Genomic DNA, 102,206 nt, shown 5'->3' on the forward strand with positions numbered 1-102,206 from the left:
GAAGCCGATCCCGGAGTGCTGGTATTGTCGCGTTTTGCAGGTGCGGCCGAAGAACTTGCCGAATCCTTGATCGTGAACCCGTATGCGGTCGACGAGGTTGCCGACGCGATCGCAAAAGCGCTCGCGATGCCGCTTGGGGAAAGAATTGCAAGGCATAGTGCACTGCTCAAGCGCATCACGCACAATGACGCAGCAGAATGGCGGCGGTCATTTCTCGCCACGCTCGCGGGCGAGAACTAGCGCCTGGCATCGATGCCTGAACCCGTCCGTGTGTCACGCGTCCCACACGGTCATAGCCCGGCCATAACCCGGCTTGCCTAGCAGTTCGAAAGGCCTTGAAGCTGATCGTGTATCTTGTCCGTCCGCATCAGAACCTTTTCGCTCGTTTGACGGAAGCGCGATAGCCCGCCTCAATCGGTGGACTATCGAAGGTTCCACGGAACACACCGCCGGTCCGGTCGTTTGGGCTCTGATAGGAGATCTGCGATGACAAGGAACCCCACGCGAAAGGACAGTGATCTCTCTGGAAAAGAGGCAATCAAGTTGGCCGAAGCCACCGACGTGTCACCCGGGCAGGCCAAAGAGCTTGCAGCCGAGCACGGCAAAGACGGCGCCAAGAAGGAAGCAAGAAACTACAAGGCGGAGGGCTGACTATGGCGGCCAGTGGATCCGCAAACGACAGAGACGCACGAGCCACCCTCTACGCACAAGGCGTAATGGAGCCGAGCGTAAAGCGCGGGAAGAGAAAACGGCGCGATTGCGCAAAGCCCGTTTGGCGCACGAGGCGATCAATCCGCCTGCACCCGAGCGGCAACCGACAGTGCCGAAAGCGCCCAAGCGGGCCGCCAAACCAGGCAGCCGAAAAGCTGGAGAAGATTAGCTTCAGCTTCTTCGGCTGTGCCGGCGGAACGCGTCGGGGAAGAGCAGACCGTGCGGTCGATCTGCACGATAAATTTGTATCTCATCGAATGACACAAAGGAGTCCAGTGATGACGGAGCATGTGTCCCGGAAGGAAGAACAGCGTGGCACCCGAAATGTACTCGGGTGGGGCGTCGTCATTGCGGCTGTGATCTTCGTCGCCCTGCTAGCCTTCTTTGTGTTCATACCCCTTTCAGGCGGATCGTGGCAGACATCGCCGGTAAAGCGCACCCCGGAACAGAACCAAGGCGGCAATGCCCCCGCCGAGACATCACCCGCGGCCGGCGTCAAAAAGAGCCCGCAAGAAAATACCGAGATGCCAGGGCAGCAGTGATCGACCTCGGGCTGCGACCCAAGTCGGCCCTGATTTTCCAGGTCGTCTCATCGGCGCCATGATGGGATCAGGGCTTTCTGGGCGCAGAACGGCTGAGCTATTGAGACTGGCTTTCGCCCACATCGAGCGCTGAAAGATTACCGCACCAGGGGTCTGGCGAACGAGGCGATGACGCCATCGTGGAACTCGAGGCAAATCAAGATGCCTAGCTGCAGGCCGTTCAGTTGGGGTTTTTCAGCTGCTTTGACAACAGCAGTTGCTGCTGCAGCTCAAGGGCGAGTTTCAACAGCCGTTCAGGTGTTTCCTCTTCCGCGATTTCGTCGAGCAACGCTGCGAGTGCGTCGCCCTCAACAGGATCGCGGAATGAGTCAGGTTTGGTTTGCGGAGGTTTGGCCACGACGATTTCTAGCAGGAATGCGGCCGTATTTGCAAGACGAAGCGAAGCGCTCTTGGGGAGGGGTACCGTAGCGGGGGCGGTCGACAGGGCGGCCTGCGGCAAACCATCGGACAATCTTAATTCATGATTCCAGACCTGTCGTTGCGGAGCACCTCCTCCATGAGCGTATTGAGCCATTCGCTCAAGGGAAGGTCATGCCGCGTCGACAACCGCTCCTCCAGCGCCGCCTTCAATGTCCGTTCGACGAGGCGATCGGCCGCCTGTGGGTCGCCCAGCAGCAGCCGCGCGGACAGCCTCAGTTTTGGAAGAGCGCGGAAAACGTTGTCTTCGCCAAGCGCTGTTGATTGCGCGGCGAGGATCCCGGCAACCGTCCTGAACCCGGCCGGCTTGGAGAGGTTTTGGGTGTACCGGAACCGCTCCGGCAGGGTGATCTGATCGTTTCCGGAGAAGAATACGAACGGGATGCCTCTGTCCGTCAGCTCATCGGCGAGGGGAAAAACAGTCTCACCGTTGAGGTCGATGTCCAGCACCGCCCCATCCGCTGAATCGATATATCGTCGAGCCCGGCTGACTGACGACACCGGCCCCAAAACGGTCGCCCCACAATCGCTGAAATAAGAGGCAAGTTCGCTTGCCAGCAAGAATTCGTCCTCGACGAGCAGAATTCGCATGCCTAATAACATAGCAGCCCTCCGGGCTTTAAACGGCGGTCGCGTCCATCGGTTCCGTGCTATCGGCGGTGCGGGATGGGAATTCGACCAGGAACGGTTTACACATTGGATCGAAATCAGCGCTAACGCGTTGCATTTCACTGAAGCAGGACAATTGATGCAAAAGCTGCCGAGGTTCCCCATAGTCGGTATTGGCGCCTCTGCGGGCGGCATTGCCGCCATGGAGGGATTTTTTCGCGGGATGCCGTCTTCGAGCGGGATGGCGTTCGTGATCGTCACGCATCTCAGCCCGGAACGGGAAAGTCTGCTGCACGAAGTGATTGCGCTTTACACCGGAATTCCGGTTCGTGTCGCTGAAGATGCAATGGATATCCATCCTGACACCGTCTACGTGATGCCGCACAACGCGATCCTCACCATCGAAAATTCCAGCCTAAAGCTGCGCCAACCGAATTCGGTGTCCAGGGAGCGCAAGCCCATCGATATCTTTTTCAGCGCGCTGGCCGAGGATCAGGGCGAATACGCCGTCGGCGTCGTCCTGTCGGGCGGCGATTCCGACGGTACGTTGGGCATCAAGGCAATCAAGGAGCATGGCGGCCTGACGCTGGCGCAACTCTCCGACGAGTCGGGTCCGAGCAATCCCGACATGCCGCGCAGCGCGATCAGTTCCGGTCTGATCGATATCGCCATCCCGGCCGATGAGATGGGTGCGAAACTCATGGAATTTGCCCACAGCTTTGAACTGCTCGACGAGCTTGAAGCTGACGATGGCAAGGCCAGTGCTTTGAAACTCCGCAAGGGCCAGGAAGAAATCTACGCGATCCTGCGCAGCCATTCGGGACATGATTTCTCGGGCTACAAGGCCAAGACGTTCTTGCGTCGCGTCAGGCGACGCATGCAAATAACACAGAACACCGCGATCGATGCCTATATAGAGTTGCTTCGTTCAAATGCGGAGGAAGTGCGGTCGCTGTTTCGCGACCTGCTGATCAACGTGACAAATTTCTTCCGCGACACGGACGCTTTCAAGACCCTGGAAGAAACCGTCATCCCCAAACTTTTCGAAGGCAAGGACGCCAACGATACGATCCGCGTCTGGGTGCCCGGCTGCGCAACCGGCGAGGAAGTCTTCTCGATCGGAATGCTGATGCGCGAGCATATGGATACACTTTCGGCTGTGCCGCGCATCCAGATTTTCGCCACGGACATCGATGACGCGGCGCTGAGCATCGCACGTTCGGCGCGCTATCCGGAGTCATTGCTTGCGGGCGTTTCGCCTGGACGTCGCGAACGCTTCTTCAGCAATGACGGCACAAGTTTCATCTTGAGCAAGAGCGTACGTGATCTCTGCATCTTCTCGGCGCACAGCGTCATCCGCGATCCACCCTTCTCGCGCATGGACATGGTGTCGTGCCGGAACCTGCTGATCTATTTCGGCCCCGATGTGCAAAAGCAGGTTATTCCGACCTTCCACTATTCGCTGAAGCCCGGTGGCTATCTGTTCCTTGGCACCTCCGAAAGCATAAGCCAGCATGCCGACCTGTTTGCACCGGTCGACAAGAAACAACGGATCTTCAAGGCACGAGAACATTCGGCGCCGCCGCGGCTGCCGATCTTGTTGAATGCTGCGCCTGCAACCAACTTTTCCAGCGCCAATGACACACATGCCCGCCGCGGCTTGTCTTATTCCCTAAGGCAAACCGTTGAAGCGCAGGTTCTCGAACGCTTCGCTCCGGCTCACGTCGTCGTCAATGGTGATGGAGATGTCGTCTATTACTCGGTCCGAACCGGCAAATATCTCGAGCCGCCGCAAGGGGTGCCGAGCAGACAATTGCTCACAATGGCACGCAGCGGCCTGCGTCTGGAATTGCGCGGCGCTTTGCGGGAAGCCGCCGAGGGCCGGCGCACGGTTGTGCGCGAAGCGATAGCCATTGAAGAAGATGAAGATCGTGTCCAATTCGTCACATTGACGATCGAGCCCTTGACTGATCGCGGCAGCGGCGAGCCGCTGTTTCTCGTCCTGTTCGAGCCGGTGGGCCAGCCGCAGCCGCGGCTGGAGGCTCTAAAGGTTCGACAGCCGGTGGCATCTGGGATTGCTGATTTCGAACGCGAGCTCCGCGATACGCGCGAGCGCCTGCAATCGACGATCGAAGAATATGAGACCGCGTTGGAGGAGTTGAAATCTTCCAATGAGGAACTCGTCTCGGTCAACGAAGAAGCCCAGTCCTCCAATGAGGAGCTCGAGGCCTCCAAGGAAGAAATGCAGTCCCTCAATGAGGAATTGAACACCATCAATGCCGAACTGGTTTCCAAGATCGAGGATCTCGATCGTGCCAACAGCGATCTGAAGAACCTGTTCGAGAGCACACAGATCGCGACTGTTTTTCTCGATACCAAGCTGGTTATCCGCAGCTTCACGCCGGCGGCGTCTTCGTTCTTCAACTTGCTGCCGACCGACATCGGAAGACCGCTGACCGATCTTGCCAGCCGGCTCGATTATCCGCACCTGCGCGACCATATTGCCCAGGTTTTCAGGGCCGGCGAGATGATCGAGCACCAGCTGCCGCGCGATAGCAACGGCATCCACTATCTCGTACGGCTGATCCCCTACCGCGACAGCGCGCGGAAAATCCAGGGCGTGGTGGTGACCTTTGTCGATGTGACGACCATGGCTGAAGCCGAAGCCCACCAGCGGGTATTGATCTCGGAACTCAACCATCGGGTCAAGAACATGCTGGCTGTTACGGTCAGCATTGCCAGTCAGACCCTGAAAAATGCTCCCTCTTCGGAGGCTTTCGCCGAAGCGCTCATCGGTCGCCTGCGCGCCATGGCCCGGGCCTACGGAGTGCTCTCGCGTGAAAGCTGGAAAGAGGTCTCGGTAGAGGAAATCGTGCGGCAGGAAGTCGAGCCGTTCGGGCTGGAACGCATCAACACCACAGGCGAGGACATTCGGCTCAAGCCTCAGCAGGGCCTGTCGCTTGGCATGGTGATCCATGAACTTGCCACGAATGCTGGAAAATATGGCGCCTTGTCCGTGCCAAACGGCGTGGTGTCCGTGACTTGGTCGGCGTCGGATCACGGTTTTCAGCTCGAATGGTTAGAAAGCGGCGGTCCCGCTGTCATTCCGCCTGAGAAGACGGGATTTGGTCTTTCGCTGGTGAAGGGCGAAATTGAGTATCGGCTTGGCGGAAATTTTGAAACATCTTTCGGTTCCGATGGTTTGAGCTTGCGGATTGAGTTTCCGTTTGATCATCGGGAGAGCGAAACGTGACTGCATCTCGTATCCTTATCGTCGAAGATGAATGGCTGGTCGCGGAGGAGCACCGCGCAATTCTGGAAGAGGCCGGCTTCGCCATCGCCGGGCCAGTGCCGTCCGTTGCTCGCGCGAAAAAGCTGATCGAGAGTGAAGTCATATCTGCCGCGGTCCTGGACATTGGTCTCGGCGGCGAGACCAGCGCTGCCCTTGTCCCTCTTCTAGCGCAACGCGGAATTCCGTTTATTTTCGTCAGTGGGTACACAACATCCGACATTCCGCAGGATTTGCGTCATCACAAGATGCTGTCAAAACCCGTGTGGGCTGCCGCGCTGGTCGAGGCCGTGCGAAATATGCTCGGTGTTCAACCGACAGCTTTGGCAAGACACCAGGACAGCGGAACGGTGCCAACCCAACGAGAAGCCCGGTAACTGCACAAAGACACTGGTTTTTCATCAGATATGCGACGACATTCGGGTCCAGGCCCGAGACGACGTCGCCGGCAAGTGCCTGCGATCCGGCCGGCACGATTGGCATGCTCCCGGTCTGGCGTATTCCAGAGCTGGGCGAAACTTCGCGACCGCGCGACGATTGGTCAGGCGATGAGCCTAGCAAACAACGGGCAGTTCGCCCTCGGTTTGCTTCGCGTCGAATAGGACGCCAAGGCCGTAAGTGACGGCGCCAGCGGCAATCATCTCTGCCAACGCTGCGTTTGACACCGGGCAATGCGGCATGACCGCCTTGATCGCGAGTTCGGCATTCGCGATCGACACGAAATCGTGCCGTCGCTTACGGGTCTCCAGATATTGTTCGATCAACATCTGCAGTCGCCTTCTTTCTATTTCATCGCCAGCCATTGGTTCCTCCTGTAGACAGTCTGAAAGCCCACCACGCCTAAGGAGCGGTGGCTTGGCGGCCCTTTTTGAGGACCGTGGACTCGAGTGAGGCGGGCAGCGTTGCTGACCAGGATGTCGAGACCGCCGAGGGTCGTTGCTGCTTCATCGGCCAGCTTTCTGCAAAAGGCCTCATTGCGGATATCGCCGGCAAGCCTTTTGACCTGCCGCTTTTATTAGGTCCACCAGTTCGTCGGCGTCTTCCTGTTCTTCGGGGAGGTAGCAGAAAGCAACGTCCGCACGCTCGCGCGCGAATGCAATCGCCGCCGCACGACCAATACCGGAATCGCCCGCCGGTTATCAGCGCTTTGCGGCCGGCAAGCCTGCCTGATCCTTTGTAGGTCGTTTCGCCGTGGTCCGGGCGCGGCACCATTTTGCTGGCCAAACCCGGCCACTTCTGTTCCTGTGGCTTGAAAGGCGGCTGGTGATATTGCGTCACCGGATTCTGTTTTAGCATCGGGCTCGCAGGGCCTGCTTTAGCAGGCACTGTTCCCGTATCGGCTGACGCGTGGAAGCATAAGCGGCGAGAATTCCTCCCGCCATGCTTCCGACGACAAGTCTGCGCGCTGCGTCTGGTACATTGTCATGCTGGTCGTGGTTCATCATGGGCTCGCTTTGACGGCAGGTGACCGTTACGGAAGTGGCACCTAACCGGCCGTCGACGCGAATGTTCCCTTGTGATTGCAGTGAGTGTCGGTCGCCTTGCCCGTCTTAGCTGTGAGGCCGCGTCACGACTTTGATACAGCCATCCTGCTTGTCGCGGAACGTCTTGTAGAGATCCGGCCCTGCTTTCAGATCGGCCCGGGGGTAATCACAAGGAGGGATCGATTGCGCCGTTCTGGACCATGGCCAATAAAGGTTCCAGGTAGCGTTGCGTATGCGTCTGGCCCATCCGGAAAGCCGGTCCCTTATTCATCGCCGCCAAACGGGATGTGATCGACCAGACCAACATAGACGCCAGGAACCGAGATGGTGCCGCCCCTGCGGCAGCGATAGATTGCCTCGCGCAGCACATGCGGCCTTGGGAATGCCAGCCCTTTGACGCGAATATTGGCTCAGTCGCTGGACGCCGACCCAGGCTCGGCCATCCTACGGTGCTGTTCGGCCAAGGTGCCTGCCGGCGTGACATGCGCGGCGGCGACCTGCAGCTTGTTTTTCCAACCGCTGACGACCTGTTCATCACCGGCCATCATCGCCTCGTAACCCGTCTTGGCGACATCGGCCGGATTGTCCTTTTCATCGGAGCCGACCTTGGTATCCATCATTTCAGCGCGCTCGAAGAATCGCGTCTGCGTGGGGCCGGGCATCAGCACGGTGACCGTCACGCCGCTATCTTTCAGCTCATGGCGGAGCGCGATCGAGAAGGAATCGATGAACGCCTTCGTGCCGTTGTAGACGGCCTGGAATGTGCCGGGCATGAAGCCGGCGATCGATCCGGTGAACAGGATGCGCCCGCGGCCTCGCCGGGCCATCTTGGCGCCGAGTTCATGCGCCAGATAGACCGTTCCGGTGACATTGGTGTCGATGATCCGGCGGACTTTTCGCCAGTCCTGGTCGACGAAGCCGTTGCCGAGCCCGCGTCCCGCATTGAGAAACAACAGGTCGATATCGCGATCGCCGATCTGGGAGATCAACCGATCGGCGCCCTCGACGGTCGCCAGATCGGCCTCAATGGCTTCGACCGTTACATTGCGGGTCTCAAGTGCCTCTGCCGCCTGCCGGATAGCCGGCTCGTCGGCGGCGATGATCAGGTCGTAACCGTCTTTAGCGCACAGCTTTGCGAGTTCCCTTCCGATGCCACTCGAGGCGCCGGTCACCACAGCGAGTTTGGCGTCCGTCATCATATCCTCCATCTTCGTGCCATCGGAACCACGAGTGGGCACAATTGTTCCGCGGCGTTTGGGCTGGATTGGTCGTGCGCTGTCATGACGGTCAGGCGACGGTCGTCGTCGCGGTCCTTGCGCGCATTCATAGAGAGCCGTTGCGACAAAAACCGTTCTACGCCATGAGAACTCGCCATGGCCTACCTTCAAAAAAAGGCCCCCCGAACGCATGGATTGAGTACTCAGAACGGATCAGTTGAAGTTGGAACAAGTGGCCCAGTTGGAAGTTCGAACCGTGCAGCGTTGTTGCCCTCCCATGTTGATGCTGCGCGATCGGGTCATCCCCTCAGCCCGATCTGCCCGCGCTTCTCCGCGCCAAAGAGAAGCGCGGGCCCCCCTCTTTTAACGGCTGTCCGGGATGGAGCGTTTTGTTACGTTGGACTAGCCGACCTCACAGGCTCGTCGTCGGTTTCGTTTGACGAGCTCTCCGAGCGCTCTAGATCATTGATGCCGGACGCAGTTGGTTCGGGCCGGGGAGGAAATCCGCGTGGCGCATCCAACGCGCGCTGTACCCCATAACGACCGTCATTTTCCGGTTGGCTGGCTGTGCTTGCTTCTGATGCTAGCCGGGTTGGCCGGATGCTCGTCTTCCAATCAGGTGGCGCAGCAATCACGAACAGCGGCCTCCGCGGCACAGACCGTATCGATGGTACTGGATGCCTGGGTGGAGGGAGCGGCACCGTCCGCCTATGCCACGGCCGCACTGCACTCGGTCGGAAAAACGCTGGCCGATGTCGAGGCGCAAATTCGATCGGCCGAGACCGCTGAACCAGCCGGGCGAGCAGGACTGACGGCAGCAGTCAACAGTTTGTCGGTGGCGGTGGCGCATGCCGAGGCGGGATTGCGGGTGAACAATCGCACTGAGGTGAAAAGCGCACAACAGGATCTTCGGGCGGCCATGCGCTCGCTCGCCGCCGCTTACACCAGCGCTTTCGGACCAAAACCGTGAAGAAGCTTCTGGAAATATCGCTTGGCGTCGTCACCAGTGTCGGAGGTTTCCTCGAAGTCGGGTCGATGGCTACGGCGGCGCAGGCGGGTGCCGCCTTCGGATTCCAGCTGATCTGGGCCATAGTTCTCGGCACCATATGCATCATCTTTTTGGTTGAAATGGCCGGTCGGTTCGCCGCGATGAGCCATCACACGATCTCAGAGGGCATTCGTGAAAGATTTGGGTTCAACGTCTTCCTATGGCCGTTGCTCGTCGTCCTTCTCGTCAATTTCATGGTGCTGTCCGCTGAGATCGGCGGTGTGGCCATCGCACTCGAACTTGCCACCGGCATAGGCTTCCAGTGGTGGGCACTGCCGGTGGCGTTGCTGGCATGGCTGCTGCTGTGGAAAGGCACGTTTGGCTTTATCGAGAAAGGCGTTTCGGTCCTCGGCCTCGTGACGCTGTGCTTCGTGGTTGGTGCGGTGATGTTAAAGCCCGACTGGACAGCGGTCGCTGGCAGCGCCGTGCCTTCGCTGCCGGCTCACGATGCCATCAATTACTGGTTCATGGCGGCCAGCATTCTCGGCGCGTCGATATCGCCTTATCTTTTCATGTTCTATTCCTCGGGAGCTATCGAGGACAAATGGGATGAAAGCCACCTTGGGGCCAATCGTGCCATCGCCGGGCTGGGCATGACCTTCGGTGGGACCATTTCGATCGGCGTGTTGATCGTCGCTGCTCTCGTTCTCGCGACGCGCGGCATCGACCAGGTGGACGACTATCACCAACTGCCGTTGATGCTGATCCCTATATTCGGCTTCTGGGGGTTCGTTCTATTCGTTGCCTCGCTCGCCATTGCCTGTTTCGGCGCCGCACTCGAAGTCGGGTTGCAACAGGCATATCTGGTGGCACAGGGCTTTGGCTGGACGTGGGGTGAGGATCGCAAGCCGCGCGATGATCCGGGCTTCAGTGCCGTCTATACGGCATCATTGTTTTTGGCCGCCATTCCGATCATGCTTGGCCTCGACCCACTGAGGCTGACCATCTTTTCCATGGCGGTAACGGCGGCGAGCCTTCCGCTGACGGTAGTTCCATTTCTCTTCCTGCTGAATGACGAACGCTATGTCGGCGAACATCGCAACGGCATCATTTCGAATGCCGCCGTTGTCTTCATTATCGCGCTTGCCTTCGTGCTCGCCGTGGTGACGATTCCGCTGCAGATATTCGGAGGCACATGATGGAATTGATGCGTGATCTCCTGGACAAGCAGGTGTTCGACCGCCGGCGGGTCAAGATCGGCAAGGTCGACGGAGTGGTGGCCGAGTTGCGGCGGGGCAAACCACCAAGGATTGTCGCGATAGAACTCGGCTCCATCACTTTGGCGCGCCGCCTTGGCGCGCGGCCCGGGGAATGGATGGCGCAACTGGCGACGAGGGTGGGTGGCAAACGCCACGCCGAGCCACACAGGATTGCGTGGAAAAAGGTGCAGGACAACGGGCTCGACATCGAATGTGACATCGAGGTGGGCGAGACGTCGATTTTCGCCTGGCAGGACTGGTTGCGCGATCATGTCATCGGGCGCATCCCAGGAGCGTGATGATGAGGACAGTCAACCTCGAACATCTTGCCGGGCGACGCGTGCTCTCGCAGCGCGGAAAGAGCATCGGTCACATCGAAGAGATTCTCGCCGAACAGCGTGGCGACGAGCTCGTCGTCACTGAATTCCACGTTGGCATCTACGCCGCGTTCGAGCGTCTGTCGGCCTCGACCATCGGCATCGCGATGCTCGACCTGCTTCGGCTGCGCCGCCGCGACGGCCTGTACCGCATTCCCTGGGATAAACTCGATATCTCCGATCCGGCGCGACCGCGGCTGCTATGCCCGATGACCGAGCTTCCTGGATGGAAAGGGCAAAAGGACCTTCGGGAGTAGATGGCTACGGCTGGGAGGGCTAAGGCGCCGGCGTTTTGCCGGCGAACAGCCGTTCGTGCAGATGGCGCCTCCGCAAAGATTACTGCAGGTTCTTGCGAAGGAAGATGCGGGCGTGTCCTAGAATAACGAATTCGACCTTGCCGAATTCCTCAAACCCATGATGCCGGTAAAATTGAGGCGCCTGGAAACTGCTCGTCTCGACGACGGCTCTCTTGCATCCACGCCTAAAGGCTTCCTCCTCGATCGCCATAAGAAGCTGTGATCCATAGGATCGGCCACGCAATTTTTCAGGCAAGAAGAACATGTCGAGAAACAGGAGCCCCAGTTCCGTTCTGCCCCAAATTCCACCCCAGATCTTTCCCGAGGGGTCGGTAAGCTCCGCGCCGATCACTGCCCGGTCATCGATTCCGGTTTGTTCGATGTTGTGTCGATAGAGCGCAGCGGCCGCCTGCGTTCGTGCATCCCCGTTGTGAGCCAGAGCGATTGTAAATCCTTCGGTTCGAGCCGGCATGCGTTCTGCTCCTGCGTCGGAATGGTCTTGAGATTCAACCATCAGATTAACATCAAGGCGGCCGGTTCGCTCGCAGCTCTGATCGCCGCTTCTGTTGTAACCCGTCTTGCCCACATTCCGCATCGCGATCCGCGTCGGATGCATGCAGCCGCGCCCAACATATCGCTTTGGTGTTGAACAAAGCCCATCCTGCCTTGTCAGGTCTCATCACAATTCGTGCGCCGGCAAGAGTATCCACCTCGACGAAGGCTGCTGCGGATCACAATCCATTACGCCGGGAACAATGAGAAAAACCTGTCGTTGGGAAAGCGATCGCAATTCGGCGATTCAAACACGGAGACTCCAATGTTGAAGAAAATTCTAGCCGCGTCGGTGCTAACTATTGCCTTGGCCGGTTCCGCCCTGGCGCAGACAAATGGAACGGGTGCTGGCGGCACGGCTGGCACGGGTAATGGAACTGGTACTGGAACTGTTGGCAGCGGCGGCGCCGCTGGCAATGGCACTGGAAGCGGGAATGCGGCCGTGCCAACCGATCCGAATTCCACAAACTCGACTACAAAATCGAACGGCATGACCGACCGTTGCAAGGACGCCGCAGGCAATGACATCGATAACAACACTGCAAGTGGCGCAACGACCTCGACCGTGCAAAATTGCAACAAGTAGCCGATGGACCTAGCGGCTTCGGCCGCCCGAAGGCCCGCCATCAAGACAATGGCGGGCCTCCGAATACGTGCCTCGCATGCTGCCTGGATACATAGGAGCACATGTGTCCAAAGAGACCCGGCGGGCCAAACTCGATCGCTTAGCAGCCTCGATTCCGAAGCACGAATTCGAATTCCTAATGAAGATTGCAAAGCTAAGCCGTCATGACCTACTTGGCCTGATCGCTAAACACGATGGCGGCAGGGACAAGGTCTATAGGGACCTTGCGGCCCACTTGGCAGCAACTGAGGCCGCCCCGGAGCCCGTACATGAGGCGGCAGCTGACGACGGCCAAACAGCTGGAGCATCTCCAGCCACGAACTCGCCCGCCGGCAAGTGGCGGCGAAGATCATTTCGGTGCCAGCCCTGACGCTCCACGGAAGCGACGACCGTGTCGTCCTTCCAAAGTCTTCGAATGGGTTGGACGTGCATTTTACCGCGCCTTACTGACGAGTACTGCTGGATACGGCAGGCGGTAGGCGCTTTAAGGCCGGCTGCCATTCAGCTTCATCGGACATGCCGGAACCTGAAGCGCCGCCGCGCATTTCGTCTCCAGGCATGACCGATCTTGCGGTAATCGCCAGGGAGAAATTCAGATGCAAACTTCAGGCGCAACTTCACAGCAAAACCTTGGCCGATTGGCCATAGAACCGTTTTCCGGCACGGTGACGGTGCGGTTTTCCGACGCCATCGTCGCAGCTACGGAGCGGGCGAAGGTCCTGCGTGAAGACGGGCACGAGCCCGTTTTCTATATCCCCTTCGAGGACATCTATTTCGATCTTTTCGAAAAGACCGACACCACCACCCGGTGCCCGCTCAAAGGCACCGCAAGCTACTGGCGTGTCCACGCCGTCGGCAGTTCTTCCGATGATTTCATGTGGGCCTACGAAACGCCCGATGCGGCTGCTCTGGCTATTGCAGGTCACGGCGCTTTCGATCCGGAAAAGGCCCGTATCGATGTCGATCCTGCCGAGGACAAGCGACACACGCCACATATCGTCGAATAGGTTTCATCAGGCAGAGACAATCACGGTAACGACAGGCGCGATGAGCATTTTCTACCAGGCGGCAAAGATTGCGGAGGAGGTTCACGCGTCGCAGCGTGATAAGACCGGGCGGCCCTACATCGAGCATTGCCGCCGTATCGTCGACGCCGTCGAGACAATCGATCAGAAGACTGTTGCCTACCTTCATGACGTTCTGGAGAAAGGCGAAGGCTGGACCCGCGCCAAGCTCGAAGAAGCAGGCTTCGGACCGACAATTGCCGCGGCGGTCGATGCCATGTCGCGCAGGCCGGATGAGGAGTATTTCGCCTTTGTCCGGCGGGCTGCGTCGAACCCAGTGGCGCTCCCCGTAAAACGCGCCGATCTGGAGGACAACATCTGGCAGTCGAGGCAGGTCGGAGCGTCGGCGGCCAAATATGAAGAGGGCCTTCGCATACTTGACCAAGAGTTCTCCCGACAATAGTGCGCGCCCGACGCTGGCATTGCATCTGCCGAGGCAGCCATCGCCTGCGAGAGCTTGCGGCGCACAGCACGTTTCGGCTCTCCTGGCCGTCAGTTTTTCCGCGCCGGCGTGCGCCTGAGGGTCCTCGCTGGACCATGGAACGTGTGATCGGGTCAAAGCTCCTCCGGAGATGGACCGCAGCGTCTCCAAAAGGAGTAACGGCCGGCTCGGAATCAGGAACTCCTCCAGCACCGGTGCGTTGACCAGCAAGCCGGGACGAGTTCCCGGCCTCCGCGGGTGGCGGGCAAGCCGCCGCCGAACCCGAACTTCTGCACAATGAAAGGTAAGGCCATGGGCTTCTTTTCGAAGGACATCAAGACACTCGACGATCTCTTCGTGCACACGCTGCGCGACATCTATTACGCCGAAAAGCAGATCGAGAAAGCGCTGCCGAAGATGATCGGCAAGGCAACCGATCCGCAATTGAAGGCCGGATTCGAAAAACACCTCGAGCAGACCAAAGGCCATATCGAGCGCGTCGAACAGGTGTTCGAATTGCATGGCGTCAAGGCCAAGGAGGTCAACTGCCCGGCGATAGACGGCATTCTGGAGGAAGCCGACGATGTGAGCGGCGACGTCGACGACAAGGAGGTTCTAGACGCGGCGCTGATAGCGTCGGCGCAGGCGGTCGAACACTATGAGATGACCAGATATGGCACGCTCATCGCCTGGGCCAAGCAGCTTGGCCGCAGTGACTGCGCCAACGTATTGGCCAAGAACCTGAAGGAAGAGCAGGCGACCGATCGCAAGCTCACCGAAATGGCGGAAAGCAAGATCAACATGCAGGCTGCCGAGTAGGCCGTCCCAGGTCATGATGAGATTGGTTGAAATCTCATCATGACCTAACCCTGTTGGAGCATGATTTTTTCCAAAGCCGGCACCAGTGCTGCGTTGAGTCGATCTCCATCGTTGTCCACGGAACTTTCATGACGGGCGAATCTGCCATCTCTCGCGATCTGCCGACGAGTGTAAAATCGTCTTTCGGCGTGGCGTTGAGCACGGCGCCGATGGAAGCAAAGGCTGCCGACACGTTGCCGGCCGATGCTGGCCGATGGCAATACGAACCCAAATGGGACGGGTTCCGCTGCCTGGCCTTTAAATCCGGCGCGGCCGTGGAGTTGCGTGCAAAATCCGGCAAGCCGTTAGGGCGGTATTTCCCGGAAGTCGTCGCGATGTTGCATGAACTGAAAACAAAAGAGTTCGTGGTCGATGGTGAGATCGTCATCGAAATTGCAGGCTCTCTTTCTTTCGACGCCTTGCAGATGCGGCTGCATCCGGCGGAAAGCAGGATCCGGAAACTGTCGGTCGCGACGCCGGCAAAGCTGATCCTCTTTGACATGTTGGCGACCTCCGAGGGCGCCTTGATGCAGCAGCCGCTCTCGGTTCGGCGCGCTGCACTCGAACTGTTCGTAAAGTCGGCCGCGCGAAAGGATCTCGAACTGTCTCGGGCGACGCGTGATTTGGCGGCGGCAGGCAGATGGCTTGGCCAATCCGGACAAGGTTCGACCGACGGGGTCGTTGCCAAGCTTCTCGATGACGAATATCGACCCGGCGAGCGCGCCATGGTCAAAGTCAAGCGCCTGCGCACGGCCGATTGTGTCGTCGGAGGGTTCCGCTACCTGGCGAATTCGCGTGAAGTCGGCTCCCTGTTGCTTGGCCTGTACAATGACCAGGGGCAACTCGACCATGTCGGGTTCACTTCGACGATCGCCCGGGAGGACAGGGCCAAGCTTACGCGACAACTTGAAGCTTTGCGATCGGCTCCTGGCTTCACGGGAAAAGCGCCGGGCGGTCCCAGTCGGTGGAGCACGGAAAGAAGTGGACAATGGGAGCCATTGCGGCCCGAACTGGTGGCGGAGGTGCGGTTCGATCATGTCACCGGCGATCGTTTCCGTCATGGCACCAAATTTCTGCGATGGCGTCCTGACAAAAGCCCGAAGCAATGCACGTTCGAACAGATACTTGGAAAATGAGGCTTGGCGAGGCGTCGACAGGTCCACACCATCGAGACCAAATCCGTCAAGCATTCGGCGCAGCCAAATCCAGTCGCATTTCACTGGCGATCTTGAACCCGGCGGCGAGATAAACGCCTTTGCAGGAGGATGCCGGACCAAACTCGTTGTTCAGTCTGTCACCACGCCTCGCTTTGGCGGATCACGGTTCTCGTCCGGATTAGGAACTGGCACTTCGTCGGGAAGAAGATCCGGCTCAGGCTCGCGTATGTCCGGCGTCCACGTCGGCGCATCCACTGGCGGCTCTTCGGTTGGCTCTGGTTTGGGGGGCACATCTATTCTCCGGGTTTCGCTTGGGCGTGGGGTTCGGCCCGCCACAGGTCGCGCGTCGCCGCCTCTGGAGGCGAAAGGGTCTTTTCACACCCCATGTATTTTTACCGATGGCCAGCGGTCCTGGGGCTTGTCGGCGCCCGATCAGAGTCCTGCGTTCCGGCTCCTTTGAGCGCAATGTTGGCATCCGCTGCCTCTGGCTCTTTGAGGGCTGCCCTGTCGACGTTCTTGATCTCGGCCATAAGGCATCGTCCTTGGTGGCCAACGGGCAACCGCGAGAATTGTTCCGAGCGATTAAGGGCGGCTGGAGCTGCTGTGCGGACCTTCTGGCTGGGCAGTTATCAACTATGCTGTCTTGCGTTTCGGTGAGGCTCTCTTTGTGGATCTCGCCAGCCCTTCCTGTTTGAGGCTCTTCTCCAGCACCTCAGCGAGGTTGATGACATTCTCCTGTGGCCTTGGTGCGGGCTTCGGCAGCTTCTTGCCTTTGCGCTTTGCATCGATCATGGCGATCAGCGCGTCTTCATAGGTGTCTTCAAATTTCGAGGGATCGAAGGTCGTCACTTTTTTGTCAATAAGCATGCCGGCGATTTCGAGCAGATCGGGGTCGTATTTCTGCTTGGCCAATCCATCGAACACAGTGCTTTCCGAAACCATTTCGTTGTGGTTGCGAAGCTCGGTCATCACCATCCCCTTGCCATAGGGCTGAATCAGCACTTCGCGGCCGCGCTGGTAGAGCACCACGCAGGATCGAGCGGCCACGCCCTTGTTCTTCATGGCATCGCGGATCACTCCGTATGCTTCGATTGCGGCGCCGTCGGCCGGGATCAGATAGTAGGGCTTCTCGAGATAGCGCGTATCGATATCGTCAATCGATACGAATTCGCCGACTTCGAGCGTGTGCTTCGACGTCAGCTTCAACGCCTTTATGTCGTCAGGTTCGATCTGGAGAAATTCGTCCTTTTCGATCTCGAAACCCTTCACCTGATCCGCTGCATCCACCAGCTTTCCGGTCTCCTCGTCGGCGTAGACGCTCCTGACCGGCAGACCGTCCTTGCGGTTCAAAATCTTGAAATGGATCTTGGATGCTTCGCTGGTTGCGCCGACAATCTTCACGCCGCAAGTAACCGAACCAACCTTCAAGAAGCCCTTCCAGGCAGCACGTGGCGCGGCCATTTTGCGCTTATCCCGTTTCCAGCTAGGGCAACGCGTTTCCGTTCGAATTGTTCCTGCGGCGGGGGCTCGGTGCACCGTGAATGTCCGGTGGGGAAGTCCTGTCAGTCTCGACAGCCGGGCCGACGCCCTGCATCCGCAGGAACCGAACCGCACCATGAACATTGTCAGACACAGGCAGGAGAGTGTCATGCAAGTCGTTCGGACCGAAGTGGTGAATGCCAGGGCGCCAGACGGGCAGTCGGTTCGCCGGGTGATATTTTGCGGCGAGGGCGGCGACTGGGTTACGGTGGACATGGCAAACGTCGGGATACAAGCTGAAGATGACGTGCTTGCCCGCGCAAAGGCAATCCTGGTCCAGACAGCGACCTTTGATCTCGCAGCCAATGAATATGACGCGAGCAGCAACGGCAATTTCGACCAGGTCGAGATAACCTCTGCAAGCGACGGCGCCGGCGACGTATATGTCTTTGAGTATCGCGATGGCGAAACCAGCCGACGCATACCGCCGTCGAGGATGGCGAGCCTTGAGGCGGCCCGGTCCGAAGCTATCCGCTGCGCAATCGATCTTCTCGCCGACCTGCAGCCTGGCACGGACGCTCTGTCCGGCTGGCTTGTGAGGGTATCCAACGAAAACGGTGAATTGCTTTACACTGTTGATGTGGCTGAGGCCGATGCAGCGCGGCAGGCAGGCCAGTAACCCAAACCCGACGGAATCCACCAGTGGCCGCCCAAGGATTGATTCACGGACCAATAGGCGACGATGGCCTGCATCTGTGCGTCGACATGCAGCGCCTGTTTGCGCCGGGTGGACCTTGGCCCGTGCCGTGGGCTGAAAAGGTGGTCCCGGCGATCGAAGAACTGGTCGCCAGACATGCCAGCCGTACCCTGTTCACGCGCTTCATTCCTGCCGCCCGCCCGGGCGAGGCGCCGGGAATGTGGGCAAACTACTATCGTCGGTGGGCGGAGGTAACCCTTTCCAACATCGATCCGCGCCTGATCGAGCTGATGCCTCAACTTGCACGATTTGTACCGCCGGCGACGGTGGTCGACAAACATGTCTATTCGCCCTGGACCGAGGGACGGCTCGACGCGCTGCTGAGTGGCTCCGGCGTGCGTGCGCTCGTGATCACCGGTGGCGAAACCGACGTTTGCGTTCTCGCGACCGTGCTTGGCGCCATCGATCGTGGCTTTCGCGTCATTCTCGTCACCGATGCCATCTGCAGCTCTGCCGACCAGACCCATGACGCACTGATGGAAGTCTACCATTCCCGCTTCAGTGAGCAGATTGAGGCGGCCAGCATGGCGGAGGTGTTGGAGTGTTGGCCACAACTCACTCGCTGATCTGGGGGGCTTCAAGTGAAAGGGCCGACAATCGTCATTCTGGTCGGGCGGACTGTTTCAGTTGGCGGACGGCACTACAGTGAACCGGAAAACGTATATGAACGGCACGATTGCCTGATCTGGTCGCTCGCGTGAATCAGTGTCTGGAAGCGTACAAAGCCTTGCAGAGCTATCGACAGCGCGGCCAACCGTCATAGAATGGACAGGATACAGCGCCGAAGACTCGATGCCGGCATCTAGCAATCTTTGCGAGACATCCGGCGCCTCTGCCGTCGGCCTTCCGCTGGGAGGGTGATTTGCTGAAAAGCGAAGTCATTGACCTTGAAACCTAGTCGCTGGCAATCGCGCTGACGACATTGTGTCGACGGCGTTTGCGGTCGATGGAATCCGCGCAAGTTTCCTGAGTGTCGCTGCGACGACGAGGAATTGTCGGGCTTATGGTCCATGCCATGTCCGGCAAGAAAATTGCCGTGAGCCTCGACCACCGGGTGGCTGCCTCGCCTTCCGAGTTGCGCAACGCAATTCATGCCTCTCTGGCAATGGCAAACGGCGATGGCGTGTCGTGGTCGGCTAAAGCCCGATAAATCCACAACCGCATCATGAAATCCGGCGTTCAAACCAAGGCGCAATCGTCGGCCTGGAATTCACGGCACGATGGAACAAAATTGAAAATGCCGCGTTTGGGGTCTTGCGGCGCGATCCACCATTAGCCGCGGGGGCAACTTTATCCGTATAAATCCATAGGGCTGGGAGTGGCGCTGTGACCGTGCAGGCATCCAAGAAGCAATTGGACCGTCGAAGCATCCTGAATTCTCTGAAAGCCTTCCGGCGCGGCGATTTCTCCGTCCGCATCGACAATGTTTATGAAGGCCTCGATTCCGAGATAGCTGAGACTTTCAATGAGATCGCTGACCTCAACGACCAAGTGACGCGCGAGTTCGAGCGCTTGAGCCGGGTCGTCGGCAAGGAAGGGCGGATAGGCGAGCGCGGCCGGGTTCGCAATGCCACCGGCAGTTGGGAATCCAGTGTCCGTTCAGTCAATGATCTCATAGAAGACATGGTTCAGCCAACGGCTGAGGTTGCGCGCGTTATCGGCGCCGTCGCCAAGGGCGACCTGTCGCAGACCATGATGGTCGAAATTGATGGCCGACCGCTGCGCGGCGAATTCCTGCGCATCGGCAAGATCGTCAACACCATGGTCGGCCAGTTGGCCTCCTTCGCCTCCGAGGTGACGCGCGTGGCGCGCGAGGTCGGTACGGAAGGCAAGCTCGGCGGCCAGGCCCGGGTCAAGGGCGTCGCCGGCACGTGGAAAGATCTGACCGACAACGTCAACGCGATGGCCACGAACCTGACCGGGCAAGTGCGCAACATCGCGGAGGTTACGACCGCGGTCGCGTCGGGCGACCTGTCGAAGAAGATCACAGTCGATGTCAAGGGCGAAATCCTAGAACTGAAGAACACCATCAACACGATGGTGGACCAGCTCAATTCCTTCGCTTCGGAAGTGACGCGCGTGGCGCGCGAGGTCGGCACTGAAGGCAAGCTTGGCGGCCAGGCGCGCGTTGAGGGTGTTGGTGGCACGTGGAAGGATCTGACCGACAATGTGAATTCCATGGCCGAGAACCTGACTGGCCAGGTGCGCAACATCGCCGAAGTGACGACCGCGGTGGCTTTGGGCGACCTGTCGAAGAAGATTACGGTCGACGTGAAGGGCGAGATTCTCGAGCTGAAATCCACGATAAACACGATGGTGGACCAGCTGAATTCATTCGCGGGCGAGGTCACGCGCGTGGCACGCGAGGTTGGCACCGAAGGCAAGCTTGGCGGCCAGGCGCAGGTGCGCGGCGTCGCCGGCACCTGGAAGGACCTCACCGACAACGTCAACTCGATGGCCGAGAACCTGACCGGTCAGGTGCGCAATATCGCCGAGGTGACCACGGCGGTCGCGTCGGGCGATCTGTCCAAGAAGATCACGGTCGCCGTGCAAGGCGAAATCCTGGAACTCAAGGACACCATCAACACGATGGTCGACCAACTGAACTCCTTTGCCTCGGAAGTGACGCGCGTGGCACGCGAGGTCGGCACCGAAGGCAAGCTGGGCGGCCAGGCAGAGGTGAGGGGCGTCGGCGGCACATGGAAGGATTTGACCGACAACGTCAATCTCATGGCCGCCAACCTGACTGGCCAGGTTCGAAACATCGCAGAAGTCACCACCGCCGTGGCGCGCGGCGACCTGTCGAAGAAGATCACCGTCGACGTCAAAGGCGAGATCCTGGAGCTCAAGGACACCGTCAACACGATGGTCGACCAACTGAACTCCTTCGCCTCTGAGGTCACGCGTGTGGCCCGCGAAGTGGGATCGGAAGGCAAGCTTGGTGGCCAGGCGCATGTCGAAGGCGTCGGTGGCACCTGGAAGGATCTGACCGACAACGTCAACGCCATGGCCGGCAATTTGACGGTGCAGTTGCGTGACGTGTCGAAGGTGGCAACGGCCATAGCGACCGGCGACTTGACCCAGAAGATCACCGTCGACGCGCTGGGCGAGATCTTGCAGATCAAGGACGTCATCAACACGATGGTCGACCAGCTCAATTCCTTCGCTTCGGAAGTGACACGTGTGGCGCGCGAGGTCGGCTCCGATGGCAAGCTCGGCGGCCAGGCCCAGGTGCGCGGCATCGGCGGCACGTGGAAGGATCTGACCGAAAACGTCAACGCCATGGCGGCCAACCTGACCGGCCAGGTGCGCAACATCGCCGAGGTAACCACCGCCGTGGCGCTCGGGGACCTTTCGAAGAAGATCACCGTCGATGTCCGCGGCGAGATCCTGGAGCTGAAGGACACCATCAACACAATGGTGGACCAGCTTAATTCCTTCGCTTCGGAAGTCACGCGCGTGGCACGCGAGGTCGGCACGGAAGGCAAGTTGGGAGGCCAGGCGCAGGTGCGCGGCGTTGCCGGCACGTGGAAGGATCTCACAGACAATGTGAACTCGATGGCCGAGAATCTGACCGGCCAGGTGCGCAACATCGCCGAAGTCACGACCGCCGTGGCGCGCGGCGACCTGTCGAAGAAGATCACCGTCGATGTGAAGGGCGAAATCCTGGAGCTCAAGTCGACCATCAACACCATGGTGGACCAGTTGAACTCCTTCGCCGGCGAGGTCACCCGAGTCGCGCGTGAGGTTGGCACCGAGGGCAAGCTTGGTGGCCAGGCGCGCGTCGAAGGTGTTGCCGGTACCTGGAAGGACCTGACCGACAACGTCAACCTGATGGCGACGAACTTGACCAATCAGGTGCGCGGCATCGCCGATGTCGTGACGGCGGTCGCGCAAGGCAATCTCAGGCGCAAACTGACGGTCGACGCGAAGGGAGAGATCGCCCTGCTGGCCGACACCATCAACGGCATGATCGAGACGCTTGCCACCTTTGCCGACCAGGTGACCAACGTCGCCCGTGAGGTGGGCATCGAGGGTAAGCTCGGTGGTCAGGCGCGTGTGCCAGGTGCCGCCGGCCTCTGGCGCGACCTGACCGACAATGTCAATCAACTCGCTGCCAATCTGACCACCCAGGTGCGTGCCATCGCCGAGGTTTCGACGGCGGTGACCAAGGGCGATCTTACCCGTTCGATCAGCGTCGAAGCCTCCGGCGAGGTCGCCGCGCTGAAAGACAACATCAACGAAATGATCCGCAATCTGAAGGATCAGACGCTGAAGAATGCCGAGCAGGACTGGTTGAAGACCAATCTCGCCCGGTTTTCGCGCATGCTGCAAGGCGAGCGCGACCTTGCCACCGTCTCGCGGCTCATCATGTCCGAACTCGCTCCTCTGGTGAACGCCCAGTATGGGGTGTTCTACGTCACCAATCGCGACGAGGAGGAATCCTATCTTGAGCTGGCGGCTTCCTATGGCGCCGAGAGCAAGGCTGCCATCAAGCAGCGGCTTGATCTGCGAGAGGGCCTGGTTGGGCAAAGTGCCGCCGACAAGCGCGCCATCATGCTGGACAATGTGCCGCCAGAATTCCTTCGGGTCACATCTGGTCTTGGCAGCGCCTCGCCAGCCAATGTCATCATCCTGCCTGCCCTGTTCGAGGATGAAGTCAAAGCCGTCATCGAGCTCGCCTCGTTCGGCGAGTTTCGTGACACACACCAGTCGTTCCTCAACCAGCTCATGGAATCCGTCGGCATCGTTCTCAACACCATCGCTGCGACGATGCGCACGGAGGGCCTGCTCAAGCAGTCGCAACTGCTGACGTCGGAATTGCAAGCGCGTCAAACCGAGCTGACAAAAAAGCAGGAAGAGCTGCATGCGACAAACGAGGAGCTGCAGGAAAAGGCGCAGCTGCTCGAGAACGAAAAGAAGCAGGTCGAAAACAAGAATCTCGAAATCGAGATGGCGCGACGCGCGCTGGAGGAAAAAGCCGAGCAACTGGCGCTCACGTCGAAATACAAATCCGAATTCCTGGCCAATATGAGCCACGAACTGCGCACGCCGCTCAATTCGCTGCTCATTTTGTCAAACCTGCTGGCGACCAACCAGCACGGCAACCTCAACGAAAAACAGGTAGAGTTCGCCCGCACCATCAATTCGGCAGGAACCGATCTTCTCAGCCTCATCAACGATATCCTCGATCTGTCGAAGATCGAGTCGGGCACTGTTTCCATCGACATCAACGATATGCCGGTGACGCATCTTCGCCAGCATATGGAACGAACTTTTCGTCAGCTGGCAGCCGACAAGGGACTTGGCTTCACCATCAAGGTCGATCCGGCGCTTCCCGACACGGTCCGCACAGATGAGAAACGCTTGCAGCAGATTGTCCTCAACCTGCTTTCCAACGCATTCAAATTCACCTCGGAAGGCGAGGTCAGCCTGAACTTCCGGGTTGAAAAGGCCGGCCGCCGCAATGGCGCGACGCAGCCGGTGAAGGCTCTCGCGATCGCCGTCACCGACACCGGCATTGGCATTCCAGAAGACAAACAGAAGCTGATTTTCGAGGCCTTCCAGCAGGCCGACGGCACCACCAGCCGCAAGTATGGCGGCACCGGCCTTGGGCTCTCGATCAGCCGCGAGATCGCTCGCTTGCTTGGCGGCGAATTGCGGGTCGAAAGCACGCCGGGCAAGGGGTCGACATTTACCCTCATCATCCCGTTCGACGGCCCCCGCGTGACGACAGTACAGTCGACCCTGGCTCCGGCGGCGGAGGCGGTTGCTGCGACAGCTCTGCTCAGCAGTCCGGCCTCGGCAGAGCTGATCGACGACCGCGATTCAATCCTACCCACCGATCGGATCGTGTTGATCGTCGAGGACGACCCGACCTTTGGCGGGTTGCTGCTCGGCCTCGCCCGGTCGGCCGGGCTGAAAGGCGTTCTGTCGAATGCAGGTTCCGGCACGCTGGCATTGGCCCGCAAGCTCGTTCCCGACGCAATCACGCTTGATCTCGGGCTTTCGGATATCGATGGCTGGGTGCTTTTCGATCTGCTGCGGCATGACCAGAAGACGAGGGGAATTCCCATCCATGTCATCTCGGGTGCCGAAGACATCGACAGTCTCGCACGCAAGGGGGCGTCCAGCATTTCCACCAAGCCCGTTTCCTCGGACGAGCTGATGAAGGTGTTTCAGGATATCCACTCGAAGAAGCTCCGCGTTCAGCGCCGCGTTCTGGTCGTGGACCCTGACCCGGAGCGGCGTCTGGCGCTGGTCGAGGCAATCCGCGACGGCGTAACGTCGGTCACCGCGATCGGTCGAGTTGCGGCAAATGCAGAAGACGTTGGCCTCGCCTCCTATGATGCCGTCGTGCTCGGCTTTGGACGCTCCGCCAAGGACAACGCAAAGGCGCTGGACGAGATCACCGGCCACTTCGGCGAAGCCTTGCCGCAGCTGCTGTTCTTTACGCCTCACCCGGACGCGCTTGAACAGGTACTGGCGTTGAACCCGGCCTTGGCGGAAGCACCGCGGGCGGAGAACTTCGCTCAATTGGCGCTGCATATTTCGGCAACGCTGCCGGGAGAAGGTCGCCAAGAGGCCTGGGCAGGAACTGAACACAACGGCAAGTCCGATCTCGCCGGGGCGAAAGTTCTCATCGTCGACGACGACATTCGCAATATCTATTCGCTCACCAGTGTTCTGGAGACCTATGACATACAGGTTCTGCATGCCGAGCGGGGCCGTGATGGCATCGCGCTTCTTGAACAGGCGCCCGATGTCGACGTGGCATTGATCGATATCATGATGCCGGAGATGGACGGCTACGAGACGATGCGGCGGATTCGCGGCACACCGGCGATTGCTCATATCCCGCTGATTTCCGTCACCGCAAAGGCGATGAAGGGGGATCGGCAAAAATGTCTGGATGCCGGGGCTTCCGACTACATCGCCAAACCCGTCGACCTGGATCTCCTGCTGGCGCTGCTTCGTGTCTGGATCGGGCGTGCCCGATCCCGTGTCGAGAGCCCGGAAAAACTTCTCCTGGCAGCGAACTGACGGCCGTTCGATGCAAAAGCTGGCAAGAAACAGGGTAAGGAAACTTGAGGTGGCAGCTCTTGCCGAAGGGCCGGCAAGAGCCCGCATCCTGGCGGTGGACGACGATGAGCGCAATCTGCTGGCGATCAGCGAAGTGCTCGCGACTATCGGAGAGGTCATCTGCGCCCAATCGGGCGAAGAGGCTCTGCGCTTTCTGCTGAAAGAGGAGTTCGCCGTCATTCTCCTGGATGTCCTCATGCCAGGGTTGGACGGGTATGAAACGGCCGCACTTATCCGCCAGCGCGAGCAATCCAAGCGCACCCCAATCATCTTCTTGACCGCCATCAACAAGGAGGATGCGCATATGCTGCGCGGCTATGATGCCGGCGCGGTCGACTATGTGTTCAAGCCATTTGATCCGATCATGCTGCGTTCGAAAGTCGCGGTTTTCGTCGAACTCCACGAGAAGACGCTCGAGATCCAGCGCAAGGCGGAGGTCGAGCAGGGACTATTGGCGCAGGCGTTGCAGGCGCACAAGGACAAGCTTCAGGCCGAACGCGCGCTGCGCAGCGCCGAGCAACGGCAGGATGCCATCCTGAATTCGTTGCCGGTCTGCTTTCATGCTCGGGCAGCCGAGCCGCCCTTCGCGGCGCGCTTTGTTACCGAGGGCGTCGAGCGCTTGACCGGCTTTGCGCCTGAATACCTGACATCGGATCCGGAGTTCGGTCTCAGCCGCGTTCATCCCGACGACCTGCCGCGATTGAAGCAAGCGCTGCTGGCGGCCAAAACCACCGGCTCCTATACGTGCGAGTTCCGCTGGCATTGCGCCAATGGCGAGTATCGCATCTTTCTCGACCAGGGCGTGATGTCGGACGGCTCAGATGGCCGTGAACCGGAAATCATCGGCACATTGCTTGACATCACCGAGCGGCGCGGTCTTGAGGATCAGCTGCTTCAATCCCAGCGCATCGACGCTATCGGCAAGCTAACCGGCGGCCTGGCGCATGATTTCAACAACCTGCTCGCCGCAATTCTCAGTGGGTTAGGGCTGCTTGAACGCCGAGCTGCGTTGGATGATCAGGCGCAACAGGTACTCGACCTGACGCGGCGTTCTGCAAAACAAGGCGCTGACCTTGTCGCGCGAATGCTGGCATTCTCTCGGCGCCAGACCCTGAAGCCGGAAGCGGTGCGCCTTGCTGCGCTGGGCGACACGATGAATGGATTGGTGGCGCCTGTGCTGGGGGGGTTGATCCGTTTCGACTGGCAGATCGATGACACGATCTGGCCGGTGCATGTCGATGCAGGCCAACTTGAATTGGCCTTGATGAATCTGGTTTTCAACGCGCGTGACGCCATGCCCTCTGGCGGGACAATAACCGTGCATGCGCAGAATCGATCGATCGGGACGCTAACAGAGGATATTCCGCCGGGCGACTATGTGCTGATCGCCGTCAAGGACACCGGATCCGGCATACCCCCCGATCTTGTCGCCAAGGTCGTCGAACCGTTCTTCACCACCAAGCCGGTCGGTAAGGGAACGGGCCTCGGCCTCAGCACGGTTTACGGCTTCATGAAGCAGTCAGGCGGGACACTTCGCATAGAAAGCGTCGTCAATCGCGGAACTACCATGCAACTCTGGCTGCCACGATCGACCGAACAGCCGGTCGATCCTGTGGTGGAACCCGACATTGAACGAGCGTTCGCCGATGCCGGGATGGAGCACCCATCAATCCTCCTGATCGACGACAGCCATGTTTTGCGGCAATTGACCGCCGAGTCCCTTCGCCAGCGTGGTTTCGAGGTGACCTGCGCGGGAGGAGGGGCGGAGGCGCTGGCCATGATGGAGCGCACTCCCGACGAGTTCGACGTCATTATCACCGACTTCGCCATGCCGCTCGTATCCGGCGTCGACGTGATCCGCTTCGCGCGCAATTTGCGCTCGGACTGGCCAGCGGTCATGATCACGGGCTATGCCGATGCCCGGGAGATTGCCGATCGGCCAGCCGACGTGCCCTTGCTCGGCAAGCCCTTCCGCGACGAGGATCTGTTCGAAGCGATTTTCCTCGCGATAGAGAATGCGGCCCCCCAAAGGATCAAAACCGGCTAGCGCTTAGGGATTGTCGGGGTCTGGCCACGTCGGCAGGCCGGGCAGATCGAGACCGCACTTCGGGGCACGGCGACAAGGGCCGCATTCCTGATCGGCAATCTGGGTCATTCGCAACAGGCGGCGCTACCAGCGCTCCTCGGTGTCGCGGTCTGGTAGGTCTATTCCGCAGCACACCCAACCAAGGCGCTGCGCTGAACCGTAGTTGTACCGAGGCACAAGGTGAGCCGGATCATCGAAGGTACCGACGTGCAGCGCGATCTCGGTTGGCGACGCGTCGTAGCAAAGGCTGAGCGGCGACCCGCATTCTGGGCAGAAGCCTCTTTGCGCAATCGGCGAAGACCTTCGATATGTTGGCTTTCCGGAATTCCAGGTCAGGCTTTGGCAGGGCATCCGGGCAAGAACTGCAAACGCGCTGCCGGTCGCTCGTCTGCACATATCGCAGTGGCAGTAGTGAACCCTCGGTTCGATCCCGGCGCTGAATCGGATCCTGCCACAGAGACATCCGCCATGGATGGCCAAGGAACCGGGCAGGCGCTTGCCAACCTCACGCATTAAGATCGATCAAGGCGGCGCCGAACGCTCCGATCGCAGTCAAAGAGGCACTGCCGAGGTTTTGGTCGGTTGCGAAGGCTGTCAGCGCGCCGAACCCTTCGTCGCCGAGGTCGAGCACCACGACGAAAATTCTTTGCCCGCTGACCTGGTTAGCGAGCTTGGGTTTCATCGCGTTCCGAACCTGTTGCGGGGCAGTTAATGGGCATGGTGCTCGGCATTCCGCTTGCGGGTTGCCGCTGCCTTCTTTGCCGATTCCGATCGGCTTGCGGCTGACCGTGAAGCCGATGCCTTGCCGCCGCTTTTCCCACCCTTGTGGGCCGCGGGGTGTCCGGTGTGTTTACCACGACCCGAGCCGCCTTCTTTCTTGCCGCCGCCATCGTCCTTGTTGACGGTCGCCCATGCCCGGCGCTCGGATTCCTTCTCGGAAACACCGCGCTTCTCATAGCCTTCGGCAATGTGGTCGGCTTTGCGTTCCTGTTTGTCGCTGTATTTCGATTTGTCGCCTCGTGGCATGGTCGTTCTCCCGGCTCAATGATGTTTGAACGGTATGCCGGCGGGAGAGTTCCAAGCGGAAATTCAGAAAACTGAAAACGCGGGCGAGGATTTCGACCAACGCGGAGCGCTATTGCTCCGGAGCCGTGGCGGGTGCCGTGTAGCGGCGGCGCACGGCACCGATCACGCGTTTCTTGAAGCGACCGAGCACGGCAAGCGTCTCCCTGGAGACGACGTCGTCGCGTGCCGTCTACTCGGTAGCCCAATGCAATGAAATACGTTCCGCGACCTCAGTAGCCACCGACCACCGGCAGGATCTCTCCCGTGATGTAACTCGAGCAATGCGACGAGGCGAGGAACACGTAAGCCGGGGCAAGTTCTTCCGGTTGCGCTGGCCGTTTCATCGGCGTATCCGCGCCGAATTTCGAGACGTCGTCGGCTTCCTTGTCCGAAGGGTTGAGCGGCGTCCACACCGGACCTGGCGCGACCGCGTTTACCCGGATGCCCTTGCCGATCAGATTGCCCGAAAGCGCTCGCGTGAAGGCATGAATGCCGCCCTTGGTCATCGAATAGTCAACCAGTTGTTTGGAACCGTCGATGCCGGTCACCGAACCGGTATTGATGATCGCGGAGCCCGGCTCCATGTGCGGCACGCTCTCCTGCGCCATATGAAAATAGCCGTAAAGATTGGTCTTCAGCGTCGTGTCGAAATGTTCCTCGGTCAGGTCGTTGAAGTCACTGGAATGGATTTGGAAAGCGGCGTTGTTGACCAGCACGTCGATCCTGCCGAATTTTTCGACCGTCAGCGCCACGGCGTTGCGGCAATGCTCGCGTTCACTGACATCGGCTTTTATCAGTATGCAACGCCGGCCTTCCTTTTCGACGGCGTTTTTGGTCGCTTCGGCGTCCCTGTCTTCACTCAAGTATACGATCGCAATGTCGGCGCCCTCGCGGGCGAACAAGACTGCCACCGAACGGCCGATGCCGGAATCACCACCCGTGATAAGCGCTACCTTGTCGTCGAGTTTTTTCGATCCGAGGTAGTAAGGCGCATCGTAGAGCGGAGCGGGCTCGATCGCCCATTCATGCCCCGGTTTGGGTTGATGCTGCTCGGGAAAAGGCGGCTCGGGATATTTGCGGGCGCCGGCTTGCATCGCTTGTTGCATTTTGCCATTGCTCTTCGTCTCGTCTTTGGCGTCGATACCACGCTGGATATGGCGTTGCTTGGCGGCTTCAGCTGAAGTCTGCGACTTAGTCTGCATGGCTTTCTCCTGTGCTCGGAGAACGAACAACGCATGCCGGGCAAAAAAGTTTGCGCAAATATCTCGATCCCGAAAGGGCTCGCCATTGCGAACAGCCCGCGAAGAGCGTGGAGCATTGGTCGTCAATGAGACCGGAATTGCCATGCCGGTGGCGTTCAGACAAACACCACATTCGTTACCCGCTCAAAGCACGCTCTTTTCAGAACCATAGGGTTTGGCAATGCGGACCATGCCTTTCGTCCGAAGGCGCTGGTATAAATAGAAAATCGTCATCAAGCCGATTGCTGTTCCGGCACCAAGACACAGCGCGCGCAATAGTTCTGCACCGACACGAAACGCAAGCAGAGTAACGCCGGCCGCAGCGACGATGGCATTTATGAATGCGATCATAGTCGCTGCAGTGGTCAGGTACGCCAGGAGAGGCCCAGTACGAAGAGAAGGTTCGGCGTCATTTTCGGGCCAGCGACCGAATTCCTTGGAAAACTGGAAGGCAGCCTCGTCGCCCAAAGTTCGATAGTAGGCTCTGATCCGGGCAATGCCGATATGGGCCTGCATGTTCTCAGCGGCGATGTCGACCAACCTCAAGACGGTAAAGGCACCCAGTAAAAAGACCGATGGCAGCACAACCGCGACAAACGGCAGGAAGAACTCGGAGGACTGCGTAACAAAGCCCGTTGCCACCAGAGCGCTCGACAGAGACATAATGTAGATGGTCGTTCGCGACGCCATTTCACTTATGGACGTGCTGATCGCTGTCTGCTGCACGAAATGCTCTGTCGTCAGGGCCGCGAGAAACGAAGCATCGGGTATCGGCGTGTCAGCCATGGAGTATGCTCCTGTCGGGTCGACCTGAGTTTTTCTTCGATATAGTGCTTGCGAGGCTGGCCGCCACTGGATGCTCCCGACGCCTGACCCATGCCGGTTTATTGTGCCATATCCAGCGAGCCCGCATCACCGATCAGAAAGGGCCGATCATGTGGTCAGCAGATGATGGCCATATCGCAGGCGAAATGTCTGCCGTGGTCAATCTGTATGGCCTCCTGTTGGGGATCGTGGTCGAAGCGCATTCGCGGCGCGGTTGCAGTTGGAGCGGTTCCGCGGCGGCGCTGACGCGAGTTCGCGCATTCGTGGCAGCTGCCTCGAAACAAATTCGGTCTCTAGGCCGGCAACGCGAATTCACCGGCAAGTTCAATGGTGCGGCTTGCGGGCCGACTTTTCGGTGGCGAAGCCCATGACCACGTCCACCAGAGTCATAAATCAGCAGCCCGGATCCTGCCTACTGCGGTATCTCCAGGCCCTGCCGCAATCCTGTCGCGACGACTGAGACCCTGAATTTTCCGGCGAGTGCCCGGTCGAATATGGCGCCGACGATGATGTCGGCGTCGGCGTCGACCTCCTCGCGGATGCGGGTGGCGGCCTCATCGACTTCGAACAGCGTCATGTCCATGCCGCCCGAGATCGAGACCAGGACGCCCTTGGCGCCGATCATCGAGGCTTCGTCGAGAAGCGGGTTGGCTATCGCCGCTTCGGCGGCCTTCCTGGCGCGGTCCTCGCCCGTGGCTTCCCCGGTACCCATCATTGCGCGGCCCATGTCGCGCATCACCGACTTCACGTCAGCGAAGTCGAGATTGATCAGCCCCTCCTTGACGATGAGATCGGTTATGCAGCCGACGCCGGAATAAAGGACGCGATCAGCCATGGCGAAGGCGTCCGCGAAAGTCGTCTTTGCGTCAGCGATCCTGAAGAGGTTCTGGTTCGGAATAACGATCACGGTATCGGCGCATTCGCGAAGCTGCTCGATGCCCTCTTCGGCGGCTTGCATACGGCGCTTCCCTTCGAAGGTGAACGGCTTGGTGACGACCGCCACCGTCAGGATGCCGGCTGCCCGTGCAGCGTTCGCTATGACGGGCGCGGCACCGGTTCCAGTTCCGCCTCCCATGCCGGCGGTCACGAAGCACATATGGGTTCCCGCAAGGTGGTCCCTGATCTCGTCGATCGATTCCTCGGCTGCCGCGCGGCCGATCGCCGGCAGGGACCCGGCGCCCAGGCCTTCCGTGACATGGGCACCCAGTTGGATCAGCCGCGATGCTTTCGACATGGTCAGTGCCTGGGCATCGGTGTTGGCGACGATGAACTCCGCACCCTGCAGATTTTCGGCAATCATGTTGTTGACCGCGTTGCCGCCGCCACCGCCGACACCGATGACGGTTATCTTCGGCCGCATTTCCGAGATGACGGGCCTTGCCGCGGTGCTCATCGTCTTGTCTCCTTGGAATTGATCGATAAAAAAGTTCCCGGAACGCGCCGCTTGAACACGCCAGGTGCAAGAATCAGGTTCTATCGCCTTGGCACAGGGAATCAGAGGGTGAACTTTGCGGCAAGACAAGATGTGGGACTTGTATCATATACGCCTGAATGAGCCGACCTTTTGAATGGGTCTAGTCCAATGTTCCGGAATTCGCTCGGCTTCTGGCCAGCGAAAATCCACAATCCGGGATCCAACCCCTTCAAGCTTCACGCGCCCGCCTCACGCGCGAGAACCTTGAGAATCTGGCGGCCGATCGACGCCTGACGCTTAGCGGATCGGCATCTTGCCGCGAAACAACGGCTGATGGGCCCGCATCAGAGCGGCAATCCGGTCGGCAATCTTTCGTACTGGCGGGGAGTGGCGTTCCTCATGATGGGTGACGATCCACTGGTCGGTTTCGAGTTCGGGGATAGGCTGAGCGACGCGAACCAGCCGCGGATCGCTGTCGCCGACGAAACACGGAAACACGGAAAGGCCGGCGCCCGCGGCCACAAGTTCTCGCACCGAATGGGTGTTGTTGCCTCGCACGGCGATGCGGTCGCCGTGATGGGCTTGCAGCCAGCGCGCCGAGGCGACGTTTGCTCCTTCGCCGGTGACGCCGACGAACAAGCCGGCAGCGATGCCGTTGATCAGGTGGCATCCGGAATAAATGGCATACGCGACCTTGCCGCTCTGGCGGCCGGCCAGCCACTGTTCGGTTGGACGCTCGCTGCGGATGCCGATATCGGCGGCGCGGCGACCGATGTCGACCCGGTCGGTGGTGGTGACGAGTTCCACCCTGATGCCGTCATCGACCGTCCAGATTTCGCCGATATGGGCCGAAACGAAGGCCGAGGTCCAAGGCCCGGCCGAGACGCGGACAATGCGGTCGGGCAGGTTTCCCTCGCGCCAGCGGGTCAGCGACTGCATTGCTGCTTCGACGTCTTCGGCGCGCCGCAGCAGTTCTTCACCGACCGGGGTTAGCCGGTAGCCGGTCTGCTGCCGTACGAACAGCGCTTCGCCGATCTGCTTTTCGAGCGCGGTGACGCGTCGTCCGAGTGTGGCTGCGCTGAGGCGCGTGGTTGCCGTAGCCGCGCTCAGGCCACCCAGCCGCGCAACGTCGAGAAACAACCTCAGATCGTCCCAGCCAATATCCATTTTGCAGAAATGAAAAACTCCTTGCGACCGTGGCTGTAGCGCGAAGCGGCCATCACGCGCAAGTATATAGGCATTGGAAGCGCTTGATAATTCTGCCCTGGCGGGAAAATGACAGGCACCTCGGTTGGCCAGGCAGTCAGCGCAATCCGTTCGATCGTGCATACGCTTTGCGCGATTGCTTTGCGTTTTCGACCAATCCAAGAGCGTGGGTATCCCGCTCGCCAAGGAGACGATCATGTTGCATGAACTTCGACACCGTTTCGCCCGCTGGCTTGCCTATCGCCAGACGCTTGCGAGCTTGAGGCGGCTTCCAGACAGCATATTGGCGGATGCGGGCCTTTCTCGCGAAGAGATCCGCGAGCGAGCCCGCGACGCCAGCCTGCGTCGCTGAGATTGGAGGCGGGCATGCAGAGAATGGAGCCGGCGGCGAGAAGCAATCAGGCGTCGTCTCCTCACTGCTGAGCTGCGGCTGAATGCGCCAATACGGTTGCCACGCTTGATGCCGCCGCAGTTTCGCTCCACATCGTGAGGGATGAAGACCGAGACATCCGAGCGGCGGCGGACTTTGCTGTGGGCCTTGCCCGCATCGCTGGTCCTGCATGCGCTCATCACCGCGTTCCTGGTCTATGGCCTGCCCGTTCCTGCCCAGCAGCCGCAGGAGGAGCAAGCGGTGAACGTCGCGCTCGTGCCGCCGCCCGAACAGCCAAAACCGAAACCCGCTCCCGCGCCGCCGCCACCAGAACCTGGAAAGCCGCCGGAGCAGAAGGTTGAAAAGCCGGCACCGGAAAAGCTGCCGCCGATCGAGGTCCTGAAGCCTGTTTTTCAGTTCGGCGACAAAGACACTGGCCCCAAAAAATCCTTGGATGGAGGCAGCGCTCAAGACAATGCGCCATCGCCGGCCAAGGATAACGAGCCACAGTCGGCTGGCGCGCCAAAGGATGCGGAGAGTAAACCCGCCCCAGCGCCAGACGCCGGAGAGCCGGCAGAGTCAGCCAAGATTAATGAGAAGCCGGAAGCGGACAAACAGCAGGCTGCGACCCCACCCGCTGACAAACAGGCATCCGCGGCCGCAATGCCTTTGGCTGCCCATGGGGACGACGGTGAGATCGAGCTTCCCGCGTCGGCTCAGGCGCCTCGGACCAGACCCGAAAACGTGCCGAAACGCCGCCCCGCAAAGGCTACGAAGTCAGGACGCGGAATCACCGAAGAGCCAAACTCCATCGACGTGGCCTCGGCTACACCGCGGCCATATTCGGGCCTTCCGGGCGTTCGCAAACTCTTTTCGCAAGGCGCTACCGGTGATGTGTTCGCAACGAACTCGATGGCCGACGTGCCTCGCGATCAACGGGCCGCCAGACTTTGCGCCAGCGTTCTTGAGCAAGAGTTGAACGACGCCTCTTATTCTCCCCAATTGATCCCAAGCATTCCGCTCAAGGCCGGCAATGTTCTTGACGCCCCAGACACCGCTTTCCGCACGGCAACGACATGGTACCATCTGAGCTTTCGGTGCGGTATCGACATCAATGCGACGCGGGTCACGTCGTTCGGCTTCCGCGTCGGAGCAGCCGCCTCGCCAGAGGAAAGCGCCTTTCTTGATCGGGACGTCCGTCGGCGGCGCGGTCCCGGCTGAGACGGCCCCCAGTAGTCTGTCGGGGCGCACATCAAGTTTCACCGCACATATGGATCGTCTTGAATGCCTGCTTCAATCCGCCGGGCGGTTGGCCTTGCGCCACTCCTCATATTCGCCGCGGGCATCGTCATGCAGCGGATAGTAGCGCTGCAGCGGTGCGCCCTGCATCAGCTTCTCTCGCGAGAACTCTTCCCAATCGTGATGCTTCCGGGATTCTTCGATCACCTTTGCGGCCATTGCGACGGGAAGCACTACCACCCCGTCGTCGTCTGCGATGATAATGTCGCCCGGGATCACTGTGACACCGCCGCAGGCGATCGGAACGTTGACGGCGTTCGGATAGATGCTGGTTTGCACATGGTAGTTGGGCGTCCAGCCGCGCAGCCATAGCGGCAGATCGAGCTTTTCGACATTCGGCCGGTCGCGCATGCATCCATCGATGACGATGCCCGCGCCGCCTCTGCCCTTGAAGTAGGTCGACATCATATCGCCGAAGACGCCCGAGCTCATGTCGCCGCGCGCGTCGACGACGACCACATCGCCTTCCTGCGCGTGGTAGAGCACGTGCCGGTGCAGTTGCGTTTCCGGGTCGGCGTATTCTCCCTCGCTGAAGAGGTCCGGCCGCTGCGGCAGGAACTGCAGCGTCAGCGCCGGCCCGACGATCGACTTCCCATGGTTCTGCGCCACCGGACCGACCATGTGAGGATTGCGGAAACCCATATGGCCTAGCGTGCCGGCGACCGTCGCGGCGCCGATTTCCCTCAGGGCGTCAATGAGGTCTTTGGGCGGTCGCGTGATGTCAGGGATATGCGTCATCGTGGACTCCGGTTGAGATGGACTACCAGTTCGTAACAGACCCGTCGCGGCGCTTCAGGTGAGGCGCTTCCCAGAAACGAAAAGCCTCCGCCTGGACCGCCGCTTCGTTGACCTCGACGCCGAGGCCCGGCAGGTCGCTGACCGGATAGTCGGGACCGTCGAGCCGTGGTTGCACGGGGAAGAAGTCGGAATTGTCGAAGCCCAGCTTCGTCTCGGGTTCCCTGGTCTCGAGCCACGCGAAGTTGGATACGGCGGCGGCGAGATGCAGGGTCGCGGCCGTGCACACCGGACCAAGCGGATTGTGCGGCATCAGGTCGACATAGTGCGCCTCGCTCCAGCCGGCGACTTTCATCGCCTCGGTGAGCCCGCCGACATTGCAGACATCGAGACGGTTGAACTGATGGATGCCGCGCTCGATGTAGGGCAGGAACTGCCACTTGCTGGCAAATTCCTCGCCGATGGCAAAGGGAATGTCGGTCATCCTGCGCAGGGATTCGTAGGCTTCAGGTGTCTCGTCGCGGATCGGCTCCTCGAGAAAATCAAGCACGCCGCGGCCGAGCTTGTTGCAGAAGCTCGCCGCCTCTGCCACCGACAGCCGATGATGATAGTCGATGCCGAGGACGACGTCGTCGCCCAGCGCCTCGCGCGCCTTGTTCAGCATGCTCGCGGTAGCGCCGATCGACTCGCGGGGTTCGAAGATGTCCCTGCTGCTTTGCCCTACGGGGAAGAAGCGGATCGCCTGCCACCCCCGTGCGCGCAGCTCCCGGGCTCGTTCGATGGCGAGGTCGCCCTCGGCCTCGTCTCCGGTCGAGGCGAAGGTGGGGATGCGGTCGCGCTGCTTGCCGCCCAGCAGTTCGTAGACAGGCACCCCCAGCGCCTTGCCCTTGATGTCGTGCAGGGCGATGTCGATGGCGGAAATCGCCGCCTGCAGAACGCGCCCGCCTTCGAAGTATTGGCTGCGATATGCCTCCTGCCAGATCCGCCCGATCTGCATCGGGTCGCGGCCGATGAGAAACTCGCGATAATGCTCGACCGCGCCGGCAACGGCCTTTTCGCGCCCGCTCAAGCCGCTCTCGCCCCAGCCGAAGACGCCCTGGTCGGTCTCGATCTTGACGAGCATCTGATTACGCGTTCCAACCCATACAGGATAGGGTTTGATCGCGGTGATCTTAAGCTTTTCAGTCATCCCCAACGTTCCCAATGAACCCCGTCTTGTCTCAGCCGGCCTTGAGGGCCAGTTCAGTTTCGCCATCGAACAGATGCAGCCGCTCCTGGTCGAACTCGAGCCAGATCTGCTCGTCAGGTGCGACAGCGATGTTGGGGGACACGCTGATGTTGACGATGGCGCCTGACAGCAACGCCTGCACGAAGGTGACGTCTCCGGTCGGCTCCACTGTATAGGCCGTGGCCGGGACGCTGCCTGGCACCGCGCTCTTGTGGAGCCTGATGGTCGAGTGACGTGCGCCGAGCACGACTTTCCTCGACGTTGCCCCCGCAACCTTCCGGGCGTTGAGCGGCGAGAGCTCAAGGCTCCAGCCCTCCGCGCCGGTCAACGCAGTGTTGCCGTTTGCTGTCGATGCCTCCAGTGGAACAAGGCTCATCGCCGGGCTGCCGATGAAGCTGGCGACGAACATGTTCACCGGATGGGCAAAGACCTGCGCCGGAGAATCGTATTGCAACAGGTAGCCGCTGTTCATCACCGCCATCTTGTCGGCCATGGTCACGGCTTCGAGCTGGTCGTGCGTGACATAGATGATGGTCGCCTTGAGGTCCTGGTGGAAGCGCTTGATCTCCGAGCGCATCTGGACGCGCAGTTTGGCGTCGAGGTTGGAGAGCGGCTCGTCCATGAGGAAAACGGCAGGGTCGCGGACGAGGGCGCGCCCCAAGGCGACACGTTGCTGCTGCCCGCCTGAAAGTTCGCGCGGCTTGCGCTCGAGCAGGTGCGTCATGTCGAGCACGCGCGCCGCTTCCTTGACCTTCCTGTCGATCTCGTCCCTGGGCAGCTTGCGCATCTGCAGCGGGAACGCCAGGTTCTTGTAGACCGATTTCTGCGGGTAGAGCGCGTAGTTCTGGAACACCATCGCGATGTCCCGGTCCTTGGGGTCGAGGTCGTTGACCACGCGGTCGCCGATGACGATGTCGCCCGATGTGACCGGGATCAATCCCGCGACAAGATTGAGCGTGGTTGTCTTGCCGCAGCCCGAAGGGCCGACGAGCGCAACGAACTCGCCGTCATTGACCGTCAGCGAAACGTCGTTGACAGCCTTGAAGCCGCCATAGGTCTTGACGAGATCTCTCAGGACCACGTGGGCCATCGGCAACTCCCTACGGCATGATGCCGAAAAGTGTGAAGCGGTTTTCGGACGACATCATGCTCTATCTCTTTGATTTAGAGGCGGATTCAGATTTCAGGTCGAACAGACCTGAAATCATCCGGCTCTAGTGTTTGACCGCGCCTTCTGTAAGGGCGCGTACGAAGTATCGTTGCAGGAGGAGGAACAGCACCACGACGGGCACGCTCATCATGAAGCTGGCCGCCATCAGGCCCGGAAAGTCCGTCGTATTCTCCGAGAAGAAACGCTGTATGCCGACCGGCAGGGTCAACTGCTCGTTCTTGGAAAGGAAGGTGTAGGCATAGATGTACTCGTTCCAGGCGCCAATGAAGGAATAGATCGCGGTGGCGATGATACCGGGCGTCGACAGAGGCATCACGATCAGGATGAAGGCCTGGAACCGGGTCGCCCCATCGATCCGCGCCGCCTGCTCGAGCTGCACCGGAATGTTGTCGTAAAAGCCCTTGAGCAGCCAGATCGCCAGCGGCAGGCCGAAGGTGAGATAGGTGAGAATGAGCGAGCCATGCGTGTTCACCAGCCCGATCGCGCGCATCAGGATGAAGAGCGGCACGAGAAAGATCACCGCCGGGAACATGTTGCGCAAAAGCACGGTGAAGAACAGGAAGTTTCGACCGGGGAAACGAAAGCGCGAAAAGGCGTAGGCCGCAGGAACGGCCACGATCACCGAAAGGATTGTGGTGACCGTCGACACGTAGAGGCTGTTCCAGAAAAAACGCAGGAAGTCCTGACCGACGCTGTTTTGCGGATCGAGCAGCTTCTGGTAGCTGGCCAGGGTAGGCTCTTCCGGCCACCATTGCGGCGGGAACTGCATCGCCGCGAAGCCGGACTTGATCGAGGTGATCAGCATCCAGATCATCGGCAACGCGGTGTAAAGCAGCATGAACACGAGGAAGATGCGCCCGGCCCAACGCCATCCGTCGATGCGCATGCGGCGCCGGGCCGGACGTCGAGGGACTGTCTCGACGATCGTGCTCATGCGCTCCCCTCTTTGCGCTCGTTGCCGGCCAGCGCACGGACGTAGAAGTAGCCCAGCACCATCAGCATGAGGAACAGGAGTACCGAATAGGCCGATGCGACGCCCCATCGCTGCCGGCCGAAGGCGAGCTCATAAATGTGGGTGATCCAGATGTGCGAAGCGTTCGACGGCCCGCCACCGGTCATGATCCACGGGATGATGAAGGAATTGAAATTGGCCACTGCGAGCAGCAGGATCGTCACCGTCGAGACGTTGCGCAGATGCGGGAAGGTGACGTGCCAGAAACGCTGCCATGCATTGGCCCCGTCGACTTCCGCGGCGCGCAGCAACTGGTCGGGGACCGTCTGCAAACCGGCCATCATCATGATCATGGCAAACGGAAACTCGCGCCAGATATTGACGACGATCAAGGAGGGCAGCACCGTGCTGACGTTGTCGATGAAGTTCGGCGGCCGGTCAGCCAATCCGAGGCCGACCAGCACCGCGCCGATGATGCCGAAGTCCGAATGGTAGATCCACTTCCAGATATAGGAGGCGGCAACCGCGCTGATGACCCAGGGAATGATCAGGATAGCGCGCAGGACACCCCGGCCGATAAACTCGCGGTGGAGGGCCAGCGCGGCGGCAAATCCCAAGGCAAAGGCAACGAAGGTAGATGCGATCGTCCAGATCAGGGTGTTCAAGGTGACTTTCCAGAACACCTGACTGGTGAGGATGGCCGTGTAGTTGTCCAATCCGATGAAGGTCTTGTCGCGGAGCTGCAGGCCAGGCGGCGTCTTAAAGAACGACAGCTCGACCGTGTAGTAGATCGGATAGGCGATGACGATGAGCATCACGGCGATCGCTGGAAGCACGTATGCGTAGTCGGCGCGATGCTCCCAGATATTCCGCAGCATGCCGGAGCTACCGGGTTGCAATCTTCGGCGAGCCTCGGCCTTGCCGGTCACGATCGTCACGATGGCGTGCCCTTGTTGTTAGGAGCAAACCGGCTGCACGCATGTCGGCACAGCCGGTCGGATCGCAGGTCAGGCCCGGACTAGAGTCCGTCCATCAGGTTTTTCACCTTCTCGGCCGCATCGTCGGCAGCCTGGTCGACGGTCATCGCTCCGGTCAGGGCGTTCTGCAGCATGTCCGGGACGATGATATTCATGATCTCGGGCGATTGCGGCAGCGCCGGGAACGGAATGCCGTATGGCAACATCGAGGTGGTGACATCGAGGAACTTGATGTTGTCCAGACGTTCCTTCATCCATTTGGTCTTGAAGCCGTTGAGGTTGCCCGGGTTCGAGCCGGCATACGCCATCTTCAACGACCATTCAGGGCTCGTCCACATGCAGATGATGGCCTTTGCGGCCGGCTCGTCCACCTTGCCGCCCTCGACATATTCGGGCTTCAGGATGTGAATGTTCGAGCCACCAAACACGACGGCCCGCTTGCCGTCGGGGCCGGTCGGAATCAGGCCATAGCGCATGTTGTCGATGACAGTCTGCGCCTTGTCCTTGTCGGCGCCCGTTGCCTTCTTCTGCAGGTCGAGCATGACGTTATAGTCGGACGGGTGCGAGACCATCATGCCGAGTTGGCCGGCGACGAACAGGGGCTGGTTATCGGCCTGCTGGTTGGTGAGGGCCGAAACCGGAACCGACTTGTCGCGAACATACATGTCGTAGGAGGCTTGCAACGCCGCCTTGCTCTGCGGGCTATTGAGCTCGACCTCCTTATAGGTCGGGTTCGCGGAGGCTTCGTCGAAGACACCGCCGCCATAGGCCCATAGCTGCGGCATGAAGCGGTACGGCGTGTTGCCGGCGTTCTTTCGCGCCACGAGGCCGTAGCCGGCAATGCCGAGCTTGTCATGGATCTGCTTGGAATATTTGACGACGTCGTCCCAGGTCGCCGGAGCCTTGTCCGGATCGAGGCCCGCACGCTTGAAAATGTCGGCGTTCCAGATGAACGCCATCGTCTCATTGTTGGTGGGAATGCCGTAGGTCACGCCATCCCAGGTTACCGCCTTCATGGCGCCGGGCCAGAAATCCTCTGTGGGATAGCCCACATCTTCCGGCTTGAGCGGCTGCAGATAACCCTTCGAGGCGAACTCGGTTCCGCCCAGGATTTGCAGGCGGACCGCCATCGGCGCGGCGTTGCCCAGCAGCGCCGTGCGGAATTTGTCGAGAAGGTCGTTGTAGGTGAGGGCCTGATCCTCGAGCTGGATGTTCGGATAGGTCTTGCGGAACGTCTCGAAGAAATCCTTGTAGTACTGACGCAGCAGGTCGGGGTCGCCCTCGAACACGCCCTGATACCAGAACGTCAGTCGCCCCTTGTAGTCGAGCGGGGTGACCTTGCCGCAATCGGCGGCCGTGTCGAAATTCTGTGTGCCGGCGATGGAGCGCACATACTCCGGCGACCACTTGCTCAAATCGACCGGCGGCGCACCCAATGCCGATCCCGACATCAGCGACGCCATCAAAGCAGTGGCTACAGTGCCGCGCAGGACGGCACCGCCGAGTGTAATCCTCGTCATAGTATCCTCCCAGATTCTCCCATGCCGCTATGCGCCAAGGGGCTCGTCCGACCGTGCGGGATGCGTCCTTCTGCTCAATGTATCCCTTCGATCATCTGGTACGTTTTCAGATCGTGGATTGCCTGTCAACGCACCCGATCGTACATTGTTTGCGAAACCCGTGTATGATATCGGGCTAAATGATGTACTAATCGGGGGAGCCGGCTTTGGCCGAAACAAGCGATTTCAAAGCAGAGCCACCCGCGGGGATTGATCCCATCGCGGCGTCCAGCGAGGGCGCCTCGCTTTATGAGCTGATCCGGGAAGACATCATCGAGGGACGGCTCGCCGCCAACGAACGGCTTGTGGTCACCGATCTCGCCCGGCGTCACGGCACCTCGACCAACCCCGTACGCGAGGCGCTGCAGCTGTTGCGAGGGGAGGGCTTCGTCACCTTTGTCGCCAACCGTGGCGCCCGCGTCCGACCCATCGATCAGGATTTCGTCCGGGATATCTACGAGATCGGAGTCCTAATCGAGCCGGCCCTGACGCGATGGTTCGTGAACATGGCGACCAGCGAGGACATCGCCGAACTCGAACGCATCCAGGCTCTGATCGAAGAGAACAACTTCACCGACACATTGCGGCACAGTGAACTGGATACCGCCTTCCACACCGTAATGTACCAGCGTCACTACAACCGCCATGCCGCCGAGCTTTGGTGGAAGCATCGCGAAGTGCTGCGGGCCGTGAGCCGCCGTTTCAATTTCACGCTCGCGCGGCGGGCCGCCATCATGCGTGAACACCGCGAGCTCATCGCGCATATCAAAGCGGGAAATGCCGACGAGGCCGCCGAACTCATTGCCCGCCATGTCGAGGGCTCCGGCCGGCACGTTCTCGAACAGATGCGTGCGCGCAATGCCGCTCGGGCCGGATAGAATTCCAGCCCAGAACATCATTGGTCCAGCCATCAGACAGAGGTAGTTGAGAGATGAAAATCACGAGCGTTCGGCCGTGGCTGATCAAGTCCGATGCTTCCTATTGGGGAGAGTTCCTGTTCGTCGAGGTGACGACCGACGAAGGGGTGAGTGGCTGGGGGGAAATCACCACCACCACAAGGCTCGCCAACCGCGCGCTCTGCACGATCCTGCGGCAGATCGGTGTTGCCGTCACAGGCGAGGATCCGGCGCGCATCGAGCATCTCTGGCACAAGATTTTCCGCAGCTTCACCTATATGGGCAGCCGCGGCGCCGCTGTCGAATGCGTGAGCGCTATCGACATAGCGCTCTGGGACATTCGCGGCAAAGTTCTCGGCAAGCCGATCTACGAGCTGCTGGGCGGTCCGGTACGCGATGAAATCGCGCTCTATACCCACCCCAACCAGGCCAAGTTTACCAGCAAGGAGGCTGTGGTCCGCGAAATTCGAGACATCGTCGAATCCGGACACACCGGGCTGAAGTTCGATCCTTTCCCCCACCAGGGTCGCACCGCCGATGGCGTGGCGCGCGAACAGCGGGACGGCTACCTGGATGGCAGCATGACCCGCAAGGACGAGCGCGAGGCCGCCGAACTCACGGCCCTGATCCGCGAAACGGCGGGGCCCGATGTCGACATTCTGATCGATGCGCATGGCCGCTTCGATGTGCCCACCGCCATTCGCCTCTGCCGGAGCCTCGAGGAAGCCGGCCAGATCGACTGGTTCGAGGAGCCTTGCCCGCCCGAGAGCCTCAATGCCCTCAAGCAGGTGCGTGAGAAGGTCAGCGCCGCCATCTCGTGGGGCGAGCGCGGCCACACCAAGTGGGATTTCGTGCCCGTGCTCGAGAACAGGCTTGCGGACTACATCATGCCGGACGTTACCTGGACCGGCGGCATTACCGAACTGAAGAAGATTTCCGCCCTGTGCGAAGCCTACTATATCCCGGTCTCGCCCCATGACGCCGCGGGACCGATCAACGTGGTTGCGGGAGCGCAGGTGATGATGACGGTTCCCAACTTCTACAAGCTCGAAACGTCGGAGTGGAACCTCGATAAATACAATCACCTGATCGACAGACCGCTCGAGGTTTCGAACGGCAGTCTCAAGCTCACGTCGAAGCCGGGCCTGGGCGTCGAGATGAACCGCGACTACCTGCAGGCCCACGAGATAGAGCTTGGCTAGCAACGCTTGTGCCGGCCGGGCGTGCGGGGCGCCACCAATCAGAACGAGGATCAGCCATGGCAAAGACGGGTAGCGCCGGCGAGGCGCTCAATCGGGCAAATACGAACTCCAGGCCGAGCGACCTGCGCATCACCGACCTGCGCGTCGCCGAGATCGTCGGCGCACCGTTCACCTCCGCGCTGATCAAGATCTACACCAACCAGGGCATTGTCGGCCTGGGCGAAGTGCGCGACGGCGCCAGCGCGACCTATGCGCTGATGCTGAAGAGCCGGTTGCTGGGCGAGAACCCTTGCGACGTCGACCGGCTGTTCCGGCGCATCAAGCAATTTGGTGGCCATGGACGGCAAGGTGGCGGCGTCTCGGCAGTCGAGATCGCGCTTTGGGACCTCGCCGGCAAGGCGTACGGCGTGCCGATCTACCAGATGCTGGGCGGGCGGTTTCGCGACAAGGTGCGTGTCTATTGCGACACCGATGCGGACAAGCCCAGCGGCACGGAGACCGGAAAGCGGCTCAAGGCGCGGATGGATCTCGGTTTCACCTTCCTCAAGATGGACCTCGGGCTGGCGCAGATCTCCCATATCCCGGGCGCAGTGGTGGCGCCGGCCGGCGTGCTCGACGGTTTCCGCAGCCATGCCGCTCGCGGCCCGGCACGCACGCTGGACGAGCGCCGGGCGCGCAACGCCGCCTATGATGCGCAGAACGTGCCGCATCCCTTCACCGGCCTCCATTTCACCGAAAAGGGCCTCGACCTGCTCGATCGATATATCCACGAGGTCCGCGAGGTGATCGGCTACGAGGTCCCGCTCGCCATCGACCATGTCGGCCACATCTCGCTGCAGGACGGCATCCGTCTGGCCCGGCGGATCGAGAAATACGCACCGGCCTGGCTCGAGGACGTGATCCCCTGGCAGTACACCGAGCAGTATCGGCAGTTGCAGCAGGCGACCTCGGTGCCGATCTGCACGGGTGAGGACATCTACCTCAAGGAAGGCTTCGAGCCGCTGCTCAACGCCGGCATCTCGGTCATCCATCCGGATCTGCTGACCACCGGCGGCATTCTCGAGACCAAGAAGATCGGCGACGCGGCGCAGGAGCATGGCGTCGCCATGGCCATTCACATGGCGGAAAGCCCGATCGCGGCAATGGCCGCCGCGCATGTCGCGGTGGCGACGGAAAACTTCATGGCGCTCGAATATCACAGCGTCGAAGTCGACTGGTGGGACGATATCGTCACCGGCCTGCCCAAGCCGCTGGTCAAGGACGGCTTCATCACCGTGCCCGACAAGCCTGGTCTGGGCATCGACGACATCGTCGACGAAGTGATCAGCCAGCACCTGCAGCCCGGCGTCACCGGCATCTGGCAACCGACCGATCACTGGGACGACGAATATTCCTGGGACCGCACCTGGAGCTGACTCTACACTTCTCTCCTCGGAGGGAGAGGTGAACAGAAGGATGGACCATGATCTACGAACTTCGCATTTACGACTGCGTGCCGGGCCAGCTGCCGGCGCTGCTCAAGCGTTTCAACGACCATACCTTGGCGCTGTGGGATAGACACGGCATCCGCCAAGCCGGGTTCTTCACCACGGTGGTCGGCGAAAACAGCAATCGACTGACCTATTTCGTCGCCTGGGAATCCCTTGCCGAACGCGAAGTGAGATGGAAGGCCTTCACCACCGATCCGGCATGGCTCAAGGTCCGCGACGAGTCCGAGCGCGATGGCCCGATCCTGGCCAATATTTCCAGCCAGTTTCTCGCGCCAACCGCCTTCTCGTCGGTGAAATAGAGGACATCATGAAGATCACCGATCTCAGGTGCGCCGTCATCGGCAGGCACCCCATCGTGCGCATCGTTACCGACGAGGGCCTGTATGGCCTCGGCGAGGTCGAGTACACCAAGCCTTATCTGAAACCTTGGGTGCTGCATTTCCGCGACGCGCTGATCGGCGAGGACCCGACCGATGTGGAACGTTGCATGCTGAAGATCCGCCAGCGCGGCTCGTTCAAGCCCTACGGCGCCGCCGTCAGCGCCATCGAGCACGCGCTGTGGGACATCGCCGGCAAGGCCGCCGGCGTCCCGGTCTACAAGCTGCTCGGCGGCAAGGTGCGCGACAAGGTGCGGGTCTACAACGGCTCCATCCGCAAGAAGCGCACCGGCGACAGGCCGGAGGATTACGCGGCCGACGTCAAATGGATGATGGAGCGGCCGGAAGGTTTCTTCATGGTCAAGCAGGGCATCTCCTTCCATTCCAACATGAAGACCACCGTGCCCGACTTCCACTACGGCGTGCGCCAGCCGCCGACCTATCACGGCGCGATGGACCAGGGGCAGATCAGCGAGCGCGGCATGGCGCATATGATCGACTGCGTCATCGCCATGAAGGAGGTGCTCGGCGACAAGGTCTCGCTGGCGCTGGATTGCGGCCCCGGCTGGTTCCTGCCGGACGCCATCCGCTTCGCGCAGGCGGTGGAAAAATACAATCTGATGTGGCTGGAGGACATGTTGACCGGCGACTACGTGCCGTGGGTCAATCCGCAGGCCTACCGCGAACTCACCACATCGACGTCCACCCCCATCCACACCGGCGAGCAGATCTACCTGCGCCATAACTTCAAGGAACTGATCGAGACCCAGGCGGTCCGTGTCATCGGTCCGGACCCCGCCGATATCGGCGGCATCGCCGAGCTCAAATGGGTGGCGGAACACGCCTATATGCACTCCATCATGATGGCGCCGCACGGCACGGCGAACGGCCTGCTGGGCCTCGGCGCGCTGATCAATGTCTGCGCCACGCTGCCGGCCAACTACATCGCCTTCGAATATCCCAGCGCCTCCGACCCGTGGTGGGAGGACATCGTCATCGGCCTGCCCAAGGGGCAGATCGTGAAGGACTCCATGATCGACCTGCTCGAAGCGCCGGGACTGGGTGTCGACATCGATGCCGAAGCAGCGAAGAAGTACCTTGCGGAAGAGGACGCCGGTTTCTTCGACCGATAACGATCCGACGCGACCTGAGCGGCAAGGGCTATCGAAGGGCTCGCATACATGGGTTAGCGTCCACGCGGTGCCGCCTATTTCGTTTCGGGCAGCATCTCGTCCATCAACTGCTTGACGGCGTCGGCAGATCTTTTCATCCCGGTTTCGTCCATGGTCCAACCGGCGAAGCGTTCCAGCAAGGTGGCGAACGTTACCAGGTCCTGCTCATCCCATTGTGCCAGTGAGCCGGCGAAAATCCGCCATTTGGTCTGGCGCACCGCCGCCACCAAGCGCTCGCCCTTGGCGGTGAGTTTGAGGCAGATGCGCCGGGCATCGCGTTGCGATGCGACACGGCACGCATAGCCGCGCTCGACGAGGTCGGCAGAGATGCGGCTGGCGCGCGACGGGTCGATCTCGAGGCGCTCGGCGATGACGCCAACCGTCACCTCGTCCTGCTGGTTATCGCTGAAAACCGGATTGTTCGCGATGGCGCCGATCGCATCGAGATGGCTCACTTCCAGCGAAGGGTCTACGCGCGCCAGGATCATGCGGCCGAAGTTGCGGCGCTGGATAGAGCGACGCACCTTGCTCATTACCGCATCGATGGCGGCCACGGCCTCGGCCGCCGGTTCGGACAGGCCGCTGCCGCGCGCCAGATCGGCGAGATCCCGGTCGCCGCGCGTCTGGAACAGGGCTGGAAATCGGTCCGGACTGCCGGATGCGTTGCTGCTCATCCCATAGCGCGTTAGCAAGATTATATGTAGATGTCAATTATATGCTACGCGCACATATCTGGTTGACACCTCCTGGTTGCGGGCACATAAATCGCGCCCCAAGTTACGGAGACACCGATGACTGTCGAGCAGACGCTGCCGGATGCGCGGCCCGTGGAGGCCCAAGCCAGGCCCGACCTTACGACCTTGATCGTCTATTTCGGCGCGTTGGTCGCCATGTTCATGGCCACCATCGACATGCAGATCGTCGTCACCGCCTTGCCCACCATTGCCGGCGAACTCGGCAATCTGCATTTGTTTGGCTGGGTCGGTGCCGCCTACCTGCTCTCGACCGCCGCGGTCTCGCCATTCTACGGCAAGCTTGGCGACATGTATGGCCGCAAGAATGTCGTGCTGACGGCGATCGGCTTGTTCCTGGTGGGCTCGCTGGTCTGCGGCATGGCTTGGTCGATGGAGAGCCTGATCGCCGCGCGCGTGCTGCAGGGCATCGGCGGTGGCGGCTTGATGGTCTCGGCCTTCGCCATGATCGGCGAACTGTTTTCGCCGCGCGACCGCGCGAAATACCAGGGCTACAGTTCGGCGGTGTTCGCGCTGTCATCAGTGCTCGGCCCGTTGGCCGGCGGCTACATCACCGGCCTGTTCGGCTGGCGCTGGGTGTTCCTGGTCAATCTGCCGATAGGGATCATCGTGCTGGCTGTGCTGGCCTTCGCCATGCGCAGCCGGTTCAACGAAAAACGGCACCGCATCGACTATCTCGGCGGCGCGCTGCTCGCCACCGGCACGACGGCGATTGTTTATTGGGGCTACCACGTGCTCGACCCCAGCGGACCGGACCTCATCACCTTCGCGCTGCCGCTGCTGGCACTAGGCGCCATCACCTTGTTCGTCATGGTCGAGCGGCGGGCCGAAGAGCCGATCGTACCTCTGCGGCTGTTCGGCAATTCGACGGTCAGCATCGTCTCGGGCGTGTCGCTGGTCGCCGGAACGGTGACGCTGGGCATGTTCTTCTATTTCGCCCTCTACATGCAGACGCTGACGGGTCTCAGCCCGGCCGAAGTCGGCTTCCTGTTCCTGCCGGCGTCGCTGACATCGATGGTCATCTCGATCGTGGCCGGGCGGGTGATCGCGGCAACCGGCCGCTACAAATGGATGCCGGTGGTCGCCATGGGTATTGGCGGGTTTCTGATGCTGGGCTTCGTCCTCACCAACCAGCACACGTCGATCTGGGTGCTGGCGACGATGATGGCAGTGTTCGGCATCAGCATGGGTCTGCAGTTCCAGGTGCTGATCGTGGCGATCCAGGCGGCAGCACCGCTGCAGGATATCGGCGCGGTGACATCGCTGATCACCCAGGCGCGGACGCTCGGAGCATCGCTCGGACTGGCGCTGAACGGCGCGGTGATGATCTGGGCGCTGAACCGGCAGACAGCCGAGCTTCCTGCAGACGCCGCCGCCCTGCTGCCGGGTGGCCTGAACGGGTTGACGCCGCACCTCGCATCGAGCCTGCCGGGCGCGATCCGCGAAGTGGTGCTCGACCATTACTCCAGTGGCTTCAACGTGATGTTCATCTGGGTGGCGGCGCTCTATTTCGTCGCCATGGGGCTGACGCTGCTGCTCGAGGACAAAGAGATCCCGAAGCGGGCCTGAGCCAGAGTATGTCATGCGCTGGGCTTAGGCATTTGGCGATGATCTGAAATCACCGAGGAGGACAGCCATGATCATCGACACCCATCTGCACCTGATCGACCTGTCGGCGCTGCGCTATCCCTGGCTTGGCGGCGTGCCGGCGCTCAACCGCGATTTCCCGCATGCGGAATACGCGATCCAGGCCCGCCGCGCCGGCATCGAGGCCGCGCTGCACATGGAGGTCGATGTCGATGAAGCCGACATCCAGGCCGAGACCAGCCATGTGAAGGCGCAGTCGCTGGAGAAGGGCAGTCTGTTGCGCGGGGCGATCGCCTCCTGCCGCCCGGAGGAGGCCGGTTTCGCCGCCTATCTCGAGCGCCAGCAGGCCGATCCCTTCGTCAAGGGGTTCCGCCGCGTGCTGCACGTCATGCCGGACGAGCTTTCGGACAGCGCGCTGTTTCGCGAAAACATCAAGCGGCTTGCCGGCACAGGCCTGACCTTCGACCTCGTCGTCCTGCCGCATCAGATTCCAAGGGCGGTTGCGCTCGCTGATCTGGCGCCGGATGTGCAGTTCGTGCTCGACCATTGCGGCGTGCCCGACATCAAGGCCAGTGCGGAACATCCGTGGCGCGAGCATATGACCGAGATCGCGCGGCGTCCCAATGTCATCGGCAAGATCTCCGGCGTCGTCGCCTATGCCCATGCCGGCTCATGGACCGTCGAGACCTTGCGCCCCTATGTCGAGCACACGATCGGCATTTTCGGCTGGGACCGCGTCGTGTGGGGCAGCGACTGGCCGGTGTGCACGCTTGGCGGTGGCCTTGCCACCTGGGTGGCGGCGACACACGCGCTGATCGCGGGCGCCAGCCCTGAGGAGAGGACGAAATTGCTGTCGGGCAATGCCAAGCGGATGTGGAAGCTGTAGCGCGGTCGGACACCGATTGCCTGCAAGCGCGCAGAACGCCATCATAGCGCTACTTCACGCCAATACCTGCCGTCAGGCCGCCATCGATCCTGTAGTCCGCGCCGGTGCAGAAACCGGCCTTCGACGAGCACAGGAAGGCGATGAGTTCCGCCACTTCCTCCGGTTCACCGATACGGCCGAGCGGATGCGCCGCGCCGAAGCGCTTGTAGGCCTCTTCGACATCGGCATCGCTGCCGCCGTCACCGCGCGCAGCCTTCTCCAGGATCGGCGTGCGGATCGAGCCCGGGCTGACCGAATTGACGCGGATGCCTGATGCCGCGTAGTCGAGCGCCAGCGAGCGCGTCAGCGTGTGGATGGCGCCCTTGGTCGTGGCATAGGCGGCGACGTTCTGCTGGCAGGCAAAGCCCTGCACCGAGGCGACGTTGACGATGGCGCCGCCTCCGCGCTTGATCATTTCCGGAATGCCGAAATGCGCGGTCAGGTAGATCGAGCCGACATTGACCGTCATCGTTCGGTTCCAGGTTTCCCAGTCGGTGGTCGTCGCCGTGCCATAGGGATGGACGGCGGCTGAATTGACGATGACATCAAGGCCGCCGAACCTTGCGACGCCAGCCGCCACCGCGTCGCGCACCTGGTCGGAGATGGACACATCGGTTTCGATGACCAGCACCGCAGCTCCAGCGCTTTCCAGTTGCGCTTTCATCGCCGCATTGGCGCTGCGGTCGATGCCGCAGGCGATGATTGCGGCGCCACCGGCCGCAAGGCGTCTGGCGGTTGCCAGGCCAATGCCGGTCGTCCCCGTCACCAGGGCGACCTTGCCGTCGAAATCCATCATTTCTAAAAACTCTTCCATTTTCTATCGACTCCCATCGAGGTCCAACAATAAGTTGCCAACCTCTCGCAGAAGGAAAGCCGAAAATGGAACAATGCTGGCGCTGGTATGGGCCCGATGATCCGGTGACGCTCGATCATGTCAAGCAGGCGGGCGCCACCGGCGTGGTCTCGGCGCTCCACCATATCTATGACGGCCGGGCGTGGCCTGAGGCCGAAGTGCTGGAGCGCAAGCGCATTATCCAGGAAGCAGGACTGACCTGGTCGGTCGTCGAGAGCATTCCGGTCCACAATTCCTTCAAGATCGGCGCGCAGGAACGCGAGCGCTATGCCGGCTATTACCGCGATTCGATCCGCGCGCTGGCCAAGGCCGGCATCGCCACGATCTGCTACAATTTCATGCCGGTGGTGGACTGGACCCGCACCGATCTAGCCTGCCGTCTGCCGACGACAGGCTACGCCCTGCGTTTTGATGCCGTTGATTTCGCCGCCTACGATCTGTTCGTGCTGAAGCGCAAGAACGGAGCTGACAGCTACACGCCGGCGCGTATTGCGCAGGCGGAAGCGCGGCTGAAGGAATTGCCGCCCGAGAAGATCGACCAGATCGAGCGCAATCTGATCGCCGGCCTGCCGGCTACAGAGCGCAAGTATGACCGCGACAGTTTTCGCGAGGCGCTTGCGGACTATGACGGGATCGGGCCGAAGGAGTTGCGCGACAACCTCGCGTGGTTCCTGCGCGAGATCATTCCGGTGGCGGAAGAGGAGGGGGTGCGCATGTGTATCCACCCCGACGATCCGCCGTTTTCGCTCTACGGCCTGCCGCGCGTCGTTTCGACCGCCGAGGATGCGCGTTTCATTCTCAATGCCGTCGACAGCCAGGCCAATGGGCTGACGTTCTGCACCGGGTCCTACGGCACGCGCGCCGACAACGACATCGTCGCCATGGTCAAGGAATTCGCCGACCGCATCCACTTCGCCCATTTGCGCAACATCACCATCGAGGATGACGGCTCGTTCTACGAGGCCGAGCATCTCGAAGGCGGCACCGACATGGCGCATGTCATCCTGGCGCTGATGCAGGAGGAGGCGCGCCGCCGCAAGGAGGGCCGCGCCGACTGGCAAATCCCGATGCGGCCGGACCATGGCCACCTGCTCGCCGACGATATCGGCAAGACAAGGATCAATCCCGGCTACTCGCTGATCGGCCGCCTGAAGGGCTTGGCCGAATTGCGCGGCATCATGCGGGCCGTGGAAACGTTTGGGCTGGCTTGAAGGGGCAACGACTGCGTTCAATGCCGACGCCGGCTCAGCGTGCGTCGCTGTAGATAATGCGGCCGGCGCGGACGCAAGACACCTCCGATTGCCAGGTTGACAGAAAGCTGACAATGTATCATATCCGAAAAAGCTGACTATGTATCATATTATCTAGCGCTAGGAGAAAGACCGGCAAAGCCGGCGCCCCAGGGAGGCATCGTGGGAGAGGCTATCAGCCAGTGGAGCAATTGGTCGGGCTATGTCACGGCCACGCCGCAGGCTTTTGCCGAACCGCAGAGTCTCGATGAGCTGAGTGGTGCCATTCGCAACGCGCCGGGACCAGTTCGATTTGTCGGCACGGGCCATTCCTTTACGCCGCTGGTCAAGAATGACGGCACCATCCTGTCGCTCGACCGCTTCGAGGGCCTGAGGTCGCACGATCCCGAAAAACTGACGGCGCGGGTCGGCGCCGGCACCAAGATCGGCGCGCTGGCAAAGCTGTTGCACGGCGTCGGCCAGGCGCTGCCGAACATGGGCGACATCGACAAGCAGGCGTTCGGCGGGGCGCTGGGCACCGCCACCCACGGCTCGGGCATCACGCTCGGCGCTTACCATACCCAGCTCGAGGCGATGCAGATCGTCGACGGGCGTGGCGCGCTGAAAGAGTTCGACCGTGCCAAGAGCCCCGACATGATCGAAGCCATGGGCGCTTCGCTCGGCGCTTTCGGCGCCGTCACCGAAGTGACGATCCGCAACGTGGCGAGTTACCGGATGCGGCACCGCCGCTGGACGGCGCCGATTGCCGATGTGCTTGCGCAATTCGAAAGCACCATGACGGCGCATCGTTCGGCCGAGTTCTACTATGTGCCGTTTTCCGGCCAGGCGCTGCTGATTGCCAGCGACATCACCGAGGCGCCGGCGACGGTGCGTCCGCCGACGGAAGACGACGATGCGGTGACGACGCTGAGAAAACTGCGCGACTATCTCAGCTGGCTCCCTTGGCTGCGCCGCCGTCTCATCGGCTCGGCCTTCGCCAAGGTGCCGGCCGAGGATTATATCGAGGAGTGGCTGAAGGTCTTCACCTCCGAGCGCAACGTCAAGTTCAACGAGATGGAATACCACCTGCCGTTCGAGGAAGGGGCGGCCGCACTCAGCGAAATCATTGCGCTGCTCGAGACGCGGTTTCCAGAGGTCTATTTTCCGATGGAGGTGCGCGTCGTCGCGCCCGACAATGTCTGGCTCAGCCCCTTCTACAAGCGCCCAACCTGTTCCATCGCCATCCATCACGGCGTCGAGCGCGATCCGATGGCGTTCTTCAACGCCGCCGAGCCGATCTTCAGGAGGCGCGGCGGCCGCCCGCATTGGGGCAAGATGCACAGCCTGACATCAAGGGAATTGAGCGCGCTCTATCCGCGCTGGAACGATGCGATGGCGGTCCGCCGCGAGATGGACCCGGACAACCGCTTCGTGTCGCCCTATATTGCCAGGCTGCTCGGCGTCGCGGCATGAGCCTGACCGACACCTATTTCGCGGAAATGTCGGGCGCGCTCAGGGCAGCCGGGATCTTTCAGCCTTGCCTGGTGCTCGATCTCGACCGGCTCGATCACAACATCGCTGCGATCAAGGCGAAGTTCGCCACGGGCCTCGATCTGCGCCTCGTCGACAAGTCGCTGCCATGCCTGCCGCTGATCGACCATATCCGCGCGGCGTTTGCGACCGACAGGCTGATGACCTTTCATCTGCCGATCAGCGCCGAGATGCTGAAAGTGTTTCCCCAAGTCGATCTCCTGTTGGGCAAGCCGATGCCGGTTGCCGGCGCCAGGCACGCGCTGACGAAGGGCGTTCTCGCCGGGCTCGGCGAAGCTACGTCGCGCATCGTCTGGCTGATCGATACCGAGGAGCGGCTGGCCGCCTATGGCTCGCTTGCCGCCGAGCTCGACCGCGAGCTGCGCGTCTGCTTCGAGGTCGATGTCGGCCTTCATCGCGGCGGTATCAGCGATCCCGACTCACTGGCCCGGGCAGTTTCCGCGTTGGCGAATTACCCGCGGCTGAAATGCGAAGGCGTCATGGCCTACGAGGCGCATATCGGCCATATCCCCAAACTGCTGGGAGGACCGGCCAAGGCGCGCGTCAAGGCGATCAGCCTGTTTCGCCAGTATGTCGCTTGCCTTGCCGCCGACCAGCGCAAGATCCTCAATCTTGGCGGCAGCAGCACCGCATTGCTCTATGACAGCTGGGTCGGCGCCAATGAATTGTCCATCGGATCGGCTTTTATGCTGCCGACCGATTTCGATGTGCCGAGCCTCAGCCAATTGCGGCCTGCCGCATTCATCGCGACGCCGATCCTGAAAGTGGTCGATGTCCAGGCGCCGGGCCTCGACCAGCGCTCCTGGCTGCTGCAGAAGCTCGGGCTGTTGCCGCGGCGCGGCTGTTTTCTCTATGGCGGAAAATGGATGGCGAAGCCCGTCCATCCCGTGGGGATGAAGACCGACAAGACGTTCGGCTTTTCGACCAATCAGCAATTCATGGCGCTGCCCGACAACGTCAATGTCGGGCCTGACGACTACGCCTTCCTGCGTCCGACCCAGAGCGAATTCGTGCTACAGCAGTTCAGTTCGATCCAGGTCTATTCCGGCGGGAAATTCGTCGAGCAATGGGCCGCACTGCCGTTTTCGTAGAGCAATTCCAGGAAAAGTGTGAAGCGGTTCCGTCCGGAGTTGCGTCAAACAAAGAGACCGAAGTGGAGGAGGATAGGATGGTCGCCAAGGCAGTCAAAACTCAGCCCGTGCAGCCTGAATGGGCAGCCGAACTCGACCTCGCCCTCACCGATCTCGACGCCAGGAAGGACGACTGGGCGCAGACCTCGAATGGCGAGCGGATCGCCTTGCTGCGGCAGGTCAAGGATCACATCCGCGAGGTCGCCGAGGCGTGGGTCAAAACCGCGACGCGCAAGAAGGGCATCCCGACCGGCTCGCCGCTGGAAGGCGAAGAATGGCTGGCTGGCCCGGCGGCGCTGATGGATGGCTGCAACCAGTTCATCCACACGCTCAGCCTGATGGAGGGCAAGAAGTTTCTCGACAGACTGCCGGTCCGCACCTTGCCTAGCGGACAGGTGGCGGTGATGGTGGTTCCGAATTCGCTCTGGGACAAGGTGTTGTTCACCGGGCTGAAGGCCGAGATCTGGATGCAGCCCGGCGTGACCAAGGCGAACCTAGCCGCAAACACCGCATCGGCCTATGACGCGCCGCGCACCAGCCGCAAGGGCAAGATCGGCCTCGTGCTCGGCGCCGGCAATTTCGCCTCGATCGCGCCGCTCGACTGCCTGCACAAGCTTTTGGTCGAGCACCAGGTGGTTCTGCTCAAGATGAACCCGGTCAACGACTATCTGATCGATTTCCTGCGGCCGGCGCTGCGGCCGCTGATCGAATTCGGTGCGCTGCGCATCGTGCGCGGCGGCGCCGATGTCGGCGCGTATCTGTGCAACCACGATCTCGTCGACGACATCCACATCACCGGTGCCGCCGCCTCGCATGACGCGATCGTCTGGGGGCCTGGCGAGGAGGGCCGCAAGAACAAGGCGGCGGGCACGCCGCGCAACAGCCGGCGTATCACCTCTGAGCTTGGCGGCGTGGCACCGACCATCGTGGTGCCCGGTCCGTGGTCGGATGCCGATATCGCCTACCACGCCGAACTGATCGCCACCCAGAAGCTCAACAATTCCGGCTTCAACTGCATCGCCTGCCAGATGCTGGTTCTGCCCGAGAACTGGGACAAATCCGACGCGCTTTTGGCGGCACTCGGAAAGGTGATGCAGAAAGCCCCGTCGCGCCCGGCCTATTACCCTGGCGCGACCGAGCGCCTCGCCGCCTTCGAGGCGCATGCCGACACGGTACAAAAATTCGAGCGGCCTGGCGGGCCTGCCTGCGTTGTGGTGCCGTTCCGGTCGGGCACGGACGCCTATCTCGAAAATGCCGAGGTGTTCGCGCCGGCGCTCAGCGTCATGCGGCTGCCGGCGGGCAATGCGGAATCCTATCTGCGCGCCGCTGTCGCCTACGCCAATGAAAAGCTGCACGGCACGCTTGCCGCCAACATCCTCATCCATCCCAGGACGATCGCCGAGATCGGCCGGCAGCGCTTCGAGGAAATCGTTGCCGAACTGCGCTATGGCGGCATCGGCATCAATTCCTGGAGCGGTGTTCTGTTCGCGCTGCTGCGCCCGACCTGGGGTGCTTTCCCTGGCCACACGCTCGACGATGTGCAGAGCGGCATCGGCGTCGTCCACAACACCTATTTGTTCGACAAACCGGAACGCAGCGTGCTCGAAGCGCCGTTCCGCATCATGCCGAAGCCGGCCTGGTTCCTGACCCACAAAAGGGCACACATGGTCGGCCGCCTGATCACCGACTTCAACTACCGGCCGAGCCTCATGAAGCTGCCGCGCATCATCTGGAACGCGCTGCGCGGCTAGCAATGAGCATCCGATATCAAAAACAAAGCCGGGCAGGAGTTACGACAATGGCTGACGCGGATGCAATCATCGTTGGCGGCGGGCTGGCCGGCCTGGCCGCAGCTGCGGAACTCGGCGATGCCGGCAAGCGCGTCATCATCGTCGAGCAAGAGGGTGGCGGTTTTCTCGGCGGCCAGGCATTCTGGTCGCTCGGCGGCCTTTTTTTGGTCAACACGCCCGAGCAGCGCCGCCTGCGCATCAAGGACAGCCGCGACCTCGCCTGGCAGGATTGGCTGGGTTCTGCCCAGTTCGACCGGCCCGAGGACCATTGGCCAAGGAAAGTGGCGGAAGCCTATGTCGATTTCGCCGCCGGCGAGATGCGGCCGTGGCTCTACGCCATGGGCATGCGCTGGTGGCCGGTGGTCGGCTGGGCCGAGCGCGGCGGCGCGCTGGCCAATGGCCACGGCAATTCAGTGCCGCGCTTCCACCTGACATGGGGCACTGGGCCGGGCGTGGTCGCGCCGTTCGAAAGGCGCGTGCGCGAGCACGTCGCCAAAGGGCTGATCACTTTGAAATTCCGTCATCAGGTCAGCCGGCTGATCAAGACCAACGGCGCGGTCACCGGCGTCGCGGGCGAAATCCTGGAGGCATCCGATGTCGAGCGCGGCAAGCAGTCGAGCCGCACGGCCGTCGGCGATTTCGACCTTTCGGCCGGTGTCGTGATCGTCACCTCCGGCGGCATCGGCGGCAATCATGAGTTGGTTCGCAAGGTCTGGCCGGTCCGGCGGCTGGGGCCAGCGCCGAAGCGTATGGTTGCCGGCGTGCCGCACCATGTCGACGGCCGCATGGTGGCGATCACCCAGGACGCCGGCGGGGCCGTCATCAACGCCGACCGCATGTGGCACTATGTCGAGGGGATCAAGAACTGGGATCCGATCTGGCCGAACCACGGCATCCGCATCCTGTCGGCGCCGTCGCCGCTATGGTTCGATGCTCTGGGACAACGCATGGAGGCGCCGTTCTTCCCGAGCTTCGATTCGCTCGGCACCTTGAAGCGTATCCTGTCGACGGGACACGATTATTCCTGGTTCGTGCTGAGCAAGACGATCGCTTCGAAGGAGTTCGTGCTGTCGGGTTCGGAGCAAAACCTAGACTTTACGGCCAAGGATTGGCGGGCCGTGCTGAAGAACCGGCGCGGCGGCAAGGCGCCACCATCGGTGGCAGCGTTCCTGGAAAAGGGCGAGGACTTCGTCGTCCGCGACAACCTGGCCGACCTGGTCGCCGGCATGAACGCGCTGTCAGGCGACAATCTGCTCGACTATGACCGGCTCAAGGCGCAGATCGTGGCGCGCGATCGCGAGGTCGACCATGCCTATACCAAGGATGCGCAGGTCACAGCCGTCCGCGGCGCCCGCAACTACATCGGCGACAAGATCTTCCGGGTGACCAAGCCGCACAAGATACTCGACCCCAGGCACGGGCCGCTGATCGCGGTGCGCCTCAACATCCTGACGCGCAAGACGCTGGGCGGCCTGCACACCAATCTCAATTCGCAGGTTCTCGATGGCAATGGCGCGCCCATTGCCGGGCTCTATGCGGCAGGCGAGGTGGCCGGCGGCGGTGGCGGCGGCTATCACGGCTACAATGCGCTGGAAGGGACATTTCTCGGCAGCTGCATCTTCTCCGGCAGGAACGCAGGCCGGCACGCCGCGGGCAGGTGACGCGGCTGGCGGGCCAAGAAAAGGTCGATGAGAACAGGACATCCGCCATATTCCATGGATAGCGACTGCTTTCGATCGGATGTCAAAGGCATCAACCAGCGTGATGTTTGCAAGCAACCACTGCTAGTTAAAATATGTATTCCGGTTGCATTTACTTGCAGGCGTCGGTCTCTTGCCATGCGTCGAAAATTTTGACGCCGCTGCTTGCCGCAACCCAGGCGGTCAGCCAGTTGCGGCTTGCCGGCGCCGACGGTTCCCATGCGCTGGTGCTCGGCGCTGCGGCCCATCAGAGGCCTGCGTTACGCTGGCGCCACCGCGAAATCGAACCCGAGGTCCTGAAGGCCTGGCCGCAAGGTCGGCCGGGCTACCACTCGGCGAAGGAGCCGTCCTTGTGACGCCAGACCGGGTTGCGCCAGCGGTGGCCTTCCTTGGCGCGTTCCTTGACGTAGTCCTCGTCGATTTCGACGCCGAGGCCGGGACCATCGGGGATTGCGACATAGCCATCCTCGTAGCGGAAGACGTCCTTGTTGGCGGCATAGTCGAGCAAATCGTTTGCGGCGTTGTAGTGGATGCCGAGGCTCTGTTCCTGGATGCAGCAGTTGTAGCTGACGGCATCGAGCTGCAGGCAGGCGGCGAGCGCGATCGGGCCGAGCGGGCAGTGGGGCGCCACCGCAATGTCATAGGCCTCGGCCATCGCTGAGATCTTGCGGCATTCGGTGATGCCGCCGGCATGCGACAGGTCTGGTTGGATGATGTCGACGGCGCCCTGTTCGAACACCGATTTGAAATCCCAGCGGCTGTAGAGCCTCTCGCCGAGTGCGATCGGCGTCGAGCCGAGGGCGGCGATCTCCTTCAGCGCCTCGCGATTTTCGCTCAGCACCGGCTCCTCGATGAACATCAGCCGGTAGGGTTCCAACTCCTTGACCAGCATGCGCGCCATCGGCCGGTGGACGCGGCCGTGGAAATCGACGGCGATGCCAATGTTGGACCCAACGGCCTCGCGCACCATGGCGACTCGTTCGACAGCCGCATCTATTCTGTCATGGCTGTCGACGATCTGCAGTTCCTCGGTGCCATTCATCTTCAGCGCCTGAAAACCGCGCGCCACCACTTCCCTGGCGCCATCAGCCACTTCCGCCGGCCGGTCGCCGCCGATCCAGGAATAGACCTTGATGCTGTCGCGCAGCTTGCCGCCGAGCAGTTCGTGCACAGGCACGCCGAGCGCCTTGCCCTTGATGTCCCACAGCGCCTGGTCGATGCCGGCAATGGCGCTCATCAGGATCGGCCCGCCGCGGTAGAAGCCGCCGCGATGCATCACCGTCCAATGGTCCTCGATCAGGCGCGGGTCCTTGCCGATCAGATAATCGCCAAGTTCCTTGACCGCTGCCTCGACCGTCAGCGCACGGCCTTCGACCACAGGCTCGCCCCAGCCGGTAACGCCGGCATCAGTCTCGATCTTCAGGAACAGCCAGCGCGGCGGGACGATGTAGGTGGTGAGCGAGATGATTTTCATGCTGGTCTCAGTTGTTCTTGAGTTTCTTGGCGCTGACCAGGTCGCGCGCCGCAAGGTCGAGGATCCGGCCTGCCGCCGCACGCGCCGCCGCGGCATCGCGCATGCGCAGCGCCTCGACCACCTCACGGTGCGCCGCCACCGCTTCCATGCGCCGGGCGAGCGAAATGGTCGCCGTTGCTTCGAGCGAGAATTTCAGCCCGGTGTCGATCAGATTGCCGATCTGGCGGAAGATCGGGTTGTGGCTCGCGGCATAGACGATCTGGTGGAAGGTGATGTCCGAGCGCGAGAAGGCGGCGAGATCCTCGCCGGCATTGGCCATGCCGCGCCAGGCGGCTTCGAGATCGGCGATCTCCTGCAGCGTCGCACGAGTCGCCGCCAGTTCAGCTACCAGAGGTTCGATGGCGCGGCGCGTTTCGAGGATGGCGTCGAACAATTTGTCGTCCAGCGCATGCGGCGCGTGCCAGGCCAGCACCTGCGGGTCGATGATGTTCCAGTTGTCCTGTTCACATACAACCGTGCCGATGCGCGGCCGCGACAGCACCAGCCCCTTGGCGGCCAGCACCTTCAGCGCCTCGCGGATGACGGTGCGGCTGACGCCATATTCGACGCCGAGTTCGTTTTCGGTCGGCAGAGACGAGCCGGCGGGATAGCGTCCGGAAAAGATGTCTGAGGCAAGCGCCTTGGTCACATCGGGCATGACGCGCGGGCGGCGGGTGTCGCCTGATGCCTTCTTCGAAGTTTCGGTCACCTCAGCCCTCCTCCAAGGCGGCGAAACCACTGATCTCGCGTCCCCGGTCTTACCGGATGCGGATGATTTGCGCCAGCGATCCCTGGTCAGAGCATGTAGCTCAATTATCATACCAGATCAATTGACGAGTATGATAAAAAGAATTAGAGACTCTGCATCCGGGCTGAGCGCCCGGCCATCGCTGGGAGGTAATCATGCGACTTCTGAAGACCGCGCTCGTCGCGGGCGCCCTTGCCGTGCTGTCCGTCACGACCATCGCTGCATATGCTCAGGACACCAAGATAGGTTTTATCGTCAAACAGCCCGAGGAGCCGTGGTTCCAGGACGAATGGAAGTTCGCCGACCAGGCCGCCAAGGAGAAGGGTTTTACCCTGGTCAAGATCGGCGCCGAGGACGGTGAGAAGCTGATGTCGGCGATCGACAATCTCGGCGCGCAGGGCGCGCAAGGCTTCATCGTCTGCACGCCTGATGTGAAGCTCGGCCCCGGCATCGTCGCCAAGGCCGCCGCCAACAATCTCAAGCTGATGACGGTTGATGACCGTCTGGTCGGCGCAGACGGAAAGGCGCTGGAAGACGTGCCGCATATGGGCATTTCGGCGACCAAGATCGGCGAGGCCGTCGGCCAGGCGATCGTCGACGAAATGAAGGCGCGCGGCTGGAAGGCCGACGAGGTCGGCGCCATCCGCGTCTCCTATGATCAGTTGCCGACCGCCGTCGACCGGGTCGAAGGCGCCATTTCGGTGCTGAAGGCCAACGGCTTCAAGGCCGAAAACATCTTTGACGCGCCGCAGGCCAAGACCGATACCGAGGCTGCGCTCAATGCAGCGACGGTGGTACTCAACGCCCATGCCGACATCAAGAAGTGGGTCTCCTTCGGCCTCAACGACGAAGCCGTTCTCGGCGCCGTGCGCGCTTCCGAAAGCGTCGGCATCCCGGCCGAAAACGTGATCGGCGTCGGCATTGGCGGCGCGGATTCGGCGATCAACGAGTTCAAGAAGCCGACCGCCACCGGCTTCGTCGGCACGGTGATCATCTCGCCGAAGCGTCACGGCTACGAGACTGCGCTCAACATGTATGACTGGGTCGCCAACAACAAGGAACCCGAGAAGCTCATCCTGACCGCCGGTGCGCTGGCCAAGCGCGACGACTACCAGACGGTCCGCAAGGGTCTCGGCATCGAATAATCCTCCCTGTACAAACAGGCGGCGGCTCACAGTCGCCGCCTGTTTGGCATGGCAAAAGGATAGGCGCCCCATGTCCTTTCTCGACTTCTCGGAAATCACCAAGACCTATCCGGGCGTCAAGGCGCTGTCGGACGTCTCGTTCGGCGTCCACAAGGGCGCCGTGCACGGCCTGATGGGCGAGAACGGCGCCGGCAAATCCACGCTGATCAAGATCCTGTCCGGCGACCAGCATGCCGATGACGGCGAGATCCTCATCGACGGCAAGATGCAAGCCTATGCAACGACGCGAGATGCCTTCGACAATGGCGTCATCGTCATCCACCAGGAACTGCAGCTGGTTCCTGAGCTCACTGTTGCCGAAAACCTCAGCCTCGGCCGCTTCCCCACCAACGCCGGCATCATCGCCCGCGCCAGAATGCTGGAAGACGTCGGCGCCAAGCTGAAATCGGCGGGCATCGACCTCGATATCAGCCGCAAGGTCAAGACGCTGTCCATCGGCGAACGGCAGATGGTCGAGATCGCCAAGGCGATCATGCTCGACGCGCGCGTCATCGCTCTGGACGAGCCGACCTCGTCATTGTCGTCGCGCGAAAGCGAAATCCTGTTTGCCCTGATCGACCGCCTGCGCGGCGAGGGCAAGGTCATCATCTATGTCTCGCACCGGCTGGACGAAGTGTTCCGCCTCTGCGACAGCCTGACCGTGCTGCGCGACGGCAAGCTCGCGGCGCACCATGCGTCGCTGAAAAACGTCACACGCGACCAGGTCGTCGCCGAAATGGTCGGCCGCGAAATCTCCGATATCTGGGGGTTTCGCCCACGCCCGGCCGGCGATGTCCGGCTGAAGGTCGACGCTGTTTGCGGAGTAAAACTGACGACGCCCGCCAGCTTCGAGGCGAGGGCGGGCGAGATCGTCGGCTTCTTCGGCCTGATCGGCGCGGGGCGCTCGGAACTGATGCGGCTGGTGTTCGGCGCCGACCCGCGCTCAGGTGGCACCATTACCATTGATGGCAAGGTCGTGCATGCCACCGATCCGCATGACGCGATCCGCGCCGGGATCGTTTTGTGCTCGGAAGACCGCAAGCATGACGGCATCATCCAGGGCCGCTCGATCGAGGAGAACATCAACATCTCGTCGCGGCGTCATCACACACGCTTCGGAATCTTGAACCGCGCCAGCGAGATCGCCACCGCCGAGACCTTCATCAAGAAGCTCAAGGTGCGCACGCCGTCGCGCAAGCAGGACATCATCAACCTCTCCGGTGGCAACCAGCAGAAGGTCATTCTCGGCCGCTGGCTGTCGGAGCAGGGCGTGCGCGTGCTTATCGTCGACGAGCCGACACGCGGTATCGATGTCGGCGCCAAAGCGGAAATCTACGAACTGCTCTACCAGCTTGCCGAAGACGGCATGGCGATCGTCGTCGTCTCGTCCGAACTGCCGGAAGTGATGGGCATTTGCGACCGCATCCTGGTGATGTGCGGCGGGCGCATCAGCGCCGAACTCGCCCGCGACCAGTTCGCCGAAAAAGCGATCCTGGCCGCTGCTCTTCCCGATCAGAAACCCCCCGACGCGATCGCATCCTGAGGATCTTTACCATGACCGATCAGTTGAAGAAGATCCTGCTCGGCGAACAGGGCCTCGTCGTCATCTTCATCGTCGCCTTCGTGCTGGTGTCGCTGCTGGTGCCGAACTTCCTCACCGACCGCAACGTGCTCGGCCTGCTGCAGTCGGTGGTCACCGTCGGCATTGTCGCCTGCACGATGATGTTCTGCCTTGCCGCGCGTGACTTCGACCTCTCGGTCGGCTCCATCGTCGCCTTTGCCGGAATGGTCGCGGTAATGGCGTCGAACTATACCGGTTCGATCCTGCTCGGGCTTCTCGCGGCAATCGCCTGCGGCGCCTTCGTCGGCTTCATCAATGGCGTCGTCATCGCCAAATTCCGCATCAACGCGCTGATCACGACGCTTGCCACCATGCAGATCGTGCGCGGCCTTGCGCTGATCGCATCCGATGGCCGCGCCGTCGGCATCAACAGCCCGGATTTCTACCAGCTGGCGCTATCCAAGCTGTTCGGCATTCCGACGCCGGTCTGGGTCCTGGCCGTGCTGTTCTGCATCTTCGGTTTTGTCCTCAATCGTACCGTCTTCGGCAAGAACACGCTGGCCATCGGCGGCAACCCGGAGGCCTCGCGCCTGGCGGGCGTCAATGTCGACTGGACGCGCATCTGGATCTTTGCTCTGCAAGGCGTGGTCTGTGGCATCGCCGGCATCCTTTTGGCCTCGCGCATCACGTCGGGCCAGCCCAATGCGGCGGTCGGGCTTGAACTCTCGGTCATCTCGGCCTGCGTGCTCGGCGGCGTCTCGCTTGCCGGCGGCCGCGCCACCATGTCGGGCGTCATCGTCGGCGTGCTGATCATGGGCATTGCCGAAAACGCCATGAACCTGCTCAACATCCCAGCCTTCTACCAGTACATTGTGCGCGGCGTGATCCTGCTGCTTGCCGTTTTGCTCGACAATCTGCGTTCGTCGGCACTGGGCCGGCGCTGATCCGTCTTCCAGTGGAGTGACAGCCATGGCTGAGCGCCTGTCCGGCAAACGCATCTTCCTCACCGGCGCCGCGCAAGGCATCGGGGTTGCCATCGCCGAGGCCTGCCTGGCCGAAGGGGCAAAGCTGTTCCTGGTCGATCGCGACGGCGCGCTGCTGGACAAAACGGTCGCCGGCCTTGCCGCACCGCGGGGCCATGTCGGACATACCGCAGCCGACATCAGCGACGGGGCCGCGATTGCCGCTGCCGTCGGCCGGGCGACCGACGCGATCGGGCCGATCAACGCGCTGATCAACAATGCCGGGATGAATGTGTTCTCGACGCCGCTCGAGGCGACCGAGGAGGAGTGGAATCGCAATTTCGATGTCAACGTCAAAGGCGCCTGGAACTGCGCCAAGGCGGTGCTGCCGGCAATGATCGCAAATGGCGGTGGCGCGATCCTCAACATCGCCTCGACGCACAGCTTCACCATCATTCCGCACACGTTTCCCTATCCCGTGGCCAAGCACGCGCTGCTTGGGCTGACCAAATCGCTGGCGCTGGAATATGCCGGGCAGGGCGTGCGCGTGAACGCGCTGGCGCCCGGCTATGTCGAGACGCAGAAGGCGACCGACTATTGGAACAGTTTTGCCGATTCGGTTGCGGCGCGCGCCAGGACGCTGGCGCTGCATCCCGGCGGCCGCATCGCCTCGGCGCGCGAGATCGCGCTGGCCGCTGTGTTCATGATTTCTGAGGAGTGCCCGTTCATGAACGCGGCGACCCTCGTCGTCGATGGCGGGCTCAGCCAGCTACAGCATCCCGCCTGAACGCTGGAGAGGCTCTATTTCTACGGCGTCGACCGCCGGCTTAATGGCGCAAGCCGTAGCGATCAGAAACGCTCGCGATAGGCGCGCGGGTTGGTGCCCAGCACGCGCAGAAAGCCGCGCCGCATGGTTTCTTCCGAGCCGAAACCGCAGCGGCGGGCCGTCTGGTTGACGGGCTGGCCCCGCTCCAGCATCCGCCGCGCCGCCTCGATCCGGATCTCCTCGATCGCGCGGGCAGGTGTCCGGCCGGTGGCCTCGCGATAGCGCCGCGAGAAGCTGCGCGGGCTCATATTGGCGTGGTCGGCCAACTGCGTGAGCGACAGGTCACCGGCCAGATTTTCGAGGATCCAGCCATGCAGCCGGTCGAAGCGTCCGTCGCCTTGCTGCAGCTTGAGGGTCTGGCTGAATTGCGCCTGGCCACCGGGACGTTTCAGGAAGACCACCAACTCGCGCGCCACGCCGAGCGCCGTGTGCCTGCCAAGGTCGGCCTCGACGAGGGAGAGGGCGAGATCGATCCCCGCCGTTACGCCGGCGGATGTCCAGACATTGCCGTCGCGGATGAAGATCGGATCGGGTTCGAGCCGGACCGCGGGAAAGCGCCGGGCGAACTCCGCGCAGCGTCCCCAATGGGTCACCGCGCGGCGGCCGTCGAGCAGGCCAGCCGTCGCCAGCAGCATGGCGCCGCTGCAGACGGAAGCGGTTCGGGTGGCATCGCGCGAGCGACCGGCGATCCACTGGACCAGCACGGGATCGTCGCAGGCCGCGTTGACGCCCCATCCTCCGGGGACAAGCAGCGTGTCGATCTTACCTCCGTGGGTTGGCAGCACTGCTGCCTCCAGCACGAGACCGGCCGATGTCCGGATGCGCGGTGAGGCGGCGACGACCACGACCTCGTAAGGAGCCGGTTCGCCGGCCTGCCTTTTGAAATCATTGGCGCTGGCAAAGACCTGCAGCGGTCCGCTGACGTCGAGGAGCTGGATGTCGGGATAGGCAAGTACTTCGATACGGCGCATTGGTTTGGCCCGAAGCGAGGGATGAATGGCAATCGTGCCAAACCATGATGCCGTAGATTGCCGGAAGTCAACCCACGGAGATTTCCATGCCCCTTCGTTTCGGCATCCTCGTATTCCCCGACGTCCAACAACTCGACCTCACCGGCCCATACGAAGTCCTGGCATCGGCCAAGGATGCCGAGGTGGAACTGATCTGGAAGGATCGCAACCCGGTGACGTCATCGACGCGCCTCTCGCTGACGCCAACCGCGACCTTTGACGATTGCCGGCCCCTCGACGTGCTGTGCATTCCTGGCGGGGGCGGGGTCAACGCGCTGCTGGAGGACCAGACAGTCCTCGATTTCGTGTGGGAGCGCGCGGGGCAGGTGCGCTACATCACCTCCGTTTGCAGCGGTGCCCTGGTGCTTGGGGCGGCCGGACTGCTGAGGGGCAAGCGCGCGACCACGCACTGGTATGCGCATGATTTCCTTGAGGAGTTCGGAGCGATCCCGGTCGACGAGCGTATCGTCGAAGACGGCAAGCTCATCACCGCCGGCGGCGTCACTTCGGGGATCGACTTCGGCCTGGCGCTGGTTGCGAGGCTGCTTGGACAGGAGGAGGCCGAGATCGTGCAGCTCTCGCTCGAATACGCCCCGGCTCCTCCCTTTCGGTCCGGCACGCCCGCCGAGGCGTCGCCTGCGGTGCTGGCGCAGGCAAAAAAGCGCCTCTCTGGTTCGAGGCGGGTTCGCGAGGCAATCTTCGCTCGCTGGCGCGAGGCTCGCGCCGCCGCTGCGCCGGCGCGCATCCACGGCTGAAGCAGCAAGGCCGAAGGTGCATCCCCTGGCCCTTCGGCCTTGCTGCGTTTCCACTGTTGACAGGTCCCTTCGTCTGTGCAGAAATTGGTTGGACCATTGAACCACTTCGGTAATAGCCCCGGTGACCCAATTCAGCCTTCCGCCGATCCAGACGACGGCCCGCGACGACGCGGTGCTGAAGGCGTTGGCCGGCTTCGTCATGCGCGAGAAGCTGGAACCCGGTGAGAGGCTGCCGACCGAACGCATCCTCGCTGAGCGTCTGAAGGTCAGCCGCAATACGGTGCGCGAGGCGCTGACGCGCTGGGAAGGGCTTGGCCTGGTCGAGCGCCGGCAGGGCTCGGGCACCTATCTCAAGGCCGCCGTCTCGCTCGACATGCTGCACATGCCGCTGACGCTTGCCGGCGGCAATGATTTCACCGGCCTGATGCGCACGCTGGAAATCCGCCGCGCGCTGGAAGCGGAAGCCGCCGCCCTTTGCGCCATTCGTGCCGACAGGGACGACCTCGCCGAGATCGAGCGCAAGCTCGACATCATGGAGGAAGAGTTTCTCAGCCGCGCCGGCATGTCGTCGGAAGAGGACTGGGAATTCCATCAGGCGATCTACCGCGCCTGCGGCAATCCGCTGTTCGAGCAGATTATCGCCGCCATGCACGAACTGTTCCACCGCTTCTGGGAACATCCGCTCGGCGTGCGCGATTTCGGCCACGCAAGCTTTCCCTACCACCGCACCATGTTCGACTGCATCGCCGCGCACGATCCGGAAGGCGCCCGGGCCGAAGCGCTGAAACTGATCGCCACGGTCGAGGACGATTTGAAGCGCGGCGCCGCCAACCTCAAACTTTCGGTCCGCACATGAACGAGCACAGCTTCGACCCAGGCATTTCCGGCAGCGACTATCTCGCCGAGGCGGCGACGCTTCTGGCGCATGACGACCCGTTCCCTGGCAATGCGGTGGTGCCGCCGATCTACCAGACCTCGCTGTTCACCTTCGCCAGCTATGCCGACATGGCCGACACCTTTGCCGGGCGCAGGAAGCAGCCGATCTATTCGCGCGGCGACAACCCGACGGTGATGGAATTCGAGTCACGCGTCGCAGCGCTCGAAGGTGCGGAAGCCGCGCGCGGATTCTCCAGCGGCATGGCGGCGATCAGCGCGACATTGCTTGCCTTTGTCGGCGCCGGCGAGCGCATCGTTGCGGTGCGCAACTGCTATGGTGACGCCTACCGACTGTTCGAGCGGTTGTTCCCGCGCCTGCACATCAAGGTCGACTATGTCGACGGCTCCGATCCGGATGCGGTGGCCGCGGCTCTTCCCGGCGCCAAACTGCTCTACCTGGAAAGCCCGACCTCGATGACGTTCGAGCTGCAGGATCTCGAACATCTGACGCGGCTGGCGAAAGAGCAGGGCATCGTCACCACCATCGACAATTCCTGGGCGACGCCGGTGTTCCAGAAGCCGATCCTGCACGGCGTCGATCTGGTGCTGCATTCCGCCTCGAAATATCTCGGCGGTCACAGCGACACCGTCGCCGGCGTGGTGGCCGGCTCGGCCGCTCACATCAAGCATATCAACGACCAGACCTATTCGCAGCTCGGCGCAAAGCTGTCGCCCTTCGAGGGCTGGCTGCTGTTGCGCGGCCTGCGCACGCTGCCGCTGAGACTGCCGCATCACATGAAGAGTGGGCTCATCATCGCCGAGCGCTTGAAGGCGCATGACAAGGTCGAGCGGGTCAATCATCCCGCCTATTCCAACCATCCCGGCAAGAAGACGCTTGCCGGCTATGCCGGGCTGTTCTCCTTCGAGGTGACGGAGGATGTCGACATTCCCGCTTTCGTCGATGCGCTGAAATTTTTCCGCATCGGCGTCAGCTGGGGCGGTCATGAAAGCCTGGTCGTGCCGGCAAAGGCCTCGCTCGAGCAGACACCGGGTCTCAATTCGATGGCGCGCTTCGGCGTCAGCCCCCGAACCATCCGCTTCAATGTCGGATTGGAAAGCGTCGAAGACCTCTGGGCCGACATCGGCCAGGCCTTCGACAAAGCAAAAAAATGACTGGGTTCAAAATGGGAGTTCTGAACATGAAACGACTGAGCATCATGCTTGCCACCGCTGCCGGCCTGGCGATGTCCGCCAGCGGCGCGCTGGCCGATACCACCCTCAAGCTGGTCGAGGTCATCACCAGCCCGCAGCGCACCGAATTCCTGAAGAAGCAGATCGCCGAGTTCGAGGCCGCCAATGCCGGCGTCAAGGTCGAGGTGGTCTCGCTGCCCTGGGGGCAGGCTTTCGAGAAATTCCTCACCATGGTGCAGGCCGGCGATACGCCCGACATCGTCGAGATGCCGGAGCGCTGGATGGGCCTGTACGCCACCAACGGCCAGCTCGAGGATCTCGGCCCTTACATGGCCAAATGGGACGACGCCAAGACGCTGGGCGACCGCGCCAAGCAATTCGGCTCGACCGTCAACAACACCCAGTTCATGATCCCGTACGGCTACTATGTGAATGCGCTGTTCTGGAACAAGAAGTTGTTCAAGGAGGCCGGTCTCGACGGCCCGCCGGCGACGCTCGACGACTTCATCGCCGACTCCAAGAAGATCTCCGCCATTCCAGGCAAGTACGGCTATTGCCTGCGCGGTGGGCCGGGCGCCTTCAACGGCATGCACATGTTCATGAACATCGCCGCTGGCAAGGGCGGCTACTTCAACGAGGACGGCACCTCGACCATCAACGAGGAGGGCTCGGTCAAGGGCCTGCAGATGCTGGCCGACATGTACAAGGACGGGCTGGCGCCCAAGGATGCGGTGAGCTGGGGCTTTAACGAGACCGTCACCGGCTTCTATTCCGGCACCTGCGCCATGCTCAACCAGGATCCGGATGCGCTGATCGGCATTGCCGACAAGATGAGTGCCGACGATTTTGCAGTGGCGCCGCTGCCTGTGGGGCCAAGCGGCAAATCCTATCCGACGCTGGGCTATGCCGGCTGGGCGATGTTCGCCAATTCGCAGCACAAGGACGATGCCTGGAAGCTGATGGCGACGCTGTTGTCGCCCAAGGACAATCTCGAATGGGCCAAGGAAGTCGGCGTCGTGCCGATCCACAATGGCGCCGACCAGGATGCCCACTTCAAGACCGAGCAGTTCAAAGGCTGGTTCACCGAACTCAGCGACGCTTCCAAATATGAAATGGTGACGCCGCCGACACATCTGGAGAACCTCGGCAATTTCGTCGACCAGGTGGCGATCAAGAATTTCCAGGAAGTGCTGCTCGGCCAGAAGTCGGCCAAGGACGTTGCCGATCAATGGGCCGCGTTCCTGACCAAGGAACAGCAGGACTGGCTGGCCAAGAACAAGAAGTAGTTCTTCCACCTTCTCCCCGTTTACGGGGAGAAGGTGGCCCGAATGCATGTCGCCCAAAAGTGCGTAGCGGTTTTGGGACAACGACATGCACAGACAGGCCCGGATGAGGGGCAGCTCGAGCACCCCAAGGCTGGCGCCGCCCCTCATCTGCCTGCCCGTCCTCCGCAGCAGCTGTGCTGCAGCTACGGAGGGTGGACCGGCATCTGTTCCCCAATGAACGGCGACGCTTGTTGCCAATCCGCTCCTCCAGGAGACGATCCAGAAGCCAATGACCTACGCCGTACCCGAAATACGATCCGCAGGCCGACCGCGAAAGAAGCGGCTGACGCATGCAGCAATCGAGCCCTGGCTTTATCTCAGCCCGGCGATCGTTCTGCTGGTCGTGGTGCTGCTGGTGCCGCTGATCATCGGCATCAGCTATTCGTTCCGGAAGTTCTCCGCCTTCAAATCCGAATATGTCGGCCTCGGCCAGTATCAGGCGATGCTGACCGACCAGGTGCTGGGGCAGGCGCTGGTCAACACGCTCTGGTGGACCGTCGCCAGCCTGTTCTTCCAGTTCTTCCTCGGCCTGGGTCTGGCGTTGCTGCTCGACAAACCGTTTGTCGGGCGCAAGTTCGTGCAGGCGGTGGTGTTCCTGCCCTGGGCGGTGCCATCTTTCCTGTCGGGCCTGACCTGGGCGTGGCTGTTCAATCCGATCATCGGACCACTGCCGCATTGGCTCTTCACGCTCGGGCTGAAGGCCGAGCCGACCAATGTGCTGTCCGATCCGGCGACCGCCATGTGGGGGCCGATCATCGCCAACATCTGGTTCGGCATTCCGTTCTTCGCCATCACCCTGCTGGCGGCGCTGAAGTCGATCCCGTCGGAACTGCATGAGGCGGCCGCAATCGACGGCGCTTCGCCTTGGCAGCGCTTCACCAAGGTGACGCTGCCGTTCCTGGCGCCGACCATCGTCATCACCGTCATGCTGCGTACGATCTGGATCGCGACCTTCGCCGATCTGATCTTCGTCATGACCGAGGGCGGGCCGGCAGGCTCGACCAGCACGGTGCCGGTCTACATCTATGTCAGTGCCTTCAAGTCGCTGGACAAGGGCTATGCCTCCGCGGTGGCGGTGCTGCTCTTGATCTTGCTGATCGCCTATGCGATCGCGCTGATCGCCATCCGCCGCTTGCTGGTGAGGCACGTCTGATGATTGCCGGACGCTCCACCTCCTCGCGCATCTTCAGCGGCATCGGCCTCTACGCGGCGATTGCCGCCTATATGATCTTTGCGCTGTTTCCGATCTTCTGGACGCTGAAGATTTCGGTAACGCCGGAGCGGCTGCTCTATTCCGAGGGCATCACGCTGTGGCCGTCGCAGACCTCCTTCCGCAACTTCATCACTGTCCTGGAAGCCTCTGACTTCCCCCGCTATTTCCTCAACAGCGTTATCGTCTCGGTGTCGACGGCGGCCCTGGTGACAGTCATCGCCACGCTCGCCGGCTACGCCATGTCGCGCTTCACCTTTCGCGGCAAGGCAACGCTGGCGATCATGCTTTTGCTGACGCAAACCTTCCCGCTGGTGATGGTCATTCCGCCGATCTACCGCGTCATGGGCGAGCTTGGCCTGACCAACAGTCTGGTTGGTCTGATCATCATCTACACCGCCTTCAACACCGGCTTCGCCACCTTTCTAATGCAGTCCTTCTTCGACGGCATTCCGAAGGATCTGGAGGAAGCGGCGATGATCGACGGCTGCACGCGGGCGCAGGCGATGCGCAAGGTGATCGTGCCGCTGACCTTGCCCGGCATGGGCGCCACGCTCGGCTTCGTCTTCACCGCCGCCTGGAGCGAATTGCTGTTCGCGCTGATGCTGATCTCCAGCGACGACCAGAAGACCTTTGCCGTCGGCCTGCTCACCTATATCGGCAAGTTCGCCGTGGACTGGGGGCAGATGATGGCGGCGTCGATCCTGGCGCTGATCCCGGTCTGCATCTTCTTCGCCTTCCTGCAACGCTATCTCGTCACCGGCCTCACCGCCGGCGCGGTCAAAGGATAATCGATGGCTTCCGTCACGCTGCAAAACGTCGAGAAGGATTACGGTTCGCTGCGCATCCTGCACGGCGTCGACCTCGAGATCGCCGATGGCGAGTTCGTCGTGCTGGTCGGCCCGTCCGGCTGCGGCAAGTCGACCCTTTTGCGCATGATTGCCGGGCTGGAGGAGGTGTCGGGCGGCGAGATCCATATCGGCGATCGGCTGGTCAACGATGTCGCGCCGAAGGACCGCGATATTGCCATGGTGTTCCAGTCCTACGCGCTCTATCCGCACATGGATGTGTCGTCGAATATGGGTTTCAGCCTGCTTTTGAAGAAGGCGGAGAAGACGAGGATCGACGGCAGGGTAGGGGCGGCGGCCAAGCGCCTCGGCCTCGACAGTTTCCTCGGCCGTCTGCCCAGGCAACTGTCCGGCGGCCAGCGCCAGCGCGTCGCCATGGGCCGCGCCATCGTGCGCGATCCCAAAGTGTTTCTGTTCGACGAGCCGCTCAGCAATCTCGACGCCAAATTGCGCGTGCATATGCGCGCCGAGATCAAGGCGCTGCACCAGCAGCTCAAGACCACATCGGTCTATGTCACCCACGACCAGATCGAAGCCATGACTATGGCCGACCGCATCGTCGTCATGCATGACGGCTATGTGCAGCAGGTCGGCCATCCGCTCGAACTCTACGATCGGCCGATCAATACTTTTGTGGCCGGCTTCATCGGCTCGCCCGGCATGAATTTCTTTCCGGCGACAGTGGCCAAGGGCGGCAAGGTGGACGCGGTGCTGGCCGACGGCCAGAAGCTGCGGTTGCCTGATGGCTTGCCGTTGAAGGATGGCGATGTGCTTACTGTCGGGCTACGGCCGGAGCACATCCAGCTTGCCGACGATGGTCCGCTCAGGGCAGAGGTCGAGGTGGTCGAGCCGCTCGGCCTGTCGACGCAGTTCTATGTCCGGCTCGCCAACCAGCTGGTTTGTGTCTTCGTCATGGGACGCAGCACTATCCGGCCTGGCGATAAGGTGCGGCTGTCTGCCGATCCGGCGGCGCTGCATCTGTTCGATCCCGCAAGTGGCAACCGCATCGGGTAATCCTATCGAAGGCTGCCCAGGCTGGCATACATGCCGGTGGTGCGGAACTGCGTCGGGTTGATGCCGTAGAGCCGGCGGAAGACTTTCGAGAAATAGTTGGCGTCCTCGAAGCCGCACAGGATGGCGACCTCCTTGACCGGCAGGAAATCGGCTTTGGTTAGCAGCTTCGCCGCCCGCTGCAGCCGCTGCTGCAGCACGAACTCGGCCGGCGGAACGCCTTCGCTCTCGGCGAAGCAGCGCGAGAAATGGGCGCGGCTGAGGCCGCTGATCTGGACGAGCTCGGCCACGGGCAAGGGCTTGTCGAGATTGGCGTTGATATGATCGATGACCGGCTGCATGACGCTCTGTTTCTCAGTGAAGGCGTGCGAGCCGAAGACATCGTCGTAAAGCGCCATCGCCGCCTCATAGGCGATTGCCGAAGCAGCGCCAGGCGAAGCGCCGCCCTTGATCAGGCGCAGGCTGCAATCGGCGAGATGATCGATCGTCTCCGGCTGCAGCCGAAACACCGGGCCGGAGACGCTGAGTATGGATTTGTGGACGCGCAGCGCCTCCTCGCCATTCATCGAGATCCAGAAATATTCCCAGCGGTCGCCCTTCTCCAGCCAGTAGCGATGGTTGTGTGGCACCAGCACCAGCAGCGTGTCGTTGGCCTGCAGGCGGTAGTTGCGGTTCTCGTAGCGCAGCTGGCCGGTGCCGCTGATCGTGTGCTGCAGCACGGTGAACGGTGTCTGGCCGCGCTTGCGCCCATCCCAGTCATAGGTCACGCCCTCGCGTACTTCATAGCCGGTGCTGGTTGGCATGGCATGCAGGCGCTGGCGGCCGCGCGGCAGCGAGATGGTGCGCATCAACTGTCCGTTGGCGATCAGATCATGCAGCACAAAATTACCCTCGAAAGCATAATCGTTCTCTGGCCGCGCCCTGGAATAACGGCATAATCCAAATCCTGAGAACGCGAAAGACCCGCGGTCGAGGAGCGGGCGGGGAGGAGAACGAGCCGGAATTCCGGCTCGAATGGCATGCGCGCCGAGGCGAGCCGCCATTCCCTTTCCTGTTGCTCCTTACCCGGCATTCGAATGCATCGAGGTGAGGTGATGAGTTTCAAAATCGCTATTATCGGCGCCGGCAGCGTCGGCTTCACCAAGAAGCTGTTCACCGATATTTTGTGCGTCCCGGAATTCAGCGACATCGAATTCGCGCTGACCGATCTCAGCGAACACAATCTGCAAATGATCAAGGCGATCCTCGACCGCATCGTCGAGGCCAACAAGCTGCCGACCAGGGTGACGGCGACGACCGACCGCCGCAAGGCGCTGGAAGGCGCGCGCTACGTCATCAGCTGCGTGCGGGTGGGCGGGCTCGAAGCCTATGCCGACGATATCCGCATTCCCTTGAAATACGGCATCGACCAGTGCGTCGGTGACACGATTTGCGCCGGGGGCATCCTCTACGGCCAGCGCAACATCCCGGTCATCCTCGACTTCTGCAAGGATATATTGGAGGTCGCCGAGCCAGGCGCCAAATTCCTCAACTATGCCAACCCGATGGCGATGAACACCTGGGCGGCGATCGAATATGGCAAGGTCGATACGGTCGGCCTCTGCCACGGTGTCCAGCACGGCGCCGAACAGATCGCCGAAGTGCTCGGCGCCAAGTCGCACAGCGAACTCGATTATGTCTGCTCCGGTATCAACCACCAGACCTGGTTCATCGATTTGCGGCTCAACGGCCGCAAGATCGGCAAGGACGAACTGGTGGCTGCCTTCGAGGCGCATCCGGTCTATTCGCAGCAGGAAAAGCTGCGCATCGACGTGCTGAAGCGCTTCGGCGTCTACTCCACCGAAAGCAACGGTCATCTCTCCGAATATCTGCCCTGGTATCGCAAGCGGCCGGACGAAATCACCCGCTGGATCGACATGTCCGATTGGATCCATGGCGAGACCGGCGGCTATCTTCGCTACTCCACGGAAACCCGCAACTGGTTCGAGACGGAATATCCGCAATTCCTCGAAGCGGCGTCGAAGCCGCTCGACGTATCGAAGCGCTCGAACGAGCATGCCAGCCATATTCTCGAAGCGCTGGAGACGAACCGCGTCTATCGCGGCCACTTCAACGTCAAGAACACCGGCATCATCACCAATCTGCCGCAGGACGCGATCATCGAATCGCCCGGTTTCGTCGATCGCTTCGGCATCAACATGGCGTCAGGCATCACGCTGCCGGAAGCCTGCGCGGCCACCTGCATGGCTTCGATCAACGTTCAGCGGATGTCGGTGCATGCGGCTGTTACGGGCGACATTGACCTGCTCAAGCTCGCGGTGCTGCACGATCCGCTGGTGGGTGCGGTGTCGACGCCGGAAGAGGTCTGGCAGATGGTCGACGAGATGGTCGTCGCCCAGGCGCGTTGGCTGCCGCAATACGCCGATGCCGTGCCGGCCGCCAAGGAGCGGCTTTCGAAATCGATGGTGAAAACCCGCGACTGGGCGGGTGCGGCGCGGCGCAAAGTGCGCTCGATCGAGGAACTGCGCGCCGAAAAAACGGCCCTGAAACAGGCCGGCTGAGAATGCTGGCAGGCGGACAGCTGGAGGCCGGTTCGCCAATCAGCCGTCATGAATAGATGCGGCAGCAGCAGACGTCGAAACATCTGGGAGGAACACAATGAGGAACTTTCGTGGAATTGGCATTCTCGCCGGGCGAAGAATTGGCATTCTCGCCGGGCTGGCGCTGAGCGTCTCGGCATTGGCGCATGGCAGTGCATACGCGTCCGAGCCGACCACGCCGCCGGCGCCGGCGGCGTTTCCCGCCGAGGGCAAGATCAAATACGTCGCCCGCGATTCCATCCTGGAGTTCAAGGCGCTGCCCGAATATCACGAGCCCGACTGGGTCACCGAGAAATACGTCAAGACTGGCAAGCTGCCGCCGGTCAAGGATCGCCTGCCGAAGGAGCCGCTGGTGTTCAAGACCGGCAACATGCCGGACGGCATCGGCGTTTATGGCGACACCATGCGCCACGTCATTGGCGGCCGGCCGGAAGGCTGGAATTATGGCGCCGGCCAGACCCAAGGATGGGGCGGCATCGACATCGGCCTTTCGGAATGCCTGACGCGCACCGCGCCTTTGTTCCAGGTCGAGGCCAAGGACACCGAGCCGCTGCCCAACCTCGCCAGGAGCTGGGACTGGTCGAAGGATGGCCACACGCTGACCATGCACCTGGTCGAAGGCGCCAAATGGTCTGACGGCGTTGCCTTCAATGCCGACGATGTCATGTTCTACTGGGACGATGAGGTCGTCGACCCCAATGTCTCGCCGTTGAACGGCGCCACAGCGGAAACCTTCGGTGTCGGCACGACGCTGAAGAAGGTCGACGACTACACCGTCGAGTGGACCTTCAAGGACGCTTTCCCCAAACAGTATCTCTACGCCATGGCCTACGGCACCTTCTGCCCCGGCCCAGCGCATATCCTCAAGCCGCAGCATCCGAAGTACTCGAAGAATACCTACGAGCAGTTCAAGAACGCGTTCCCGCCGGAATATATGAACATTCCGGTGATGGGCGCCTGGGTGCCGGTGGAATATAGGCCCGACGACATCATCGTCTTGCGCCGCAATCCCTACTACTGGAAGGTCGACGAGAAGGGCAACCAGCTGCCCTATCTCAACGAACTGCACTACAAGCTGTCGACCTGGGCCGACCGCGACGTGCAGGCGGTGGCAGGGGCCGCCGACTTCTCCAACCTCGAGCAGCCGGAGAATTTCGTCGCTTCGCTGAAGCGAGCGGCGGACAAGGACGCGCCGGCCCGGCTCGCCTTTGGCCCGCGCCTGATCGGCTACAATCTGCGCATGAACTTTTCCGCCAATGGCTGGGGCAATCCCGACGAACGCGGCCAGGCGATCCGCGAGCTCAATCGCAATGAGGACTTCCGCAAGGGCATCACCATGGCGCTCGACCGCAAGGCGCTCGGCGACTCGCTGGTCAAGGGGCCGTTCACCGCCATCTACCCCGGTGGCTTTTCCTCGGGCACCAGCTTCTATGACCGCAACTCGACCGTCTACTATCCCTTCGACATCGAGGGCGCCAAGGCGGAACTGGCCAAGGCTGGTCTCAAGGATACGGATGGCGACGGCTTCGTGAACTTCCCGGCCGGGACCGCCGGCGGCAAGAATGTCGAGATCGTGATGCTGGTCAACAATGACTACGGCACAGACAAGAGCCTCGCCGAAGGCGTCGTCGGCCAGATGGAAAAGCTTGGCATCAGGGTCGTGCTCAACGGCCTCAACGGCACCCAGCGTGATGCCTCGCAATATTCCGGCCGCTTCGACTGGCTGATCAGGCGCAACGAGCAGGAGCTGACTTCCGTCGTGCAGAATACCGTGCAACTCGCGCCCGTCGGACCCAAGACCAGCTGGGATCACCGCGCGCCCGAAAGCGGCGTGGTCGACCTGATGCCGTTCGAAAAGGAGCTTGTCGACATCGTCAACAAGTTCGTCTCCTCGTCAGACAATGACGAGCGCGCCAGCCTGATGAAGACGTTCCAGAAGATCTCGACGGAGCATGTCTACAATATCGGACTGACCGAATATCCCGGCGCCCTGATCATCAACAAGCGCTTCTCCAACATCCCGCAGGGAACGCCGATCTTCATGTTCAACTGGGCCGAGGATTCGATCGTGCGCGAACGCGTCTTCGTCGCCGCCGACAAGCAGCAGAAATACGAACTCTTTCCCGACCAGCTTCCCGGCAAGCCCGGCGACAAGGGTCCGACGAACTGAGTTTCCTCCCCTGGCTGACGCCCGGCCGCGCTGCGCGCGCGGCCGGGACGGAGTAAGGTCAGCGGCAACAGATTAGATCCAAGGAGGAGAAACGGTCCGATGCTGCGATTCCTGGCCATGCGCATAGCATCGGCGGTGCCGGTCATGGTCATCCTGAGCCTGGTCACCTTTGCCATCATCCAGGCGCCGCCGGGCGACTATGCCGACTATATCCGTTCGCAGCTCATCAACCAGGGCGGGGCGTCTTTTGCCGAAGCCGACGCGCAGGCGCAGGCCTATCGGGTCGAGCACGGCCTCGATAAACCGCTGCCCGTCCAGTACCTGAACTGGGTCGCCGGCATCATCACCCGCGGCGATTTCGGCTACAGCCTCTATTACAACAAGCCGGTCGCCGCAGTGGTCGGCGAGCGGCTGCCGCGCACGCTGCTGCTGGCATTGGTCTGCCATCTGCTGGCGTCGGTGCTCGGCATCACCTTCGGCATCTGGGCGGCGACCAGGCAATACACATGGATCGACTCGGTGCTGTCGGCCATCTCCTTCCTCGGCATGACGGTGCCGCGCTTCCTGATGGCGCTGATCATCGTCTATCTCCTGGTCTTCCAGTTCAACGTGTCGGAGATCGGCAGCTTCTTCTCGCCGCAATATGGCGGCGCGCCGTGGTCGTGGGCGAAATTCGCCGACCTCGTCAAGCATGTCTGGCCGGTGGTGGCGATCGCCACCTTCGGCGGGCTCGCCTACAATATGCGCGTCATGCGCGGCAATCTGCTCGATACGCTGAACGCGCAATATGTCGAGACGGCCAAGGCCAAGGGCCTGACCGGCAGCGCCGTCGTCATGCGCCATGCCGTGCCCAACGCACTGCACCCGCTCATCATGTATCAGGGCGTGGTGCTGCCCTACATGCTGACCGGCGAGATCGAGACGGCGATCATCTTTGCGCTGCCGACGGTCGGGCCCGCCATCGTCGGCTCGATGGCGGTCGGCGACGTCTATGTCACGGCGACCTTCATGATGGTGCTGTCGGCAACGCTGATCGTCGGCAACATCATCGCCGACATGCTGCTCGCGCTGCTCGATCCGCGCGTACGCCAGTTCAGGGAGAGCTAGATGCTGGCGCGTGACCCATCCCCGCCGCCGCCCCCGGCTGAAGCAACCGCGATTGCGACCCCACGCGGCAATGAGAGCTATATGGCGCTGGTCTGGCGCCGGCTGAGGCGCTCCTGGACCGGCATGGCCGGGCTGATCCTGGTCGTGCTTCTGGTGCTGATGGCGCTGTTCGCCGATTTCTTCGCGCCGATGGACCCCAAGGCGACCGATGTCGCTTTCGCCCCGCCGCAAGTGATGAGTTTTCACGACAGAGACGGGAATTTCGTGCTCCAGCCGCGGGTCTATGCGCTGGCGGATTCTGCAGACCTCGACCCGGTCACCTTCCAGCCGGTCGTCGGGCCGGATTACGAGCATCCGCGCCTGCTCGGCTTCTTCGTCAAGGGCGCCGACTACCGGCTGCTTGGCCTGATCCCCGCCAACCGGCATTTCTTCGCTTCGGCCGACGGCCAGCCGGTGCATTTTCTCGGCACCGACAAATTCGGCCGCGATGTGTTGTCGCGCGCCATCCAGGGCTCGCGCGTCTCGCTGATGATCGCGCTGACGGTGGTGTTCATCATCACCGTCATCGGCACCACGGTCGGCATGGTCTCGGGCTATTTCGGCGGCCGCTTCGACGTCTGGATGCAGCGCTTTGTCGAGCTGGTGCTCGCCTTCCCGCAATTGCCGCTCTATCTTGCGCTGACGACGCTGATCCCGGTGACCGCGCCGACCAACGTCTTCCTCGCCTTCGTCATCATCGTCATGTCGGCGCTGGGCTGGGCGCAGATGTCGCGCGAGGTGCGCGGCAAGACGCTGGCGCTGGCGCGGATCGACTATGTGCGCGCTGCCATGGCGGTTGGCGCCACCGACATGCGTATCATCATGCAGCACGTTTTTCCCAATGTGATGAGCCACGTCATCGTCGCCGTGACGATCGCCATCCCGACGGTGGTGCTGCTCGAAGCCTTTCTCGGCTTTCTCGGCTTCGCCGTGAAACCGCCGCTGATCTCATGGGGGCTGATGCTGCAGGACACGGCTACCTATTCGGTCATCGGCACCTATCCGTGGATCCTGTCGCCGGTCGGCTTCGTGCTGATCACCGTCTTTGCCTTCAACGCGCTGGGCGACGGCCTGCGCGATGCCGTCGATCCCTATTGAGGTGGCCGGGATGACCGTAGCGCTCGCAGCCACCTTCGCACCAGCCGTCCGGCTCGACCATGCCGGCCGCCACGACCAACCCATCATCGATGCCCGCAACATCGAGGTCGCCTTCAAGGTCGAGCACGGCGTCGTCAACGCGGTGAAGGATGTCTCGTTCCAGCTCTATCGCGGGGAGACGATCGCCATCGTCGGCGAGTCCGGTTCCGGCAAGTCGGTGACGGCGCGCGCTGTCATGGGGCTCTTGTCAAAGCGGGCCACCGTGTCGCCGAAATCCACCATCGACTATTGCGGGCAGGACATACTGAAATTCCCCGAGAGCGCCCGGCGCAAGTTGCGCGGCAATCGCATCTCGATGATCTTCCAGGAGCCGATGAGCTCGCTCAACCCGATCTATACGGTCGGCAGTCAGATCGTCGAGGCGATCAGGGTGCATCGAAAGGTCAGCCGCAAGCAAGCCTGGGCACGGGCGCTCGAGCTTTTGCGGCATGTCCAGATCCCCGAGCCGGAAGCGCGCATCAAACAGTATCCGCACCAGATGTCGGGCGGGCAGCGCCAGCGCGTGATGATCGCCATGGCGCTCGCCAACGACCCCGATGTGCTGATCGCCGACGAGCCAACGACAGCGCTCGACGTCACGGTGCAAGCACAGATCCTCAATTTGATCCGCAATCTGCAAAAGGAACTCAGGATGGCGGTCATCCTGATCACCCACGACCTCACCGTGGTGCGGAAATTCTCGGACTATGTCTATGTCATGCAGCATGGCGAGATGTGCGAGCACAACGTCACCGAGCGGCTGTTCGCCGACCCGCAGCATGCCTATACCAAGCGGCTGCTCGCTTCAGAGCCGCACGGCAAGCCGCAGCCGCTGCCGGAAAACAGCGGCACCATCCTCGAGGCCCGCAATATGCGCGTCTGCTTCATGCTGCGCCATGGCATCTTCCTGAAGCCGGACTGGCGCGAGCTCGTCGCCGTCGACGATCTCGGCCTGAAGCTTTGCCGCCACGAGACACTGGGGCTGGTCGGCGAATCCGGATCCGGCAAGACCACCTTCGGTCTCGCCTTGCTCAAGCTCACCGAGGCCAAGCGCGGCGAGGTCAGCTTCGACGGCCAGCCGATCCACGGCCTGTCTCGCGCCGGGATGCGGCCGCTGCGCTCGCGCATGCAGGTCGTTTTTCAGGATCCGTTCTCGTCGCTTAACCCGCGTATGACGATCGGCCAGATCATCGAGGAAGGGCTGGTCGTCAACAGGATCGGCGCGACACGGCGCGAGCGGGTCGGTCGGGTTCGCGACGCCCTGGTCAGCGCCGGCATGCCCGGCGATATCCTGTCGCGGTTCCCGCACGAATTTTCCGGCGGCCAGCGGCAGCGCATCGCCATTGCCCGAGCCATCGCGCTGGAGCCCGAATTCATCCTGCTCGATGAACCGACATCGGCGCTCGACCTTTCGGTGCAGGCGCAGATCATCGACCTGTTGCGCAAGCTGCAGGACGAACGCGGCCTTAGCTATCTCTTCATTTCGCACGACCTCAAGGTGGTGCGCGCGCTCTGCCATCGCGTCATCGTCATGCAGAACGGCAAGATCGTCGAACAGGGGCCCGTCGACGAGGTCCTCACCCATCCCAAGACCGCCTACACCGAACGGCTCGTCAGGGCCGCCTTCGACGTGGCGTAGCAAAGTGCCGGAGGTTTAATAGTGGCAAGACATCCCAGGATCACCTTCATTGGCGCGGGTTCGACCGTGTTCATGAAGAACATTGTCGGCGACGTGCTGCAGCGCCCATCGCTGTCAGGCGCGACGATCGCGCTGATGGACATCAATCCGCAGCGGCTGGAAGAGAGCGCCATCGTCGTCAACAAGCTGATCGCGACGCTGGGCGTGAAGGCGAAGGCCGAGACCTATTCCGACCAACGCAAGGCGCTCGCCGGCGCCGACTTCGTCGTCGTCGCCTTCCAGATCGGCGGCTTTGAGCCCTGCACCGTCACCGATTTCGAGGTGCCGAAGAAATACGGCCTGCGCCAGACCATTGCCGACACGCTCGGCGTCGGCGGCATCATGCGCGGCCTCCGGACCGTGCCGCATCTGTGGAAGATCTGCGAGGACATGCTGGCCGTCTGCCCCGACGCGATCATGCTGCAATATGTCAACCCGATGGCGATCAACACCTGGGCGATTTCAGAGAAATTTCCTGACATCAAGCAGGTAGGCCTCTGCCACTCGGTGCAAGGCACGGCGATGGAACTGGCGCACGATCTCGACATTCCCTACGACGAGATACGCTACCGCTCGGCCGGCATCAACCACATGGCCTTCTACCTGAAGTTCGAGCACCGGCAGCCGGATGGCTCTTACCGCAACCTCTATCCGGACCTGGTCCGCGCCTATCGCGAGGGCAGGGCGCCGAAGCCGGGCTGGAACCCGCGGTGCCCCAACAAGGTGCGCTACGAGATGCTGACGCGTCTCGGCTATTTCGTCACCGAAAGCTCCGAGCATTTCGCCGAATACACGCCCTATTTCATCAAGGAAGGCCGCCCCGACTTGATCGAGAAGTTCGGCATTCCGCTCGACGAATATCCCAAGCGCTGCATCGAACAGATCGAGCGCTGGAAGGGCCAGGCCGAGGCCTATCGCTCGGCCGACCGCATCGAGGTCGAGCAATCGAAGGAATACGCGTCCTCGATCATGAACTCGGTGTGGACCGGGGAGCCTTCGGTGATCTACGGCAATGTCCGCAACAATGGCTGCATCACCTCGCTGCCGGACAATTGCGCCGCCGAGGTGCCGTGTCTGGTGGACGCCTCCGGCATCCAGCCGACCTATATTGGCGAGCTGCCGCCGCAACTCACCGCGTTGATACGCACCAACATCAATGTGCAGGAACTGACGGTGCAGGCGTTGATGACCGAAAACCGCGAGCACATCTACCACGCGGCGATGATGGACCCGCATACGGCGGCCGAACTCGATCTCGACCAGATCTGGGCGCTGGTCGATGAGTTGCTGGCGACACATGGCGACTGGCTGCCGACCTGGGCGCGTGGGAGCGCCAAGGTCCGGGCCGCCTGAGCGCTGCTGCGGCGGTATCTACTCCACCGTCAGGCCTCCGGTGGCGCCGGCAACCGGTGGCGCAGTTCCTCGACCAGCACGCGCTCGTTCTCCGAATAGTCGATCGGAACGACGACGAGATGGACGCCACCGCCGGCAAAGGCCTGTTCAAGCGTCGATTGTATTTCTGAGACGGCGCCGACCCTGGTTCCCTTGGCGCCATAGGCCTCGGCATAGCGGACGAAATCGGGATTGCCGAAGGTCATGCCGAAATCGGGGAACTGGTCGACCGCCTGCTTCCAGCGGATCATACCGAAAGCATTGTCCTCGATGATCAGCACGACCAAATTGAGCTTCAGCCTGACGGCGGTTTCCAGTTCCTGGCTGTTCATCATGAAGCCGCCATCGCCGCAGATCGCCATGACGCGGCGTGCGGGATAGAGCATCGCGGCCGTCATCGCCGACGGCAGGCCGGCGCCCATCGTGGCCAGGGCGTTGTCGAGCAGCAAAGTGTTGGCGACGCGCGTGCGGTAGTTGCGCGCAAACCAGATCTTGTACATGCCGTTGTCGAGCGCCAGGATGCCATCGGCCGGCATCACCGCGCGCACGTCATGCACCAGACGCTGCGGCGTGAAACGGTCTTCGGTGGCGCGGGCGGCAATGCGGCTCAAAATCCCTTCGCGCAGCGGCAGTAGCGCCTGCGCGTTGGGGATCTTGCCCTCGATCCGGTCGGCAAGCAGCCTGAGCGAAGCGCCGATGTCGCCGACCACTTCGGTCTGCGGGAAATAGACCTGCTCGACATTGGCCGGCTGGTAGCCGACATGGATCACCTTCGGTCCCTTGTCGCCCATAATGAAGGGCGGCTTCTCGATCGTGTCGTGGCCGATAGTGATGATGAGGTCGGCCTGTTCGATGGCCTCATGCACATAGTCGCGCTCGGAGAGCGCGGCGGTGCCCATGTAGAGTTCGGTGCCGCCGGGCACCGTGCCCTTGCCCATCTGCGTGGTGAAATAGGGGATGCCGGTCCTGATCACGAACTGGGCGAGGTCGGAGGTCGAGCGCGGCCGCGATGCGGCGGCGCCCAGCATCGCCAGCGGACGCTGCGCCTTGATGATCATCTCAGCGGCGCGGTCGAGCGCAAGCGGGCTGGCCAGCGGAAGCTCGACCGGATGCGGCGGGATCAGCGCGACATCGTCGCACTCCTCGGCCGCGATGTCTTCGGGCAGTTCCAGATGCACCGGTCCCGGACGCTCCTCTTCGGCAATCCGAAACGCTTCGCGCACCACGGCGGGAATGGTCTTCGCCGAGATGATCTGACGTGACAGCTTGGTCAACGGCTTCATCGCGGCGACGATGTCGACGATCTGGAAGCGGGCCTGGCGCGACGACCGGATGCCCTTCTGCCCGGTGATCATGATCATCGGCATGGCGCCGAGCAGCGCATAGGCGGCACCCGTCGTCAGGTTCAGGGCGCCGGGTCCCAGCGTGGTGATGCACACACCTGGCTTGCCGGTGAGCCTGCCATGGGTGGCGGCCATGAACGCCGCCGCCTGCTCATGACGGGTGAGGATGAGCTGGATCGAGGATTTGCGGATGGACTCGACGACGTCCAGGTTTTCTTCGCCGGGAATGCCGAAGATGCGATCGACGCCCTCATTCTCGATGGCGGCAACAAGCAGGTCAGAACCTTTGGGCACGAAGCATCTCCTGGGCAAAGCGGCGGCGAACCGCGTCGGGATATGATCAGACATAGTGCTGGCAAAGTCCTACCGCGAGGCGCGGCCGCCGCCAATATCGCTCTGCCTTACAGATCCTTCCGTTTCCTGAATTGGCCGGGCGAGACGCCGGCGTGGCGCCTGAAGGCGGTGGAGAAGGCGGCTTCCGAGCTGTAGCCGACCGCCTCGGCGACTTGGCCCAGGCTCTTGCCCTCGTGCAGCAGCCGGCTGGCCTGCCGCATGCGGCAGCCGAAGAGATAGGCCATGGGCGCTTCGCCGACGAGATCGCGAAAGCGGGCGGCAAAGGTTGCCCTGGAGAGCCCGACCGCGCGTGCCAGGGCCTCGATCGTCCAGTCGTGGCCATAGGCTTCATGCAGGGTGGCGAGCGCTCTGGCGATCGCGGGGTCCTGCAATCCCCTCAGCCAACCTGGATTGTCCATGCTTTCCAGACCGGAGCGCAAGGCGCGCGTGACGATGGCCCCAGACAGGCGAGCCATGACCACGTCGCTGCCGGGACCTTCGTCGGTCGCTTCCACCAGCAAGGCCTCGACATAGCCACGCAGCCATTTGGGCAGACGGCCATTCGATCCCCGGATGTGAACGATGCGCGGCAGGCCGGCAAGTGCCGGATGGTCGGCGTCGCGAAAGGCGAAGGCGCCGCACAGGATGACGGTCTTTTCGCCTTCGCCGCCGCTGCGAATACGCCCGGCTGCGGTTCGGGTCGCCAGTTCGGCGGCGGGGACGTTCGCGCTTTTGAGCGCGCCGGGCGACCGCAGCACATGCGGATCGGCGCGCGGTGCAATGATCAGGTCGCCGGCATCGAGAGGCTCGACATCTTCCTCACCGAACACCGCCTCGCATCGCCCCTTGATGACGACGTGAATGCCGCGAAGCCCAGCCTGGCTGAACGAGATCGCCCAGGGCGCGGCCAGTTCGAGGCGCCGGTACCCGGCGGCTGCGAAGTGCAATTCGCGCATGAGGGTAGCCAGGAGGTCCACGCTTCGCTCCAGAAACAGACGATCGATAAATCAATCCAGACGCTGTCGAATAGCGCGCCGGCCTTACTGGACCTAGCTATGCCCGACAGGCCGCTTGTCGGCGATAACGAAACTCAGGAGTTATTCATGCCGCCAATCGAGCTTTTTGTCGCGCAGCTTTGTCCCTATGCGCACCGTGTCAGGCTCGCCCTTGCCGAGAAAGGCCTGCAGGCGACGGAAATCCAAATCGATCTGCGCAACAAGCCGGCGTGGTTCCTGAAACTCACGCCGACGGGAAAGGTGCCGCTGCTGCGCCATCAGGGGCAATATGTCAGGGAGTCGGCGATCATCTGCGAATATCTCGATGATGCATTCCCCGAACGGCCGATTTTCCCCAGGGATGCTCAGGCCCGCGCTGAGGCGCGCATCTGGATCAGCTTCGCCGACACGCAGCTTTACGCCCGGACGGCAACCATGATGCACAGTGCCGACGCTATGGTTCATAAGCGGATCAAGGCCCAGCTTGCCGACGATCTGCGCTTTGTGGAACAGCATGCCTTCGCCCTGCGAGGGGCGGACGAACGGTTTTTGCTGGGCTCGGAATTCAGCGCCGCCGACATCGCCTTCTATCCCTGGTTCGAACAGCTGTGCGTGCTTGAGAAATATCTGGGCTTCGTCATGCCGACCGAATGCGAGCGCCTGCTGCGGTGGCAGGAAACGGTTGCCGCCAGGGAGGCGGTGCGGACCTGCGCCAGGTCGCCCGGCTTCTACCTGGAATCCTATGGCCCGCTTCTCGCGGCCTGAGACGAGCGGGCAACGGAAAAAAATTCCTCACTATGGTGCTGCAAGGTCAGTCATTTGCTTCTTGCGGCAGGCGCAAGCCTGTAAATATGCGGCATCAAGCAGGTCCGCGAGAGGTGAGAGAAACATGCCCAATCCAACCGTCGTCGGGTTTTCCGGCAATTTCACCCGGCCGTCCAAGACGCGCGGCTTCGTCGACCAGGTCGTCAGGGACATTGCGCGCCAGCATGGATTGTCGGCGAGTACCTACGACGTCGAAGACCTCGGCCCCTCACTTGGCGCTGCCAAATGGGCGCGCGATCTCGACGGTCAGGCGCGGGCAATCTTCGACAGCGTCGTCAATGCCGATGTGCTGGTGGTGGGGTCGCCGACCTACAAGGGCAGCTACACCGGCCTGTTCAAGCACTTCTTCGATCTGTTCGATCCCGCTTCCTTGCGCGGTAAGCCGGTGGTGCTGCTTGCCACCGGCGGTAACGATCGCCACGCGTTGATCGTCGAGCACCAGTTGCGGCCGCTGTTCGGCTTCTTCGAGGCGCTGACGCTGCCGACAGGGGTCTATGCCACGGACAAGGATTTTTCCGATGGCGTGCTGCGGGCAGAACCCATCCTGAAGCGCGTCGAGCAGGTCGTCGGCGAGGTCGGGCTGGTGCTGGCCAATCGCTCAGCTGCCGGCGTCGCGGCCGGATAGCACGCAGATTTTTACGTCATCCGCAAATCAATACCCCGCCGGCCAGGCCTGGCGGGGTATCGCCGTGCAAAGGTTCCCGCGCTTGCGGTCATCCTGAGCGACGATGACAACGCGGCTTGGCCAACTCCGAAATCCATTTCAGACGGATTTATCGCGATAACTAGTTCCTGTCCGCCGGCTTCGAACGCATCCTTGACACGGTCTCGCGCTCGGCGCGCTTGGAGCGCAGCGGCGGCAGGCCGCGGTCGATCAGGTCCATGTCCTCCAGCACCATGTCGCCCATGCGCTTGAAGGCGATGTCAAGCGCACCGGCGCGGTGGGCGGAGCGCAGGAAGCCGGGGATCGTGCGGACCGGATGGTCCTGCGCCAGCGGTTCTTCAGGGAAGACATCGCTGGCGGCGACGATGTGGCCGCTTTCCACCGCCGCCATCAGGGCAGGGAAGTCGACGACGCCGGCGCGGCTGAGCAGGATGAATGCGGCGCCCTTGCGCATGGAGGCAAAAGCATTGGCACCGAGAAAGCCCTGATTCTCTGAGGTCACCGAAGCGACGACGAAGACGAAATCGCTGGTCGACAGCACCTCGTCCAGCGAGGCCGGCTCGACGCCACTGTCGATCAGGATCGATGGCGGCAGCCAGGGATCGAAGACCTTGGTGCGGGTGCGAAAACCCGACAGCAGTCGGTTGAGCGCACGGCCGAGATCGCCGAAGCCGATGATGCCGACATCGGCGCCGGACAGAAGCCGCGCCGTCAAATTGCCGTCGCCGCCCCACAGCTCTTCGCCTTTGCGGAAGGCGAGGTCGGCATCGACGATGTTGCGGGCGAGGTTGAGCGCCATGGCGAGGCCAAGCTCGGCCACCGGCTCGGCGAAGACGAGGCCGGTGGTGACGACATGGATGCCGCGCGCAAACAGCGTCTCATAGGGCATGTTGTTGATGAGGTTGGTCTCGACATTGAAGACGCAACGCAGCGCCTGCATCCGGTCCAAGGTCTCGGGCGAGATCGGCGGCTGGCCGATAATATAGCGGGCTTCGGCAAGCACGTCGGCGGGCAAGTTCGCCACCCCCTCGGCCGTCGTCTCGACGACGCGGTAATGCGCTTTGAGGCGCGCCAGCTGCGGTGAGGTGAAGATCAGGTCGAGCGTGCGTGGTTCCGGCGCGCTGATGACCAGCGGCAGGGCCTTGTTTGGCATAACGATTCCTCCCCGGCGCGATGCGTATCGCGTATTCTTGCTTGCACTTGTGGTAGTCCCCAAAACCGCTTGCCGCCGTCCGGCGGCATGTGCTTGAGGGGTAAAATACCCACCATTAAACGATTTACAACTCCGGGAGGGGCCGCCGATCGCGCGGCTCGAGCCTTGCCGGGTTTTGATGCGGGAATCCGTTGGCTCGCCAGGCAACGGCCCTGAGGGCTCCTTTCCTTCTCCCCTGTGAGAGAAGGTGGAGTCAAAACGGATAGTGCTGCCCCGGATCCTCGATGGTCAGCCAGCGCAGGTCGGTGAACTCGGCAATCGAGGCCTTGCCGCCGAAGCGGCCGTAGCCTGAACCCTTGACGCCGCCGAACGGCATTTGCGCCTCGTCGCCGACGGTCGGGCCGTTGATGTGGCAGATACCGGCTTCGATGCGCGCGGCAACCGCCATGGCACGGCGGATGTCGCGGCTGAACACGGCTGAAGACAGGCCGTATTCGGTATCGTTGGCGACACGTACCGCTTCGTCCTCGCCCTTGACGCGGATCACCGGCTTGACCGGGCCGAAGGATTCTTCCGAATAGACGCGCATCGCCGGCGTCACGTGGTCGAGCAATGTCGCCTCGACTACGGTTCCGGTGCGCTTGCCGCCGGCCACAAGCCTGGCGCCCTTGGCGACGGCGTCGGCAACCAGTTCTTCCATCTTGTCGGCGGCTTGGCCGCTGATCAGCGAACCGAGCACGACATGGCCGCGCGGGTCGCCGGCAGGCAGCTGCGCGGCGCGGGCGGCGAGCTTGGCGACGAATTCGTCGGCGACCTTTTCATCGACGACCAGACGCTCGGTCGACATGCAGATCTGGCCCTGATGCATGTAGGCGCCGAAGGTCGCCGCATTGACCGCGGCGTCGATGTCGGCATCGTCGAGCACGACCAGCGGCGCCTTGCCGCCGAGTTCGAGCAGCGCCGGCTTCAAGTGACGGCCGGCGAGTTCGGCAATGATCCTGCCGACCTTGGTCGAGCCGGTGAAGTTGACACGCCTTACGGCGGGGTGCGCGACCAGTGCCTCGGCGATTGTCGCTGCGTCCTTGGGATCATTGGTGACGACATTGATGACGCCCTTGGGCAGGCCGGCCTCGACCAGCACCTGCCCGATCAGCCGGTGTGTGCCTGGGCACATTTCCGAAGCTTTCAGCACAACCGTGTTGCCGCAGGCGATCGGCATGGCGATGGCACGAGTACCGAGGATGACCGGTGCATTCCACGGCGCGATGCCGAGGCAGACGCCGGCCGGCTGGCGGATCGCCATGGCCAGCGTGCCGGGCTTGTCGGAGGGAATGACCTCGCCCGAAATCTGCGTCGTCATGGCGGCTGCCTCGCGCAGCATTTTGGCGGCGAGCATGACGTTGAAGCCGGCCCAGGGGCCGGTCGCGCCGGTTTCTTCCATCATCAATTTGGTGAATTCGCCGACCTTGGAGTCCATGACATCGGCCGCCTTGGACAGCAAAGCGCGGCGCTCGCCCGGGCCGGTCTTCGACCACGTCTTGAAAGCGGCAGCAGCGGCTTCGACCGCGGCATTGGCGTCGGCGATGCTGGCTGCGGCAGCGCGGGTCGCCAGCTTGCCGGTGAACGGGTCCATGCGCTCGTAAGAGGCTGAGCCGGAGGCATCCCTTTTGTCGCCGTCGATCAGAAGTCCGATGTCCATTGTTCTCTCCCTCGCTCGCCGTGGAGCGTCTTTTCTATCTATTATCGACCACGATCTGATCCGAACACCGGCTCCCACTTTTCGGGATCATGGTCTAGAAGCCGAGCACCTCGGCATTGATCGATGCTTCAAGCCCACCGTCAACCGGCACATTGACGCCGTTGACCCAGCGTGCGCCGTCCGAGCACAGGAACAGCACGACAGGCGCGATGTCGCCCGAGGTTCCGGCGCGCCCGACCCTGGCGATGTCGCTGTCCACGCGGGCGTCACCCAGCACATTGCGGAACTGTTTGAGGATCGGCGTCTCGACCGGGCCGGGGCTCACTGCATTGACGCGGATGCCGCGGCTCCTGAACAGGTCCTGATGTGCGGCGCGCTGCGTCCACAACAGCAGCAGCTCCTTGGAAACGGGATAGCCTTCCTCGTTCTTCACCTGATGGTCGGCGATCATCTTCGCCACATCGGGAAAGCCTTCGATGCCGACCATCGATGCCGCGCGGTTGAGATTGGCGCGCCAGCCATAGCCGGCGATCGAGGCGACGTTGACTACGGTGCCGCCTTCACGAAGTCTTGGTGCGAGGCCTTCCGAGAGCGCGCGCAGGCCGTAGAAGTTGACGGCCAGTGTCGACACCGCACCGGTGTTGCCGGGGAGGCCGGCGACATTGCAGAGCGCATCGATGCGCTGCGGCAGGCGCCCGAGGAGATCGTCGACGCCGGCCTTGGATGAGATGTCAGCCTTGACGAAACTGCCGGCCGATGCTGCCGGTTCACGCATATCGACGCCGATCACGTCAGCGCCCAGTTGGCCGGCAAGTTCGGCCGTGCGAGCGCCGATACCAGAGGCGACACCGGTGATGAGGATGGTCTTGCCGAACAGCATGGTCACGCCTTTTCACTATGCGTTGCGGCCTGTTGCGGCGAAGGCGTCGCGTCACTATCGCCGGCGTTTGCCGGCAGCCTGACCCGGTAGCCGACCGGCAGCAGGCGCAGGCCAAAGCGCTCCTCCAGCGTTCCCCACAGGCCGCGCGGCAGGAACAGCGAGAACAGCACCGCCGTGGCGCCGAGGCCGATCAGATACCAGACGCCGGTGCCGCCGAACCAGGTCTCGATGAGGAAGAACAGCAGCGCACCCAGAATGGCGCCCTCGAAGGTGCCGATGCCGCCGACCAGCACCATGAAGATCATGTAGGCGGCCCACTGGACGTTGAAGTAGGTTTTCGGCTGGAAGGTGATCGACGTGGCCAACCACAGCGCGCCGGCCATGCCGATGCCGAAGGCGGCGAGCACGAAGAGCAGCCGCTTGGTTCCAGTGACGCGCACGCCGACCGATGCCGCGGCCTCCTCATTGTCCCTGATGGCGCGGATGGCCGCACCCGTGCTGCCACGCAGCAGGCTAAACAGGGTGGCGAGCAGCGCCGTCATCGCGGCCAACGCCAGCCAGTAGATCGTCGCCCGCCTGACGCCGGCGTCATAGACGTTGAGCGAGATCAGCGACGTCCCGGTTTCGCCTTGCACCAGCCGGTCGAGATTGACCAGCAGATGGGTGAGCGCGGCGATCACCCACATGCCGATGGCGAACTCGCCGTTCTTAAGCTTCAGCATGAACAGCGACATCGGCCAGGAGATCGCGCCGACGATGATCGCCGAAACGAACAGCGAGGCGAACGGGTTGAGGCCGGCATCGGCCAGACGGATGGCGAAATAGGCGCCGAGGCCGAAGAACACCTGCTGTCCAACCGAAACCAGCCCGCCGAAGCCGGCCAGCGCGTTCCACATCGCTGCCAGGATCACATAGATGAACAAGGCGGTAAGGCGGTCGACGGCGCCGGCCGACAGGAAGTGCGGCGCGATGCCAAGCAGCGCGATGATGACGACGACCGCAATCGCCGAGATGCGCGAGGCGGAGGTGCCGCGCTCGATGACGGGGTCGTTTAAAACCGCGCTCATGATGCTTTCCTCGCGGGCAGGCGCAGCAGGCCGCGCAGGCCAAGGCCGGAGGTGGAGAGCCGGATGAACAGCACGATCAGGAAGGCGACATGGCCGCCGATCAGAAAACCTTGCGGATGGATCTGCGCGCCGAGCGTCTGGGCGAGCGCCAGAACGATGCCGCCGACCAGCGTGCCCCATAGCGAACCGGCGCCGCCGATCACCGCCGCCTCGAAGGCGAACAGCAATTGAGGTGCGCCGGTATAGGGATCGAAGGTGGCGCGCATGGCGAGGAAGGCGCCGGCCAGCCCAACGGTGACCATGGCGATGGCGGCGGCGAGGGCATTGGCGCGGCGCGCATCGACGCCGACGAGACCGGCCGTGTCGGGATCTTCCGACGTGGCGCGGATCGAGCGGCCAAGCCTGGTGCGGGTGAGGAACAGCTGCAGTCCGCCAAGCAAGATGACGGCGGCGGCGAACATGATCACGGCAAGCTTGCCGACATAGATGCTGCCCGGCCATTCCCAGGAATCGTAGGAGAGGCTGCCGATATAGGGCGCCAGCGAACGTGTGTCGGCGCCGAACTGCTCGAACAGCGCATTGTCGATGACGATGGCGAGGCCGAACGTGGTCAGGATCGGCAGGAGCGCGCCGCCGCGGGCGCTGCGCTCGAGCAGGAAGCGCTGCAGCGCCCAGCCGATGGCCGCCATCAGCGGCAGCACGATGAGCAGGCCGACGAAGGGCGAGATATGGAATTGCGAGGCGAGCCACCACAGCGCGTAGGCGGAAAACACGGCCAGGCTGCCATGCGCGAGGTTGATTATGCGCATCACCGAAAACATGAAGGAGAGGCCGCAGGCGATCAGCGCGTAGTAGCCGCCGAGCAGGATGCCCTGGACGATCTGGTTGCTCATGCCGGCACACTCCCGGCGCTTTTTCTGTGCAGACCAAAATAGGCTTTCGTCACTTCATCGCGGGACATGCCCTTGCTCGGGCCTTCCAGCGCGACGCGTCCTTCGAGCATGCAGATGACCTTGTCCGAGACCGAGAGCGCGCGATTGAGGTCCTGTTCGACCAGGATGATCGTCGTGCCGGAGCTGATCAGGCCTTGCAGCGAAGCGTATACGCGGTCGACCACCAGCGGCGACAGGCCGAGCGAGACCTCGTCGAGCAGCAGCAGTTCGGGATTGCTCATCAAAGCGCGGCCGATGGCGGTGGCCTGCTGCTCGCCACCGGAGAGATGCCCGGTCTTGGCATGGCGGCGCGGCTTCAGATTGGGGAACGTGTCGAGCACTCGTTCCACGCTCCAGTCGCCGGGACGGCCGGCGGTCTTGCCAAGCAGGAGGTTCTCCTCGACCGTCATTTGCACGAACAGTTTTCGCCCTTCCGGCACCAGCGCGACGCCCATGCCGACGCGCTTGTGCGAGGGAACGCCGGTGATATCGGCGCCATTCAGCAGCACGCGGCCGGCCGTCGGCTCATGGGCGCCGGCGATCGCCCGCAGCAGCGTCGTCTTGCCGGCGCCGTTGGCGCCGACCAGCGCCAGCGTTTCGCCGCGCTCGATCGTAAAGCTCACACCGCGCACCGCCTGCAACAGGCCATGGCGGACGACCAGATTCTCGATTGCGAGCAGGCTCATTTCGGGCCTCCGCCGAGATAGGCGCGCACGACTTCCGGGTCGGCCATCACCGCTTGCGGCTCGCCATCGGCGATGATCTTGCCGGCGTCCATACAGATCAGCCGCTCTGCCACCTGCAGCATGATGTGGACGATGTGCTCGATCCAGACGATGCCGATCTTGCGGCGGCGCAATTCCTTGATGGTATCGACAAGTTCGCTCGCCTCGCCATCGGTCAGTCCGCCGCCGATCTCGTCGAGCAGAAGCAGCGTAGGCCTTGCCGCGAGCGCGCGGGCAAGTTCCAGCCGCTTGCGGTCGAGCAGGCCGAGCGTTTCGGCGCGCCGGTTGGCCACGCCCATCATGCCGCACAGTTTCAGCGACTCCAGCGCCTCTTCATAGGCCTCGTCGCGGGCGAGACCGGCGCCATGCGACGCGGCAACAAAAACGTTCTCGAACGTGGTCATGCCGCCGAACGGCTTGGGCACCTGGTGCGTGCGCACCAGGCCGAGACGACAGCGCGCTGTAGCCGGCATCGCGGTCACATCGCCACCCTTGAAGGCGACCGTGCCGGCGCTCGGCGGGAAGGCGCCTGATAAGATGCTGAGCAGCGTCGTCTTGCCGGCGCCGTTCGGGCCGACGATGCCGACGGCCTCATCGGCATTCATGGCGAAGTCGACATCGTCGAGCACCACCAGCGCGCCGAAGCGTTTCTGGATGCCGGCAGCGCGGAGGATCGCGGCGTTTGCTGAACCGTTCACGATGCGATCCCCGTAGCCGTCCGTCAGCCGTTATACGGCTGGAGCTTGGCCTCGACCGGAACCTTCGGGTCGGTGGCGTTCTCGGTCACGACGTAGTCGAGCGGGAATTTGCCGCCTTCCTTGGCCGCCACCCATTGGGTGCCGATGATCGGGCCGGGAGAGACATTGGCGACCGGGCCGCTGGTGAAGTCGACCTTGCCGATCATGGTCTCGGTGTTGAGCGCGCTCAGCGCCTTGGCGACGGCCGCCTTGTCCTTGGCGTCGGTGCTTGCCTTCAGCGCCTCGAAGCCGGCGTCGAGCAGCGACATCGAGGCGCCGAGCTGCTGCGTCCACTGCTTGCCGCTGGCGGCCTCATAACCGTCGGCCAGTTCGATTCCCGAAACGCCGGTCAGCGGCGACTTGTAGGGAAAGGCCTTGTGCCAGTAAGCGGCGCTCGAAATCTTGTTGCCGAGATCGCCCAGCGCCTCGATGTCGGACGGGAACAATCCGGTCTTGGCGACCTGGCAGATCTTGATCTGCTTGATCAGGCCTTGCTGTGCAGCCTGACGCCAGAAGGCGGCGAAGTCCGGCGGGATCGGGAAGGAGTTGAAGATCTCGACGCCTTCCTGCTTGAACAGCGCGATCTGCGAGGAATAGTCGGTGGTGCCGGTCTCGTAGGCGCCGGGATCGACGATGGTGAAACCCTGCTTTGCCAGCAACGGCGCCAGATGGGTGCGGATGGCATTGCCGTCTGCGTCGTTGGGATACATGACGCCGACCTTCTTGTTGGTCTCGATCAGGTTCCATTGCGAGATGTAGGTCCGGAAGAACTCGTCGACGCCGAAGCCGAAATGATAGGTCCATTTGAACGGCGAGGGTTCGCCGGGCTTGGCGCCGCGGCCGAAATACCAGGCCTCCCACGGCATGACGGTGGAGAGGCAAGGCACGCCGGCGGCTTCGCAGGCGTCGGCGACCGGGTTGATCACCTCCGGCGTCGACACCGCCAGCATCAGGTCGACGGCCTGGTTGTTGATGAGGTCCTTGGCGAGCTGGCCGGCGCGCGACGGGTCGGATTGCGTGTCCTGGTCGATGATCTCGACACTGTATTTCTTGCCGCCGATGTCGAGGCCGTTGGCGAGCGCCTTGCGGGCGAGATCGAGCACATAGCCGTCGGTCTGGCCGAAGCCGGCGAGCGGCCCGGTGCGCGGGCTGACAAAGCCGACCTTCAGCGTGTCGGCGGCCTGCGCGAATGCCTGGCCGCGGCTGAGCGCAAGTGCCGCGCCGCCGGCGAGCGATGTGGCGATGAACTGGCGCCGCGAGACGCCGGATTTGCTTGAGGTCATGCTGGTATTCCTCCCTTTCCTGACGGCACCTGGAGGTCACCGCCGGCCTGCTCAAAATCGATGCCGCCCGTTCTTAAGATCGGAGATCGCCCCGGCAGGCCTTGAGGCGGCAGCGGAACGCCGCCAATGCCGATAACGGCACGATTTCGATCCTCCCATCGTCACAGTGCCCTAGGTGTTTGGTTTGGTAAAATGATATTTTGCGGTGTTTCGTTAACCAACAGGTTATGGAAATACGGCTGAAGGCCCGCTCTGCGCCAGATTGGCGAAAGGTGCTCAGGCGTTCTGGCTGGCCGCCTCGCGAATGGTCTGCAGCAGGATGGTGAAGGCCGGCGAAGGCGCAGTGTCGGTCCGCATCGTCAGGCCGACCGGCCCTTTGGTTTCCTCGGTGTTGACGGGCAAGGCGACGAAGGCGCCGCTGGAGAGTTCGTTGGCGACGACGCCTGTCGATATGATCCAGACCGCATTGCTTTGGCGCAGGAAGGCACGGCCGAAGGAATCCGAGACGGTCTCGATCTCGGTCGCAGGCGCCGTCATGCCGTTGGTGATGAACAGGCGGTCGACGAAGGGGCGGATGACCGACTCCCGCGTCGGCATCAGCACCGGGAATTCATCGAGCCGGGCGAAGATGTCCTGGCCCGGCTGCAGCAGCGGATGGCCGGCCCTCACCACGAACAGCACCGGTTCGGAATAGAGATGCTCGAAGAAGAAGCCGGTCATGTTTTCCGGCGCCGCAAGCCGGCCGACGACGAGATCGAGCGCACCGACGCGCAACTGTTCCAGCAGGACCGCGTTCTCGCCGGTGACGATCTTGATCGCAGCACCGGTATTTTCACTCAGGAACAGGCTTATGGCGCGTGGCATCACCTTGGCCGACACTGTCGGGAGCGCGCCGATGCGGATCGGATGCCGGTTGATGGCGCCGTCCTGGCGGACGGAATCGACGCCGCGCTTCAGTGCCGTGATCGCCGTGCCGGCATGGCCGAGAAAGATTTCGCCAAGCCGTGTCACCCTGATGCCGCGGCCGTCGCGTTCGACGACAGCGATGCCAAGCGCCTCCTCCAATTCGCGCAACGTCTTGGTCACGGCCGGTGGGCTGACATGGAGAAAGTCGGCCGCCCTCGCCACGCTGCCTTGCCGCGCTACCTCAAGGAATGCCTGCAGGTGACGGAACCTTATGCGGCTTTCGGACATGTTCTCATAACCTAGCAGTTAATGAAATGGCGTAAAATATCATTTTACCAAACCAAATGCCTTGTGCAATGTGAACACGGAGGATCGAAATCGTGCCATTCGTCAACATTGGCGGCATCACGCTGCACCATCGCCATATCAAGGCGAAGGGAAATGCGCGGCCGATCGTGTTCATCAATTCGCTGGGCACCGACTTCCGCGTCTGGGACGAGGTGTTGTCCGAACTGGGTGGCGAAATGCCTGTGTTGGTCTACGACAAGCGCGGCCATGGCCTGTCCGACATTGGTGGCGTCAGCTCGATCGACGAGCATGTCGATGATCTGTCGGGCCTGATCGATCATTTCGAACTGAACAATGCGGTGCTGTGCGGCCTGTCGGTGGGCGGCCTGATTGCGCAAGGGTTTTATGCCCGGCGCCCCGAAATCGTCGACGGCCTCATCCTGTGCGACACCGCCCACAAGATCGGCACGGCCGACAGCTGGAACACCCGCATCGAAACGGTCGAAAGCAAAGGTATCCAGGCCATCGCCGATGCCGTGCTCAAAATGTGGTTTACGCCTGCCTTCCACGCGGACCGTGTCGCCGAGCTCGACGGCTACTGGAACATGATGACCCGGCAAGCCGTCGCCGGCTATGTCGGCACCTGCGCCGCGGTGCGCGATGCCGATTTCACCGAGGCCGCGCAGGGGATCGCGGTACCCACGCTTTGCGTCGTTGGCGACCAGGACGGCTCGACGCCGCCGGATCTCGTCCGCTGGCTGGCCGATCTGATCCCAGGCGCACATTTCGAAATCATTCGTGACGCCGCGCACATCCCTTGCGTCGAACAGCCCAAGGCGCTGACCACCCTGATCCGCGATTTCGTCGCGGCGCTTCCCCTGAGAAAGCAGACCCATGGATGAACTGCCCAAAAACGAAACCAGATATCAGACCGGGCTGACCGTCAGGCGCTCGGTGCTCGGCGACCCGCATGTTGATCGCAGCGAGGATGCCGTCACCGATTTCGACCGGCCGTTCCAGGAGCTGATCACCGAGGCAGCCTGGGGCACTGTGTGGGCGCGTCCGGGCTTCAGCAGGCGCGAACGCTCGATCGTGACGCTGGCACTGCTGGCCGCCCTTGGCCATGATGAAGAGGTCGCCATGCATGTGCGCGCCACCGCCAACACCGGTGCGTCGCGCGACGATATCTGCGAAGCGTTCCTGCATGTCGCGATCTATGCCGGCGTGCCGGCCGCCAACCGCGCCTTCAGGATCGCCAAGGAGGTGTTTTCGGAAATGGACGGAAGCAGGGCTGGCCATGCCAGCTGATGCCGGCTCGAACCGCAGGCCCGAGAGCGGAGCCTTCTTCCAGCGCGACCGTGGCTGGCATCCGCCGGCGCTGACGCCCGACTACAAGACGTCGGTGTTGCGCTCGCCGCAAAAGGCGCTGCTGGCCTTCGACAACACGGCGTCCGAAATCACCGGTCCGGTGTTCGGCCACGCCATGCTCGGCGAACTCGACAATGACCTGATCCACAACTTCGCCAAGCCCGGCGAGAGCGCAATCGGCGAGCGTATCATCGTCTATGGCCGCGTGCTCGACGAGCGCGGCCAGGGCGTCTCCGGCGCGCTGCTCGAATTCTGGCAGGCCAATTCAGGCGGCCGTTACCGCCACAAGAAGGACGGCTATCTCGCGCCGCTCGATCCGAATTTCGGCGGCTGCGGCCGCACCATCACCGATGCCGATGGCGGCTATGCCTTTCGCACGGTGAAGCCCGGTCCCTATCCCTGGCCGAACGGGCCCAATGACTGGCGGCCATCGCACATCCATTTCTCGGTGTTCGGCCACGGCTTCGCACAGCGGCTGATCACGCAGATGTATTTCGAGGGCGACCCGCTGATCTGGCGGTGCCCGATCGTGCGCGGTATCCGTGACAAGGCGGCCGTTGAGACGCTGGTCGCGGCGCTCGACATGCAGGCGACGATCCCGTTCGACGCGCGCGCCTACAAGTTCGACATCGTGCTGCGCGGGCGCCGCGCCGCGCTGTTCGAAAACCGGCCGGAGGGCAATTGATGGCGCAATCGCTGACCCGGCTGAAGGAGAGCCCGTCGCAGACCGCCGGGCCCTACGTGCATATCGGGCTGACGCCGAATTTCGGTGGTATCGGCGGCGTCTATCCGACAGACCTCGGCGCGACGATGCTCAACGACAAGACCAAGGGCGAGCGCATCGGTTTGCGCATCCGCGTGCTCGACGGCACCGGCACGCCGCTCAGGGATGCCTTGATCGAAATCTGGCAAGCGGATGCCAATGGCTTCTACAATTCGCCGGCCGAATTGCGCGGCGATGCCGATCCGGATTTTCAGGGCTGGGGCCGTCAGCCGACCGACATGGAAACCGGCCTGTGCAGTTTTCAGACGATCAAGCCGGGACGCGTGCCGTATGGCGACGGCCGGCTGATGGCGCCGCATATCAGCCTGTGGATCGTCGCCCGCGGCATCAATATCGGCCTCCACACGCGGCTCTATTTCTCCGACGAGGCCAAGGCCAATGCCGAGGATCCGATCCTGGCCCGCATCGAGCACAAGGTGCGCGTGCCGACGCTGATCGCCGAGCGGCAAGGCGACAACTATATTTTCGACGTCCATCTCCAAGGGGAGAAGGAAACGGTCTTCTTCGACAGCTGACGGTCAGGAAACCAATGACATGACCGTATCGCCCTTCGACCATCCGCTGCTCTCCGGCCTGCTCGGCGACGAGGAGGCGGCTCGGCATTTTTCGGTGGATGCGGAAATCGCCGCCATGCTCGATTTCGAGCGCGCGCTGGCGCAAGCGGAAGCCGAAAGCGGGACTATCGGCACGGATGCCGCCGCGGCGATTGTACCTGTCCTGTTGTCATACAAGCCGGACACCGCGCGGCTGCGGGCCGGTGTGGCGAAGGATGGCGTGATCGTGCCCGAACTGGTGCGCCAGTTGAAGGCAGCGGTCGGGGCGCCGCACGACGCCGGCGTGCATTTCGGCGCAACCAGCCAGGACGTCATCGACACTGGCCTGGTGCTTCGGCTGCGCCGGCTCATTGAACATCTCGACCTGCTGCTGACTGAAAACATTCTGCGGCTGGTGGGGCTGGAAGAACGTTTTGGCAGCCGTGCATTGACAGCGATGACGCGCATGCAGCCGGCGATCCCAATTCAGGCGTCGGACCGCGTGGCGGTGTGGCGCACGCCGCTGCAACGGCATCAGCAGAGACTGTCGGAGCAATCCAAGCGTCTGCTCGTGGTGCAGTTTGGCGGCGCCGCCGGCACGCTGGAGAAGCTGGGCGACAAAGGACCTGCCGTGCGCGCGGCCCTTGCCGCAAAGCTCGGCCTTGGCGACGCGCCGCAATGGCACAGCCAGCGGGATGCGCTGGCCGAATTCGCCGGGCTGCTATCGCTCATCACCGGCAGCCTCGGCAAGTTCGGCCAGGACATTGCGCTGATGGCTCAAGATAGAACCGACATCAAGCTGTCCGGCGGCGGCGGCTCGTCGGCCATGCCGCACAAGCAGAACCCGGTGAAGGCGGAAGTGCTGGTGACGCTGGCGCGCTTCAACGCCACCCAGCTTTCCGGCATGCATCAGGCGCTGGTGCATGAGCAGGAGCGCTCCGGTGCTGCCTGGACGCTGGAATGGCTGCTCTTGCCGCAGATGGCGGTTGCGACCGCGGCTGCGCTACGGCTCGCCGCCGAACTCGCCGGACAGATCGAAAGCCTGGGACACTGATGCGCACCCGGATTGTCATTGTCGGCTCCGGACCGTCCGGGCTGCTGCTTGGCCAGCTTCTCGGCACCATTGGCGTCGAGACGGTGATCCTCGAACGTTCGAGCCGGGAGCATGTGCTTGGCCGGGTGCGGGCAGGGGTGCTCGAACAAGGCACCGTCGAGTTGCTCGAAGAGGCGGGCGCAGCTGCAAGGCTGCATGCCGAGGGCCTGCTGCATGCCGGCATCTCGCTTGCCTTCGGCGGCGGCCTGCACCGGCTCGACCTCACGGCACTGACTGGGGGAAAGCATGTCACCGTCTATGGCCAGACCGAAGTGACGCACGATCTGATGGACAAGCGCGAGGCGGCCGGGCTGACCACCGTCTATGAGGCGGCCAACGTCGCGCTGCATGGTTTCGATGGCGAAGCGCCTTACGTCACCTATAGCAAGGACGGCGTCGGCCATCGCATCGACTGCGACTTCATCGCCGGCTGCGATGGCTATCACGGCGTCAGCCGCAAATCGGTGCCTGAGCGGGCGCTGAAAACCTTCGAGCGGACCTATCCCTTCGGCTGGCTCGGCGTGCTGGCCGAAGTGCCGCCGGCCGATCACGAACTGGTCTACGCCAACCATGAGCGGGGCTTTGCGCTGTGCTCGATGCGCTCGACACATCGCAGCCGCTACTATGTGCAGGTTCCGGTTGATGAGAGCGTCGAGGCCTGGAGCGACGACCGCTTCTGGGATGAGTTGCGCCGTCGCCTGCCCGAGCAGACTGCCGCCGCCGTTGTTACCGGGCCGTCCTTCGAAAAGTCGATCGCGCCGCTGCGCTCCTTCGTTGCCGAGCCGATGCGCTTCGGCCGGCTGTTCCTGGTCGGCGACGCCGCCCATATCGTGCCCCCGACCGGCGCCAAAGGGCTCAACCTCGCTGCCAGCGACGTGCGCTATCTCTTTGCCGGACTTCGCGAATTCTATCTGGACAAATCGCAGGCCGGGCTTGACGCCTATTCAGCCAAAGCGCTGGCTCGGGTGTGGAAGGCGGTGCGCTTCTCCTGGTGGATGACGACGATGCTGCACCGCTTTCCCGATACGGGCGAGTTCGGCCAGCGCATCCAGGAAGCCGAGCTCGACTATCTCGTGCATTCGCAGGCGGCGTCGACCGCGCTGGCGGAGAACTATGTCGGTTTGCCCTATTAAGGGCAGTGCGATCTCAAACCCGTTCGAGCGCCACTGCGATGCCCTGGCCGACGCCGATGCACATGGTGGCGAGCGCATAGCGGGCGCCGCGCTCGCGAAGCTCCAGCGCAGCCGTGCCTGCAATGCGCGCGCCCGACATGCCCAAGGGATGACCAAGCGCGATGGCGCCGCCATTGGGGTTGACGTTCTCCGCAAACACGGCGCATCCGAGTTTGGGGGGCACCGGGAAGCCTTTGGAGGGGAAAGCTTGGGTGAGTTAGATGACAACGAAATTTGGAGGGGTGAGGCCCCCGCG

General features: G+C 62.1%; 92 protein-coding genes and 3 pseudogenes (1 of these 95 running past the window's edge). 56 read left to right on the forward strand and 39 right to left on the reverse strand.

Going from position 1 to position 102,206, the window contains the following annotated elements:
• Together NKI31_RS11140 and NKI31_RS11145 are read left to right on the forward strand one after the other, a co-directional pair.
• A protein-coding gene (locus NKI31_RS11140) for an alpha,alpha-trehalose-phosphate synthase (UDP-forming) (RefSeq protein WP_352651500.1) crosses the window boundary here: on the forward strand, positions 1–240 show its 3' portion. It extends 1,254 nt beyond the left edge of the window; 240 of the gene's 1,494 nt are visible here — the last part of the coding sequence; its start codon lies beyond the left edge, outside the window; it ends in the stop codon at positions 238–240.
• 749 nt (positions 241–989) lie between these two features.
• Complete coding sequence (locus NKI31_RS11145) at positions 990–1,253, forward strand: hypothetical protein (protein ID WP_023736053.1); 264 nt, start codon at positions 990–992, stop codon at positions 1,251–1,253.
• Positions 1,254–1,473: 220 nt separating this feature from the next.
• Here the strand turns inward: NKI31_RS11145 and NKI31_RS11150 are convergent, their stop codons facing one another.
• Both NKI31_RS11150 and NKI31_RS11155 read right to left on the reverse strand, forming a co-directional pair.
• A complete protein-coding gene (locus NKI31_RS11150; RefSeq protein WP_031204075.1) occupies positions 1,474–1,764 on the reverse strand; it encodes a hypothetical protein in 291 nt (96 codons plus the stop codon).
• Positions 1,765–1,766: 2 nt separating this feature from the next.
• Entirely contained in the window at positions 1,767–2,333 is a 567-nt protein-coding gene (locus tag NKI31_RS11155; protein ID WP_023668059.1) for a response regulator, read from the reverse strand.
• A 145-nt stretch (positions 2,334–2,478) separates the two neighbouring features.
• Between NKI31_RS11155 and NKI31_RS11160 the strand changes: the two genes are divergently transcribed.
• Complete coding sequence (locus NKI31_RS11160) at positions 2,479–5,592, forward strand: CheR family methyltransferase (RefSeq protein WP_352651501.1); 3,114 nt, start codon at positions 2,479–2,481, stop codon at positions 5,590–5,592.
• Positions 5,589–6,005 (forward strand): response regulator, encoded by a 417-nt coding sequence (locus tag NKI31_RS11165; RefSeq protein ID WP_023741815.1) that lies wholly within the window; start codon positions 5,589–5,591, stop codon positions 6,003–6,005. Before NKI31_RS11160 ends, NKI31_RS11165 begins: the two co-directional genes overlap by 4 nt.
• A 177-nt stretch (positions 6,006–6,182) precedes the next feature.
• Here NKI31_RS11165 and NKI31_RS11170 read toward each other — a convergent pair whose 3' ends face one another.
• The 4 genes and pseudogenes from NKI31_RS11170 to NKI31_RS11185 form a co-directional block, all read right to left on the reverse strand.
• A complete protein-coding gene (locus NKI31_RS11170) occupies positions 6,183–6,431 on the reverse strand; it encodes a hypothetical protein (protein WP_023681163.1) in 249 nt (82 codons plus the stop codon).
• A gap of 89 nt (positions 6,432–6,520) precedes the next feature.
• Positions 6,521–6,924: pseudogene (locus tag NKI31_RS11175) on the reverse strand (SDR family NAD(P)-dependent oxidoreductase); the annotation flags it as partial.
• A 254-nt stretch (positions 6,925–7,178) separates the two neighbouring features.
• Positions 7,179–7,489: pseudogene (locus tag NKI31_RS11180) on the reverse strand (glutathione-dependent formaldehyde dehydrogenase); the annotation flags it as partial.
• 33 nt (positions 7,490–7,522) lie between these two features.
• Positions 7,523–8,308, reverse strand: a complete 786-nt coding sequence (locus tag NKI31_RS11185) for an SDR family NAD(P)-dependent oxidoreductase (RefSeq protein WP_027048652.1) — start codon at positions 8,306–8,308, stop codon at positions 7,523–7,525.
• 529 nt (positions 8,309–8,837) lie between these two features.
• Between NKI31_RS11185 and NKI31_RS11190 the strand changes: the two genes are divergently transcribed.
• Genes NKI31_RS11190 through NKI31_RS11205 form a run of 4 tightly spaced genes read left to right on the forward strand, consistent with a single transcriptional unit; the run spans position 8,838 to position 11,210 of the window.
• Complete coding sequence (locus tag NKI31_RS11190) at positions 8,838–9,299, forward strand: hypothetical protein (RefSeq protein ID WP_245260252.1); 462 nt, start codon at positions 8,838–8,840, stop codon at positions 9,297–9,299.
• Positions 9,296–10,516 carry an NRAMP family divalent metal transporter gene (locus NKI31_RS11195; RefSeq protein ID WP_023668066.1) on the forward strand — a complete coding sequence of 407 codons (1,221 nt, stop codon included), beginning with the start codon at positions 9,296–9,298 and terminating at the stop codon, positions 10,514–10,516. The genes NKI31_RS11190 and NKI31_RS11195 overlap by 4 nt, the downstream gene beginning before the upstream one ends.
• On the forward strand, positions 10,513–10,875 hold the full coding sequence (locus tag NKI31_RS11200) for a hypothetical protein (RefSeq protein ID WP_245260251.1): 363 nt from the start codon (positions 10,513–10,515) through the stop codon (positions 10,873–10,875). The genes NKI31_RS11195 and NKI31_RS11200 overlap by 4 nt, the downstream gene beginning before the upstream one ends.
• A 2-nt stretch (positions 10,876–10,877) precedes the next feature.
• Positions 10,878–11,210 (forward strand): hypothetical protein, encoded by a 333-nt coding sequence (locus NKI31_RS11205; protein WP_023736049.1) that lies wholly within the window; start codon positions 10,878–10,880, stop codon positions 11,208–11,210.
• Between the two features lie 79 nt (positions 11,211–11,289).
• Here NKI31_RS11205 and NKI31_RS11210 read toward each other — a convergent pair whose 3' ends face one another.
• Positions 11,290–11,865 (reverse strand): GNAT family N-acetyltransferase, encoded by a 576-nt coding sequence (locus NKI31_RS11210; RefSeq protein ID WP_352651502.1) that lies wholly within the window; start codon positions 11,863–11,865, stop codon positions 11,290–11,292.
• Between the two features lie 201 nt (positions 11,866–12,066).
• Here NKI31_RS11210 and NKI31_RS11215 point away from each other — a divergent pair, with 201 nt between their 5' ends.
• The 5 genes from NKI31_RS11215 to NKI31_RS11235 all read left to right on the forward strand — a co-directional run bounded on the left by NKI31_RS11215 (position 12,067) and on the right by NKI31_RS11235 (position 15,905).
• The gene (locus NKI31_RS11215) at positions 12,067–12,387 is read left to right on the forward strand and encodes a hypothetical protein (RefSeq protein WP_031195797.1); all 321 of its coding nucleotides are present in this window, start codon (positions 12,067–12,069) and stop codon (positions 12,385–12,387) included.
• Positions 12,388–13,022: 635 nt separating this feature from the next.
• Positions 13,023–13,433, forward strand: coding sequence for a DUF427 domain-containing protein (locus tag NKI31_RS11220; RefSeq protein WP_023704637.1), 411 nt, complete (start codon positions 13,023–13,025; stop codon positions 13,431–13,433).
• Positions 13,434–13,473: 40 nt separating this feature from the next.
• Positions 13,474–13,893, forward strand: a complete 420-nt coding sequence (locus NKI31_RS11225; RefSeq protein ID WP_023714626.1) for an HD domain-containing protein — start codon at positions 13,474–13,476, stop codon at positions 13,891–13,893.
• 330 nt (positions 13,894–14,223) lie between these two features.
• The gene (locus NKI31_RS11230) at positions 14,224–14,730 is read left to right on the forward strand and encodes a YciE/YciF ferroxidase family protein (protein WP_023668075.1); all 507 of its coding nucleotides are present in this window, start codon (positions 14,224–14,226) and stop codon (positions 14,728–14,730) included.
• A 128-nt stretch (positions 14,731–14,858) separates the two neighbouring features.
• Positions 14,859–15,905, forward strand: a complete 1,047-nt coding sequence (locus tag NKI31_RS11235; RefSeq protein ID WP_023815880.1) for an ATP-dependent DNA ligase — start codon at positions 14,859–14,861, stop codon at positions 15,903–15,905.
• Positions 15,906–16,559: 654 nt separating this feature from the next.
• Here the strand turns inward: NKI31_RS11235 and ku are convergent.
• Positions 16,560–17,327 (reverse strand): non-homologous end joining protein Ku, encoded by a 768-nt coding sequence (gene ku, locus NKI31_RS11240; RefSeq protein ID WP_502899116.1) that lies wholly within the window; start codon positions 17,325–17,327, stop codon positions 16,560–16,562.
• Here ku and NKI31_RS11245 point away from each other — a divergent pair.
• From NKI31_RS11245 to NKI31_RS11260, 4 genes are all read left to right on the forward strand, one after another.
• Positions 17,293–18,084: a DUF6894 family protein gene (locus NKI31_RS11245; RefSeq protein ID WP_352651535.1), complete on the forward strand. Its 792-nt coding sequence runs from the start codon at positions 17,293–17,295 to the stop codon at positions 18,082–18,084. The two genes, ku and NKI31_RS11245, sit on opposite strands and share 35 nt — an antisense overlap.
• Positions 18,085–18,107: 23 nt before the next feature.
• Positions 18,108–18,728: a cysteine hydrolase family protein gene (locus NKI31_RS11250; protein WP_023687850.1), complete on the forward strand. Its 621-nt coding sequence runs from the start codon at positions 18,108–18,110 to the stop codon at positions 18,726–18,728.
• A gap of 766 nt (positions 18,729–19,494) precedes the next feature.
• Positions 19,495–25,206, forward strand: a complete 5,712-nt coding sequence (locus tag NKI31_RS11255) for a HAMP domain-containing protein (protein WP_031246159.1) — start codon at positions 19,495–19,497, stop codon at positions 25,204–25,206.
• The gene (locus NKI31_RS11260; RefSeq protein WP_352651504.1) at positions 25,154–27,292 is read left to right on the forward strand and encodes a PAS domain-containing hybrid sensor histidine kinase/response regulator; all 2,139 of its coding nucleotides are present in this window, start codon (positions 25,154–25,156) and stop codon (positions 27,290–27,292) included. Before NKI31_RS11255 ends, NKI31_RS11260 begins: the two co-directional genes overlap by 53 nt.
• 123 nt (positions 27,293–27,415) lie before the next feature.
• Here NKI31_RS11260 and NKI31_RS11265 read toward each other — a convergent pair whose 3' ends face one another.
• The 7 genes from NKI31_RS11265 to NKI31_RS11295 form a co-directional block, all read right to left on the reverse strand.
• Positions 27,416–27,844, reverse strand: a complete 429-nt coding sequence (locus tag NKI31_RS11265; protein ID WP_352651505.1) for a GFA family protein — start codon at positions 27,842–27,844, stop codon at positions 27,416–27,418.
• The gene (locus tag NKI31_RS11270) at positions 27,837–28,013 is read right to left on the reverse strand and encodes a PCC domain-containing protein (RefSeq protein WP_023729484.1); all 177 of its coding nucleotides are present in this window, start codon (positions 28,011–28,013) and stop codon (positions 27,837–27,839) included. The genes NKI31_RS11265 and NKI31_RS11270 overlap by 8 nt, the downstream gene beginning before the upstream one ends.
• A 26-nt stretch (positions 28,014–28,039) precedes the next feature.
• Positions 28,040–28,357, reverse strand: a complete 318-nt coding sequence (locus NKI31_RS11275; RefSeq protein WP_023668087.1) for a hypothetical protein — start codon at positions 28,355–28,357, stop codon at positions 28,040–28,042.
• A gap of 269 nt (positions 28,358–28,626) precedes the next feature.
• Positions 28,627–29,598 carry an SDR family oxidoreductase gene (locus NKI31_RS11280; protein ID WP_023687856.1) on the reverse strand — a complete coding sequence of 324 codons (972 nt, stop codon included), beginning with the start codon at positions 29,596–29,598 and terminating at the stop codon, positions 28,627–28,629.
• A 183-nt stretch (positions 29,599–29,781) separates the two neighbouring features.
• Positions 29,782–30,423, reverse strand: coding sequence for a hypothetical protein (locus tag NKI31_RS11285; protein WP_352651506.1), 642 nt, complete (start codon positions 30,421–30,423; stop codon positions 29,782–29,784).
• A 451-nt stretch (positions 30,424–30,874) separates the two neighbouring features.
• Positions 30,875–31,855: a cell division protein FtsZ gene (ftsZ, locus tag NKI31_RS11290; RefSeq protein WP_023696303.1), complete on the reverse strand. Its 981-nt coding sequence runs from the start codon at positions 31,853–31,855 to the stop codon at positions 30,875–30,877.
• A 318-nt stretch (positions 31,856–32,173) separates the two neighbouring features.
• On the reverse strand, positions 32,174–33,043 hold the full coding sequence (locus NKI31_RS11295) for a LysR family transcriptional regulator (protein WP_023714617.1): 870 nt from the start codon (positions 33,041–33,043) through the stop codon (positions 32,174–32,176).
• 235 nt (positions 33,044–33,278) lie between these two features.
• On the opposite strand from NKI31_RS11295, the gene NKI31_RS11300 reads away from it, so the two are divergent.
• Positions 33,279–33,434 (forward strand): YjiS-like domain-containing protein, encoded by a 156-nt coding sequence (locus NKI31_RS11300; protein WP_023712171.1) that lies wholly within the window; start codon positions 33,279–33,281, stop codon positions 33,432–33,434.
• 141 nt (positions 33,435–33,575) lie between these two features.
• Positions 33,576–34,673, forward strand: a complete 1,098-nt coding sequence (locus tag NKI31_RS11305; protein ID WP_352651507.1) for a DUF930 domain-containing protein — start codon at positions 33,576–33,578, stop codon at positions 34,671–34,673.
• 72 nt (positions 34,674–34,745) lie between these two features.
• On the opposite strand, the gene NKI31_RS11310 is transcribed toward NKI31_RS11305, so the two are convergent.
• From NKI31_RS11310 to NKI31_RS11335, 6 genes are all read right to left on the reverse strand, one after another.
• Positions 34,746–35,489: a ribonuclease activity regulator RraA gene (locus tag NKI31_RS11310; protein WP_023668095.1), complete on the reverse strand. Its 744-nt coding sequence runs from the start codon at positions 35,487–35,489 to the stop codon at positions 34,746–34,748.
• A gap of 22 nt (positions 35,490–35,511) precedes the next feature.
• Positions 35,512–36,675, reverse strand: coding sequence for a mandelate racemase/muconate lactonizing enzyme family protein (locus NKI31_RS11315; protein WP_352651508.1), 1,164 nt, complete (start codon positions 36,673–36,675; stop codon positions 35,512–35,514).
• A gap of 31 nt (positions 36,676–36,706) precedes the next feature.
• Positions 36,707–37,804, reverse strand: a complete 1,098-nt coding sequence (locus NKI31_RS11320; RefSeq protein WP_352651509.1) for an ABC transporter ATP-binding protein — start codon at positions 37,802–37,804, stop codon at positions 36,707–36,709.
• A 124-nt stretch (positions 37,805–37,928) separates the two neighbouring features.
• Positions 37,929–38,819 carry a carbohydrate ABC transporter permease gene (locus tag NKI31_RS11325; protein ID WP_023714612.1) on the reverse strand — a complete coding sequence of 297 codons (891 nt, stop codon included), beginning with the start codon at positions 38,817–38,819 and terminating at the stop codon, positions 37,929–37,931.
• The gene (locus NKI31_RS11330; protein WP_023704648.1) at positions 38,816–39,775 is read right to left on the reverse strand and encodes a carbohydrate ABC transporter permease; all 960 of its coding nucleotides are present in this window, start codon (positions 39,773–39,775) and stop codon (positions 38,816–38,818) included. Before NKI31_RS11330 ends, NKI31_RS11325 begins: the two co-directional genes overlap by 4 nt.
• An 80-nt stretch (positions 39,776–39,855) precedes the next feature.
• Positions 39,856–41,334: an ABC transporter substrate-binding protein gene (locus tag NKI31_RS11335; RefSeq protein ID WP_031243165.1), complete on the reverse strand. Its 1,479-nt coding sequence runs from the start codon at positions 41,332–41,334 to the stop codon at positions 39,856–39,858.
• A gap of 206 nt (positions 41,335–41,540) precedes the next feature.
• Between NKI31_RS11335 and NKI31_RS11340 the strand changes: the two genes are divergently transcribed.
• From NKI31_RS11340 to NKI31_RS11360, 5 genes are read left to right on the forward strand one after another with little or no spacing between them, the layout of a single operon-like run.
• Positions 41,541–42,251 (forward strand): GntR family transcriptional regulator, encoded by a 711-nt coding sequence (locus NKI31_RS11340; RefSeq protein WP_023748094.1) that lies wholly within the window; start codon positions 41,541–41,543, stop codon positions 42,249–42,251.
• Positions 42,252–42,304: 53 nt separating this feature from the next.
• On the forward strand, positions 42,305–43,471 hold the full coding sequence (locus tag NKI31_RS11345) for a mandelate racemase/muconate lactonizing enzyme family protein (protein ID WP_023748095.1): 1,167 nt from the start codon (positions 42,305–42,307) through the stop codon (positions 43,469–43,471).
• Positions 43,472–43,527: 56 nt separating this feature from the next.
• Entirely contained in the window at positions 43,528–44,886 is a 1,359-nt protein-coding gene (locus tag NKI31_RS11350) for a mandelate racemase/muconate lactonizing enzyme family protein (RefSeq protein WP_023748096.1), read from the forward strand.
• Positions 44,887–44,933: 47 nt separating this feature from the next.
• The gene (locus NKI31_RS11355; RefSeq protein WP_023748097.1) at positions 44,934–45,260 is read left to right on the forward strand and encodes an NIPSNAP family protein; all 327 of its coding nucleotides are present in this window, start codon (positions 44,934–44,936) and stop codon (positions 45,258–45,260) included.
• 8 nt (positions 45,261–45,268) lie between these two features.
• Positions 45,269–46,471, forward strand: a complete 1,203-nt coding sequence (locus NKI31_RS11360; RefSeq protein ID WP_023748098.1) for a mandelate racemase/muconate lactonizing enzyme family protein — start codon at positions 45,269–45,271, stop codon at positions 46,469–46,471.
• A 74-nt stretch (positions 46,472–46,545) separates the two neighbouring features.
• On the opposite strand, the gene NKI31_RS11365 is transcribed toward NKI31_RS11360, so the two are convergent.
• The gene (locus NKI31_RS11365) at positions 46,546–47,184 is read right to left on the reverse strand and encodes a MarR family winged helix-turn-helix transcriptional regulator (protein WP_023704652.1); all 639 of its coding nucleotides are present in this window, start codon (positions 47,182–47,184) and stop codon (positions 46,546–46,548) included.
• A 117-nt stretch (positions 47,185–47,301) separates the two neighbouring features.
• Between NKI31_RS11365 and NKI31_RS11370 the strand changes: the two genes are divergently transcribed.
• Positions 47,302–48,831 carry an MDR family MFS transporter gene (locus NKI31_RS11370; protein WP_352651510.1) on the forward strand — a complete coding sequence of 510 codons (1,530 nt, stop codon included), beginning with the start codon at positions 47,302–47,304 and terminating at the stop codon, positions 48,829–48,831.
• A 67-nt stretch (positions 48,832–48,898) separates the two neighbouring features.
• The gene (locus NKI31_RS11375; protein ID WP_352651511.1) at positions 48,899–49,735 is read left to right on the forward strand and encodes an amidohydrolase family protein; all 837 of its coding nucleotides are present in this window, start codon (positions 48,899–48,901) and stop codon (positions 49,733–49,735) included.
• A 49-nt stretch (positions 49,736–49,784) separates the two neighbouring features.
• On the opposite strand, the gene NKI31_RS11380 is transcribed toward NKI31_RS11375, so the two are convergent.
• Positions 49,785–50,570, reverse strand: coding sequence for an SDR family NAD(P)-dependent oxidoreductase (locus NKI31_RS11380; protein ID WP_023681201.1), 786 nt, complete (start codon positions 50,568–50,570; stop codon positions 49,785–49,787).
• Positions 50,571–50,653: 83 nt separating this feature from the next.
• On the opposite strand from NKI31_RS11380, the gene uxuA reads away from it, so the two are divergent.
• From uxuA to NKI31_RS11405, 5 genes are all read left to right on the forward strand, one after another.
• Positions 50,654–51,838 carry a mannonate dehydratase gene (uxuA, locus tag NKI31_RS11385; RefSeq protein ID WP_023704654.1) on the forward strand — a complete coding sequence of 395 codons (1,185 nt, stop codon included), beginning with the start codon at positions 50,654–50,656 and terminating at the stop codon, positions 51,836–51,838.
• A gap of 201 nt (positions 51,839–52,039) precedes the next feature.
• Positions 52,040–53,329, forward strand: coding sequence for a D-arabinono-1,4-lactone oxidase (locus NKI31_RS11390; protein WP_352651512.1), 1,290 nt, complete (start codon positions 52,040–52,042; stop codon positions 53,327–53,329).
• Positions 53,326–54,498 (forward strand): alanine racemase, encoded by a 1,173-nt coding sequence (locus tag NKI31_RS11395; RefSeq protein ID WP_031207959.1) that lies wholly within the window; start codon positions 53,326–53,328, stop codon positions 54,496–54,498. Before NKI31_RS11390 ends, NKI31_RS11395 begins: the two co-directional genes overlap by 4 nt.
• A gap of 77 nt (positions 54,499–54,575) precedes the next feature.
• A complete protein-coding gene (locus NKI31_RS11400) occupies positions 54,576–56,288 on the forward strand; it encodes an aldehyde dehydrogenase family protein (protein ID WP_352651513.1) in 1,713 nt (570 codons plus the stop codon).
• 47 nt (positions 56,289–56,335) lie between these two features.
• A complete protein-coding gene (locus tag NKI31_RS11405; RefSeq protein WP_352651514.1) occupies positions 56,336–57,988 on the forward strand; it encodes an FAD-binding dehydrogenase in 1,653 nt (550 codons plus the stop codon).
• A 364-nt stretch (positions 57,989–58,352) separates the two neighbouring features.
• Here the strand turns inward: NKI31_RS11405 and dgoD are convergent, their stop codons facing one another.
• Positions 58,353–59,501, reverse strand: coding sequence for a galactonate dehydratase (gene dgoD, locus NKI31_RS11410; RefSeq protein ID WP_352651515.1), 1,149 nt, complete (start codon positions 59,499–59,501; stop codon positions 58,353–58,355).
• Between the two features lie 7 nt (positions 59,502–59,508).
• Entirely contained in the window at positions 59,509–60,198 is a 690-nt protein-coding gene (locus tag NKI31_RS11415; protein ID WP_245259915.1) for a FadR/GntR family transcriptional regulator, read from the reverse strand.
• Between the two features lie 245 nt (positions 60,199–60,443).
• On the opposite strand from NKI31_RS11415, the gene NKI31_RS11420 reads away from it, so the two are divergent.
• From NKI31_RS11420 to NKI31_RS11435, 4 genes are all read left to right on the forward strand, one after another.
• Positions 60,444–61,433, forward strand: a complete 990-nt coding sequence (locus tag NKI31_RS11420; protein WP_023668118.1) for an arabinose ABC transporter substrate-binding protein — start codon at positions 60,444–60,446, stop codon at positions 61,431–61,433.
• Positions 61,434–61,503: 70 nt separating this feature from the next.
• Entirely contained in the window at positions 61,504–63,015 is a 1,512-nt protein-coding gene (gene araG / locus NKI31_RS11425; RefSeq protein WP_352651516.1) for an L-arabinose ABC transporter ATP-binding protein AraG, read from the forward strand.
• Positions 63,016–63,026: 11 nt separating this feature from the next.
• On the forward strand, positions 63,027–63,977 hold the full coding sequence (gene araH / locus NKI31_RS11430) for an L-arabinose ABC transporter permease AraH (RefSeq protein ID WP_352651517.1): 951 nt from the start codon (positions 63,027–63,029) through the stop codon (positions 63,975–63,977).
• A 25-nt stretch (positions 63,978–64,002) separates the two neighbouring features.
• On the forward strand, positions 64,003–64,782 hold the full coding sequence (locus NKI31_RS11435; RefSeq protein ID WP_352651518.1) for an SDR family oxidoreductase: 780 nt from the start codon (positions 64,003–64,005) through the stop codon (positions 64,780–64,782).
• Positions 64,783–64,844: 62 nt separating this feature from the next.
• Here NKI31_RS11435 and NKI31_RS11440 read toward each other — a convergent pair whose 3' ends face one another.
• Positions 64,845–65,792: a GlxA family transcriptional regulator gene (locus NKI31_RS11440; protein WP_023685300.1), complete on the reverse strand. Its 948-nt coding sequence runs from the start codon at positions 65,790–65,792 to the stop codon at positions 64,845–64,847.
• Between the two features lie 86 nt (positions 65,793–65,878).
• Between NKI31_RS11440 and NKI31_RS11445 the strand changes: the two genes are divergently transcribed.
• From NKI31_RS11445 to NKI31_RS11475, 7 genes are all read left to right on the forward strand, one after another.
• Positions 65,879–66,586 carry a DJ-1/PfpI family protein gene (locus NKI31_RS11445; protein WP_023691357.1) on the forward strand — a complete coding sequence of 236 codons (708 nt, stop codon included), beginning with the start codon at positions 65,879–65,881 and terminating at the stop codon, positions 66,584–66,586.
• Positions 66,587–66,707: 121 nt separating this feature from the next.
• Complete coding sequence (locus NKI31_RS11450) at positions 66,708–67,442, forward strand: FadR/GntR family transcriptional regulator (protein ID WP_023691356.1); 735 nt, start codon at positions 66,708–66,710, stop codon at positions 67,440–67,442.
• Positions 67,439–68,635, forward strand: a complete 1,197-nt coding sequence (locus tag NKI31_RS11455) for a PLP-dependent transferase (RefSeq protein ID WP_023691355.1) — start codon at positions 67,439–67,441, stop codon at positions 68,633–68,635. Before NKI31_RS11450 ends, NKI31_RS11455 begins: the two co-directional genes overlap by 4 nt.
• A 26-nt stretch (positions 68,636–68,661) precedes the next feature.
• A complete protein-coding gene (locus tag NKI31_RS11460) occupies positions 68,662–69,939 on the forward strand; it encodes an ABC transporter substrate-binding protein (protein ID WP_023687906.1) in 1,278 nt (425 codons plus the stop codon).
• 268 nt (positions 69,940–70,207) lie between these two features.
• Positions 70,208–71,131: a carbohydrate ABC transporter permease gene (locus NKI31_RS11465; RefSeq protein ID WP_023687907.1), complete on the forward strand. Its 924-nt coding sequence runs from the start codon at positions 70,208–70,210 to the stop codon at positions 71,129–71,131.
• Complete coding sequence (locus NKI31_RS11470; RefSeq protein WP_352651519.1) at positions 71,131–71,979, forward strand: carbohydrate ABC transporter permease; 849 nt, start codon at positions 71,131–71,133, stop codon at positions 71,977–71,979. Before NKI31_RS11465 ends, NKI31_RS11470 begins: the two co-directional genes overlap by 1 nt.
• Positions 71,980–71,982: 3 nt before the next feature.
• Complete coding sequence (locus tag NKI31_RS11475) at positions 71,983–73,050, forward strand: ABC transporter ATP-binding protein (RefSeq protein ID WP_023691353.1); 1,068 nt, start codon at positions 71,983–71,985, stop codon at positions 73,048–73,050.
• Between the two features lie 2 nt (positions 73,051–73,052).
• On the opposite strand, the gene NKI31_RS11480 is transcribed toward NKI31_RS11475, so the two are convergent.
• Complete coding sequence (locus NKI31_RS11480; RefSeq protein ID WP_081725414.1) at positions 73,053–73,895, reverse strand: AraC family ligand binding domain-containing protein; 843 nt, start codon at positions 73,893–73,895, stop codon at positions 73,053–73,055.
• Between the two features lie 246 nt (positions 73,896–74,141).
• Here NKI31_RS11480 and NKI31_RS11485 point away from each other — a divergent pair, with 246 nt between their 5' ends.
• The 6 genes from NKI31_RS11485 (at position 74,142) to NKI31_RS11510 (ending at position 83,131) form a co-directional block, all read left to right on the forward strand.
• Entirely contained in the window at positions 74,142–75,608 is a 1,467-nt protein-coding gene (locus NKI31_RS11485) for an alpha-glucosidase/alpha-galactosidase (protein ID WP_023687911.1), read from the forward strand.
• 97 nt (positions 75,609–75,705) lie between these two features.
• Positions 75,706–77,817 carry an ABC transporter substrate-binding protein gene (locus NKI31_RS11490; RefSeq protein ID WP_352651520.1) on the forward strand — a complete coding sequence of 704 codons (2,112 nt, stop codon included), beginning with the start codon at positions 75,706–75,708 and terminating at the stop codon, positions 77,815–77,817.
• A 99-nt stretch (positions 77,818–77,916) separates the two neighbouring features.
• On the forward strand, positions 77,917–78,924 hold the full coding sequence (locus tag NKI31_RS11495) for an ABC transporter permease (RefSeq protein WP_023668135.1): 1,008 nt from the start codon (positions 77,917–77,919) through the stop codon (positions 78,922–78,924).
• Complete coding sequence (locus tag NKI31_RS11500) at positions 78,925–80,061, forward strand: ABC transporter permease (protein ID WP_352651521.1); 1,137 nt, start codon at positions 78,925–78,927, stop codon at positions 80,059–80,061.
• 10 nt (positions 80,062–80,071) lie between these two features.
• On the forward strand, positions 80,072–81,739 hold the full coding sequence (locus tag NKI31_RS11505; RefSeq protein ID WP_352651522.1) for an ABC transporter ATP-binding protein: 1,668 nt from the start codon (positions 80,072–80,074) through the stop codon (positions 81,737–81,739).
• Between the two features lie 21 nt (positions 81,740–81,760).
• Positions 81,761–83,131, forward strand: coding sequence for an alpha-glucosidase/alpha-galactosidase (locus NKI31_RS11510; protein ID WP_352651523.1), 1,371 nt, complete (start codon positions 81,761–81,763; stop codon positions 83,129–83,131).
• A 29-nt stretch (positions 83,132–83,160) separates the two neighbouring features.
• Here NKI31_RS11510 and NKI31_RS11515 read toward each other — a convergent pair whose 3' ends face one another.
• Together NKI31_RS11515 and NKI31_RS11520 are read right to left on the reverse strand one after the other, a co-directional pair.
• Positions 83,161–84,807: an acetolactate synthase large subunit gene (locus tag NKI31_RS11515; RefSeq protein ID WP_352651524.1), complete on the reverse strand. Its 1,647-nt coding sequence runs from the start codon at positions 84,805–84,807 to the stop codon at positions 83,161–83,163.
• A gap of 107 nt (positions 84,808–84,914) precedes the next feature.
• Positions 84,915–85,802: an AraC family transcriptional regulator gene (locus NKI31_RS11520; RefSeq protein WP_352651525.1), complete on the reverse strand. Its 888-nt coding sequence runs from the start codon at positions 85,800–85,802 to the stop codon at positions 84,915–84,917.
• On the opposite strand from NKI31_RS11520, the gene NKI31_RS11525 reads away from it, so the two are divergent.
• Together NKI31_RS11525 and msuE are read left to right on the forward strand one after the other, a co-directional pair.
• On the forward strand, positions 85,788–86,606 hold the full coding sequence (locus tag NKI31_RS11525) for a glutathione S-transferase family protein (RefSeq protein WP_352651526.1): 819 nt from the start codon (positions 85,788–85,790) through the stop codon (positions 86,604–86,606). The two genes, NKI31_RS11520 and NKI31_RS11525, sit on opposite strands and share 15 nt — an antisense overlap.
• A 124-nt stretch (positions 86,607–86,730) precedes the next feature.
• Positions 86,731–87,291 carry an FMN reductase gene (gene msuE / locus NKI31_RS11530; protein ID WP_352651527.1) on the forward strand — a complete coding sequence of 187 codons (561 nt, stop codon included), beginning with the start codon at positions 86,731–86,733 and terminating at the stop codon, positions 87,289–87,291.
• 160 nt (positions 87,292–87,451) lie between these two features.
• On the opposite strand, the gene NKI31_RS11535 is transcribed toward msuE, so the two are convergent.
• The 9 genes from NKI31_RS11535 to pcaQ all read right to left on the reverse strand — a co-directional run bounded on the left by NKI31_RS11535 (position 87,452) and on the right by pcaQ (position 97,000).
• On the reverse strand, positions 87,452–88,483 hold the full coding sequence (locus tag NKI31_RS11535; protein WP_023685282.1) for a hydroxyacid dehydrogenase: 1,032 nt from the start codon (positions 88,481–88,483) through the stop codon (positions 87,452–87,454).
• 253 nt (positions 88,484–88,736) lie between these two features.
• Positions 88,737–90,182 (reverse strand): aldehyde dehydrogenase, encoded by a 1,446-nt coding sequence (locus NKI31_RS11540; RefSeq protein WP_023815845.1) that lies wholly within the window; start codon positions 90,180–90,182, stop codon positions 88,737–88,739.
• A 94-nt stretch (positions 90,183–90,276) separates the two neighbouring features.
• Positions 90,277–91,062, reverse strand: a complete 786-nt coding sequence (locus tag NKI31_RS11545) for a coniferyl-alcohol dehydrogenase (RefSeq protein ID WP_027050689.1) — start codon at positions 91,060–91,062, stop codon at positions 90,277–90,279.
• Between the two features lie 2 nt (positions 91,063–91,064).
• Positions 91,065–92,129 (reverse strand): branched-chain amino acid ABC transporter permease, encoded by a 1,065-nt coding sequence (locus NKI31_RS11550; RefSeq protein ID WP_352651528.1) that lies wholly within the window; start codon positions 92,127–92,129, stop codon positions 91,065–91,067.
• Positions 92,126–93,022, reverse strand: coding sequence for a branched-chain amino acid ABC transporter permease (locus NKI31_RS11555; protein WP_023685279.1), 897 nt, complete (start codon positions 93,020–93,022; stop codon positions 92,126–92,128). Before NKI31_RS11555 ends, NKI31_RS11550 begins: the two co-directional genes overlap by 4 nt.
• Positions 93,019–93,747: an ABC transporter ATP-binding protein gene (locus NKI31_RS11560; protein ID WP_023685278.1), complete on the reverse strand. Its 729-nt coding sequence runs from the start codon at positions 93,745–93,747 to the stop codon at positions 93,019–93,021. Before NKI31_RS11560 ends, NKI31_RS11555 begins: the two co-directional genes overlap by 4 nt.
• On the reverse strand, positions 93,744–94,418 hold the full coding sequence (locus NKI31_RS11565) for an ABC transporter ATP-binding protein (protein WP_352651533.1): 675 nt from the start codon (positions 94,416–94,418) through the stop codon (positions 93,744–93,746). The genes NKI31_RS11560 and NKI31_RS11565 overlap by 4 nt, the downstream gene beginning before the upstream one ends.
• Before the next feature lie 89 nt (positions 94,419–94,507).
• Positions 94,508–95,806, reverse strand: coding sequence for an ABC transporter substrate-binding protein (locus NKI31_RS11570; RefSeq protein ID WP_023815843.1), 1,299 nt, complete (start codon positions 95,804–95,806; stop codon positions 94,508–94,510).
• 276 nt (positions 95,807–96,082) lie between these two features.
• Positions 96,083–97,000, reverse strand: a complete 918-nt coding sequence (gene pcaQ / locus NKI31_RS11575) for a pca operon transcription factor PcaQ (protein ID WP_023685275.1) — start codon at positions 96,998–97,000, stop codon at positions 96,083–96,085.
• 92 nt (positions 97,001–97,092) lie between these two features.
• Here pcaQ and pcaD point away from each other — a divergent pair, with 92 nt between their 5' ends.
• From pcaD to pobA, 6 genes are read left to right on the forward strand one after another with little or no spacing between them, the layout of a single operon-like run.
• On the forward strand, positions 97,093–97,902 hold the full coding sequence (pcaD, locus tag NKI31_RS11580; protein WP_023687922.1) for a 3-oxoadipate enol-lactonase: 810 nt from the start codon (positions 97,093–97,095) through the stop codon (positions 97,900–97,902).
• Positions 97,895–98,308 (forward strand): 4-carboxymuconolactone decarboxylase, encoded by a 414-nt coding sequence (gene pcaC / locus NKI31_RS11585; protein WP_023685273.1) that lies wholly within the window; start codon positions 97,895–97,897, stop codon positions 98,306–98,308. The genes pcaD and pcaC overlap by 8 nt, the downstream gene beginning before the upstream one ends.
• Complete coding sequence (gene pcaH, locus NKI31_RS11590) at positions 98,298–99,053, forward strand: protocatechuate 3,4-dioxygenase subunit beta (RefSeq protein WP_023685272.1); 756 nt, start codon at positions 98,298–98,300, stop codon at positions 99,051–99,053. Before pcaC ends, pcaH begins: the two co-directional genes overlap by 11 nt.
• Positions 99,053–99,667 carry a protocatechuate 3,4-dioxygenase subunit alpha gene (pcaG, locus tag NKI31_RS11595; protein ID WP_023685271.1) on the forward strand — a complete coding sequence of 205 codons (615 nt, stop codon included), beginning with the start codon at positions 99,053–99,055 and terminating at the stop codon, positions 99,665–99,667. The genes pcaH and pcaG overlap by 1 nt, the downstream gene beginning before the upstream one ends.
• A 19-nt stretch (positions 99,668–99,686) precedes the next feature.
• Complete coding sequence (locus tag NKI31_RS11600) at positions 99,687–100,739, forward strand: 3-carboxy-cis,cis-muconate cycloisomerase (RefSeq protein WP_023685270.1); 1,053 nt, start codon at positions 99,687–99,689, stop codon at positions 100,737–100,739.
• Entirely contained in the window at positions 100,739–101,911 is a 1,173-nt protein-coding gene (pobA, locus tag NKI31_RS11605; RefSeq protein ID WP_023685269.1) for a 4-hydroxybenzoate 3-monooxygenase, read from the forward strand. The genes NKI31_RS11600 and pobA overlap by 1 nt, the downstream gene beginning before the upstream one ends.
• A 13-nt stretch (positions 101,912–101,924) precedes the next feature.
• Here the strand turns inward: pobA and NKI31_RS11610 are convergent.
• Positions 101,925–102,206 (reverse strand): annotated as a pseudogene (locus tag NKI31_RS11610) (3-oxoadipyl-CoA thiolase); the annotation flags it as partial.

The organism is Mesorhizobium sp. M0659 (assembly GCF_040320605.1).
Lineage (GTDB): Bacteria > Pseudomonadota > Alphaproteobacteria > Rhizobiales > Rhizobiaceae > Mesorhizobium.

Coding starts and splice junctions, on each gene's coding strand:
- NKI31_RS11205 (WP_023736049.1), top strand. CDS start 10,878: ATGAGGACAGTCAACCTCGAACATCTTGCCGGGCGACGCGTGCTCTCG.
- NKI31_RS11560 (WP_023685278.1), bottom strand. CDS start 93,747: ATGAGCCTGCTCGCAATCGAGAATCTGGTCGTCCGCCATGGCCTGTTG.
- NKI31_RS11280 (WP_023687856.1), bottom strand. CDS start 29,598: ATGCAGACTAAGTCGCAGACTTCAGCTGAAGCCGCCAAGCAACGCCAT.
- NKI31_RS11480 (WP_081725414.1), bottom strand. CDS start 73,895: ATGCGCACCATCTCGCTGCCGCGCGGCCGCCAGCGCCTGCATGCCATG.
- NKI31_RS11270 (WP_023729484.1), bottom strand. CDS start 28,013: ATGAAACCCAAGCTCGCTAACCAGGTCAGCGGGCAAAGAATTTTCGTC.
- NKI31_RS11350 (WP_023748096.1), top strand. CDS start 43,528: ATGGCAAAGACGGGTAGCGCCGGCGAGGCGCTCAATCGGGCAAATACG.
- NKI31_RS11520 (WP_352651525.1), bottom strand. CDS start 85,802: ATGCGCGAATTGCACTTCGCAGCCGCCGGGTACCGGCGCCTCGAACTG.
- dgoD (WP_352651515.1), bottom strand. CDS start 59,501: ATGAAAATCATCTCGCTCACCACCTACATCGTCCCGCCGCGCTGGCTG.
- NKI31_RS11415 (WP_245259915.1), bottom strand. CDS start 60,198: ATGCCCGATGTGACCAAGGCGCTTGCCTCAGACATCTTTTCCGGACGC.
- NKI31_RS11355 (WP_023748097.1), top strand. CDS start 44,934: ATGATCTACGAACTTCGCATTTACGACTGCGTGCCGGGCCAGCTGCCG.
- araH (WP_352651517.1), top strand. CDS start 63,027: ATGACCGATCAGTTGAAGAAGATCCTGCTCGGCGAACAGGGCCTCGTC.
- NKI31_RS11535 (WP_023685282.1), bottom strand. CDS start 88,483: ATGCCAAACAAGGCCCTGCCGCTGGTCATCAGCGCGCCGGAACCACGC.
- NKI31_RS11505 (WP_352651522.1), top strand. CDS start 80,072: ATGACCGTAGCGCTCGCAGCCACCTTCGCACCAGCCGTCCGGCTCGAC.
- NKI31_RS11455 (WP_023691355.1), top strand. CDS start 67,439: ATGAACGAGCACAGCTTCGACCCAGGCATTTCCGGCAGCGACTATCTC.
- NKI31_RS11285 (WP_352651506.1), bottom strand. CDS start 30,423: ATGGCTGACACGCCGATACCCGATGCTTCGTTTCTCGCGGCCCTGACG.
- NKI31_RS11265 (WP_352651505.1), bottom strand. CDS start 27,844: ATGCGTGAGGTTGGCAAGCGCCTGCCCGGTTCCTTGGCCATCCATGGC.
- NKI31_RS11440 (WP_023685300.1), bottom strand. CDS start 65,792: ATGCGCCGTATCGAAGTACTTGCCTATCCCGACATCCAGCTCCTCGAC.
- NKI31_RS11345 (WP_023748095.1), top strand. CDS start 42,305: ATGAAAATCACGAGCGTTCGGCCGTGGCTGATCAAGTCCGATGCTTCC.
- NKI31_RS11230 (WP_023668075.1), top strand. CDS start 14,224: ATGGGCTTCTTTTCGAAGGACATCAAGACACTCGACGATCTCTTCGTG.
- pobA (WP_023685269.1), top strand. CDS start 100,739: ATGCGCACCCGGATTGTCATTGTCGGCTCCGGACCGTCCGGGCTGCTG.
- NKI31_RS11470 (WP_352651519.1), top strand. CDS start 71,131: ATGATTGCCGGACGCTCCACCTCCTCGCGCATCTTCAGCGGCATCGGC.
- NKI31_RS11485 (WP_023687911.1), top strand. CDS start 74,142: ATGAGTTTCAAAATCGCTATTATCGGCGCCGGCAGCGTCGGCTTCACC.
- NKI31_RS11545 (WP_027050689.1), bottom strand. CDS start 91,062: ATGCTGTTCGGCAAGACCATCCTCATCACCGGTGTCGCCTCTGGTATC.
- NKI31_RS11275 (WP_023668087.1), bottom strand. CDS start 28,357: ATGCCACGAGGCGACAAATCGAAATACAGCGACAAACAGGAACGCAAA.
- NKI31_RS11335 (WP_031243165.1), bottom strand. CDS start 41,334: ATGACGAGGATTACACTCGGCGGTGCCGTCCTGCGCGGCACTGTAGCC.
- NKI31_RS11235 (WP_023815880.1), top strand. CDS start 14,859: ATGACGGGCGAATCTGCCATCTCTCGCGATCTGCCGACGAGTGTAAAA.
- NKI31_RS11540 (WP_023815845.1), bottom strand. CDS start 90,182: ATGGACATCGGACTTCTGATCGACGGCGACAAAAGGGATGCCTCCGGC.
- NKI31_RS11495 (WP_023668135.1), top strand. CDS start 77,917: ATGCTGCGATTCCTGGCCATGCGCATAGCATCGGCGGTGCCGGTCATG.
- NKI31_RS11420 (WP_023668118.1), top strand. CDS start 60,444: ATGCGACTTCTGAAGACCGCGCTCGTCGCGGGCGCCCTTGCCGTGCTG.
- NKI31_RS11435 (WP_352651518.1), top strand. CDS start 64,003: ATGGCTGAGCGCCTGTCCGGCAAACGCATCTTCCTCACCGGCGCCGCG.
- uxuA (WP_023704654.1), top strand. CDS start 50,654: ATGGAACAATGCTGGCGCTGGTATGGGCCCGATGATCCGGTGACGCTC.
- NKI31_RS11225 (WP_023714626.1), top strand. CDS start 13,474: ATGAGCATTTTCTACCAGGCGGCAAAGATTGCGGAGGAGGTTCACGCG.
- pcaQ (WP_023685275.1), bottom strand. CDS start 97,000: ATGTCCGAAAGCCGCATAAGGTTCCGTCACCTGCAGGCATTCCTTGAG.
- NKI31_RS11170 (WP_023681163.1), bottom strand. CDS start 6,431: ATGGCTGGCGATGAAATAGAAAGAAGGCGACTGCAGATGTTGATCGAA.
- pcaC (WP_023685273.1), top strand. CDS start 97,895: ATGGATGAACTGCCCAAAAACGAAACCAGATATCAGACCGGGCTGACC.
- NKI31_RS11310 (WP_023668095.1), bottom strand. CDS start 35,489: ATGACGCATATCCCTGACATCACGCGACCGCCCAAAGACCTCATTGAC.
- NKI31_RS11600 (WP_023685270.1), top strand. CDS start 99,687: ATGACCGTATCGCCCTTCGACCATCCGCTGCTCTCCGGCCTGCTCGGC.
- NKI31_RS11490 (WP_352651520.1), top strand. CDS start 75,706: ATGAGGAACTTTCGTGGAATTGGCATTCTCGCCGGGCGAAGAATTGGC.
- NKI31_RS11185 (WP_027048652.1), bottom strand. CDS start 8,308: ATGACGGACGCCAAACTCGCTGTGGTGACCGGCGCCTCGAGTGGCATC.
- pcaH (WP_023685272.1), top strand. CDS start 98,298: ATGCCAGCTGATGCCGGCTCGAACCGCAGGCCCGAGAGCGGAGCCTTC.
- NKI31_RS11475 (WP_023691353.1), top strand. CDS start 71,983: ATGGCTTCCGTCACGCTGCAAAACGTCGAGAAGGATTACGGTTCGCTG.
- pcaG (WP_023685271.1), top strand. CDS start 99,053: ATGGCGCAATCGCTGACCCGGCTGAAGGAGAGCCCGTCGCAGACCGCC.
- NKI31_RS11370 (WP_352651510.1), top strand. CDS start 47,302: ATGACTGTCGAGCAGACGCTGCCGGATGCGCGGCCCGTGGAGGCCCAA.
- NKI31_RS11570 (WP_023815843.1), bottom strand. CDS start 95,806: ATGACCTCAAGCAAATCCGGCGTCTCGCGGCGCCAGTTCATCGCCACA.
- NKI31_RS11465 (WP_023687907.1), top strand. CDS start 70,208: ATGACCTACGCCGTACCCGAAATACGATCCGCAGGCCGACCGCGAAAG.
- msuE (WP_352651527.1), top strand. CDS start 86,731: ATGCCCAATCCAACCGTCGTCGGGTTTTCCGGCAATTTCACCCGGCCG.
- NKI31_RS11460 (WP_023687906.1), top strand. CDS start 68,662: ATGAAACGACTGAGCATCATGCTTGCCACCGCTGCCGGCCTGGCGATG.
- NKI31_RS11155 (WP_023668059.1), bottom strand. CDS start 2,333: ATGTTATTAGGCATGCGAATTCTGCTCGTCGAGGACGAATTCTTGCTG.
- NKI31_RS11365 (WP_023704652.1), bottom strand. CDS start 47,184: ATGAGCAGCAACGCATCCGGCAGTCCGGACCGATTTCCAGCCCTGTTC.
- NKI31_RS11555 (WP_023685279.1), bottom strand. CDS start 93,022: ATGAGCAACCAGATCGTCCAGGGCATCCTGCTCGGCGGCTACTACGCG.
- NKI31_RS11220 (WP_023704637.1), top strand. CDS start 13,023: ATGCAAACTTCAGGCGCAACTTCACAGCAAAACCTTGGCCGATTGGCC.
- araG (WP_352651516.1), top strand. CDS start 61,504: ATGTCCTTTCTCGACTTCTCGGAAATCACCAAGACCTATCCGGGCGTC.
- NKI31_RS11300 (WP_023712171.1), top strand. CDS start 33,279: ATGTTGCATGAACTTCGACACCGTTTCGCCCGCTGGCTTGCCTATCGC.
- NKI31_RS11305 (WP_352651507.1), top strand. CDS start 33,576: ATGAAGACCGAGACATCCGAGCGGCGGCGGACTTTGCTGTGGGCCTTG.
- NKI31_RS11325 (WP_023714612.1), bottom strand. CDS start 38,819: ATGAGCACGATCGTCGAGACAGTCCCTCGACGTCCGGCCCGGCGCCGC.
- NKI31_RS11160 (WP_352651501.1), top strand. CDS start 2,479: ATGCAAAAGCTGCCGAGGTTCCCCATAGTCGGTATTGGCGCCTCTGCG.
- NKI31_RS11500 (WP_352651521.1), top strand. CDS start 78,925: ATGCTGGCGCGTGACCCATCCCCGCCGCCGCCCCCGGCTGAAGCAACC.
- ftsZ (WP_023696303.1), bottom strand. CDS start 31,855: ATGAGCACCGCGGCAAGGCCCGTCATCTCGGAAATGCGGCCGAAGATA.
- NKI31_RS11445 (WP_023691357.1), top strand. CDS start 65,879: ATGCCCCTTCGTTTCGGCATCCTCGTATTCCCCGACGTCCAACAACTC.
- NKI31_RS11210 (WP_352651502.1), bottom strand. CDS start 11,865: ATGCATCCGACGCGGATCGCGATGCGGAATGTGGGCAAGACGGGTTAC.
- NKI31_RS11215 (WP_031195797.1), top strand. CDS start 12,067: ATGTTGAAGAAAATTCTAGCCGCGTCGGTGCTAACTATTGCCTTGGCC.
- NKI31_RS11395 (WP_031207959.1), top strand. CDS start 53,326: ATGAGCCTGACCGACACCTATTTCGCGGAAATGTCGGGCGCGCTCAGG.
- NKI31_RS11550 (WP_352651528.1), bottom strand. CDS start 92,129: ATGAGCGCGGTTTTAAACGACCCCGTCATCGAGCGCGGCACCTCCGCC.
- NKI31_RS11375 (WP_352651511.1), top strand. CDS start 48,899: ATGATCATCGACACCCATCTGCACCTGATCGACCTGTCGGCGCTGCGC.
- NKI31_RS11400 (WP_352651513.1), top strand. CDS start 54,576: ATGGTCGCCAAGGCAGTCAAAACTCAGCCCGTGCAGCCTGAATGGGCA.
- NKI31_RS11360 (WP_023748098.1), top strand. CDS start 45,269: ATGAAGATCACCGATCTCAGGTGCGCCGTCATCGGCAGGCACCCCATC.
- NKI31_RS11145 (WP_023736053.1), top strand. CDS start 990: ATGACGGAGCATGTGTCCCGGAAGGAAGAACAGCGTGGCACCCGAAAT.
- NKI31_RS11200 (WP_245260251.1), top strand. CDS start 10,513: ATGATGGAATTGATGCGTGATCTCCTGGACAAGCAGGTGTTCGACCGC.
- NKI31_RS11315 (WP_352651508.1), bottom strand. CDS start 36,675: ATGACTGAAAAGCTTAAGATCACCGCGATCAAACCCTATCCTGTATGG.
- NKI31_RS11320 (WP_352651509.1), bottom strand. CDS start 37,804: ATGGCCCACGTGGTCCTGAGAGATCTCGTCAAGACCTATGGCGGCTTC.
- NKI31_RS11405 (WP_352651514.1), top strand. CDS start 56,336: ATGGCTGACGCGGATGCAATCATCGTTGGCGGCGGGCTGGCCGGCCTG.
- NKI31_RS11380 (WP_023681201.1), bottom strand. CDS start 50,570: ATGATGGATTTCGACGGCAAGGTCGCCCTGGTGACGGGGACGACCGGC.
- NKI31_RS11295 (WP_023714617.1), bottom strand. CDS start 33,043: ATGGATATTGGCTGGGACGATCTGAGGTTGTTTCTCGACGTTGCGCGG.